This is a genomic window from Thaumasiovibrio subtropicus (assembly GCF_019703835.1).
GTDB lineage: Bacteria > Pseudomonadota > Gammaproteobacteria > Enterobacterales > Vibrionaceae > Thaumasiovibrio > Thaumasiovibrio subtropicus.
In genome coordinates this window covers 115,344-230,686 of sequence record NZ_AP023054.1, presented here as the reverse complement: position 1 = coordinate 230,686, position 115,343 = coordinate 115,344, and the positions used below count along the sequence as shown (strand labels likewise).

At 48.4% G+C, this 115,343-nt stretch carries 111 protein-coding genes and 2 pseudogenes (1 of these 113 only partly in view); 54 read left to right on the top strand and 59 right to left on the bottom strand.

What is annotated here, in order from left to right:
• Positions 1-853, top strand: a pseudogene (locus tag TSUB_RS01105) (IS1182 family transposase); it begins 582 nt to the left of the window's first position.
• A gap of 126 nt (positions 854-979) precedes the next feature.
• Here the strand turns inward: TSUB_RS01105 and trpS are convergent.
• Genes trpS through rpe form a run of 3 tightly spaced genes read right to left on the bottom strand, consistent with a single transcriptional unit; the run spans position 980 to position 3,396 of the window.
• The gene (trpS, locus tag TSUB_RS01100; RefSeq protein WP_087020814.1) at positions 980-1,987 is read right to left on the bottom strand and encodes a tryptophan--tRNA ligase; all 1,008 of its coding nucleotides are present in this window, start codon (positions 1,985-1,987) and stop codon (positions 980-982) included.
• Positions 1,988-2,016: 29 nt separating this feature from the next.
• Positions 2,017-2,718: a phosphoglycolate phosphatase gene (locus TSUB_RS01095; RefSeq protein WP_087020811.1), complete on the bottom strand. Its 702-nt coding sequence runs from the start codon at positions 2,716-2,718 to the stop codon at positions 2,017-2,019.
• 3 nt (positions 2,719-2,721) lie between these two features.
• On the bottom strand, positions 2,722-3,396 hold the full coding sequence (gene rpe, locus TSUB_RS01090; RefSeq protein WP_087020808.1) for a ribulose-phosphate 3-epimerase: 675 nt from the start codon (positions 3,394-3,396) through the stop codon (positions 2,722-2,724).
• 118 nt (positions 3,397-3,514) lie between these two features.
• Between rpe and TSUB_RS01085 the strand changes: the two genes are divergently transcribed.
• Positions 3,515-3,676: a DUF2970 domain-containing protein gene (locus TSUB_RS01085; protein WP_087020821.1), complete on the top strand. Its 162-nt coding sequence runs from the start codon at positions 3,515-3,517 to the stop codon at positions 3,674-3,676.
• A gap of 10 nt (positions 3,677-3,686) precedes the next feature.
• On the opposite strand, the gene TSUB_RS01080 is transcribed toward TSUB_RS01085, so the two are convergent.
• From TSUB_RS01080 to pilM, 9 genes are all read right to left on the bottom strand, one after another.
• On the bottom strand, positions 3,687-4,523 hold the full coding sequence (locus TSUB_RS01080; RefSeq protein ID WP_087020805.1) for a Dam family site-specific DNA-(adenine-N6)-methyltransferase: 837 nt from the start codon (positions 4,521-4,523) through the stop codon (positions 3,687-3,689).
• Between the two features lie 71 nt (positions 4,524-4,594).
• The gene (locus tag TSUB_RS01075; RefSeq protein WP_087020802.1) at positions 4,595-6,244 is read right to left on the bottom strand and encodes an SPOR domain-containing protein; all 1,650 of its coding nucleotides are present in this window, start codon (positions 6,242-6,244) and stop codon (positions 4,595-4,597) included.
• 11 nt (positions 6,245-6,255) lie between these two features.
• Complete coding sequence (aroB, locus tag TSUB_RS01070; protein WP_087020799.1) at positions 6,256-7,332, bottom strand: 3-dehydroquinate synthase; 1,077 nt, start codon at positions 7,330-7,332, stop codon at positions 6,256-6,258.
• A gap of 22 nt (positions 7,333-7,354) precedes the next feature.
• The gene (gene aroK, locus TSUB_RS01065; RefSeq protein ID WP_087020796.1) at positions 7,355-7,873 is read right to left on the bottom strand and encodes a shikimate kinase AroK; all 519 of its coding nucleotides are present in this window, start codon (positions 7,871-7,873) and stop codon (positions 7,355-7,357) included.
• Between the two features lie 159 nt (positions 7,874-8,032).
• Positions 8,033-9,673, bottom strand: coding sequence for a type IV pilus secretin PilQ (locus tag TSUB_RS01060; RefSeq protein WP_087020818.1), 1,641 nt, complete (start codon positions 9,671-9,673; stop codon positions 8,033-8,035).
• A gap of 196 nt (positions 9,674-9,869) precedes the next feature.
• On the bottom strand, positions 9,870-10,406 hold the full coding sequence (locus TSUB_RS01055) for a pilus assembly protein PilP (RefSeq protein WP_087020793.1): 537 nt from the start codon (positions 10,404-10,406) through the stop codon (positions 9,870-9,872).
• Positions 10,396-10,977 carry a type IV pilus inner membrane component PilO gene (locus TSUB_RS01050; RefSeq protein ID WP_087020790.1) on the bottom strand — a complete coding sequence of 194 codons (582 nt, stop codon included), beginning with the start codon at positions 10,975-10,977 and terminating at the stop codon, positions 10,396-10,398. Before TSUB_RS01050 ends, TSUB_RS01055 begins: the two co-directional genes overlap by 11 nt.
• Positions 10,977-11,537 (bottom strand): PilN domain-containing protein, encoded by a 561-nt coding sequence (locus tag TSUB_RS01045; RefSeq protein WP_087020787.1) that lies wholly within the window; start codon positions 11,535-11,537, stop codon positions 10,977-10,979. Before TSUB_RS01045 ends, TSUB_RS01050 begins: the two co-directional genes overlap by 1 nt.
• A complete protein-coding gene (pilM, locus tag TSUB_RS01040) occupies positions 11,534-12,529 on the bottom strand; it encodes a type IV pilus assembly protein PilM (protein WP_087020784.1) in 996 nt (331 codons plus the stop codon). Before pilM ends, TSUB_RS01045 begins: the two co-directional genes overlap by 4 nt.
• A gap of 161 nt (positions 12,530-12,690) precedes the next feature.
• Here pilM and TSUB_RS01035 point away from each other — a divergent pair, with 161 nt between their 5' ends.
• A complete protein-coding gene (locus TSUB_RS01035) occupies positions 12,691-15,282 on the top strand; it encodes a penicillin-binding protein 1A (RefSeq protein WP_221274551.1) in 2,592 nt (863 codons plus the stop codon).
• A gap of 66 nt (positions 15,283-15,348) precedes the next feature.
• Here TSUB_RS01035 and oxyR read toward each other — a convergent pair whose 3' ends face one another.
• A complete protein-coding gene (gene oxyR, locus TSUB_RS01030; RefSeq protein ID WP_087020254.1) occupies positions 15,349-16,254 on the bottom strand; it encodes a DNA-binding transcriptional regulator OxyR in 906 nt (301 codons plus the stop codon).
• A 149-nt stretch (positions 16,255-16,403) separates the two neighbouring features.
• Between oxyR and TSUB_RS01025 the strand changes: the two genes are divergently transcribed.
• The 3 genes from TSUB_RS01025 (at position 16,404) to TSUB_RS01015 (ending at position 19,076) form a co-directional block, all read left to right on the top strand.
• Complete coding sequence (locus TSUB_RS01025) at positions 16,404-17,135, top strand: glutathione peroxidase (protein ID WP_087020251.1); 732 nt, start codon at positions 16,404-16,406, stop codon at positions 17,133-17,135.
• A gap of 130 nt (positions 17,136-17,265) precedes the next feature.
• Positions 17,266-18,717, top strand: coding sequence for a dihydrolipoyl dehydrogenase (locus tag TSUB_RS01020; RefSeq protein WP_087020249.1), 1,452 nt, complete (start codon positions 17,266-17,268; stop codon positions 18,715-18,717).
• A gap of 119 nt (positions 18,718-18,836) precedes the next feature.
• Positions 18,837-19,076 carry a DUF3624 domain-containing protein gene (locus TSUB_RS01015; protein ID WP_087020246.1) on the top strand — a complete coding sequence of 80 codons (240 nt, stop codon included), beginning with the start codon at positions 18,837-18,839 and terminating at the stop codon, positions 19,074-19,076.
• 65 nt (positions 19,077-19,141) lie between these two features.
• On the opposite strand, the gene argH is transcribed toward TSUB_RS01015, so the two are convergent.
• From argH to argB, 3 genes are all read right to left on the bottom strand, one after another.
• A complete protein-coding gene (argH, locus tag TSUB_RS01010; RefSeq protein ID WP_087020243.1) occupies positions 19,142-21,016 on the bottom strand; it encodes an argininosuccinate lyase in 1,875 nt (624 codons plus the stop codon).
• Positions 21,017-21,104: 88 nt separating this feature from the next.
• Complete coding sequence (locus TSUB_RS01005) at positions 21,105-22,310, bottom strand: argininosuccinate synthase (RefSeq protein ID WP_087020240.1); 1,206 nt, start codon at positions 22,308-22,310, stop codon at positions 21,105-21,107.
• Between the two features lie 70 nt (positions 22,311-22,380).
• Positions 22,381-23,160 (bottom strand): acetylglutamate kinase, encoded by a 780-nt coding sequence (argB, locus tag TSUB_RS01000; RefSeq protein WP_087020237.1) that lies wholly within the window; start codon positions 23,158-23,160, stop codon positions 22,381-22,383.
• A gap of 651 nt (positions 23,161-23,811) precedes the next feature.
• Between argB and ppc the strand changes: the two genes are divergently transcribed.
• Together ppc and TSUB_RS00990 are read left to right on the top strand one after the other, a co-directional pair.
• Entirely contained in the window at positions 23,812-26,442 is a 2,631-nt protein-coding gene (ppc, locus tag TSUB_RS00995; protein WP_087020232.1) for a phosphoenolpyruvate carboxylase, read from the top strand.
• 438 nt (positions 26,443-26,880) lie between these two features.
• Positions 26,881-27,444, top strand: coding sequence for a PadR family transcriptional regulator (locus tag TSUB_RS00990; RefSeq protein WP_087020230.1), 564 nt, complete (start codon positions 26,881-26,883; stop codon positions 27,442-27,444).
• 295 nt (positions 27,445-27,739) lie between these two features.
• Here the strand turns inward: TSUB_RS00990 and metF are convergent, their stop codons facing one another.
• From metF to TSUB_RS00975, 3 genes are all read right to left on the bottom strand, one after another.
• Complete coding sequence (metF, locus tag TSUB_RS00985) at positions 27,740-28,630, bottom strand: methylenetetrahydrofolate reductase (protein WP_087020227.1); 891 nt, start codon at positions 28,628-28,630, stop codon at positions 27,740-27,742.
• A 364-nt stretch (positions 28,631-28,994) separates the two neighbouring features.
• Complete coding sequence (locus TSUB_RS00980) at positions 28,995-31,400, bottom strand: bifunctional aspartate kinase/homoserine dehydrogenase II (protein WP_087020222.1); 2,406 nt, start codon at positions 31,398-31,400, stop codon at positions 28,995-28,997.
• A gap of 1 nt (position 31,401) precedes the next feature.
• The gene (locus tag TSUB_RS00975) at positions 31,402-32,565 is read right to left on the bottom strand and encodes an O-succinylhomoserine (thiol)-lyase (RefSeq protein WP_087020219.1); all 1,164 of its coding nucleotides are present in this window, start codon (positions 32,563-32,565) and stop codon (positions 31,402-31,404) included.
• 188 nt (positions 32,566-32,753) lie between these two features.
• Here TSUB_RS00975 and metJ point away from each other — a divergent pair, with 188 nt between their 5' ends.
• Positions 32,754-33,077: a met regulon transcriptional regulator MetJ gene (metJ, locus tag TSUB_RS00970; protein WP_087020216.1), complete on the top strand. Its 324-nt coding sequence runs from the start codon at positions 32,754-32,756 to the stop codon at positions 33,075-33,077.
• A 118-nt stretch (positions 33,078-33,195) separates the two neighbouring features.
• Here metJ and TSUB_RS00965 read toward each other — a convergent pair.
• The 4 genes and pseudogenes from TSUB_RS00965 to TSUB_RS25165 all read right to left on the bottom strand — a co-directional run bounded on the left by TSUB_RS00965 (position 33,196) and on the right by TSUB_RS25165 (position 36,607).
• A pseudogene (locus tag TSUB_RS00965) lies at positions 33,196-34,529 on the bottom strand (IS4 family transposase).
• A gap of 123 nt (positions 34,530-34,652) precedes the next feature.
• Complete coding sequence (locus TSUB_RS00960) at positions 34,653-35,900, bottom strand: malic enzyme-like NAD(P)-binding protein (RefSeq protein ID WP_087023481.1); 1,248 nt, start codon at positions 35,898-35,900, stop codon at positions 34,653-34,655.
• 277 nt (positions 35,901-36,177) lie between these two features.
• On the bottom strand, positions 36,178-36,393 hold the full coding sequence (gene rpmE, locus TSUB_RS00955) for a 50S ribosomal protein L31 (RefSeq protein WP_087023479.1): 216 nt from the start codon (positions 36,391-36,393) through the stop codon (positions 36,178-36,180).
• Between the two features lie 82 nt (positions 36,394-36,475).
• Entirely contained in the window at positions 36,476-36,607 is a 132-nt protein-coding gene (locus TSUB_RS25165) for a hypothetical protein (RefSeq protein ID WP_281422918.1), read from the bottom strand.
• Between the two features lie 63 nt (positions 36,608-36,670).
• Between TSUB_RS25165 and priA the strand changes: the two genes are divergently transcribed.
• From priA to rraA, 7 genes are all read left to right on the top strand, one after another.
• Positions 36,671-38,869 carry a primosomal protein N' gene (priA, locus tag TSUB_RS00950; RefSeq protein ID WP_087023477.1) on the top strand — a complete coding sequence of 733 codons (2,199 nt, stop codon included), beginning with the start codon at positions 36,671-36,673 and terminating at the stop codon, positions 38,867-38,869.
• Positions 38,870-39,270: 401 nt separating this feature from the next.
• Positions 39,271-40,275, top strand: coding sequence for a DNA-binding transcriptional regulator CytR (gene cytR, locus TSUB_RS00945; RefSeq protein ID WP_087023475.1), 1,005 nt, complete (start codon positions 39,271-39,273; stop codon positions 40,273-40,275).
• 85 nt (positions 40,276-40,360) lie between these two features.
• Positions 40,361-40,972: an SPOR domain-containing protein gene (locus TSUB_RS00940; protein ID WP_087023473.1), complete on the top strand. Its 612-nt coding sequence runs from the start codon at positions 40,361-40,363 to the stop codon at positions 40,970-40,972.
• 176 nt (positions 40,973-41,148) lie between these two features.
• Positions 41,149-41,676 (top strand): ATP-dependent protease subunit HslV, encoded by a 528-nt coding sequence (gene hslV / locus TSUB_RS00935; protein ID WP_087023471.1) that lies wholly within the window; start codon positions 41,149-41,151, stop codon positions 41,674-41,676.
• 11 nt (positions 41,677-41,687) lie between these two features.
• Positions 41,688-43,022, top strand: a complete 1,335-nt coding sequence (hslU, locus tag TSUB_RS00930) for an HslU--HslV peptidase ATPase subunit (RefSeq protein ID WP_087023469.1) — start codon at positions 41,688-41,690, stop codon at positions 43,020-43,022.
• Positions 43,023-43,192: 170 nt separating this feature from the next.
• Positions 43,193-44,098, top strand: coding sequence for a 1,4-dihydroxy-2-naphthoate polyprenyltransferase (locus tag TSUB_RS00925; RefSeq protein WP_087023467.1), 906 nt, complete (start codon positions 43,193-43,195; stop codon positions 44,096-44,098).
• A 96-nt stretch (positions 44,099-44,194) separates the two neighbouring features.
• Positions 44,195-44,701 (top strand): ribonuclease E activity regulator RraA, encoded by a 507-nt coding sequence (gene rraA, locus TSUB_RS00920; protein ID WP_087023465.1) that lies wholly within the window; start codon positions 44,195-44,197, stop codon positions 44,699-44,701.
• 40 nt (positions 44,702-44,741) lie between these two features.
• Here rraA and zapB read toward each other — a convergent pair whose 3' ends face one another.
• Positions 44,742-44,984: a cell division protein ZapB gene (gene zapB / locus TSUB_RS00915; protein WP_087023463.1), complete on the bottom strand. Its 243-nt coding sequence runs from the start codon at positions 44,982-44,984 to the stop codon at positions 44,742-44,744.
• A gap of 345 nt (positions 44,985-45,329) precedes the next feature.
• On the opposite strand from zapB, the gene glpX reads away from it, so the two are divergent.
• From glpX to TSUB_RS00895, 4 genes are all read left to right on the top strand, one after another.
• The gene (gene glpX, locus TSUB_RS00910; protein ID WP_087023461.1) at positions 45,330-46,337 is read left to right on the top strand and encodes a class II fructose-bisphosphatase; all 1,008 of its coding nucleotides are present in this window, start codon (positions 45,330-45,332) and stop codon (positions 46,335-46,337) included.
• 183 nt (positions 46,338-46,520) lie between these two features.
• A complete protein-coding gene (locus tag TSUB_RS00905) occupies positions 46,521-47,144 on the top strand; it encodes a helix-turn-helix transcriptional regulator (protein WP_087023459.1) in 624 nt (207 codons plus the stop codon).
• Between the two features lie 9 nt (positions 47,145-47,153).
• Positions 47,154-47,897, top strand: coding sequence for an FAD-binding oxidoreductase (locus tag TSUB_RS00900; protein WP_087023457.1), 744 nt, complete (start codon positions 47,154-47,156; stop codon positions 47,895-47,897).
• A 180-nt stretch (positions 47,898-48,077) separates the two neighbouring features.
• On the top strand, positions 48,078-48,389 hold the full coding sequence (locus TSUB_RS00895) for a DUF3135 domain-containing protein (RefSeq protein ID WP_087023455.1): 312 nt from the start codon (positions 48,078-48,080) through the stop codon (positions 48,387-48,389).
• 72 nt (positions 48,390-48,461) lie between these two features.
• Here TSUB_RS00895 and TSUB_RS00890 read toward each other — a convergent pair whose 3' ends face one another.
• Positions 48,462-48,809: a 5-carboxymethyl-2-hydroxymuconate Delta-isomerase gene (locus tag TSUB_RS00890; RefSeq protein WP_087023453.1), complete on the bottom strand. Its 348-nt coding sequence runs from the start codon at positions 48,807-48,809 to the stop codon at positions 48,462-48,464.
• 286 nt (positions 48,810-49,095) lie between these two features.
• On the opposite strand from TSUB_RS00890, the gene tpiA reads away from it, so the two are divergent.
• Positions 49,096-49,863, top strand: coding sequence for a triose-phosphate isomerase (gene tpiA / locus TSUB_RS00885; protein WP_087023451.1), 768 nt, complete (start codon positions 49,096-49,098; stop codon positions 49,861-49,863).
• 134 nt (positions 49,864-49,997) lie between these two features.
• Here tpiA and pfkA read toward each other — a convergent pair whose 3' ends face one another.
• The 3 genes from pfkA to TSUB_RS00870 form a co-directional block, all read right to left on the bottom strand.
• Positions 49,998-50,960, bottom strand: coding sequence for a 6-phosphofructokinase (gene pfkA / locus TSUB_RS00880; protein ID WP_087023449.1), 963 nt, complete (start codon positions 50,958-50,960; stop codon positions 49,998-50,000).
• Between the two features lie 234 nt (positions 50,961-51,194).
• Positions 51,195-52,100, bottom strand: coding sequence for a CDF family cation-efflux transporter FieF (gene fieF, locus TSUB_RS00875; RefSeq protein WP_087023447.1), 906 nt, complete (start codon positions 52,098-52,100; stop codon positions 51,195-51,197).
• A gap of 118 nt (positions 52,101-52,218) precedes the next feature.
• Positions 52,219-52,707, bottom strand: coding sequence for a CpxP family protein (locus TSUB_RS00870; protein ID WP_246616385.1), 489 nt, complete (start codon positions 52,705-52,707; stop codon positions 52,219-52,221).
• A gap of 183 nt (positions 52,708-52,890) precedes the next feature.
• On the opposite strand from TSUB_RS00870, the gene TSUB_RS00865 reads away from it, so the two are divergent.
• The 3 genes from TSUB_RS00865 (at position 52,891) to TSUB_RS00855 (ending at position 55,472) form a co-directional block, all read left to right on the top strand.
• On the top strand, positions 52,891-53,574 hold the full coding sequence (locus TSUB_RS00865) for a response regulator (protein ID WP_087023445.1): 684 nt from the start codon (positions 52,891-52,893) through the stop codon (positions 53,572-53,574).
• Positions 53,574-54,926: an envelope stress sensor histidine kinase CpxA gene (gene cpxA, locus TSUB_RS00860; RefSeq protein WP_087023441.1), complete on the top strand. Its 1,353-nt coding sequence runs from the start codon at positions 53,574-53,576 to the stop codon at positions 54,924-54,926. Before TSUB_RS00865 ends, cpxA begins: the two co-directional genes overlap by 1 nt.
• Positions 54,927-55,007: 81 nt before the next feature.
• Complete coding sequence (locus TSUB_RS00855) at positions 55,008-55,472, top strand: tRNA (cytidine(34)-2'-O)-methyltransferase (RefSeq protein ID WP_087023439.1); 465 nt, start codon at positions 55,008-55,010, stop codon at positions 55,470-55,472.
• Here TSUB_RS00855 and cysE read toward each other — a convergent pair.
• From cysE to TSUB_RS00835, 4 genes are all read right to left on the bottom strand, one after another.
• Entirely contained in the window at positions 55,469-56,287 is an 819-nt protein-coding gene (cysE, locus tag TSUB_RS00850) for a serine O-acetyltransferase (protein ID WP_087023437.1), read from the bottom strand. The genes TSUB_RS00855 and cysE overlap by 4 nt on opposite strands.
• Positions 56,288-56,448: 161 nt before the next feature.
• Positions 56,449-57,459, bottom strand: coding sequence for an NAD(P)H-dependent glycerol-3-phosphate dehydrogenase (gpsA, locus tag TSUB_RS00845; protein ID WP_414718368.1), 1,011 nt, complete (start codon positions 57,457-57,459; stop codon positions 56,449-56,451).
• 15 nt (positions 57,460-57,474) lie between these two features.
• Entirely contained in the window at positions 57,475-57,951 is a 477-nt protein-coding gene (gene secB, locus TSUB_RS00840; protein ID WP_087023433.1) for a protein-export chaperone SecB, read from the bottom strand.
• Between the two features lie 67 nt (positions 57,952-58,018).
• Entirely contained in the window at positions 58,019-58,465 is a 447-nt protein-coding gene (locus TSUB_RS00835; RefSeq protein ID WP_087023431.1) for a rhodanese-like domain-containing protein, read from the bottom strand.
• A 407-nt stretch (positions 58,466-58,872) separates the two neighbouring features.
• Between TSUB_RS00835 and gpmM the strand changes: the two genes are divergently transcribed.
• From gpmM to TSUB_RS00820, 3 genes are read left to right on the top strand one after another with little or no spacing between them, the layout of a single operon-like run.
• Complete coding sequence (gene gpmM / locus TSUB_RS00830; RefSeq protein WP_087023429.1) at positions 58,873-60,414, top strand: 2,3-bisphosphoglycerate-independent phosphoglycerate mutase; 1,542 nt, start codon at positions 58,873-58,875, stop codon at positions 60,412-60,414.
• Between the two features lie 8 nt (positions 60,415-60,422).
• Positions 60,423-61,607, top strand: a complete 1,185-nt coding sequence (locus TSUB_RS00825; protein ID WP_087023426.1) for a peptidoglycan DD-metalloendopeptidase family protein — start codon at positions 60,423-60,425, stop codon at positions 61,605-61,607.
• Between the two features lie 12 nt (positions 61,608-61,619).
• Positions 61,620-62,423, top strand: coding sequence for a divergent polysaccharide deacetylase family protein (locus TSUB_RS00820; protein WP_087023424.1), 804 nt, complete (start codon positions 61,620-61,622; stop codon positions 62,421-62,423).
• A gap of 95 nt (positions 62,424-62,518) precedes the next feature.
• Here TSUB_RS00820 and tdh read toward each other — a convergent pair whose 3' ends face one another.
• From tdh to TSUB_RS00805, 3 genes are all read right to left on the bottom strand, one after another.
• Positions 62,519-63,547, bottom strand: a complete 1,029-nt coding sequence (gene tdh, locus TSUB_RS00815; RefSeq protein WP_087023422.1) for an L-threonine 3-dehydrogenase — start codon at positions 63,545-63,547, stop codon at positions 62,519-62,521.
• A complete protein-coding gene (locus TSUB_RS00810; protein WP_087023420.1) occupies positions 63,547-64,740 on the bottom strand; it encodes a glycine C-acetyltransferase in 1,194 nt (397 codons plus the stop codon). Before TSUB_RS00810 ends, tdh begins: the two co-directional genes overlap by 1 nt.
• Before the next feature lie 120 nt (positions 64,741-64,860).
• Positions 64,861-65,502, bottom strand: coding sequence for a TetR/AcrR family transcriptional regulator (locus tag TSUB_RS00805; protein WP_087023418.1), 642 nt, complete (start codon positions 65,500-65,502; stop codon positions 64,861-64,863).
• Between the two features lie 125 nt (positions 65,503-65,627).
• Between TSUB_RS00805 and rfaD the strand changes: the two genes are divergently transcribed.
• The gene (gene rfaD, locus TSUB_RS00800) at positions 65,628-66,572 is read left to right on the top strand and encodes an ADP-glyceromanno-heptose 6-epimerase (protein ID WP_087023416.1); all 945 of its coding nucleotides are present in this window, start codon (positions 65,628-65,630) and stop codon (positions 66,570-66,572) included.
• A gap of 46 nt (positions 66,573-66,618) precedes the next feature.
• A complete protein-coding gene (gene lpxM, locus TSUB_RS00795) occupies positions 66,619-67,578 on the top strand; it encodes a lauroyl-Kdo(2)-lipid IV(A) myristoyltransferase (protein WP_087023414.1) in 960 nt (319 codons plus the stop codon).
• 61 nt (positions 67,579-67,639) lie between these two features.
• On the opposite strand, the gene TSUB_RS00790 is transcribed toward lpxM, so the two are convergent.
• From TSUB_RS00790 to TSUB_RS00775, 4 genes are all read right to left on the bottom strand, one after another.
• Positions 67,640-68,608 carry a glycosyltransferase gene (locus tag TSUB_RS00790; RefSeq protein ID WP_087023412.1) on the bottom strand — a complete coding sequence of 323 codons (969 nt, stop codon included), beginning with the start codon at positions 68,606-68,608 and terminating at the stop codon, positions 67,640-67,642.
• A complete protein-coding gene (coaD, locus tag TSUB_RS00785; RefSeq protein ID WP_087023410.1) occupies positions 68,605-69,084 on the bottom strand; it encodes a pantetheine-phosphate adenylyltransferase in 480 nt (159 codons plus the stop codon). Before coaD ends, TSUB_RS00790 begins: the two co-directional genes overlap by 4 nt.
• A gap of 93 nt (positions 69,085-69,177) precedes the next feature.
• A complete protein-coding gene (locus tag TSUB_RS00780; protein ID WP_087023408.1) occupies positions 69,178-70,287 on the bottom strand; it encodes a glycosyltransferase family 9 protein in 1,110 nt (369 codons plus the stop codon).
• A 93-nt stretch (positions 70,288-70,380) separates the two neighbouring features.
• Positions 70,381-71,433 (bottom strand): glycosyltransferase family 9 protein, encoded by a 1,053-nt coding sequence (locus TSUB_RS00775; RefSeq protein ID WP_246616384.1) that lies wholly within the window; start codon positions 71,431-71,433, stop codon positions 70,381-70,383.
• A gap of 89 nt (positions 71,434-71,522) precedes the next feature.
• Between TSUB_RS00775 and TSUB_RS00770 the strand changes: the two genes are divergently transcribed.
• Entirely contained in the window at positions 71,523-72,233 is a 711-nt protein-coding gene (locus tag TSUB_RS00770; RefSeq protein WP_192867860.1) for a 3-deoxy-D-manno-octulosonic acid kinase, read from the top strand.
• Between the two features lie 37 nt (positions 72,234-72,270).
• Here the strand turns inward: TSUB_RS00770 and TSUB_RS00765 are convergent, their stop codons facing one another.
• From TSUB_RS00765 to TSUB_RS00750, 4 genes are read right to left on the bottom strand one after another with little or no spacing between them, the layout of a single operon-like run.
• Positions 72,271-73,509 (bottom strand): O-antigen ligase family protein, encoded by a 1,239-nt coding sequence (locus TSUB_RS00765; RefSeq protein ID WP_159064967.1) that lies wholly within the window; start codon positions 73,507-73,509, stop codon positions 72,271-72,273.
• A 4-nt stretch (positions 73,510-73,513) separates the two neighbouring features.
• Complete coding sequence (gene waaA, locus TSUB_RS00760) at positions 73,514-74,881, bottom strand: lipid IV(A) 3-deoxy-D-manno-octulosonic acid transferase (RefSeq protein WP_246616383.1); 1,368 nt, start codon at positions 74,879-74,881, stop codon at positions 73,514-73,516.
• The gene (gene waaF, locus TSUB_RS00755) at positions 74,842-75,897 is read right to left on the bottom strand and encodes a lipopolysaccharide heptosyltransferase II (RefSeq protein WP_087023403.1); all 1,056 of its coding nucleotides are present in this window, start codon (positions 75,895-75,897) and stop codon (positions 74,842-74,844) included. Before waaF ends, waaA begins: the two co-directional genes overlap by 40 nt.
• Positions 75,898-75,909: 12 nt before the next feature.
• Positions 75,910-76,836 (bottom strand): glycosyl transferase family 90, encoded by a 927-nt coding sequence (locus TSUB_RS00750; RefSeq protein ID WP_087023401.1) that lies wholly within the window; start codon positions 76,834-76,836, stop codon positions 75,910-75,912.
• Positions 76,837-77,145: 309 nt separating this feature from the next.
• Between TSUB_RS00750 and TSUB_RS00745 the strand changes: the two genes are divergently transcribed.
• Positions 77,146-77,913: a glycosyltransferase family 25 protein gene (locus TSUB_RS00745; RefSeq protein ID WP_087023399.1), complete on the top strand. Its 768-nt coding sequence runs from the start codon at positions 77,146-77,148 to the stop codon at positions 77,911-77,913.
• 25 nt (positions 77,914-77,938) lie between these two features.
• Here the strand turns inward: TSUB_RS00745 and mutM are convergent, their stop codons facing one another.
• The 5 genes from mutM to radC all read right to left on the bottom strand — a co-directional run bounded on the left by mutM (position 77,939) and on the right by radC (position 80,692).
• Complete coding sequence (mutM, locus tag TSUB_RS00740) at positions 77,939-78,748, bottom strand: bifunctional DNA-formamidopyrimidine glycosylase/DNA-(apurinic or apyrimidinic site) lyase (protein WP_087023397.1); 810 nt, start codon at positions 78,746-78,748, stop codon at positions 77,939-77,941.
• A 19-nt stretch (positions 78,749-78,767) separates the two neighbouring features.
• Positions 78,768-79,253, bottom strand: coding sequence for a hypothetical protein (locus tag TSUB_RS00735; RefSeq protein WP_087023395.1), 486 nt, complete (start codon positions 79,251-79,253; stop codon positions 78,768-78,770).
• A 172-nt stretch (positions 79,254-79,425) separates the two neighbouring features.
• The gene (gene rpmG, locus TSUB_RS00730) at positions 79,426-79,593 is read right to left on the bottom strand and encodes a 50S ribosomal protein L33 (protein WP_004405486.1); all 168 of its coding nucleotides are present in this window, start codon (positions 79,591-79,593) and stop codon (positions 79,426-79,428) included.
• Positions 79,594-79,607: 14 nt separating this feature from the next.
• On the bottom strand, positions 79,608-79,844 hold the full coding sequence (rpmB, locus tag TSUB_RS00725; RefSeq protein ID WP_087023393.1) for a 50S ribosomal protein L28: 237 nt from the start codon (positions 79,842-79,844) through the stop codon (positions 79,608-79,610).
• Between the two features lie 173 nt (positions 79,845-80,017).
• Positions 80,018-80,692, bottom strand: a complete 675-nt coding sequence (gene radC / locus TSUB_RS00720) for a RadC family protein (RefSeq protein WP_087023497.1) — start codon at positions 80,690-80,692, stop codon at positions 80,018-80,020.
• Between the two features lie 303 nt (positions 80,693-80,995).
• On the opposite strand from radC, the gene coaBC reads away from it, so the two are divergent.
• The 3 genes from coaBC to slmA all read left to right on the top strand — a co-directional run bounded on the left by coaBC (position 80,996) and on the right by slmA (position 83,390).
• Positions 80,996-82,219 (top strand): bifunctional phosphopantothenoylcysteine decarboxylase/phosphopantothenate--cysteine ligase CoaBC, encoded by a 1,224-nt coding sequence (gene coaBC / locus TSUB_RS00715; RefSeq protein WP_087023391.1) that lies wholly within the window; start codon positions 80,996-80,998, stop codon positions 82,217-82,219.
• 46 nt (positions 82,220-82,265) lie between these two features.
• Entirely contained in the window at positions 82,266-82,721 is a 456-nt protein-coding gene (gene dut / locus TSUB_RS00710; protein ID WP_087023389.1) for a dUTP diphosphatase, read from the top strand.
• Positions 82,722-82,799: 78 nt separating this feature from the next.
• On the top strand, positions 82,800-83,390 hold the full coding sequence (slmA, locus tag TSUB_RS00705) for a nucleoid occlusion factor SlmA (RefSeq protein ID WP_087023387.1): 591 nt from the start codon (positions 82,800-82,802) through the stop codon (positions 83,388-83,390).
• 60 nt (positions 83,391-83,450) lie between these two features.
• On the opposite strand, the gene pyrE is transcribed toward slmA, so the two are convergent.
• Both pyrE and rph read right to left on the bottom strand, forming a co-directional pair.
• Complete coding sequence (gene pyrE / locus TSUB_RS00700) at positions 83,451-84,092, bottom strand: orotate phosphoribosyltransferase (protein ID WP_087023385.1); 642 nt, start codon at positions 84,090-84,092, stop codon at positions 83,451-83,453.
• Positions 84,093-84,205: 113 nt separating this feature from the next.
• Entirely contained in the window at positions 84,206-84,937 is a 732-nt protein-coding gene (gene rph / locus TSUB_RS00695) for a ribonuclease PH (protein ID WP_087023383.1), read from the bottom strand.
• Between the two features lie 175 nt (positions 84,938-85,112).
• Between rph and TSUB_RS00690 the strand changes: the two genes are divergently transcribed.
• The 7 genes from TSUB_RS00690 to TSUB_RS00660 all read left to right on the top strand — a co-directional run bounded on the left by TSUB_RS00690 (position 85,113) and on the right by TSUB_RS00660 (position 89,933).
• Positions 85,113-85,976, top strand: coding sequence for a YicC/YloC family endoribonuclease (locus TSUB_RS00690; protein ID WP_087023381.1), 864 nt, complete (start codon positions 85,113-85,115; stop codon positions 85,974-85,976).
• A 193-nt stretch (positions 85,977-86,169) separates the two neighbouring features.
• A complete protein-coding gene (locus tag TSUB_RS00685; RefSeq protein ID WP_087023379.1) occupies positions 86,170-87,402 on the top strand; it encodes a tyrosine-type recombinase/integrase in 1,233 nt (410 codons plus the stop codon).
• A 7-nt stretch (positions 87,403-87,409) separates the two neighbouring features.
• Entirely contained in the window at positions 87,410-88,345 is a 936-nt protein-coding gene (locus tag TSUB_RS00680) for a DUF6387 family protein (protein WP_087023377.1), read from the top strand.
• A gap of 110 nt (positions 88,346-88,455) precedes the next feature.
• Positions 88,456-88,671: a helix-turn-helix transcriptional regulator gene (locus TSUB_RS00675; protein WP_087023375.1), complete on the top strand. Its 216-nt coding sequence runs from the start codon at positions 88,456-88,458 to the stop codon at positions 88,669-88,671.
• Complete coding sequence (locus tag TSUB_RS00670; RefSeq protein ID WP_246616382.1) at positions 88,664-88,891, top strand: helix-turn-helix transcriptional regulator; 228 nt, start codon at positions 88,664-88,666, stop codon at positions 88,889-88,891. The genes TSUB_RS00675 and TSUB_RS00670 overlap by 8 nt, the downstream gene beginning before the upstream one ends.
• A gap of 176 nt (positions 88,892-89,067) precedes the next feature.
• Positions 89,068-89,664 carry a YagK/YfjJ domain-containing protein gene (locus TSUB_RS00665; RefSeq protein WP_087023372.1) on the top strand — a complete coding sequence of 199 codons (597 nt, stop codon included), beginning with the start codon at positions 89,068-89,070 and terminating at the stop codon, positions 89,662-89,664.
• A 77-nt stretch (positions 89,665-89,741) separates the two neighbouring features.
• Complete coding sequence (locus TSUB_RS00660; RefSeq protein ID WP_087023370.1) at positions 89,742-89,933, top strand: hypothetical protein; 192 nt, start codon at positions 89,742-89,744, stop codon at positions 89,931-89,933.
• A gap of 101 nt (positions 89,934-90,034) precedes the next feature.
• On the opposite strand, the gene TSUB_RS00655 is transcribed toward TSUB_RS00660, so the two are convergent.
• The gene (locus TSUB_RS00655; protein WP_087023368.1) at positions 90,035-90,607 is read right to left on the bottom strand and encodes a recombinase family protein; all 573 of its coding nucleotides are present in this window, start codon (positions 90,605-90,607) and stop codon (positions 90,035-90,037) included.
• A gap of 652 nt (positions 90,608-91,259) precedes the next feature.
• On the opposite strand from TSUB_RS00655, the gene TSUB_RS00650 reads away from it, so the two are divergent.
• Complete coding sequence (locus tag TSUB_RS00650; protein WP_221274550.1) at positions 91,260-92,957, top strand: anti-phage dCTP deaminase; 1,698 nt, start codon at positions 91,260-91,262, stop codon at positions 92,955-92,957.
• Positions 92,958-93,105: 148 nt separating this feature from the next.
• Here the strand turns inward: TSUB_RS00650 and TSUB_RS00645 are convergent, their stop codons facing one another.
• Positions 93,106-93,810 (bottom strand): substrate-binding periplasmic protein, encoded by a 705-nt coding sequence (locus TSUB_RS00645; RefSeq protein ID WP_159064964.1) that lies wholly within the window; start codon positions 93,808-93,810, stop codon positions 93,106-93,108.
• Between the two features lie 259 nt (positions 93,811-94,069).
• On the opposite strand from TSUB_RS00645, the gene TSUB_RS00640 reads away from it, so the two are divergent.
• From TSUB_RS00640 to recG, 9 genes are all read left to right on the top strand, one after another.
• Positions 94,070-95,602 carry an ABC transporter substrate-binding protein gene (locus tag TSUB_RS00640; protein WP_087023362.1) on the top strand — a complete coding sequence of 511 codons (1,533 nt, stop codon included), beginning with the start codon at positions 94,070-94,072 and terminating at the stop codon, positions 95,600-95,602.
• A complete protein-coding gene (locus TSUB_RS00635) occupies positions 95,595-96,560 on the top strand; it encodes an ABC transporter permease (protein ID WP_087023360.1) in 966 nt (321 codons plus the stop codon). Before TSUB_RS00640 ends, TSUB_RS00635 begins: the two co-directional genes overlap by 8 nt.
• Positions 96,557-97,396 carry an ABC transporter permease gene (locus TSUB_RS00630; protein ID WP_087023358.1) on the top strand — a complete coding sequence of 280 codons (840 nt, stop codon included), beginning with the start codon at positions 96,557-96,559 and terminating at the stop codon, positions 97,394-97,396. Before TSUB_RS00635 ends, TSUB_RS00630 begins: the two co-directional genes overlap by 4 nt.
• Positions 97,380-98,861, top strand: coding sequence for an ABC transporter ATP-binding protein (locus TSUB_RS00625; RefSeq protein ID WP_087023356.1), 1,482 nt, complete (start codon positions 97,380-97,382; stop codon positions 98,859-98,861). Before TSUB_RS00630 ends, TSUB_RS00625 begins: the two co-directional genes overlap by 17 nt.
• A gap of 254 nt (positions 98,862-99,115) precedes the next feature.
• Positions 99,116-99,742 (top strand): guanylate kinase, encoded by a 627-nt coding sequence (gene gmk / locus TSUB_RS00620; RefSeq protein WP_087023354.1) that lies wholly within the window; start codon positions 99,116-99,118, stop codon positions 99,740-99,742.
• A 52-nt stretch (positions 99,743-99,794) separates the two neighbouring features.
• On the top strand, positions 99,795-100,067 hold the full coding sequence (gene rpoZ / locus TSUB_RS00615) for a DNA-directed RNA polymerase subunit omega (protein WP_087023352.1): 273 nt from the start codon (positions 99,795-99,797) through the stop codon (positions 100,065-100,067).
• Between the two features lie 17 nt (positions 100,068-100,084).
• Positions 100,085-102,190 carry a bifunctional GTP diphosphokinase/guanosine-3',5'-bis pyrophosphate 3'-pyrophosphohydrolase gene (gene spoT / locus TSUB_RS00610; RefSeq protein ID WP_087023350.1) on the top strand — a complete coding sequence of 702 codons (2,106 nt, stop codon included), beginning with the start codon at positions 100,085-100,087 and terminating at the stop codon, positions 102,188-102,190.
• An 85-nt stretch (positions 102,191-102,275) separates the two neighbouring features.
• Complete coding sequence (gene trmH, locus TSUB_RS00605; RefSeq protein ID WP_087023348.1) at positions 102,276-102,965, top strand: tRNA (guanosine(18)-2'-O)-methyltransferase TrmH; 690 nt, start codon at positions 102,276-102,278, stop codon at positions 102,963-102,965.
• A 168-nt stretch (positions 102,966-103,133) separates the two neighbouring features.
• The gene (gene recG, locus TSUB_RS00600) at positions 103,134-105,203 is read left to right on the top strand and encodes an ATP-dependent DNA helicase RecG (RefSeq protein ID WP_192867862.1); all 2,070 of its coding nucleotides are present in this window, start codon (positions 103,134-103,136) and stop codon (positions 105,201-105,203) included.
• Between the two features lie 52 nt (positions 105,204-105,255).
• Here the strand turns inward: recG and envZ are convergent, their stop codons facing one another.
• From envZ to TSUB_RS00580, 4 genes are all read right to left on the bottom strand, one after another.
• A complete protein-coding gene (gene envZ / locus TSUB_RS00595) occupies positions 105,256-106,602 on the bottom strand; it encodes a two-component system sensor histidine kinase EnvZ (protein ID WP_087023344.1) in 1,347 nt (448 codons plus the stop codon).
• Between the two features lie 111 nt (positions 106,603-106,713).
• Positions 106,714-107,433 carry an osmolarity response regulator transcription factor OmpR gene (gene ompR / locus TSUB_RS00590; protein WP_087023342.1) on the bottom strand — a complete coding sequence of 240 codons (720 nt, stop codon included), beginning with the start codon at positions 107,431-107,433 and terminating at the stop codon, positions 106,714-106,716.
• Between the two features lie 307 nt (positions 107,434-107,740).
• Complete coding sequence (greB, locus tag TSUB_RS00585) at positions 107,741-108,217, bottom strand: transcription elongation factor GreB (protein ID WP_087023340.1); 477 nt, start codon at positions 108,215-108,217, stop codon at positions 107,741-107,743.
• Positions 108,218-108,262: 45 nt separating this feature from the next.
• Positions 108,263-108,805: a TetR/AcrR family transcriptional regulator gene (locus tag TSUB_RS00580; RefSeq protein ID WP_087023337.1), complete on the bottom strand. Its 543-nt coding sequence runs from the start codon at positions 108,803-108,805 to the stop codon at positions 108,263-108,265.
• A 109-nt stretch (positions 108,806-108,914) separates the two neighbouring features.
• On the opposite strand from TSUB_RS00580, the gene TSUB_RS00575 reads away from it, so the two are divergent.
• Entirely contained in the window at positions 108,915-109,385 is a 471-nt protein-coding gene (locus TSUB_RS00575) for an HPP family protein (RefSeq protein ID WP_087023335.1), read from the top strand.
• A gap of 50 nt (positions 109,386-109,435) precedes the next feature.
• On the opposite strand, the gene TSUB_RS00570 is transcribed toward TSUB_RS00575, so the two are convergent.
• Positions 109,436-110,743, bottom strand: coding sequence for a glycoside hydrolase family 18 protein (locus TSUB_RS00570; RefSeq protein ID WP_087023333.1), 1,308 nt, complete (start codon positions 110,741-110,743; stop codon positions 109,436-109,438).
• Positions 110,744-111,008: 265 nt separating this feature from the next.
• On the opposite strand from TSUB_RS00570, the gene TSUB_RS00565 reads away from it, so the two are divergent.
• Positions 111,009-111,932, top strand: a complete 924-nt coding sequence (locus TSUB_RS00565) for a lipid A deacylase LpxR family protein (protein ID WP_087023331.1) — start codon at positions 111,009-111,011, stop codon at positions 111,930-111,932.
• Here the strand turns inward: TSUB_RS00565 and TSUB_RS00560 are convergent.
• Entirely contained in the window at positions 111,910-112,332 is a 423-nt protein-coding gene (locus tag TSUB_RS00560) for a hypothetical protein (protein WP_159064963.1), read from the bottom strand. The genes TSUB_RS00565 and TSUB_RS00560 overlap by 23 nt on opposite strands.
• Positions 112,333-112,504: 172 nt before the next feature.
• Between TSUB_RS00560 and TSUB_RS00555 the strand changes: the two genes are divergently transcribed.
• Positions 112,505-114,835 carry a Tex family protein gene (locus TSUB_RS00555; protein ID WP_087023328.1) on the top strand — a complete coding sequence of 777 codons (2,331 nt, stop codon included), beginning with the start codon at positions 112,505-112,507 and terminating at the stop codon, positions 114,833-114,835.
• Between the two features lie 2 nt (positions 114,836-114,837).
• Here TSUB_RS00555 and TSUB_RS00550 read toward each other — a convergent pair whose 3' ends face one another.
• Positions 114,838-115,296 (bottom strand): ATP-dependent Lon protease, encoded by a 459-nt coding sequence (locus tag TSUB_RS00550; protein ID WP_087023326.1) that lies wholly within the window; start codon positions 115,294-115,296, stop codon positions 114,838-114,840.
• Positions 115,297-115,343: the final 47 nt, after the last annotated feature.

The window sequence follows — 115,343 nt, the reverse complement described above, 5'->3', positions numbered from 1 at the left end:
AGTCAGAGCCAAAAACAAAGAATACTAAAACCAGCACCACTGACCCAGAGAGTGGCTTCATGACTCGTGATAATAAGCCTCAAGGCTTCTTTTATCTCGACCATCGAACCGTTGATGGTCAACACGGAATTATTCTCGATACCTACACCACCGCGGGTAACATCAATGACTCACAGCCTTACGTTCAACGCTTAGATTACACGCTTGCCACATTCCAATTGAACCCGATAGCTGTTGGACTGGATGCGGGCTACTTTACTGCTCCAGTGGCGGAGTCACTTGAACGTCGAGCTATTCTTGGCGTGTTCGGTTATCGACGTCCATCTAGAACGAAAAATACGTTCAAAAAGAAACACTTTACTTACGATGCGCAAAGAGACAGCTACCAATGTCCGAATGGTCAGGAGTTGCTTTATAAAACGACCTCACGCGATGCGTATCGAGAATACCACTCAGCCCCAAAGAATGTGCGTTCTGTCCAATGAGGGATGACTGTACTCAAAGCAGAAATATGAAGAAAGTGATTACACGGCATATCTATAGTGACGCAGTAGAGAGGGCAAACCAAATGCGGCTCTCTTCCTACGGCAAGAAGACTTATAGACGTCGAAGTGAAACAGTAGAACGTAGCTTTGCAGACGCTAAGCAACATCACGGTCATCGTTATGCTCGCTTCCGCGGTCTAGCCAATGTGCAAATGCAATGTTGGTTGGCAGCGGCAGCCCAAAACATCAAGAAGATAGCGCTGGTGATGAACTATCTCCGAAAAATAGGCTTAAACATGGCAGAAATGAGGCAAATACTTGCTTCTGTATGCCTATGTAATGAACGGAAACTTCTGCGCACGACATAGCAAAAAATATCGCGATCGCGACCTACGGTCGCTTCCAAAAAAGAACCCCGCTTAAAAAGCGGGGTTCGTCATCAATCTGAAGCCACGCACTGCGTGGCTTTCTGTTTTAACCGCAATCGATGGCCACTATGGGCGTCCCACAAAACCAACCGCTGCGTAGACTTTTTCGAGGATCTGACTAGCACGAGCAGACGCTTTTTCCGCCCCGGTACGCATCACTGCATCCATGTAAGCACGGTCAGCACGAATACGCTTGTATTCAGACTGTACAGGTTCCAACATGGCGACTAAAGCTTCGCCAAGATCTTTCTTGAACGGACCATACATCTCAACCCCGGCATACTTGGCTTCAATATCAGCAAAGCTTAGCCCAGTGGCGGCTGAATATAGTCCCATCAAGTTCGCAATACCCGCTTTGTTTTCAACATCGTAAGCGATACGAGGCGGAGTATCGGTATCGGTTTGTGCCTTGTTGATCTTCTTGATGATCGATTTCGGATCTTCGAGCAAAGTAATCACGTTCTTACGGTTATCATCAGACTTCGACATTTTCTTCGTCGCGTCTTGCAGGCTCATTACGCGTGCATTCGCGGTTGGAATATACGGTTCTGGCACCACAAAGGTATCGCCGTAGATGTTGTTAAAACGCGTCGCGATATCTCGGGCAAGTTCCAAGTGCTGTTTTTGGTCATTGCCTACCGGAACTTGGTGGGTGCCATAGAGAAGAATATCGGCCGCCATCAATACAGGGTAGTCAAATAGACCCGCGTTTACGTCATTAGCGTAACGTGCAGACTTATCTTTAAACTGCGTCATGCGGTTTAACTCACCGACTTGTGTATAGCAGTTCAACACCCAACCTAGCTGTGCGTGTTCAGGCGCATGAGACTGTACAAACAGTGTACTTTTCTCAGGCGATACGCCAACCGCTAAACAGGTTGCAAGTGCATCCAAGGTCGCTTCGTGCAACGCCTTGGGATCTTGGCGCACGGTAATGGCGTGTAGGTCAACAACACAGTAGTGACAATCATAGTCATCCTGCATTTGCTCCCACTGACGCAACGCACCTAAATAGTTACCAATACTTAATTCACCAGAAGGCTGTACGCCACTAAATACAATGGGTTTGGTCATGCAAGTTCCTATCTCGTCTCTTTCGGGCTTCAGCCCATGTTGTACTCGCGCTCTAGTTTAACGGTATCACGCAGTTGACTAAAGTGCTCTAGAACAATATTTGGCTCACTGAGCGCAATTGGTTCACCATGATTGTATCCATATGTCAGACCGACAACCGGACAACCCGCGTTTTTTGCGGCCAAAATGTCATTTTTAGAGTCACCCACCATCAACATTTCCTTCGCAGAGAGCTGATGCTTATCCAAGAGCCAGTTAAGGGCCGTTGGATCAGGTTTTTTCACAGGAAAGGTATCGCCACCAATAATATCACTGAAAAAGTGTTTGATACCTTGCTGCTCCAGAACATGCGGCACAAACTGAGACGGCTTGTTGGTGACGAGCGCCATCGTATACCCCGCGGCATGCAATTGGCTCAATGTCTCCTTCACACCCGCATACAGTTCACTGCCCGTATGTCCCGTCGCTTCATACTCTTGGTCAAACCGAGCTCGCACTTGTGCGTGTACCTTGGGGTCCAAGTCGTCACTTGGCGTCAATGATTGACTCATTCCACGCGCAACCAGCACATCGGCCCCATTACCGATCCAGGTTTTCACCTGTTCGATAGTCGCTCCTGGCATATCAAACGCGCGTAACGCGCGATCGAGCCCTACTGCAAGATCAGGCACGCTATCGAGTAGCGTACCATCAAGATCAAAGGCAATCAGGCGAATCCCTTCAAACTGCATCTATTAACCCTTTACTTTTGCCAGTTCAGCGCGCATCTCATCGATAACGGCTTTGTAGTCTGGCTGATTGAAAATTGCTGAGCCAGCAACAAACATGTCAGCACCGGCTTCGGCAATTTCACGAATGTTGTCGACTTTAACCCCGCCGTCGATTTCAAGACGAATATCGCGGCCTGACTCATCTATACGGCGGCGGACCTCACGAAGTTTATCTAAGGTGCCCGGAATAAATGATTGTCCGCCAAAACCTGGGTTAACAGACATCAGAAGGATAAGGTCGACTTTATCCATCACGTAATCTAGAACAGAAAGTGGGGTTGCTGGGTTAAAGACCAAACCCGCCTGACAACCGTGCTCTTTGATCAGCTGTAGCGTGCGATCAACATGCTCAGACGCTTCTACATGGAAAGTGATCATGCTAGCACCCGCTTTTGCAAAATCAGGAATAATGCGGTCAACGGGTTTCACCATCAAGTGAACGTCGATAGGTGCAGTAATACCGTAGTCGCGAAGTGCTTTACAAATTGGCGCACCGAAGGTTAGGTTAGGTACATAGTGATTATCCATCACGTCGAAATGCACCACATCTGCACCAGCAGCGAGGACTTTTTCAACGTCTTCACCTAAACGAGCGAAATCAGCAGATAGGATCGATGGAGCAATCAGGAAGTCTTTCATGTCGGTTCTCTTGTGGCATGTCGATTAAGTGGCGCAATTCTACCCGATATCACAACCAAAAGGATACCCTGTGACACGTCGTAACCTACACAAACCCAATTCGACTTGGGAAATTTTGATGAGTGTTTTATCGGCGCTATTCGGCGTGCAGTCTGAAGAGCACAGAGAACGAGATTTTAAACAACGTAGCCCGCTCCCCTACCTATTGATAGGGATAGCGATGATTGCATTCTTTGTGCTTGGCTTAGTGATGATTGTAAAGCAAGTCGTTGGTGGTTAATCGGATGCGATTACTGGCTCACGTTATCTTTGGCCGATTGAAAGAGTGCCAGCAACTCATCCACTTTGTTACGACCACTCCCATTGCGACTAATTGTTCGCTTCACTTTGACGACGGATAAGGATGCGCCATGATAGAGACGTCGCGTCAGTGCTGTATCATGATTCGAAATAAGGACAGGCACTTGCTTGTTTTGCGCAGCATGTTCAGCACAATCGGCCAAGGTTGCTTGGTCATCTAAACTAAACCCATTCCCAGCATAAGACGTGAAGTTTGCCGTGGTTGAAAGCGGTGCGTACGGTGGATCACAATAAATCACACTGCCCTTACGCGCTTTCTTGAAGGTCTCGACATAGCTTTCACAAACAAATGTGGCGCGCTTTGATTTTTCCGCAAAAAACTCCATTTCCGCTTCTGGGAAATAGGGCTTTTTGTACGAGCCAAACGGCACATTAAAGCCACCCTTTTTGTTGTAGCGACACAAACCATTAAAGCCATGACGGTTCATGTAAAGGAAATAGAGTGAGCGCACATAAGGATCTTGAGTCTGATTGAATTCATCACGAATCCCCAGATAAACGCTTTTGACATTGTGTGCTTGATCAAACATCCCTTTTGCATCTTCAATAAAGCGCTTCGGCTCTTTCTTTAAGATGTTGTAAAGGTTGATCAAATCAGGATTGATGTCCGCAAGAAGGTACTGGTCATAGTCCGTATTCAAAAATACCGACCCAGCCCCAACGAAAGGCTCTATTAATTTGCGTGATGGCGGCAAATGACGCTCAATATCCTCTACCAGCGAATATTTTCCGCCAGCCCACTTAAGGAATGCGCGATGCTTCTTCATTTAAGCTCTTCCACCACCAACAAAACACGAAAGGTGGCGGATTGTACCTTATTTTTCAACATCTCTCAGCGTTAATTTGCTCTATCAATTTCCAAGTGGATTTGACGATAAGATTTCACCCAAGGCTGTACTTCTTGGGCTTTTGCGGGCAGGGAAAACTCAGCCCGGCGTGCCGCTTCAATCGATGGATAACTGCCAGTCACAACAATATACCAATCACCTCCATTACGTACGGTTTGGTATATAGATGCTTGACCTGCCATTTCGACTTCTTGAATAAACTGCTGCGCTGCCGCTTGACTGCGGACAGCGGCCAGTTGCAGCGCATATCGATTAGCGGCAATCTGTTTTAGCTCAGTACCAGGGCGGCTAGATGCGCTACTTGGTGGCGGTGTAGTTACAGTCGCCGTATCTTCTGGTTCACGAATCGTGACTTCCGCTGACGGTGTCGCTGTTTCAGTTGTGACAACAGGCGTATCGTTCATCGGCGCTGCCTCGCTTACGCTGCTATCCAATATATTTTCAACTACTGCGGCGAGTTCAGGCTGCTCACTCATTGCTACGCTACCATCTCCACCCGCTTCTTGTTCGGTAATAATAGAGTCAACCACTTCACCCGGAACAACAACTCGCTCACGCTCATCCAGACGCCCAACCGTCAATCCATCGGTGATCACCTCTTGAGGTAGCATGCGATCGTCATCGGTAACTCGCGAGTCTGTCATCTCTGCACTTTGTGACTCTGCGCTTTGCGCACCGGATAGGTTAGCAACGTTTTCCGCTGCCGATACACTAGATTCAAACCCTGCTGGTACTTCAAATGGCCCCGTTTCTATGGACGGAAGATCTTCTTGCACACCCGGCGGTGATTGGATCGCAGTTTCAAAGTCGACATCCGTATCTTCATCCATGACGGAGATAACTTCCGGCTCACGACTTCCACTTGCGGGGAAGAAGTAGAATATCAATCCCGCACCAATCAAGGTCAAGACCACAAAAATAGCGGCCAAAATAGGAATGGTACGGTTGGCTTTCTTGGCCATATCGTCTGCCTCTTGATGTTGTAGTGCTGCCAATGCGCCAGGCCAGGGTGGAGTCACCTCTAGCTGGGTACGAATATCACGACGTTGATTCGCATCTAAGCGTAAGTGAGCAATAAGTATATCGACAAACTGTTGCACCTCAGCGTCTTGCAGTGGGTTAAGCTCAACTTCAATCGGAGTTGAGCCTTGTCCATGGGAAACTTTGCTCAGGTAGTTATCCAATCGACCTTCTAACGCAAATAGCAGTACATTTACCTGCAAGTGCTTCAGCCGACTTGCATCTTGCACAAGCGCCCAAAGATCACCAATCATCGCTGGACTAAGCAAATCGGCATCATCGATAACGATCAGGATATTACTCGCGCTATCGCCAAGCAGATGTTGAATGCTTTGGGAAAGTGTATCTTGCTCGTTAAACACCGCGCCTTTGAATAATTGATCGATTAAAATCGCACGGTGTTGCGCATCCTGCTGTTGAGTATGGCAGATCAGATAGGCTTGGTGAGAGTCTTGTGCCCAGTGACTCAGATAATGCTGAGCAAGAAAGGATTTACCGGCTCCTTGCGGTCCGGTAACCTGGATGAGATTCGAACTAAAACGAGTAAGAAACTGCAGTCGGTTTAAAACGTGGATCTGACTTTCCAGCTCAATGACTGGTAAGCTGACCGCTGTACTCATAGTTGTGCTACCTAGTTTGCATCAATGACCTGATGCAGAATATCTTCGCTAACACCTGCCACGACTTTCGCACTGCCAATACCCATTGGCAACACAAAGCGTAATTGACCTGCTAACACCTTTTTGTCACGCGCCATATGACGCATAAACGCTTCAAATGTCATGGTATCAGGTTTTGAAACAGGGAGTTGAGCCTTTAGTAGCAATTGTCGGACACGTTCCACAAGTTCAGCAGACACCATACCCAAAGCATGCGCCGTTTGAGCTGCTAGCACGGTACCCGCAGCAACCGCTTCACCATGCAACCAGTTCCCGTAGCCCATTTCCGCTTCAATGGCATGACCAAAAGTGTGGCCTAAGTTCAGCAGGGCCCGTACACCCGATTCACGCTCATCTTCAGCGACAACATCAGCTTTAATCTGGCAACAACGACGAATTGCATAGCTCAATGCTGCTTGTTCTTGCCGCACTAGCGCATCCATGTTGTCTTCTAACCAAACAAAGAAATCATGATCTGCAATAATGCCGTATTTAATCACTTCAGCAACACCAGCTGCGTATTCACGCGCCGGTAGCGTTTGTAAGCAGTCGGTGTCAATTACAACACTGAGCGGCTGATAAAACGCACCGATCATGTTCTTACCCAGCGGATGGTTGACCGCTGTCTTCCCTCCTACGGAGGAATCAACTTGGGAAAGCAAGGTTGTAGGCACTTGGATAAAGTCGACACCACGGTGAAAACTGGCCGCGGCGTAACCCACCACATCACCAATCACACCACCACCGAGCGCAACCAGCAACACATCTCGACCGAGATTGCGCTCGAGTAGAAAGGTCATAATATCGTTAAATGTGGCTAACGATTTATATTGCTCGCCATCAGGCAAAGAAAGCAAGTGAACCTGCTTTGCCAGTGGCGACAGTGTTGCTATCAGCTTGTCCGCATAGAGAGGGGCAACCGTTTCGTTACTGATTACCACCACTTGACGATCAGCAACCATTTCAAACAGTGAACTGTCTTGAAATAGTCCTTTATCAATCGAAATAGGATAGCTTCTCTCCGCTAAGCTGACAGTTAACCTTTCCATGGTATGCCCCTTCAATAGATAATTAGCGCTCTTCTAGCAACTTAATAATTTGGTTTGCAACGACTTTAGCACTTTGCTCGTCAGTACGAATTACGTAGTCAGCCACTTCTTCATAAAGAGGGTTACGTTCTTCTGCTAACGCTTCAAGTACTTCGCGAGGTTGGTCGGTTTGGAGAAGTGGGCGCTTCTTATCACGCTGAGTGCGTGCAAGTTGCTTTTCAATGGTTGTTTCCAAATAAACAACAATGCCACGAGCAGAAAGTCGGTTACGATTTTCTTTACTCTTAACAGAACCACCACCCGTCGCAAGTACAATCCCTTGCTCTTGGGTCAGGTCATCAATGACACTTTCTTCGCGAACACGGAAACCCGCTTCGCCTTCTACATCAAAAACCCAGCTGATGTCTGCGCCAGTTCGCTCTTCAATTACGGTATCAGAGTCTAAAAACTCCATGTGTAGCTGTTGAGCCAAATGTCTACCAATCGTGCTTTTGCCAGCACCCATTGGACCTACTAGGAAAATATTTCTTTTTTCAGCCATGTTAGCAATATACGTGCAGTTAAAATCAAACAAGTCTGCCCGCAGGCTATAAAAAAGCCCGAGACACCATTTCCTCACAGATAATTCGTGATCAGACCGCGAATTATCTCAGGTGTCTAGGGCACTTTGCAATAGCTAGATCAATCCTGAGGCCGAAAGTTATTGGCTAACAATCTGCGGCGTTACAAAGATCAGCATCTCACGCTTTTGAATATTCTCAGAATCTCGGCGGAATAGCATACCCAGTGCAGGTAAATCCCCTAGCACAGGCACCTTGTCCGTCGTTTTCGTGATGGCATGCTGGAAAATTCCGCCTAAGACCACGGTTTCACCATCTTCGACCATAACTTGGGTGTCAATTCGACGCGTGTTGATAGATACAGCTTTACCAAAACCAGTATCAACCGTGTCACCCTGACTATCTTGAGTCACCTCAAGGTCAAGAATCAAACGTCCATCCGGCGTGATTTGTGGTACGACGCGAAGACTCAACACCGCTTTTTGGAACGCAATGGTGGCTGCGCCGCTCGATGCAGATTCCAAATACGGGATTTCGACACCCTGCTCTATGTAAGCCGGTTTCTTGTCTGCCGTCATAAGACGTGGACTAGAGACAATCTCCGCCTTGTTTTCCGCTTGCAGCGCAGAAAGTTCGAGGTCCAACAGTAAGTTTTTACCCAATTTGGCAACACTGAATGCAATACTGGACGCTCGTGGGTCAGCAATACCGAGGTTCACATTGAGATAGTCATCCATTTCGACCGAATCTTTACCTTCTATCGAACGTCCTGGCATCGCCCAAATGTTACTCTCAATACTACCGCCTCCAGCCACACTGCCATTAGTATTTGAGAAGCCCCATTTCACACCCAACGCAGAGAGGTCACCCTCATCCACCGTCACAATGCGAGCCTCAATTTGCACTTGCTTAATCGCAATATCAAGGTCACTGATCAGCTTTGCAATCACTTCCTGTTGCGCAGGCACATCTCGAACAATCACTGCATTAGTGCGTTCATCGGTACTCACTGCACCACGGTCAGTCAGTAAGCTAATACCATCTTCTGTACCAGCCAACAACGCTGCAATGTCTCCTGCCTTAGCAAAGTTAATCGAATAGAGCTCGGTCTCTAGTGGCGCTAACTCCTCTTCCATCTTCTGTGCTTCCAAGGCTTCGAGCTCGTTCTTTTCAAGCTCGGCTTTTGGCGCAACCAAAACAACGTTACCTTCAACACGTTTATCTAGACCCCTTACGCGTAAGATAAGATCCAGCACTTGTTCCCAAGGCACGCCATCTAGACGGAGGGTGACATTACCAACAACACTATCAGAGACCACCAAGTTAAAATCATTGTAATCAGCGACTAACTGAAGCACATTTCGCACTGGTATATCTTGAAAGTTGATAGAAATGGGTTCGCCAGTGTACTTCACCGTTTCAACTTGGCTCTGTGCTGTCGCAACTTCTTGGCGAGGCGGCTGCTTCATGACGACGCGCAACTGCTTGCCATTAAGCTGGTAGTCATACTCATAGTCGCCTTTTGTGCTCAACACCAGACGCGCACCATCTTCTAATAAGAAGGTTTCGACATCACTTACCACGGTCGCAAAGTCGTTAACATCTAAAATATAAAGCAGCTCGTTGGGGAGAGCGGTATTAAGAACATCGACCTGTAGTGCTTGCTTTCGACGTTCTACATTGACGATCGCTTGTGGATTCGCAAACTCAGCAATCAGTACACCGTTACCATCTTTATCTCGTCGAAAGTCAATGTTCTCAACACTATTAGTGTTTGGCATCTCTATTCGACTTGTTGAAGCGACTTCGCCGGGCAAGGCTGGCGCATTTGCGCTCACTAAAGCAGGCGTGAACAGCAGGCTCAATGCTAACGCCACATGACTGGCACGGGTGAGAATGGCTGCACCCAAAGAGCGACGCGGTGGGATATCCATATCGTTTTGTTTACCTATATTCATTTGCATACTCACACTTCCATCATAGCGAAACGCTCACTGGCTGATTGACTGCCAGTTTAAGCGAACGCTGCTGCCAACAACCTAATCCGTCAGGAAGGCTTTCCTGCACTTCAATTCCAAATTCTGTTACGTGCTTAACTCGTCCACGATTTAGCCCCATGAACTGCCCTGCACGAATTTTTTCTAAACTCCCCTCTGGGGTTTGCACTAATGCCCAGCGAGTCGCACTATCACCAATGATGCCTTTCACTGCCAACGTGTCGATAGAAAACTGCTCTAGCTTTTGCGGACTGCGAGTCAAATCAGGTTGCCAGCAATCAACTTCCATTACCGTTGCTGTCGCGCGGACCGCTATCGGTCTCGTGAACGGCTCGCGTCCTGATGCCGCGTAAAAGGGTAACGGCGAATAAACAAACTCATCAGGTAACGGTTCAACCTTTGCGGTCGCACGAGCACGAATCTGCATCACTTTTTCGGGTATCGATTCATCATTGGCTTTACAACCACCAAGGAGTACAAGAATCGCTAAAGTGGTTACTTTCCATTTAGTTGCCACGTTCCACCTCCGACAAGAATCTGTAGGTCTTCGCTGAAACCTGCAGTCTTAAGCCATCGTTTCCTCGACCAAGACTAAAATCATGCAAGCTCACCAAACGCGGCATTGAGGCAATCGCCGCACTGAAGTCGCCAACTTGGTTATAATCCCCAGAAATCGATAAGCTTAATGGGATCTCTTCGTAGTCATCTCGTCTCACTCGGTTTGCCCAATCAATTCGATGGAAGGCCAAGCCAAATTCAACGCCGATTTCATTGATACCTGAAACCAAAGAGGCCAGCTCTTGCTCGGCAGGCAGTTGGGTCAGCACACGCTCATATCGAGCCTGAAGCATCTCAATCTGCTCTTCCAAATATGGAATAGCAGCAACCTGATTACTTTTAAGCGTCAACTCATTGTGTAGTTGGGCCTCTTTCTCTTTCAGACTATCTAGCTCTGAAAGCTCCGGTTTTACGAAATAGAAGTAACCACCCACACTCAATAGCAAAGCCAATAAAGCGACCACAATCATCTGCGCTGGCAGTGGCCACTGCATAATTTCATCGAGTTCAAGTTCTCGCAGATTATCCATTACTGCTCTCCTTGCACTGTGTTCACCCACTCAAACGAACTACGGAAGGCAATTCGTTGCGATGCAGCGGTTTGCTGTTCGGTAATTATCGAGTGCATGATGAGGTTACGCATGTTGGGGTGGGATTCACCATTTGCCAAGAAACGAGCAAGCTGCGCATTACCGTCGGCTTGACCACGTAGCTCAATGCGAGCCCCATTCACTGATAATTGCTCCAAGTAGACCCCTTCCGGGACTAACTCAGGAAAGAGATTCAATAGCGCTGTCACTTGATTACGTTGTAATTGAATGTTGTTAATCACCTCTACCCGACGTAACAGCTCACTACGTTGCTGGTTCAACGCCGGCACCTTGGCAAGACGATAATCCAACATGCGAATTTCCTGTTGGAATGCCGCATTACGCTGCTCTTGCACGTTTTTCTGCGTGCCGATGTAATTCACAACGCCATAGACGCCAGCGGCACAGACCATCGCTGCACCCAGCAATAAGGCTTTAAAACGCTGTTGATGATTGTGCTGTTGCCATTCGCGCCATGGCAGTAAGTTAATCTGGATCATGCCTGAGCCCCCCGCAACGCCAACCCTGTCGCAAGGCCGAATCGACTGTAGTTCTGCTCAGGTCGATAACCCGCTAACTTATCTGCCCGAGTCAATACTGCAAAAGGGTCAGACCACTGTACAGGCATCGACAGCATCTGGGCCAAGTCATCGCAATCGACCAAGGTAGACGCGCCACCAGCCAGCCAAATGCCGTTGAGTGGAGACTTAGGATGCGTTGAGTTATAGAGCTGAATTTGGCGACGCAACTGCTCCGCCAACTGCTGCATAAATTGCTGGCAGGCACCAAGATCTGGATGCTGCCAATCAAATCGTGGATTAGTTAAAGAAATCTGACCAACAGAAAGTGGGATCTCACGACGATAAAATTGATTCTGGCTCACACCAACACAGAAATCGCTCTGCTTCATGCCAATGTCAACCACTGCCCAGTTTTGTTGAGTCGGCAAAGCTGCTTGCTGAGCCTCGCCTAACCAGATCAGGCCGTGTGATTTCAACTCGAGCACTGACGGACGAAAACGCGCCTTGGTTAAGGCGTTAATTCGACCAGCAACCGTCTGCTTGCGGCATGCATAGACTTGGTGGGCAACGGACGATGCTGATGACCCTTCACCTATATTCACAGCAAAATAGTCAAGTTGCAGCTCTTCTACAGGAAAGGGCGAAGAAGTCGCTAAGGCTTGGTGGACGGCAAAATGCTTCTCTTGATCCGATAATTGCTGATCCAAGTGGACCACTTTACTGATCACCGCACTATCCGGTAACGCCATGCTCACTCGGCGTGCTCGCTTAGGTATAGAACGACGTATTTGACGCATCTCTGACAACAAAGCTTCACTGTCGACGCTATGCTGATCATTGAGTATCGGTGATGAAAGTACACGCTCTTCAAACGCCAATAAAACGGGTTGACGCTTGCGCAGTTCTATCACCACAAGCTTGATACTGAAGTTACCAATATCTAAGCCTATGCTGAGCGGATTTAAAAACATGTCGGGAACGACTCCTTTGTTCGCGATACAAAAAACGAACTCTTTTGGGTTCACTCCATCTAATGGTGTGAATTTATTTATTATTTTTTGTTCGAGTAATCTTTATACTATGGTCTTAAACGTTAATAACTAACGAACGAAGGCGTAACAGGAATTCTCAAGTGAAGTTCATAAAGCGATTGATATTGTTTGCAGTGTTTTGCATTTTTCTTGGAGTTAGTACAATTTTTGGCTTCTATCTTTATGTCAAACCGGAACTCCCGGATGTTGCGACACTACGCGATGTAGAACTGCAAACTCCAATGCTGGTTTACACAAAAGATGGGAAGTTGATGGCTGAGTTTGGCGAAAACAAACGCATACCAGTCACGTTGGATGAGATCCCTCAACCTCTGATTGAGGCGTTGATCGCCACCGAAGATACTCGCTTCTATACTCACTACGGTATTGACCCTATCGGTATCGTTCGTGCCGCCATCGTCGTCGCTGCCTCCGGTTCGGCAAAACAAGGCGCAAGTACAATTACTCAGCAATTAGCCAGAAATTTCTTTCTCACTAATGAGAAGAAAATAATGCGCAAAATTAAAGAGATATTTATTGCGATCCATATCGAACAATTATTAACGAAAGAAGAGATCCTAGAATTATATTTTAATAAGATTTTCTTAGGTCATCGTTCATATGGTATCGGCGCGGCCGCGCAAACCTATTATGGCAAAACACTCGACCAGCTCACTTTAGGTGAAATGGCAACACTTGCTGGTTTGCCTAAAGCGCCCTCTTCGATTAACCCGATAACTTCAGCAGAAAGGGCGACCTCTCGCCGCAACATCGTTTTGCGCCGTATGTTGGAAGAAGGGTATATATCCCAATTTGAGTTTGATCAGGCACGTCAAGAGCCAGTGATTTCACGTCGTCACGGTGCAGATATCGAGCTTTATGCGGGATATTTTTCAGAATATGCTCGCGCTTGGATGATTGAGCAATATGGTGATGAAGCATTAACCTCTGGCTATCGCGTATTCACCACGTCTGACAGCAAACTCCAACAAGCTGCACAAACAGCCGCGATCAACAATCTTCTTAGCTACGACCAAGGTCATGGCTATCGCGGTGCCGTCAAAACCTTATGGCAGGCGGACGCAACGCCATTACCGGCAGAAGAGATCATTAAAGCCCTTCGCCAAGAGCCAAATTATGGCGCCCTTACACCAGCAGCCGTTACCGTTGTCGGAGATAAGCAAGTTGAGTTGATTAATCGCGCAGGCGACAACATCACCATTGAGTGGGATGGGATGAAATGGGCACGCCGTTTCATTCATGATGCCCGCCAAGGCCCTGCGCCGAAAAAAGCGGCCGACATCTTTACTGAAGGGGAGATGGTTTATGTCACCTCAGCGCAAGACGATGAAGACAACACTATTTGGTCTTTAAGCCAAGTTCCTGCGGCAAATACCGCTTTCACTGCGATATCTCCGAATGACGGTGCCGTGCTCGCCATGGTCGGTGGATTTAACTATACCCACTCAAAGTTTAACCGTGCATTGCAATCCGTTCGCCAAGTCGGTTCAGGCATTAAGCCCTTTATCTACGCAGCGGCACTTGATGATGGCATGACACTCGCGACGTTGATCAATGATGCGCCGATTAGTCGCTGGGATCAGAGCATGGGCGTTGCGTGGCGACCGAAAAACTCGCCTGAGGTGTATGATGGTCCACAACGCGTTCGCGTCGGTCTTGCTAAGTCGAAAAACGTGATGGCGGTACGCATTCTGCAGCGTGTTGGTCTTGATGAGAGCATCAATTACCTCACCCGCTTTGGATTCAAGCGCAAAGATCTACCTCGTGCGGAAGCCTTAGCACTCGGTGCAGGTAGCTTAACACCCATTGAAATGGCACAAGGTTTTGCGGTATTCGCAAATGGCGGCTATTACGTTGAGCCCTACTTTATCGAACGTGTTGAAGACGCCAATGGTGAAGTCATTTTTCAAGCCGAGCCAAAAACCATTTGTCAGCAGAACTGTCCTGAGCCCAACATTCCACCAGTTCGACTTCCTGAGGTTGAGGTTTCAGCCGCTGAGGGAACGACACCGGAACAGCAACGTCTTTTTGAAGTGGCAGGGGTAGAGGAAGATCTTCTGGCGACAGAAGAAGAGGCAGCGGAAGAAGCGTTTTCCCCGTATGCGCCGCAAGTTATTTCGGAGCAAACGGCCTTCCTGATGCGTGAAATGCTCGAAAGTAATATCTGGGGCGGAGGTAACTGGCGTGCTGGAACCGGATGGAACGGTACGGGCTGGCGTGGACAAGTGCTGAAGCGTCGCGATATTGGCGGAAAAACCGGTACAACCAATGACTCCAGAGACACTTGGTATACCGGCTACGGCCCAAGTATTGTAGCCACTTCATGGGTAGGTTTCGATGATTTCAGCCGTAAACTCGGCCGCATTAGCCGAAACCCTAATCTAGGCGACGACCAGCGTGTCGGTGGTTCTGCGGGTGGTAACATCGCTCAACCACCTTGGGTTGATTTCATGAAAGTCGCGTTAGAAGAAACGCCAGTCAGTGAAAAACAGATCCCCGAAGACATTGTCCGTGTTCGCATCGATAAAGATACCGGACTTCTGACACGTCGTAGTGATGGTAGCACTATGTTCGAGTACTTCTTAAAAGGGACTGAGCCAGAAGATGTCGTGCAGCAGAGTGGCAGTATTTTTGAAGTCACGGAGGAAGCGCCAAGCGAAGAGCTCTTCTAACTTTTATCCTGTTACGCACAACTCAGAGGGAGATAACGGATGTTATCTCCCTCTTTTTCATTCCGACTAATCTTCAAGGCAACCGGAAGTACACACATGCTCACTCAGCAGGCTTGCCAGTTTCTCGTAGCGCGGCCGCAATGGCGACCCCGGACGATAAGCCAAAACAATCTGCCGGCATGGTTTCGGATCATGAACAGGCAAGTAACACACGCCCTCTTTCGCTCCCCTTACGGGTGTTGCTAAATGCGGCAGTAACGTAATCCCTGCCCCTGCCACAATCATATTTCGCAACGTTTCTAAACTCGTTGCTTTAAAGCGACCATCTTCTTTTGCGCCTGCGGAAAAACAGAAGCCCATCGCTTGATCCCGCAAGCAATGTCCATCGCCCAGCATCAAGAGTGTTTCACCATCGAGCTGCGGTAGCGCAAAGCTCTGCTGATTAGCCCAACGATGCTTTTCAGGTACAGCAAGGACCATGGGTTCATCATAGAGCGGTAACTCAATGAATCGCTCCGTCTCTTGCACTGATGCCAGAATAAGGCAGTCTAATTTCCCACTTTCCAATTGGTCCACCAGTTGATGCGTCTGCCCTTCATGGAGGAAAAGCTCCAGATCAGGGTATTGCTCACGTAACGCCGGAACGATATGAGGCAAGAGATAAGGCCCGACTGTCGGAATCAACCCTATATGAATGGGGCCGTTCATGCTCTCGCCTTGTTCACTTGCCATCTCTGCCAAAATTTTCACTTCTAACAACACTTTCTGAGCTTGCGTTACCAAGCGCAAACCCGCATCCGTAAAAAGCACCTTTCGACTGGTTCGCTCTAACAATGCAACGCCAAGCTCTGTCTCTAATTTACGTATCTGGCCACTCAACGTCGGTTGGCTCACGTGACACGCTTCCGCCGCACGGCGAAAATGCTGATGTTCAGCCAACGCGACAAGATATTCCAAATCCCGGATATTCATTTTCCACCCTTTGATAGGTAACACCGATTGAATCAATCATAACAAGTGATTAGAACTATCTCACTCAAAATCACATAATAATCACATCAACACAGCGCACTAACCGATAAGCTGTAAAAGTTACCAATAACGCATCAAGGATAATTATTATGTTTGCATCAAAAGAAGGCCAAGCCATTCCTCAAGTGACTTTTCCTACTCGCCAAGGTGATCAGTGGGTAAATGTGACAACTGACGAACTATTTGCTGACAAAACCGTCATCGTGTTCAGTCTACCAGGCGCATTCACTCCAACATGCTCATCGACTCACCTACCACGCTACAACGAGTTAGCTTCGGTATTTTCTGAGCACGGCGTCGACAGCATCCTTTGTGTCTCCGTCAACGACACTTTTGTCATGAACGCATGGAAAGACGATCAAGAAGCAGAGAACATCACTTTCATTCCTGATGGCAACGGTGAGTTCACCCAAGGTATGGGCATGTTAGTCAGCAAGAACGACCTCGGTTTTGGTGACCGCTCATGGCGCTACAGTATGCTAGTTAAAAACGGTGTGGTAGAGAAAATGTTCATCGAGCCTAACGAGCCAGGCGACCCGTTCAAAGTCTCTGACGCGGAAACCATGCTCAACTACATCGCACCTGAGCACAAGATCCAAGAGTCTATCACTGTCTTTACTAAGCCTGGCTGTCCATTCTGTGCCAAGGCGAAACAAAACCTTATCGACCACGGTCTGCAGTTTGAAGAAGTGGTATTAGGAAAAGATGCGACGACAGTCAGTTTGCGCGCAATCACTGGCCGCGGCACCGTACCACAAGTCTTCATTGGTGGTCAGCATATTGGCGGTAGCGAAGAACTTGAAAGCCATCTAAACCGCTAACCCTGCATGACGGCTTTGAGCGAATACTCCGGGCTCTTAGCCGTCAGCGTTAGCACAGACGACTTTACACAACTCATTTAGACACTTTACTGCCACCTTGCGTGGTTGTGACACTCAAAAGGAAAATCCTATGAACACCATTACGACTGATGTTGCCATCATTGGTGGCGGAACGGCAGGACTCGGCGCTTACCGAGCAGCCAAAGCGCACACCGACAGCGTGGTTATGATTGAAGGCGGTCCTTATGGTACAACCTGTGCCCGTGTCGGCTGTATGCCATCAAAGCTGCTGATCGCAGCAGCAGAAAGCGTACATCAGATCGAAAAGGCGCCGGGTTTTGGTGTTCATCCGCAAGGTGAAATCGTCATTAATGGCCGCGAAGTGATGGATCGCGTTAAACGTGAGCGTGACCGCTTTGTCGGCTTTGTCCTTGAAGGTGTCGATGAAATTCCTGCTGAAGATAAAATTAGTGGGTATGCGAACTTTATCGATAACACGACGCTACAGGTCGATGACCATACCACCATCCACGCAAAGCGCATTGTGATTGCCACAGGCTCTCGACCTGCTTATCCTGCGATCTGGAATGATCTTGGTGATCGCTTGATCATCAATGATGATGTGTTCGATTGGGATGATCTGCCGAACTCCGTTGCAGTATTTGGACCGGGCGTGATTGGGCTTGAACTTGGTCAAGCGCTTAAACGACTCGGTGTCGAGGTCATTATGTTTGGTTTAGGCGGTCAAGTCGGCCCATTGACTGATCCTGAAGTGATGGCATACGCCGATAAAACCTTTAATGAAGAGTTCTACTTGGATGCCGATGTCAAAGTAGAAAGCATGAAGCGTGTTGATAATGCGGTTGAGATTCAGTATCTCGATAAACAAGGTGCATTGAAAACCATTGTTGTCGACTACGTGCTCGCAGCAACAGGTCGTCGTCCCAATACCGACAAACTTAGCCTTGAAAATACCAGTGTCGTACTTGATGAGCGCGGTGTGCCTCACGCAGACCACTACACCTTACAGACATCCGTCGATAGCATTTTCATTGCGGGTGATGCTAGCAATCAATTACCTTTGCTGCATGAAGCAGCAGACCAAGGTCGCATTGCTGGCGATAACGCGGGACGATTCCCAGATATTCGTGCAGGCTTACGTCGCTCTAAAATTTCCGCCGTCTTCTCGGACCCACAAATTGCCATGGTTGGTGAGTCCTACAAAGAGATCACAACACGCTTGGGTGAATGCGGCTGTTTTGCAACAGGTACGGTCTCATTTGAGAACCAAGGTCGCTCTCGCGTCATGCTACGCAACAAAGGCATACTCAATGTCTATGGCGAGCAAGGGACAGGTCGTTTCCTAGGTGCAGAGATGATGGGCCCCAACGCAGAGCATTTAGCCCACTTACTCGCATGGGCTCACCAGAATCAAATGACCGTATCGCAAATGTTGGAGATGCCTTTTTACCACCCTGTGATTGAAGAAGGCGTGAGAACGGCACTGAGAGATCTCAATGCGAAACTGCATCTCGGCCCAGAAATGATTAAGCATTGCCTCGACTGTGGCCCGGGCTGCTAATCACTCACCATCCACTCTGTTTGCGCGCCTTCCTTCGGGAAGGCGTTTTTCGTTAAGATGCCAGACATTAAATCGCGGTATACTCGGTTCAATATTTCTCTTTTAACGTGTACCTGCTTATGTCTTGCCGTTTCTGTGACCACCTGCTCATCAAGGAAAAACTCGGCCGCTGTCATCGCTGTATGAAGCAACTCGTGGTACTTGCCATTCTCAGCTGGAGTTGGTGGGGATGGGGGTATAGCGCAACACCTTTTTCGGTCGAATCTATTGCACTGCTTTTCTTCGCTGGCGCTTTTAGCCTACTTCTTAGTGCGCATATGGTCATGGCACTCTATTACCGCCTCAAAAAGACAACTTAAAGCCTTAAAACGTAAAAAAGCCAACCCTAAGGCTGGCTCATTATCTATCTTTGTCACAAAAACGGTTAAGCCACATGCACTCGCTTGATCACTTGCTCATCAAGGTTGACCTCTAGCGCAACTTCATCACAAGCATGCTGACGTGGGCAACGCTCGCAATCCTTCATTACTTTTTCTGGTAATAAGGTCTTCGATGTCGGTACAAAGTTCTGCTTCATAAAGAACTCTGGCACACGGGTTAACACAAAGACTTTCTTGATCGCCATTTGCTTGGCTTTATCTAGCAAGTGTGCAACGACCGCACTGCCTTGTCCTTGCCCTTGCCAGCCGGCCTCGATGCCTAATGAACGCACTTCGGCCAGTCCTGAGTCATACACATAAAGCGATGCACATCCTGTCACCGTCCCCTGATGTTCCGTGACCGCAAATGAACCAATATCTCGTACCAACTCATTACGTTTGCGCGGTAAGTTTTCACCCAGATTCGACCAGTAAGCGACCATGCCTTCAATCGCGTCTAAGTCGGTCAATCGAGCACCACGCACTTTCACCGCAGGAGAGTATCGCTGCTCCAAACGTTGCTCAGCCGACTCAATCGCATACGCTACTTGATTCGGTGCCACACCACCCAACGCACAACGCTTCTCTAGGCACGATTCAATCGTCAAGATTGGGTAGACATCATCTTCAATGACAGGCGAGAAACTCTGCATTTCAGCCAAACTAAGCTCTTCCAGTGCACAGCCTTTATCGATAGCCGCAACCACCGCCACGCCAACAATGTGGTGCGCTTCACGGAAAGGAATCCCTTTCGCGACTAAGTAATCCGCCAACTCAGTAGCATTCGAATAACCCTGCATTGCCGCTTCTAAAGTACGATCTGCATTCACTTTGATCCCTTCAAAGCAGAGCGCAGCCATCTCCATGCAGTCAGCCCAAGAGTCAAGCGCATCAAAAAGCCCCTCTTTGTCTTCCTGCATATCTTTGTTATACGCCAGCGGCAGTGCTTTCACCGTCATCATCATGCCTGACATCGCACCATAAACTCGGCCGACTTTGCCACGGATCAACTCAAGTGCATCGGGGTTTTTCTTTTGCGGCATCAAAGATGAACCAGAGGTGACTGTGTCCGCCAACTCAATGAAGTTTGACTCACCTGAGTTGTAAAAGATGAGGTCTTCCGCCATCCGCGATAGGTGTAGCATTGAAATTGAGGCGACAGACATCAACTCCATCACATGGTCTCTGTCTGACACAGAATCAAGGCTATTACGCGTCGCACGATGAAAGCCAAGGTTGTGTGCGAGTGCTTCGCGATCAATCGGGTACGCGGTACCAGCAAGTGCGCCACTTCCTAACGGACAGGTATCAAAACGCTGCATCGCATCCGCGAGACGCGAATAGTCACGCTCGAACATTTCAACGTAGGCGAGGCACCAATGTGCAAACGTCACAGGTTGCGCACGCTGCAAGTGTGTGTAACCCGGCAGTACTGTTGACTGATGCGCCTTAGCCACTTCAACAAGGGTGTTTTGCAATTTGTCGAGCATGAGCAGTAACTGCTGACCTTGCTGACGGCACCAGAGCTTTAAGTCCGTTGCGACCTGATCGTTACGAGAACGACCAGTATGTAGCTTCTTACCGAGATCACCCACCTTCGCAATCAGTTGTTGCTCAACCCAACTGTGAATATCTTCGGCATCCGAATGAAGAATCTGCTCTGGGTCTTCCATCACAGCTAACTTCAACTCGTTGAGCGCAAGCTCAAGCGCCTGCTGCTCTTCTTCAGTCAAGACATCAACACTACGCAGCGCCTTAGACCAAGCAATAGAGCCCACAATATCTTGCTCAGCCAATCGATAGTCAAAGCGCAACGAGTCATTAAATTGTTTGAACCGCGTATCTGCTGCTTGACTAAAACGTCCACCCCATAATGCCATTGTCTTTCTCCTAGATGCTCGACTTGCTGATTGCTCTACTGCTTATCATTGCTTTTTTATTAGGGGCTGGCCTTAGCCAGCCTTATCATTACTTTTTCTCATTGTAGGCGCGGATACGACTAGCGAGTGAGTAAAGACGGATAAAGCCTTCAGCATGGCTTTGGTCATACACTTCATCTTCACCAAAGGTTGCAAACTCTTCAGAGTACAAGCTATTCGCTGATTGCTTCTGGACAGCGGTCACCTGGCCTTTATACAGCTTCAAAACAACGTCGCCATTAATGTCGTCAGCAATCGCGTCTGCCGCAGCCAATAGAGACTTACATAGTGGCGTAAACCAACGGCCATCGTAAACGAGATGTGAGAACTTCTGACCCACAGTTTGACGGAAGTCGAAAGTCTCTTTGTCGAGAACCAGTTGCTCAACCGCACGCAGTGCTTCCATCATGATGGTGCCGCCCGGTGTTTCATAGCAACCACGCGATTTCATACCCACCAAACGGTTTTCAACGATATCGATACGGCCGACACCATGCTCAACCCCTTTCTCGTTCAAATAATTCAACGCATTCAAAGGAGACATGGCTTCACCATCCACTTCCGTGATCTGGCCTTTTACAATTTTCACACTCACGAGTTCAGGCTGATCAGGTGCTTGCTCTGGATCTTTCGTCCATGCCCAACAGTGCTCATTGGGCTGATTCCAAGTCTCTTCTAGCACTCCACCTTCTGTCGAAATGTGCCAAGCATTCGCATCACGAGAATAGATTTTCTCGAGTGATGCACTACATGGAATCTTACGCTCAGCGAGGTAGTTAAGCAGATCTTCGCGGCTACGCATTTCCCACTCGCGCCATGGTGCAATCACTTTCAGCTGCGGCGCAAGGGCGGCGAAACAGCTTTCGAAACGCACCTGGTCGTTGCCTTTACCTGTACATCCATGACATAACGCGTCGGCCCCCACTTCCAATGCACACTCAACTTGCGCTTTGGCAATGATAGGACGTGCCATCGATGTACCGAGTAGGTATTTACCTTCGTAAATCGCTCCCGTCTTCAGCGTTGGATAGATATAGTCAGCAACCAGTTCTTCTTTCAGATCCGCGATATAACAAGCTGATGCGCCCGAGGCAATCGCTTTCTCTTCAATACCCTCTAGCTCAGCATCGCCTTGACCCACATCCGCGACAAACGCCACAACTTCACAATCGTAATTCTCTTTTAGCCAAGGAATGATGGCCGACGTGTCCAGACCGCCAGAATAGGCTAATACCACTTTACTAATCTTGCTCATTTCTCACTCTCCATGCTTTGCCGTGCGGCGGTCATCCCGAGACGGCAGGTAATTCAGTTATTCAATCAGGTTAAACGGCAAAACGAGTGCCAATACTTTCGCCCTCAAAAAGAGCGGCGAGTTTTTCTGGATAACGCCATGTCGCCACTTCAATGGCGCGCCCTAGCGATTTTGCAGCGGAAAATGCCGCGTGTACTTTCACGACCATGCCATCACTGATGACACCCGTTTCAATTAAGTGGGCCGCTTCTTCTTCAGTAAGGCTGCTCATTAACCGTCCTTTCCCATCAAGGACACCGCTCACATCCGAAAGCAAAACAAGGTCAGCATCTAACGCACTCGCCACGGCTACCGCAGCTTGATCCGCATTCACATTCATTAGCTCACCCTGTGCATTCAAACCAATTGAGCTAATAATCGGCACCACACCTTGCCCAGTAATCACGTTCACTAGCTCGGCATCACCAGGGGAGGCTTCCCCCACCGCGCCTAATTCCTCATCAAGTTGGGTCACATTGCAAAGACCACCGTCTGCAAGGCTCAGACCGACGGCTTTCACACCAGAACGCACCGCTTGACCTTGCAGAAGTTTGTTCGCCGTACCAGCCAATGCGCCTGCGATATAGGGAATTTGCTCAAGCGGTGTGACTCTTAGGCCTTCTTTTTTCACCGTTGGCAATTGAAGCTTATTCATGAGTTCATCGACAAGATAGCCACCGCCATGGACAATCACCAAGGGCCTAACTGACGTTTTTTGATAGTTAGCGATGGCATCAAAAAGCTGTTGCAGAGTCTCAGTGCACGACAACACGGCACCGCCTAATTTAATAACAAGTGGTTGTTGGCTCATGCATTGCTCCTCGTTCCCTATCCGTTTCGATGAATACTTGCTCGTTATAACTGTGATTGATGGCATTTTCTTGATTGATAACCACCATGAAAACATACCGTCCCATGCACTGGCCTTTTGCATAACTATTTGTAGCTTTGATGACATTCAGAAACGTAGGCAGCTTTAAATAGCGATATTGCTGGGGCTCAGCAGAGGTGCGCAGGCACCAGACATTCATCATCGACGTCGTCGAATAAAGCGCGCTCCTGTCTGGATCAATGTCTGGCTCATGGGGAATACCTTCAATAAATTTAAATGCAATATTTATTCACTATTCTTGAATGGTTATTTTTAACTGGATAGTGAGTAGGTGTCAAGGTGTGATTTAGATTAAATTTCAGAAACACAAACCGCGAAAAGCAACCAAAATAGAAACAAGGCGTCTAACACATGAATTTCCCACTTTTTTTAGTCTTTCTATATAGGGATATATCGTCTAAACGACGAAAAATCGGCCAAAGTGCAGAACAATAGAATGATAAAGGTCAATGTAGTGTCGTTTTTTTACGAACATACCTAACACCATTTGACCTGATAGTGGGATCATGGCTAGATTATAGGCAGGAATTTACAATTCAGTTTGTAACAAAATTACGAGATGGATCCGTTATGAATGAAAAATATAGCGCGTTGAGAAGCAATGTCAGTATGCTCGGTCACCTACTGGGCAACACGATCAAAGATGCGCACGGCGAAGAGCTGTTAGATAAAGTTGAAACTATCCGTAAGCTTTCAAAGTCAGCCCGTGGTGGCGACGACAGTGATCGCCAACAGTTAATTAAAGAGCTGCAAAATCTCCCCGATGAGCAACTCCTTCCTGTAGCCCGTGCTTTTAGTCAGTTCTTGAACCTGACCAATATCGCAGAGCAGTTCCACACGATTTCCCGTCATTGCGAAGAGCATGTCTGCAGTCCAGACTCTATTGATACTCTATTCGGTAAACTCAATAGCCAAGATGTCAGCAAGTTTGACACCATTGAAGCGGTGCGTGATCTCAAGATCGAGCTTGTGCTCACCGCTCACCCAACCGAAATCGCTCGACGTACCATGATTCACAAGCTGGTTCAGATTAATAACTGTCTGTCTAAGCTTGAACTATCAGAGCTTTCTGCAAGCGAACGTGCAAAAACGGAAACTCGCCTCGAGCAGTTGATTGCGCAAATGTGGCACTCTGATGTGATTCGTCAGCAGCGCCCAACACCGCTTGATGAAGCAAAATGGGGTTTTGCTGTCATTGAAAACTCAGCATGGGAAGCCGTACCTGAGTTCCTGCGCCAGTTCGATGAGAAACTTCATCGCCACCTTGGTGAAGGCCTGCCTATCGATGCTGCGCCAGTCCTCTTCTCTTCATGGATGGGGGGGGACCGCGATGGCAACCCATTTGTAACCTCAGAAATCACTCGTGAAGTATTGCTCCTTTCGCGTTGGAAAGCCGCAGACCTGTTCTTGGGCGACATTCAAGACCTAGTGAGCGAACTGTCGATGGTGAAATGCAACGACAAAGTCCGCGAGCTTGCTGGTGGTGAGCACGAAGCTTACCGTGCGATTTTGAAAGATTTACGCACTAAGTTAACCAGCACCCGTGACATCATGGACGCAAAAATCAAAGGCGAGCCCGTTCCAGAAGGACACGTCCTTGAGAGTGAAGATGAACTTTGGGAACCCCTGCTGGCATGTTACGAGTCACTGCACGAGTGTGGTATGGGCATCATCGCTGACGGCCATCTGCTTGATGTACTTCGTCGTATCAAGTGTTTCGGTGTACACCTTGTACGTCTCGATATTCGTCAAGAGAGCACCCGTCACTCTGATGCGATTTCAGAGCTAACGCGTTACCTTGGTCTGGGTGATTACGACCAGTGGAGTGAGCAAGACAAAGTTGCGTTCCTTGTCAAAGAGCTCTCTTCTAAACGTCCACTCCTGCCACTCGAATGGGAGCCAAGCGCAGAAGTCCAAGAAGTTATCGATACTTGCCGTATCGTCGCCCAGCAGCCTCGACAAGCGCTTGGTGCCTATGTCATTTCAATGGCACGCACCGCGTCTGACGTGCTTGCCGTTCACCTTCTTCTTCAAGAAGCAGGTTGCCCATTCCGTCTCGATGTTTGTCCGCTGTTTGAAACACTGGATGACTTGAACAACGCAGAAGCTGTTATTAGCCAACTACTGAATATTGATTGGTATCGTGGTTTTATTCAGAATCACCAGATGGTCATGATCGGTTACTCGGATTCTGCAAAAGATGCGGGGGTCATGTCTGCAGGTTGGGCTCAGTACACTGCGATGGAATCTCTGGTCAACGTTTGTGAAGAAGCAGGCGTTGAACTCACACTCTTCCACGGTCGAGGCGGTACGATTGGTCGTGGTGGTGCACCTGCGCACGCTGCGTTACTTTCTCAGCCACCGAAGAGCCTAAAAGGCGGCTTACGTGTAACTGAGCAAGGTGAGATGATTCGCTTCAAGTTAGGCTTGCCTGATGTCGCGGTTAACAGCTTTAGCCTCTATGCCAGCGCAATTCTAGAAGCGAACCTCCTACCGCCACCAGCGCCAGAGCAAGCATGGCGAGACCAGATGGACACCTTGTCTGAAATCTCTTGTGAAGCCTATCGACACGTTGTGCGCGGTGAAGAGGACTTTGTCCCTTACTTCCGCTCAACAACGCCAGAGCTTGAGCTAGGTAAGCTACCGCTTGGGTCTCGTCCAGCTAAACGTAATCCAAACGGTGGCGTAGAGAGTCTTCGTGCCATCCCATGGATTTTTGCATGGAGCCAAAACCGCTTAGTGCTGCCAGCCTGGTTAGGTGCAGGTCAAGCCATCCAAGCGTCAATCGACAATGGCGACCAAGCACTGATGGAAACGATGTGTCGTGAATGGCCATTCTTCTCAACGCGTCTTGGGATGCTCGAGATGGTATTCACTAAGACCAATACCGAAATCAGTGAATACTATGACCAGCGTCTAGTAGATAAATCACTTTGGCCACTCGGTACACGTCTACGTGAACAGTTAGAGAGTGATATCAAGGCCGTATTGACCGTTGATAACAATGAGCACTTGATGGAAGAGAACCCGTGGGGTAAAGAAGCTATCCGCTTGCGTAACATCTACGTTGAGCCATTAAATATGCTTCAAGCCGAGCTACTTTTCCGTACACGTCAACACGAAGCGCTCGCGCCAGAGATGGAAGAAGCCTTAATGGTTACCATTGCTGGTATCGCTGCTGGTATGCGAAATACAGGTTAACTGCTTATCGCAAGTGATAAATCACTAAGTTGATCGCAAATTTATTAATGAGGCCGCAGCAATGCGGCCTTTTTTATAATGTATCAATTATATGACACCTATCTCACTATAAAATGCGCTTTACTAATATCAGCAGTCTGGAGAGGCATAGCAAGTATGTTCAGCACTCCGTCTGTTTTTACATACATTGAAGTTGATTTTGTAACATATCGCCGGAAACATGAATGACCTTCAAGACCTGTAGGTAAGGATAATTAGTCACAACAAGTGCTAATTATTGCGATTTGCGTCGTCATTGTATCGTTATTGATGAATTTGATGCTATGCTACGGCTCTTCATTCAGGCAGTGCAACTTAGATACTGAAAAGCGCCGTTAGAGCGATGGGTAATGTCCGCCCTGAGTGAGTGTTTGTAGTTCTTGAAACGGATAGAATAAGATGTCATTACCACACGTGATCTTAACCGTGCTGAGCAATCGCGATGCCACGGGTTATGATATAACAAAAGAGTTTTCTCACAGTATCGGCTACTTTTGGAAGGCCAGCCACCAGCAGGTCTACCGCGAGCTGAACAAGATGGCCTCAAACAACTTGGTCACTTGTGTTCTTCAGCCACAAGAAGGCAAGCCGGATCGTAAAGTTTACTCAATTACAGACCTAGGCCGTGAGTCACTGTTTGAGTGGTTCCAAGAGCCTGTTCGCAATCCAACTGTACGTGATGAGCTATCAGCGAAACTTCTCGTTTGTAGCGTGCATAATTCTGCACCGATGCAGAGCCACATCCAAGGTCTTATCGACGAAACGCAAACGCTGATCAACCACTATCGTGAGTTGGAGCGTCAACACTTCGCCGATCCTGACACGTTAGACCGTCAGGCGCGCTTGGACAGACTGACCTTACGTCGCTGTATTATCAACAGTGAAGCATGGGTTACCTGGGCTGAAGAAGTCGTTGCTGAGCTTAATGCAATGGACAGTGAGCAAAGTGCTATCGCACTTTGAGGGTAAATATCAGCGCACTAATATTAAGATTTTGCTAGGCTAAGACGCTGAATTTACAGATATAATAAAAAAGGGGTATCACGCAAGTGATACCCCTTTTCTATTGCCTTTTTCCGAGATGAAAGCGCTAATTGTCTAACAACAAGAAGGGCTAGTTCTGCAGGGTTTGCTAGGCCTTCCAGCAAGGCGTACCTTAACGGGTAGTCGATTAAATCAAAGGGCAGCAACAAAGACGGCGAGTCGAGAACTCGCCGAATGGGAAGCGTCTAGCTTTCTGAGCAATCGCAGAGGGCGATTATTGATTCTCTCGAACACCTAACGTGTGGCAAAGCGCATAGGTCATTTCGGCGCGATTCAAGGTATAGAAGTGGAAATCTTTCACCCCTTCACGGCTCAGTACGCGAATCATATCAATGGCATTACTCGCCCCAACCATCTGACGCGAAAGCAGATCATCATCCAAACCTTCGTACTGCTTTAACATCCAAGCTGGAATCTTCACGTTGTTGGCATCCGCAAATCGCTTCGCTTGCTTCATGTTTGATACAGGTAAAATACCCGGCACGATTTCGGCTTCAATGCCGGCTGCCACACAACGATCACGGAAGCGCAGATAGCTCTCAATATCGAAAAAGAACTGCGTAATCGCGCGACTCGCACCCGCATCAATCTTGCGCTTTAGGTTTAATAGATCCGCCTGCGCACTCGAAGCTTCTGGGTGCACTTCTGGGTAAGCCGCAACCGAGATATCAAAGTCGTGCTCTTCTTTCAGCAACGCCACAAGGTCCGACGCATACATGTCAGGCTTCACACCGGCTTCAGGTAAATCGCCACGAAGCGCAACAATATGACGAATGCCATTGGCCCAATAGTCACGAGCAATGGCACGCAGTTCATCACGTGATGCATCAATACACGTCAGGTGAGGCGCCGCTTCAAGACCCGTTTGCTCCTTGATCTCTTTAATGATTGAATGGGTGCGGTCACGCTCACCAGAGTTGGCGCCGTAGGTTACCGACACAAATTTTGGCTTCAACGTCTTTAGACGATGAATAGAGTTCCACAACGTCTCTTCCATCTTTTCGCTGCTTGGTGGAAAAAATTCAAAAGAAACGTTAATACGCCCGTCAAGGTCGGCAATATTTTGGTTTAGTGCATCTAGCTGGCTGGCGTGTGTGTAACCCATGATGAAATCCTTTGCTCTATCGCGGCAACCCTTCATGGTCTGCTCGCATTCAATCTTGAATATACGTTTAGACGTCTATATGTCCACAGAATGTCGTGAAACGAATGTGATGTCAACGCAATGATTATGAATTTTTTTCATGATTAAGATGAGTTGATATCAAGCAGTTAAAGACACTTATATCGATTTATCTAGACTTTCCTTTGTAGGCAGCAGGAAATAGAATGAATAGACAACATACCAGACCAAGATCACATAAAGAGGGGGTTTAACAGTAAATGTCGCTAACGTTAGCCACGACAGAATTGACCGCAATAAAAAAGGCAGACTCCACTAGCCTGCCCTTTCATATCATTGATAACGACTACAACATCGAAGCCAATCGATTTAAATCGGATTGCAACGCACCCGCAGTGACATCGCGACCCGCACCTGGTCCACGAATCACCAGTGGGTTGTCCTTGTACCAATCACTCTCAATCGCGAAGATGTTGTCGCAAGGCAGCAAGTTGGCCAACGCGTCATACTCACTCAACGACTCCACGCCGACACGTGCCTTGCCATCTTTACCTAGACGCGCAACGTAACGCAGTACATTGCCATCTCGCTTCGCACGCGCCAAGCGCTCTGCGAGCTCTTGATTGAGCACATCTGCGGATTCAAAGAAGCTATCGATATGCACATCTTGCAGGGCATCAGGCACCAAAGACTCCACTTTAACTTGCTCTGGCTCTAAGTTCAGACCGGCTTCGCGTGCCAAGATCACTAACTTACGCATCACATCACTACCATCAAGGTCAGCGCGTGGATCAGGCTCTGTCAGCCCTTGTTGCCATGCTTGCTCGACTAAATCAGTGAAAGGTAGCGACCCATCAAACTGCTCAAACAGCCACGATAACGTACCTGAGAAAATACCTGATAGCGCAACAATGCGGTCACCACTGTCCATCAAGTCACGAACCGTATGATTAATTGGGAGCCCTGCGCCCACTGTTGCGTTGTATAACCAATGACGGCCCGTTTTCGCGAACGCATCTTGGACATCCTGATAGAAGGCTTGAGGCGCAGAACCCGCGACTTTGTTTGCCGAAATCAAATGCATGCCTTGCTCGGCAATCTCAGGATAGCGTGCCGCTAACGCACTACTTGCTGTCACGTCCAAGACAATGAGCTCATCGTAATCCAGCTCAGCAAGATCGCTAAACAAAGTGCGCGATTGGTACACTTGCGCTTCTTCATCAAAATGCGCTACTGCGCGCTCCGGCTCAATGCCTTCGCCATCGATCCAAGCTAGCTTACTATCGACAACCGCAACCAGAGTGAAGCGCTTACCATGACGGCGCGATAAGATCTCTTGTTGACGAGCAAACAGTTCTAGCCAGCGAGAGCCGATGTTGCCGTTACCGCACAGCACGACACCGACACGTTTTTGGGCTTGGAATAAGGTGGCGTGTAAATTGGAGAGCAGATCGTCTGGCAGCTCACCGCGAACAACAGCCGCAAGACTCAGCGCCAGTTCTGATTCCGCGACAAACTCAACAGGCAACGCCTTAAGCTGCTGCATGAAGCCATGACAATGCACAGGGTTGTTAATCACACCCGCGCCGACGGCTGCCACCAAGCTGAAACCTTCACGCAAACGAATTTCAGCACTCAATGACGCCTCTTGCAAAGCACTCATGACACTGTTGACGACTTCATCAGTATAAGCCAACTGAATGAGACACTTATCCTCGCTCGCAAAACTCGCTAACGGCTGAAGCTGATGACGCTGCAAATAGCTTTCAATCTCGTGAGACGCTATTGCAAAGTCGTGCGAGCGTCCAATAGTGAGCTCAAGGAGTGAAACTTCACATAATGAGGTAACGATCTTTGCGCCGCGTCCAGAGGCTAATACACGCTCGACACGTGTTGAGCCAGACTCTGGCTGTAAACTGCAACGTAGAGTCAGGTCTAAAGCACTTTGCGAGACAGGTTGAAGTGTACGGCTATGCAAGACAGGTGCTGCTAAACGCGCCAACTCATTCGCTTCGTCCAAACGAAGCAGAGGGAGCAAGCAAGCATCATTCACTTTTCGTGGATCAGCGCTGTAAACACCCGCTACATCACTCCAAATGGTGACACGATCAACTTCAGCCAAAGCACCAAGAATGGTCGCAGAGTAATCTGAGCCATTACGACCAAGCAATACCGTTTCGCCTTGCTCATTTTGCGCCATGAAGCCCGTGATTACGACACGGTGATGGGCATGTTGTGCCAACTCTTGCTTGACCAAAGGCCAAGATTTCGCGCTATCAACCTCTGGCTGAGCCGCATGCTCTGCTCGTAGTAGTTGACGAGAATCCACCCCTACCGCAGGCAAGGCTTCTTGATTGAGGAGCGCAGTTAAAAGTCGAACAGACCATACCTCACCAAAACCTTGAACTTTACCTCGCGTCGGCAAATCTAGTGATGGCGCTTCACCCCATTGTGCAATCTGACGACAATCATCATGCAGTGCATTGACTAAAGCTTCCGGCTCAGTAATTAACGATTCAATCAATCCTTGCTGAAACTGGCGTAGTCCCATGAGAGTTTCATGGGCGAGACGGCCATCTTTTTCTGACTGCTTTAAAAAGTCGATCAGTTGATTTGTGGTAGAGCCTGCGGCAGACACAACCACCAGGTCATCGCTGTGAGAGTACTTGGCGAGAATATCAATCACACGGCGAAAACAAGTTTCATCCGCAAGGCTACTGCCACCAAACTTATGCAGTTGACGTTCACTCATGTTATTTCTCTCCCACTACCGCAAACGCATTTGCCAAATCTGCGACTAAATCACGGCTATCTTCTAGCCCAACAGACAAGCGTAAAAGCCCCGGTGCGATACCGGCTTCCAATTGCGCTTCATCGGACATCGCCCGGTGCGTCATGGATCCCGGATGACAAATTAATGACTCTACGCCACCCAAAGACTCAGCTAATGAGAAATGTTGTAAAGCGTTAAGGAACACTTTCAACGCCTCTACGTCACCATCGAACTCAAAACTGATCATGGTGCCAAAGCCAGATTGCTGCTTGGCAGCTATCTCGTGGCCCGGGTGCTCTGGAATGCTCGGGTGATAAAGGGCTTTGATTCGCGATTGCGTCTTCAAAAACTCAAGGACTGCGTAACAGTTTTCTTCATGCATACGCATGCGCGGGACAAGTGTACGTAAACCACGTAACGCCAGGTACGCATCGAACGGTGAACCCGTTGCACCAATGCAGTTTCCCCACCACAACAGCTCGTCGGTGTGTTCCTGAGTTTTTGCCACTAGCACACCAGCAACAACATCAGAGTGTCCGTTAAGGTACTTTGTTGTCGAGTGCACGACAAAGTCAGCGCCTAATGCGATTGGACGTTGCCAAACAGGACTAAGGAAGGTGTTATCGACCGCAACCAATGCGCCAATTTTTTGCGCCTTTTCGCACACTTCTGCAATATCGAGGACACGCAGTAAGGGATTTGATGGCGTTTCAATCCAGATAAGCTTCGGCTTTTTCGCTAATGCGGCATCCAGTGACGCGCTGTCATATTGATTAACAAACTCAACCTTAAAATCACCTTTGTTAGCACGTGTGTTGAACAAACGGTAAGTACCGCCGTAGCAATCATGCGGTGCGACGATCAAGTCTTCTGGACCCAATAATGCACTAACCAACAAGTTAATCGCCGACGTACCACAGCTGGTCACGACCGCGCCTGCTCCACCTTCGAGATCAGAGATGGCATCCGCCACTAACGAGCGAGTCGGGTTGCCGCCTCGAGAGTAGTCATACTCCGGCACATCACCGAACGACGGAAAGCTATAATTCGTGGTGAGATAAATCGGTGGGACCACCGCATTGTGTTGAGAATCTGATTCAATGCCTGTGCGTACTGCAATGGTGGCCAGTTGTTTGTCACTCATAACCCGTTCCTTGTTTTAGGCCGTAGCCCGTTTATTCCCGCGCGAATACCCATTACCTTACTGCTTACCCACCGAGACGTCAACACTTCTAGACGTCTATATGTCTTTGCTTATGGCGGTAAAAGCCGCTAAAATTCGCATTACACATCACTCAACAATTTTAATATTACTGGCAAAGTAGGTGCACAATGACAAAGTGGAATGGTGAATACATCAGCCCATACGCAGAACATGGTAAGAAAAACGAACAAGTAAAAAAGATCACTGTATCTATCCCTTTGAAAGTTCTAAAAATTCTCACTGATGAACGCACACGTCGTCAGGTCAACAACTTGCGCCATGCGACCAATAGCGAGCTACTTTGTGAAGCTTTTTTACACGCATACACTGGCCAGCCATTGCCAACGGATGAAGACATCCGTAAAGACCGCCCAGATGAAATCCCTGCAGAAGCGAAGAAAATGATGGAAGAGATGGGGATCAGCATCGAAGATTTTGTTGAGCAGGACTAAATTTCCGCGTTTCAGGCGTTTTTTCTCCGCCGCGCTCAAGATTGCATACGGATATGCCAGTTCATGCCTCTTGTGTGAAAGCCACATATAAAAAAACCAGCCTGTCGGCTAACTCCTATCAATTAAGATGTTTGGAGCGAACCATATAGCGAGTTTTATTGATACGAACGGTCCTCGATTTGGGCCGTTTTTTTCGTTCTGGTAAAATATAGCGTTTAACTCTCTCTCGCATTGCCCTCAGCTTCTTGGGTATTGAGCCAGGCGATGCGATTGCACACCACATTAGTTCATCCTGAATGTCCCTTAGCGCCATCATAAAACTGATCCGTAAAGGCGATACGTTAGCTTCTTTTGCTATCCGACTTATTTCCAACCGAACTAGATTGTAGGCAATTAAGATACCCCAGATCTCCTGCTCAACACCTTCGACAGACTGACTTCGAAGCAGAAGTTCGTCCTCAAGCATATCGTGTTTTATCTCTCCGTAACTATTTTCAATTTCCCATCGTTCGAAGTAAACATTAAGTAAATCTTGCAGAGCATATTTTTTGTCTGTTAGGGACGACAAGACCCCTTTTTATATGGTTGGGTTGTTCTTTTTCTGGATAAAGCGCAAGCCTTGCTTGCCATTTTTCAGGTAGGTGAGGAGCTTTTTTTGCGAGCTTGTTGCGAAACATTCATTTCAACGATCAAGTCACGGCCGTCTTCATCTAACTGCTCGATGACTGTGTACTTTGTATTGGATTTAATAGGGGTCATCCAGTGGCTAGAACCATGTTGGTTTTGCCAGTTAATCATTAGCTCCGCACCTAAATAACATCGGTCGAAAATAGTCAGAGAGTTGGCTGTTGCAGAGGAAATGAGTTGCTTAGCGTAGCTTTCTTCACCGTTGTAGCTAGGGCCAAAAGCGACGTTATGGATTAGGCGACTTCGAAGGGAGCAAAGCGCACATAACCTTACAACTGGGTATTCAGTATGGCGCGTTTTACCGTGTTTAACATATTGAAAATGCTCTGCAAGAGCTGGGGTATCATGGGTTCTAAATTGTGTTCCATCAACAGAGAAAAGCCTTAATCCAAACCATGTATCATCACTGTCCTCTGTTTGCGTCCAATGCTGTGCTGTTAATGAAAATAGGGCTTCGAGAGGTTTAGCTGTTAACCGTTTTCTTGCTTGGGGGATCGCACTTGGAGCAATGGATTCACCTAGAGAGTTAGAAAGCTTGAGGTCTAATTTATCAAGTACATCGGTAATCGGTCTATCACGGTATAAACCAATACCTACAACCAGCCAGACCACAAGCTCAGCAGGTAACTTCCGTCGCCGTAAGCTTGCTTTGTTGGTGTCATCGAGTGCCTGTTGAATCCACTCAAGCGGCAGCTCTTTCTGAAATAAAGAGAGTGAGTCAGGTGAAGCGAAATCATCAACATCAATAAGCCAATGTGCCAACATAAAAATACCCCCAAACTTAATGTCTGAGGGTATTTTCACTCAACCGTAGGATCATTCAACTGATCAGTGGCTTAACTGATCGGTGTTAAGCCTGTCGGCTGGTTTTTTCGTACCCAAGTAAGATTAGCTTTCCATATAGCCTTCGGGTAGCCCAATACGAGCCACACCCGATTCCACAGCGGCAACAGCGACAGCACGTGCCACGCGAGGTAGCAATCGCGCATCCATCGGTTTAGGAATAATGTAATCGGGGCCAAAGCTCAACGCCTCCACACCCGCAGCCTGCAGTACTTCAGCCGGCACAGATTCTTTGGCAAGCTCACGAATCGCATCGACAGCGGCCAACTTCATTTCATCATTAATAACACTCGCCCGCACATCCAGTGCGCCACGGAAAATGAACGGGAAGCAGAGCACATTGTTGACTTGGTTCGGGTAATCAGAACGACCTGTACCCATGATCAAGTCACTGCGTACTTCGTGTGCCAATTCAGGCTTGATTTCAGGATCAGGATTAGAACAAGCAAAAACGATCGGTTTGTCTGCCATCAATTTAAGCGCTTCAGGTGGCAGCAAATCGGGGCCAGAGACACCAACAAAAATATCCGCACCTTCAATCACATCTTCAAGCGTGCGCTTATCGGTGTTGTTCGCAAACAGTTGCTTATACTCATTCAGATCATCACGGCGCGTATGAATCACACCTTTACGATCCAGCATATAGATACGCTCACGCTGCGCACCACATTTGATCAGCAGCTCCATACATGCCACCGCAGCCGCGCCTGCGCCAAGGCAAACAATGTGCGCTTCATTGATTTTTTTACCTTGCAGTTCCAATGCATTCAACATGCCTGCGGCGGTAACAATCGCCGTGCCATGTTGATCATCATGAAACACCGGCACCTGACAACGCTCAATAAGGCGACGCTCAATTTCAAAGCAATCCGGTGCTTTGATGTCTTCAAGATTAATACCACCGAAGGTATCCGCGATGTTCGCCACTGTATCGACAAACTCATCAATCGTACGGTGCTTTACTTGAATATCGATGGAATCCAGACCTGCAAAACGCTTGAACAATAGCGCTTTACCTTCCATGACAGGCTTAGAGGCTAACGGCCCTAAATTACCGAGGCCTAAAATGGCTGTACCGTTAGAGATGACCGCGACCATGTTGCCTTTCGCAGTGTACTTATAAACGTTATCGCTATCTTGGGCTATTTCTCGCACAGGCTCTGCCACACCAGGGCTATAGGCAAGTGCAAGGTCAGCAGCACTGTCAGCCGGTTTGGTCAGTTCAACGGCAATCTTTCCAGGAGTAGGGTAAGCGTGGTAATCAAGCGCCTGTTGGCGAAAGTCTTCAGACATAGTTGTTGTTTTCCTGAATTAGGGATAGGACGGTCAGAACACATACCCGGGCACTTCTCGGATGCACCTTAGGTATATTGTGATCATATGTCATCACAGCGGAAAAACCTAGATCTCGTGCTACAAGCTCATCATTTAAATACCATTTCACGCCATTGCAGTGAAAAACGATGATTATTCTTCAGTGAGAACGAAGGTGAAGAAGGGAATGGAGGGAATAACTTGCGGGCATAAAAAAAGGTTGCCGAAGCAACCTTTTCTCGAATCTGTGCAGCAATTACTTGCTTGATAGTGCACCGAAACGCTTCTTGAACTTATCAACACGACCACCAGTGTCAACAACACGTTGCTTACCAGTGTAGAACGGGTGACACTTGTCACATACGTCTAGGTTGATGTCGCCTTTGCTCAAAGTAGAGTTAAAAACGAAAGTGTTGCCACAAGAACATTTCGCGTTTACACCTTTGTATTCTGGGTGAATACCTTGTTTCATGGGATAACCTCAAATAGAAGTCCGTGTCGCTCTCCCGATCCTAAGCCGGGCACCACACGTCGTTAATCGTGCCATCGCTGCATCATAGGTATACAACGATGAATTTAGGCGGCGTATAATAATCAATCATGTCGTTGAAAGCAACCAACATCATCGATTCCCTCTCTTTACCTTGCACCAAGCAGAGCAGTACACTGTGGAGTTGTTGTGCCACTATCCCTGCTCTTAACAGTAAAGCACAACACTGTCTTTTTGCTGAGTCCATTGGAGTGACACTATGACCTCACCTCGCATTGCGCGCGTCGCATTGCCCGTACCGCTCGATCGCCTCTTCGATTACAAACTCGAGGATGATCAGCACCCCGAGGTTGGCACGCGTGTCATCGTTCCATTTCAGCGTCGAGAGCTGGTTGGTTTTGTCACTGAACTCACCGAACACTCTGAGTTTAAGCAGCTAAAAGGCATCAAACAGGTTCTTGATGAGGCGCCTTTGTTACCTAAGACGCTTTTCTCACTTCTGCAGTGGGCCAGTCAATTCTACCAATACCCATTTGGCGATACCTTGAGCGTTGCTTTGCCGAGCTTGCTACGCAAAGGGGAGCCTGCCAGCCGTAAACCCACGAAACAGTGGCATCTCACGGCGCTTGGGCATGAGCAGAACCCCACCGTCATCGCCAAGCGAGCCCCGAAACAGGCTCAAGTGTTAGGTTTGCTAATGCAGGGCAGCCGCGCGCACAGCGAACTGCTCGCGGAAGAGGTGACCTCTGCCACCTTAAAAACCTTAGCTGAAAAGGGTTGGGTAAAAGACGAGATTAAGCTTCCGGTCAACAGCACGTGGCAAACCGAGCCATCGGAAGAAAAGCCTGTTCTCAACACAGAGCAATCTGTTGCGATTGCCTCGATCAATGCCGCTGAGGGTTATCACTGCTATCTGCTTGAAGGCGTCACCGGCTCAGGTAAAACCGAGGTCTATCTCAACATCATTGAGCCTGTACTCGCGAAAGGGCAACAGATACTGATACTGGTCCCTGAAATTGGCTTAACCCCCCAAACTATCAACCGTTTCCAAAGGCGGTTTAAAGGGGTACCGCTGTCAGTCATTCACTCTGGGCTCAATGATACCGAACGTTTAACCGCGTGGCTGGATGGGCGAGACAAGCAAGCAGGTATCATCATAGGTACGCGCTCTGCCCTGTTCACGCCGTTTCAATCGTTGGGCATGATCATCATTGATGAAGAACATGATGCAAGCTATAAACAGCAAGATACGCTGCGCTACCATGCTCGTGATTTAGCCGTCATGCGTGCCGCAAAAGAGCAAATACCGATCATTTTAGGCTCAGCAACGCCTTCTCTGGAGTCGTTGCACAATGCACAGCAAGGTAAATATCACCACCTGACTCTGACGCAACGCGCTGGCACCGCGGTCGCAGCACGCCATGGCATCCTCGATATTAAAGGGCAGTACCTAGAAGGAGGATTGTCTGCCGCATTAATCGCGGAAATGCGTAAACACATTCAGGCTGGCAATCAAGTCCTCTTGTTTCTCAATCGACGTGGCTTTGCGCCCGTGATGATGTGCCATGAGTGTGGTTGGATTGCTGATTGTGAGCGCTGCGATGTCCATTACACCTATCATGCACACAGTCATGAACTGCGCTGCCATCACTGTTCAACGCAACGCCCTGTCTATCATCAGTGTCAGTCTTGTGGTTCAACCCAACTGATCACCGCGGGCGTAGGCACCGAGCAGTTAGAACAACAACTCGAGACCCTCTTTCCGGAACAAAAGACCATCCGGATCGATCGCGATAGCACACGACGAAAAGGCAGCCTAGAGCAATATTTGGATGATATTCATGCCAATCAATACCAAATACTCATCGGCACCCAAATGCTCGCCAAGGGACACCACTTCCCGAATGTCACTTTAGTCGCCTTGCTGGATGTGGATAGTGCGTTATTTAGTAGTGACTTTCGCGCACCTGAGCGTCTTGCGCAGTTGCTCATCCAAGTCGCTGGTCGCGCCGGTCGTGCCAGTAAACCCGGTGAAGTACTATTGCAAACGCACCACCCAGATCATCCTCTACTCAAGACGCTGCTACACAAAGGCTACGGTGAGTTTGCCCAATCCGCGTTAGAAGAGCGCAAACAGACCGCCCTACCTCCCTATCGTTTTCTCGCCATGTTGCGCGCCGAGGCTAACAGTAGTGATGCTGCGGCCGCCTTTTTATTTCAAGTCAGGCAAATTCTTCAAGCGAGTCCGGTAATAACGCCAGAGATCGAACTACTCGGCCCCAATCCAGCGCCCCTAGCCCGCCGCGCTGGCAAATATCGCTGGCAGCTGCTTATTCAAAGTCCGCAGCGTCGTTCACTTCAGCAACTCCTGGCGATTGCCCGACCCGCTATACAGATGCTACCCGACGCCAAGCGCGTGCGTTGGACATTGGATGTCGAGCCTCAAGAGCTGAGCTAAATGCCAGCCGATAGAGGCGAATGTGATACAAAACAGCACAAAATCTGGTTTCAGCAACCCGTTACACTTTTATTACTCTGTTGATTGAGAACTGTAAGCATATCTGTATTTTTCTAAGGGCAGGGATTTCCTTTTTTTGAGGCAGTTTCAGGGCCTATTGACAAAAATATCGCCACTAAAATCAGGGTCAAAGGTTGAATAGATGAAAGATATGTGAGGCAAATCTCTTTTTTGCTGAAAAAAGTGATGAATAGCCTGTGTTTAATAGTCATGCAAGCGCATAGAATAGATAACGTATTTTAACAAGCAGTAATACGCACGTTTGTCAGCGCAGGCTGATTGCCCGCTTTAGGCGATCCGGCTGGCACCCCTGAGAGAAGAAATAGCGAGGATATACCCCTATGGCGACAATGAAGGATGTTGCCCAGCTTGCCGGCGTTTCAACCGCAACTGTGTCACGCGCGTTAATGAACCCGGAAAAAGTATCGGCGTCAACAAGGAAGAAAGTTGAGCAGGCGGTCATGGAGGCCGGATACTCTCCTAACTCATTGGCACGTAACCTACGTCGCAATGAGTCCAAAACAATCGTTGCAATCATTCCAGATATTTGTGACCCCTTCTTTACTGAAATCATCCGCGGTATCGAAGAAGCGGCCATGGAATACGGCTATCTCGTTCTGCTGGGTGACAGCGGTCAACAACAAGTTCGCGAAAGTTCGTTTGTTAATCTCGTCTTCACCAAACAAGCGGATGGCATGTTACTGCTTGGCACTCAGTTACCATTTGATGTCAGCAAGCCAGAACAAAAGAACCTCCCTCCTCTCGTCATGGCGTGCGAATACGCCCCCGAGTTGGAATTACCTACGGTTCACATCGACAACTTAACGGCGGCATTTGAAGCGGTTAACTACCTCACTCAAATGGGCCACAAGCATATTGCTCAGATTGCCGGCCCCGATGAAGCGGCACTGTGTGAGTTCCGCTCACAAGGTTACCAGCAAGCATTGCGACGCTCAGGTGTGCCCCTTAATCCAGCCTACACCGTGCAGAGTGAGTTCTCTTTTGCCGCCGGTGCCCGCGCCGTGACGACATTACTCTCACTGCCTGAGCCACCTACAGCCATCTTCTGTCACAACGACGTGATTGCGATTGGCGCGATGCAACAAGCGAAACGTCTTGGCGTCCGAGTTCCTCAGGAACTGTCGATTGTCGGCTTCGATGATATTCAGTTTGCCGAGTACTGTGATCCACCGTTGACCACCGTCTCTCAGCCTCGTTATGAAATTGGACGACAAGCAATGATGATGCTTCTTGATCTATTACGAGGCTCAGATGTGCAAGCAGGCTCACGCTTACTCGATGCTAAACTGGTTATCCGTGAAAGCGCCGCACCACCAGCACAATAAATGCGATACCAATCAGGCTCCTGCACTAGTCAGTGCGGGAGCAAGTTTGTACTATTAAGCCACCCCATCTTACGAATAATATAACGTGGCAACTCGAGATTACGTAAAGCGCGGCCGTGGCGGCGCAAAGAAAAAAAATACCCGACAATCCCGTCGACAGCCTTCAGCAAATAACCCGTTTCCGGTGAAATGGGGCATTATCGCCCTCGTCTTAGTCGGCGCACTGGGTTATGGCCTCTATTTTTTATCAACATCCCCAACGCCCGAGACACCGGTCAACCAACCCGTTTCTCCCACACCGCCAAGCCAACCGGCTAAGCCCGTGACTAAGCCTGCAACTAAGCCAACGCCAAAACCAACGGCGGATATCCCTCCCCTGCCAGAAGAAGAATGGCGCTATAAAGATATCCTCGAGAATAAAACCATCGAAGTCGATGAAAAAACGCAACCATCTCGCCCGAGCCGCCCTTATCAAATGCAGTGTGGTGCTTACCGTAATGCAGGGCCTGCCGAAGAGCGCAAAGCGATGATCGCGTTCCAAGGTCTTGTCAGTGAAATTCGTGTGAGCCAAGGCGAAAAAGGCGAATGGCACCGCGTCATTCTCGGCCCTTATGATAGAAAGCGTGATGCCGAACGCGATCGCAATGTCCTTCGCCGCGCGGGTATCGAGCCTTGCGCGATTTGGCATTGGGAATAGTCGTAGACTCAAGCCCCCGCAGGGTGCTTGAGTATTTCACTTAACACCAGTCATACAGAGGCTAACCGCTTTATCGCATCGGGTTAGCTTTCGCTGCTTGAAAAGTATTTCCCTAGTCCCCAGATATAGACCATGGCTTATCTGGCATACCTGCCAGCACAATATTGAGGTTAACCGTGACAACTATCGTATCCGTACGCCGCGGCAACAAAGTCGTTATCGCAGGAGATGGTCAGGTCTCTCTGGGAAACACCGTAATGAAAGGCAATGCCCGCAAAGTTCGCCGACTCTACAACAACAAAGTACTGGCAGGATTTGCTGGCGGTACGGCTGATGCATTTACGCTTTTCGAGCGCTTCGAGCGCAAACTCGAAATGCATCAAGGTCATCTCACCAAAGCGGCCGTTGAGCTAGCAAAAGACTGGCGCACTGATCGCTCACTGCGTCGCCTTGAAGCCCTTCTCGCGGTTGCCGATGAAACAGCATCGCTGATCATTACCGGTAATGGTGACGTCGTGCAGCCTGAGCACGATCTGATCGCCATAGGTTCCGGTGGCAACTTCGCGCAAGCAGCAGCGACCGCATTGCTCGAAAACACCGAGCTAGATGCGCGCACGATTGCCGAAAAATCGCTAAAAATCGCTGGGGATATCTGTGTCTTCACTAACCACAGCCATACCATCGAAGAACTTGAAACCGAATAATAGGAATGCCCATGTCTGAAATGACTCCCCGCGAAATCGTCCATGAGCTTGACCGTCACATTATCGGACAAGATAAAGCCAAACGTGCCGTGGCTATTGCGCTGCGTAACCGTTGGCGTCGCATGCAACTGAACGATGACCTACGTCCAGAAGTCACGCCAAAAAACATTCTGATGATTGGTCCTACTGGTGTCGGTAAAACAGAGATCGCTCGCCGCTTAGCGAAGCTCGCCAACGCGCCCTTCATCAAAGTGGAAGCGACCAAATTTACCGAAGTGGGTTACGTCGGTAAGGAAGTGGAAACCATCATTCGCGACCTGACTGATGTCGCAATCAAGATGACGCATCAGCAAGCAACGGAAAAAGTACGTTTCCGTGCTGAAGAACAAGCCGAAGAACGTATTCTCGATGCGCTACTGCCACCGCCGCGTGATGCATGGGGTCAAGCAGAAGAAGCCGAAAGCAACTCTAGCACCCGTCAATCTTTCCGTAAGAAACTACGCGAAGGCAAACTCGATGACAAAGAGATCGACATCGATGTCGCCGCGCCACAGGTTGGCGTCGAGATCATGGCCCCTCCTGGCATGGAAGAGATGACCAATCAGCTGCAGAGCATGTTCCAAAACTTGTCTGGTAACACAGAGAAGAAGAGCCGCAAGATGAAAATCAAAGAGGCGCTCAAGTTGGCAACGGAAGAAGAAGCAGCGAAACTCGTTAACCCTGAAGAGCTAAAAGAGCAAGCGATTCATGCGGTCGAAAACAACGGGATTGTTTTCATCGATGAAATCGACAAAATCTGTAAGCGTGGCGAAATGTCGGGCCCAGATGTCTCGCGTGAAGGTGTTCAACGCGATCTGCTGCCACTCATCGAAGGTAGCACGGTATCGACCAAGCATGGCATGGTGAAAACAGACCACATCCTCTTTGTAGCATCAGGCGCATTCCAAGTCGCTAAACCTTCCGATCTTATCCCGGAATTACAAGGCCGTTTACCGATTCGTGTTGAACTGGAAGCACTGAGCAGCGATGATTTCAAACGTATTCTCACCGAGCCTAAAGCATCCCTGACAGAGCAGTACACCGCCCTGCTTAAAACAGAAGAGGTTAACGTCAGCTTCAGTGAAGAGGGGATTACCCAGATTGCCGAAGCAGCTTGGCAAGTCAACGAAACCACAGAAAACATCGGTGCGCGTCGTCTGCACACTGTCATGGAGCGTCTAATGGAAGAGATTTCATTCGATGCAACAGAGAAGTCCGGTGAGACGCTTAACGTTGATGCCGAGTACGTAAAATCTCACCTTGGTGAGCTGGTCGCCGATGAAGACCTAAGCCGCTTCATTCTTTAGCGCACCCACAAAACCTGTTCAAAGCCCCGAATACTCGGGGCTTTTTCACATCAATCCCTTGTGATCACACTGCCATCGCAGCATGCTGAGATAGAAATTGGCGTAGAAACTGCAACTTAATAAGTTTTGGGTATATCATTACCCCATGTTTACAGCAGTTAGTGATAGAAATGTCGTCATCTTCTTTATCGATTTGGGCAAGTGCTGCTCGACCTAAAACCCTCCCTCTCGCCATTGCGTCAATCACCTGCGGCAGTGCTGTCGCTGCCATTGAACATCCGTTCTCTTGGAGTATTGCGGCTCTGGCACTATTAACGGCCTTACTGCTGCAGATACTATCCAACTTGGCAAACGATTATGGTGATGCGGTAAAAGGCACAGATAATGACGACAGGTTGGGCCCACAGCGGGCGATTCAGTCCGGCGCTGTTTCTTTAGCTAGCATGAAACGCGCGATCGCGTTTAATCTGCTCCTCACCGTTGCAAGTGGTTTGTCATTAATTTTACTCGCAACAAACAGTACCCAAGACTTGTTCAGCTTTATGCTGCTAGGCGCGATGGCCATCATCGCTTCGATTGCCTACACGGTCGGCAACAAGCCCTATGGGTATATGGGCCTAGGCGACCTTTCCGTGCTTATCTTTTTTGGTTGGTTAGGTGTTGCTGGTACTTACTACTTGCAAACGGGCACCATCGAGTCATTGGTTTTTCTGCCTGCGACCGCCTGTGGTCTACTCGCCGTTGGGGTATTGAATATCAATAACCTGCGCGATATCGATAACGATAAAGCCTGCGGAAAACTGACGCTGGCTGTGCGCATGGGACCTACTTGGGGGCGTGCATACCATCTCTTTTTGCTTGGCGGCGCCGTGCTCTGCTTAACCGTATTCGCTGCATTCGAAATTCAGTCGCCTTTCGGATGGTTGTTTCTGCTCGCCTCGCCACTCTTACTCAAACACGGTTTGGCCGTTCATCGCTCCGCAGATGGCGCAGCACTTCGACCTATGATGGCTACCATGGTGAAATGCGCGCTATTAACCAATTTGCTCTTTGCTGCCGGTGTCATGTTAGCTTAACCACGCATTGTTACCTTGCGAACTGATTGCAAAGGCGCAGCAGGCAGTTATACTGGATTTACAGTACTTTCCTCAACCACGGCAAGACGTTAGCTTATGGAATACAATACTTCAGAACTGTGTGACATCTTCCCCGATCAAGTGGACGTGGTCGAACCTATGTTCAGCGCGTTTGGCGGTCGCAATACATTCAGCGGTCAGATCACGACTATCAAGTGCTTTGAGGATAATCGCCTCATCAGCGAAACCTTGAGCCAAGACGGTGAAGGCAGAGTACTGCTTGTCGACGGCGGTGGCTCATTGCGGCGCGCACTGGTCGATCTCGATACCGCACAGCAAGCGTTGGATAATGGCTGGGAAGGACTCATTATCTATGGCTGTGTTCGCCATGTGGAAGAGCTGGAAGAGTTAGACATCGGTATTCACGCTCTCGCATCTATCCCTGTGGGTGCAGACGATAAGGGATTAGGCGAAATCGACACACCAGTCAACTTTGGTGGCGTGACCTTCTTACCGGAAGATTATGTGTATGCAGATCTGACTGGGGTGATTTTATCACCTGAGCCACTAGAGATAGCAGACGATACTGACGAAGAAGCGTAAATAGGCTTGGCGCGGCGTGCCGCGCCAACGGACGGGATTATTACTCCACGTCATCCATTTTGCCAAGCAATGCGCGAATACGTGCTTGCCATTGCTGATGATCTTCACGTAGGCGCTGGTTCTCTTCTTCTAAAGAACCACGGCCACTGCGCAATTCACTCGATTCTTGCTCCAGCGTTGCATTCTTTTCTTTCAGTTCTTCAATTTCCATTTGTAGCAGGGAAATGGTATCCACAGCCATCTGTACTTTGGCTTCTAGCTTCTCAAGAATCTCGATTGACATAGTTTTCACCTTCCATTGCCGGGCGATCCCGAGCGTCGATAAACAAGTTGCCCTCAGGCAGAGAGCCCTATTGTAACCAGCTTGCGAACAAGGGCTACCCAATTTGATAAATTTCAGGCATGACCGCCTGAAAAAAGACCACTTTTGACGGATGGCTGACACAAGTACAAGCGTTTTTATTCAATTACTCAAACCGCCTTTGTTTGGAATAAAAAATCAATCCATTACGCTGTCATCAGTAAAAAATTTCATAAAGCCACCGACAAATGACGCAAACGTTTCCCTAGCTGTGCTAGAATCCCCGCCGAGTTTATAGCCCCCATTTATCTATCTTTCGGAGTTATCATGAAACGCGACTTAGCGATGGCTTTTTCCCGTGTCACAGAAGGTGCTGCACTAGCTGGCTACAAATGGCTTGGCCGTGGCGACAAAAACGCCGCTGATCAAGCTGCGGTAGAAGTAATGCGCATTCTGCTGAACAAAACCGATATTGATGGCGAGATTGTCATTGGTGAAGGTGAAATCGATGAAGCACCTATGCTTTATATCGGTGAGAAAGTAGGTAAAGGCGGTGATGCGGTCGATATCGCAGTAGACCCGATTGAAGGTACACGTATGACAGCGATGGGACAGAACAATGCCCTTGCTGTTCTTGCGGCTGGTGAAAAAGATTCTTTCCTCAAAGCACCAGACATGTACATGGAAAAGTTGGTTGTTGGCCCAGCGGCTGCCGGTAAAATCGATTTAAGCTTGCCGCTTGCCGATAACCTAAACAACATTGCTGCTGCATTGAACAAATCTCTGCAAGAGCTTGTTGTCATTACCCTTGCTAAACCTCGCCACGACGCCGTTATCGCAGAAATGCAAGCGATGGGTGTGCGCGTTTACGCAGTGCCAGATGGCGATGTAGCCGCCTCTATCCTTACTTGTATGCCTGATAGTGAAGTCGACATCATGTACTGTATCGGCGGCGCACCAGAAGGTGTGGTTTCGGCTGCTGCCATTCGTGCACTGGGCGGTGATATGCAAGGCCGCTTGCTTCCACGCCATGAGGTCAAAGGTGACAACGACGAAAATCGTCGCCTTGGTGAAGAAGAAATCGCGCGTTGTAAAGAGATGGGCATTGAAACCAACAAAGTACTGGCGTTAGGCGATATGGCGCGCAGTGACAATGTGGTTTTCTCTGGTACGGGCATCACCAAAGGTGACCTACTCGATGGCATCACACGCCAAGGCAACATGGCGACCACAGAAACGCTACTTATTCGCGGTAAATGCCGTACTATCCGCCGCATCAAATCGACTCACTACCTCGATCGTAAAGATGACGGAGTCAAAGAGCAGGTACTGTAAGTCTGCCGACTGATATCGCTACGGCGGTATCAGTCCCTATTTTCCTCCTCACCGCTTTCCGCTATATCTCCCTCCCTTACGCATTTTTTTCTATAACACTTGCCGCGACAGCAAACAGTTAGCTAGGATTAATAAATAAAGTGTTTGCTTTACCAGACGCTCTTTAGATGGAAGTCGTAAGTAATGAAGACGGTAGACAAAATACTCCAACGCCTGAAAAAGTTTGGCAGCGCCACAGCCAAAGAACTCGCAGATGAATTTTCCATGACCACCATGGGCGCGCGCCAGCACCTGCAAGGCTTAGAGCAAGAAGGGTTGATCACTTTTTTTGACGAAAGGGTCAAGGTGGGTCGGCCTACACGTCACTGGAAACTCTCTGCACTGGGACACCAGCACTTCGCTGATCGTCACGCGGATCTCTCCATTCAGCTGATTGAAGCGATGGAGAATACCTTAGATCAAGCGGCCATGTCGGCCGTCATCCGAGCGCGCGAAGAGAATAGCTTTAAGCACTATCAAACTAGCCTCAATTCAGTCACAACAATCAAAGAAAAGCTGGAAAAACTGACTACACTTAGAGAGCAAGAAGGGTATATGGCTGAGTTACTAGATGCCGATGATGGAGACTTTTTGCTTGTCGAGAATCATTGCCCCATTTGTCGTGCCGCTACCAAATCCCAAACATTATGTCAGTCTGAGCTTCAGATTTTTCGCCGCCTGTTAGGCACCCAATGCACGGTCGACCGAACGGAACATATCATCGCAGGTCAACGCCGATGCGCTTACCGTATCACTGTCAACGACTAAGGAGTACGTATGGCTGATTGGATCCCTGCAACTGTTATTGATAATCGACACTGGAACAACAACTTGTTCAGTTTGGTGTTAGAAGCCAATATTGAACCCTTTAAAGCGGGCCAGTTTACAAAACTTGCACTCGATATTGATGGCAAAAGGGTTCAACGCGCCTACTCCTTCGTCAATCCACCCGAAGAAAACCGTGTCGAGATCTATGCCACTCGTGTTGCTGATGGCTTACTCTCACCTCGACTACACGCTTTAGATAGCGGCGATGAAGTGCTCATTACTGCCCGCGCTAATGGCTTTTTCACCCTCGACGAAGTCCCGGATGCGCAGGTACTGTGGATGATTGCATCAGGCACCGCCATTGGCCCTTACCTCTCGATATTACGAGAAAAGCAGGTATGGCGTCGCTTTCGTAAAGTCGTCTTAATCCATGCGGTCCGCTACGCCGCTGACCTCAGCTACCAAGGCGAGATCAATGAGTTAAAGGCTCACTATCCAGATCAACTGATTGTGCAACCCTTTGTGAGTCGCGAACCCGTCCCCGGCGCGCTTAATGGGCGAATAACCTATGCGTTAACCGATGGGCTGCTCGAGCGCATGGTTGGGGTGCCTCTTGATGCTGAAAACAGCCATGTCATGATCTGTGGTAACCCTGAAATGGTCAAAGAGACAAAAAGCCTCCTCGAAGCCCGCGGATTAAAAAAACACTTACGCCGCGAACCGGGACAGATCACCATGGAACACTACTGGTAGACGAAAAATTGCGCGGTAATAAAAGTGTCGCAATGACAATTGGTTAAGTTGTGACACTGGTGCATATGTCCATCATTTCTCAGTAATGAGTCGACAACGGAGTTGCTGGTCGTCGGAATGCCTCCTAGTCTCAGAAGTATCAATAGAGTTTATTGGGCGAAGAGGCAGAAGGAGTAGAGTATGCAGAAGTTGCCTTCTTTCGATGAGATGATGCACATGGCTGAGCATCACCCGGATCAACTTGAAGCGCTACGCACTCGAATGAGTGAAGAGGTAATAGACCGCGCAAACGACGCGATGAAACCGCGACTCCGAGCACAAATGAGCCATATACGGCGAGTGATCAGCTACAGCAAAAATCCCAATCACGCGAACGTGTTGTTGATGGGTGAGCTACAAACTCAGTTGCACCGCTTCAGCCTGGCGCTCAACGATCCCGCTCAACTACGTGAACACCAAGCCGAGGTGTTTGAGATTCAATTCCACTCCTGACAACACCATCAGGACTCAAGACAGGATCAAAAAGCGCGACTCAGTGTCGCGCTTTCTTTTTCATTCCAACGGTTACTGCAAAACCTTGGTGAAGGTTTCTCGCTCCATATCTCGCATTTCAATCGTCAAGCTGTGCACACTGGAGGCGCGGTCACGCAACACACTCATTAGCTGTGCACCCAACTCTTTCTTCGTTGCCTCATCGCGGCCACTTAACAACGTAAACGTAATATGAATAAAATCTTGGCTATCTTCAGTGTGACCAATTTGCCAATGCTGACACGCATAAGCGCGAGACTTCACATCATCACCCGCAAAAACACCGCTATTTAAACTCACCTGATGTAAATCATCTAACAAAGCAGGGATATTCACCTGCTCTGCGACAGGCTCAGAGTATTCCATTATCAGATTTGGCATCGCCCATTTCCTTTTCCTAACAAGCGCTCAACATTCAGGGTATCCAAATCGCTAATTAGAGGCAAAAGCCAAGCACCAGAAGTGTCGCTACACCTACACTTCTTTGGCTAAATTCGCCTAAAATCCTCCCTCAAGAACCTTTTTTCGCGCCAAATGTTTACTTTTTAACCCAGCACAGGTACAACCAGACCCAATAATGATTTTAAGCAGTAAAACTTTCAGGAACCGCTGGTATAGTGTTACGAATCAGCGATTTTTTACGTTAATTTAAATTTGGAGAATAGCTATGCGCCAACCTGTAGTTATGGGTAACTGGAAACTCAACGGCAGCAAGGAAATGGTCAAGGATCTGATCGAAGGTCTGAAAAACGAACTGAACGGTGTTGAAGGTGTTGACGTTGCCATCGCACCACCAGTGATGTACTTAGCACAAGCTGAAGCACTACTTGCTGACAGCAACATCATTCTGGGTGCTCAGAACGTAGACGTAAACGCACAAGGCGCATTCACAGGTGACATCTCTCCAGCAATGCTGAAAGAGTTCGGTGCAAGCCACATCATCATCGGTCACTCAGAGCGCCGTGAATACCACAACGAATCAGACGAGTTCGTTGCTAAGAAGTTTGGCTTCCTAAAAGAGAGCGGCCTAACACCCGTTTTCTGTATCGGTGAGTCAGAAGCGCAAAACGAAGCAGGCGAAACAGAAGCAGTATGTGCACGTCAAGTTGACGCAGTGATCAACGCACTCGGTGTTGAAGCACTTGAAGGCGCAATCATCGCTTACGAACCAATCTGGGCAATCGGTACTGGTAAAGCGGCAACGGCTGAAGATGCACAGCGTATCCACGCAACTATCCGTGCTCACATTGCTGAGAAGAACGCAGACGTAGCAGCAAAAGTTGTTATCCAATACGGCGGTTCTGTTAAGCCTGAGAACGCAGCATCTTACTTCGCACAGCCAGATATCGATGGCGCGCTAGTCGGTGGTGCTTCACTAGACGCAGCAAGCTTTGCGGCTATCGCTAAAGCAGCGGCAGAAGCGAAAAAAGCGTAATTTTCTCGCTACGCTACTTTTAGAAACGCGCCCACTGTGGCGCGTTTTTTCTATGTTGAACATCCTTTCTTCAAAGGATCGCAGACATAAAAAAACGCAGCACTTGGCTGCGTTTTTATTTTCAATCAAAACAATTAGAACAACTTGTTCGCCAGTTCGTACATGTCTTTCTTGAATGGACGACGCATGTTTTCAATCGCATCGATAATGTCGTGGTGAACCATCTTCTCTTCTTGGATGCCCACACAACGACCACCCTCGCCTTGAATCAGAAGTTCAACCGCGTAAGCACCCATACGTGAGGCTAAAACACGGTCGAATGCCGTTGGCTGACCACCACGTTGAATGTGACCGAGAATCGTCGCTCGTGTTTCGCGGCCTGTTTCGGCTTCGATGTACTGCGCCAACTCGTTGACATCCGTCATCAACTCGGTAATGGCAACAATAGCGTGCTTCTTACCTTTATAGATGCCTTCTTTGATCTTCGAAATCAGCTCATCTTTGTTCAAGCCAACTTCTGGCGTGATGATGTACTCACAGCCGCCAGCAATCGAAGCCATCAGCGTCAAATCACCACAGTGACGTCCCATTACCTCAACGATAGAGATACGCTGGTGTGATGACGACGTATCTCGTAGACGGTCAATCGCATCGATCACCGTGTTCAAGGCTGTCAGGTAACCGATAGTATAATCCGTACCTGCAACGTCGTTATCGATAGTGCCTGGCAGACCGATACATGGGAAGCCCATCTCGGTTAGCTTCTTAGCACCCATGTAAGAGCCATCACCGCCAATAACAACAAGCGCGTCGATACCGTGCATCTTCAGGTTTTCGATAGCTTGAGCACGCACCTTCTCATCTTTGAACTCTGGAAAACGCGCAGAGCCAAGGAAAGTACCGCCTTTGTTGATAATATCTGAGACGCTGTTACGGTTTAATTTTTCAATACGGTTCTGATGAAGGCCTAGGTAGCCGTCATAAATTCCATAAACTTCTAAACCTTCAGACAATGCTGAACGTACCACGCCGCGAACTGCAGCATTCATACCCGGTGCGTCACCACCACTGGTCAATACACCAATCTTCTTAATCATGGTTACCCTCTGACATTGGGAATTGAAAAAATTCCTGAAACGAGCGATTGGGGTTCCCCCTCCCAATCTGCAGAGACCCTCTCTGCCCCGCCTGATAAACTGTAACTTTCTTACTAATGTAGGAGTATTACAATTTTGATAAAAAACTTTGTTGATTCACATCACGTTCGACCCTGACTTTCAGCGCCGACCTGTAATTATTCCATTGTTTGACTTTCATTTGCTACCAAAATGTTAGCAAATATCCCCTTTATGCTCGCGTTTTGTATCGACAACCGAGACAGGATCTTGGTGAATCATGATATCTGCGCCCGGAAACGCCACTTCAAGCAAGTCTTCCACTTGATCGGCAACCCGATGGGCATCCACTAGCTTCAAGTCATCATCAAGCTCCAAATGTAATTGAATAAACTTCACAGGACCTGACTGACGGGTACGCACTTGGTGCACCCCTTTTACCAACCTGACACCACAGGCAAGCTTTTCGATTTTATCGACTTCTTCAGCAGGCAATTGCCGATCGAGCAAAGTCTGCACAGCATCATAGCCCATCATAAGGGCACCTTTAATAATATAAACCCCGATACCGATCGCAAAGAGCGCATCTGCCTGACCCCACCCCCACCAACTTAATCCTAAAGCGACCATAATCGCCACATTCATATAAAGATCAGATTGATAATGTAATGAGTCTGCGGCAATCGCTTGGCTACCTGTCTTTTTGACCACGTATTGCTGGAAAGTCACCAGCAATAGCGTCACGACAATGGCAAAAGCACTGACTGCCACACCATAGCCAGGTTCAACCAAGTCTTGCGGCCTAAACAGGCGTTCAAAGCCATTCAGAAGAAGGAAAAAGGCTGAGCCAGTAATAAACATCGCTTGAGCGAGCGCGGCAAGTGATTCCGCTTTACCATGGCCGAAGGTATGCTCTTCGTCTGCGGGTTGTAGCGCATAACGCACCACAATGAGATTCGTGACTGAGGCAGCCATATCAAGTAAGGAGTCGACCAGTGAAGCGAGCATTGTCACTGAGCCGGTATGCCACCAAGCACCAAGCTTAACAAGCATCAAAAGTGTCGCAACGAGGGTTGCTGCCCACGCAGCGGTCTGTACGAGACGGGCATACTGGGAAGTCATCATTTACCTTGTACGGATTATCGTCTGGTTCAATGATGAACAAGTATACACGCTAAGAAGACAAGAGTAAGACAAAAACGTCGGCCAATGCCGACGTTTCAATCTAGATTACATTGACTTACGCTTGACGGTTGCCACCACGTGATTCCATTTTCTGCTGGCAGCGCTCAAAACGCTTCTCTTGCAGCTCCGTTAACTGCGTTTTCTGCTCATCAGTTAAAATGCTCAGCATCTGATGGCGTTTTGACATCATCTCTACTTGGCGTTGCTGATGACGCTCACTCATTTCAGCAGCTAACGCTTCGGCGGCAACTTCATCAAAGTCTGCAGATAGCATCAAGGCTTGCATCGCCTCGCGGTGAGCTTGTCGCGTATCGCGGTTATTTTGGCGATCTTCTTTCATCTCAGCGCGGTGTGTTTCACGCAGTGCTTTCAATTCCGTTTTTTGCTCTGCCGTCAGATCCAACTGACGTAACATTTTGTGCGGATTGGCCTGACATTGACCTTTTCCTCCCTGATGACCGCCTCCAAATGCAACCGCTGTTGCAGATGTCATCACCAATGGTAAGGCAATCGCCGTTGCTAAAATAGTACGCTTCTTCATCATGTTTCACTCCGGGTCGTTGGGGGTAATGCGCTGTTTGCTTGCTACAGGTTTAGAATACGCCGCCAGATGTAAACATGAGTCGCGCCAACGTAAAGATGGGTAAAGCTACGTCTATCAATCTTGGCAATCAAAACCCCTTTCAGAGATACTGATAGAAATAACCACCCTGCCAGAGGAAAAACAATGAACACCATTTTGCTCGTTGATGATGATAAAGAACTCCGTGATTTACTCAGCGACATTTTGACCATGGAAGGGTTTACCGTGCTGCAAGCCAGCAACGGCGAAGAAGGCTTAGAGAAACTCTCTAGCAGTGTCGACCTCGTACTGCTGGATGTAATGATGCCTCAAATGAATGGCATGGATATGCTGCGTCGCTTACGTGAAGGCTTCGACACCCCGGTGTTAATGCTCACCGCAAAAGGGGATGAGATTGATCGCGTTCTTGGTCTTGAACTTGGCGCAGATGACTATCTCCCCAAACCCTTCAGTGATCGTGAACTCCTAGCGAGGATGCGCGCTATCTTGCGCCGTACACAAGGGACACCGAAGAACCAACCCGATCAACTCTCTTTCCAAGACATCGTTATTTACCCGGGTCGGCAAGAGGTCTATTGCCAAGATCAAGCGATAGAAATGACAGGGACAGAACTGGCGCTGTTGAGCTACTTTTTACAAGCGCCGGGACAAGTTATCTCAAAAGCCGATCTCAGCCTTGAAGTCCTGGGCAAACGGCTCTCACCCTTTGACCGCGCGATTGATATGCATGTCTCCAATTTACGCAAAAAATTACCTGAACGCGTTGATGGTAAACCGCGCCTAAAAACGCTGCGTGGTAAAGGCTATCTTCTCGTAGAGGAAGGCTGATGAATCTGCCGCGTATTTCGAGCCTCTATGGTCGTATATTTGCCACTTTTTGGTTCACACTGCTGATCGTTGTGATTGGCCTTTTGGCCGTACCGCAGTTCGACCCACGATCGGAGCACAACATTCCGCGCGAGCACTTTAATGATGTGCAAAAGGCGATGAAAAGAATGTCGAGTCTGCCACTCTCGTTAGAAGATAAGATAGCGTTAATTCGTCAGCGTCAGCGTGAGTTTTCTTTTAAGGCCTACTTCACGGACGATGAGGGCGAGTCAATAGGTAAAGGCATTCCGCAAAGCCGCATCCTTAGCAACTTTGCCTCTCTCTCTTATGACCCCAGTGAGCCGCAGCAGAAACTCTACGGGCATTGGATGGTCTCCGGTCCTTTTCTTGTCCAAGCCGATGATGGCTCGGCCTATATGTACTTATCTCGACGTTGGCAACGGCCACCACCGTGGTTCTTACGTATTTTAGACAAACCTTTTCAACTTCTGCTGGTCACCATGCTCATCAGCACGCCGCTTCTACTGTGGTTAGCGTGGGCGGTCACTCAACCTGCTCGCCGCTTGCAACAAGCCGCTGAGAAAGTAAGCCGCGGCGAGCTAGAAACCGATCCAAAGCTTGAGAAAGGGCCCAGTGAGTTCGTCAATACAGGCCGCAGCTTTAACCATATGGTCAGCTCCCTCAATCAGATGATATCGGGCCAACAGCGCCTGCTTTCCGATATCTCGCACGAACTGCGCTCACCATTAACACGTCTGCGGATGGCGACCGCCTTAGCCGTGCGTAAACAGGGGGAGAGCAATGAGCTAAGCCGCATCGAGACGGAAGCGGAGCGCTTAGAGCAGATGATTGCAGAGCTACTGGAACTGTCACGTATGCAGGTGAATAGCCACTCAGAGTACGAGTTGACGGATGCCGAAAGTGTTTGGCTAGAAATGCTTAAAGACGCAGAGTTTGAAGCGGAGCAAAATGGCAAGCGATTACAGTGGCATGGGTTGAAGCCGTGGTCGCTGCATGCCCATCCGGCGTTGCTTTGCTCCGCGCTTGAAAACGTCGCTCGTAATGCCATCAAATACGCCAACCAATCCGTTACCGTCAATTTTGATGCACAGCCGCAACAGTTAGTCATTCATGTTTGCGACGACGGCCCCGGCGTTCCCGCAAGCGAGCGAGATGATATTTTTCGCCCCTTCTATCGTGTATCCACGGCACGCGACAGGGATAGTGGTGGCACCGGTCTTGGACTCTCGATTACCGAGAGTGCCGTCAGGCAACACAACGGCGTCATCACAGCCAGTGAAAGTGAATCCGGCGGCCTCTGTGTCACCATGACGTTACCCTTAAACGGTTAACTTTTTCATCACAAACCGCCCTACTTGGGGCGGTTTTTTGTAGAATAGCCTATCACTCACACGAACAAGAGTTGCGCTACGATGTTTGATATCGCGCTATATGAACCGGAAATCGCCCCGAATACGGGCAACATTATTCGCTTGACTGCGAATACAGGTGGTCAACTGCATTTGATTGAACCGCTAGGATTTGACCTTGAAGAGAAGAAGTTACGTCGCGCGGGGTTAGACTATCGCGATTTAACCCATGTCCATCGCTATCCTAACTTTGATGCTTTTTTAGCAGCAATGGAAGGGCGTCGCCTGTTTGCTTGTACCACCAAAACAACCAACTTCCATACCAATGCCAAGTTCGAAAAAGGCGATGTACTGCTATTCGGACCGGAAACGCGTGGTCTACCCGCCGCGTTTATTGAGAGCCTACCGTTAGAACAAAGACTGCGCATTCCAATGCAACCAGACAGTCGCAGCCTCAACTTATCTAACTCTGTCGCCGTGATAGCTTATGAAGCATGGCGACAATTTGGCTTTGAAGGTGGGGTTTAAATCCCGTCGCCGCCAATAAAGGTCCGGCTATGGCCGTTAAACTGCTGGTCCATATCCATTGATGGTTTGTCGGATGCGGGACGTCCGACAATTTTCGCCGGTACCCCCGCCACCGTGGTGTGCGGCGGAACAGGGTTAAGTACAACCGAGCAAGAGCCAATCTTCGCCCCTTCGCCAACTTCAATGTTACCCAAGATTTTCGCTCCAGCACCAATCATCACACCTTCACGGATCTTAGGATGACGATCGCCCCCTTCTTTACCCGTACCACCCAAGGTAACGTCTTGAAGAATTGATACGTCATTTTCAATCACGGCGGTTTCACCCACCACAATGCCCGTCGCATGGTCAAGCATGATGCCACGGCCAATTTTTGCGGCCGGGTGAATATCGACCTGACAAGCGACAGAAATTTGGTTTTGCAAATACACCGCCAGTGCTTGCCGGCCTTCTTTCCATAGCCAGTTCGCCACACGGTAGCCTTGCAGCGCATGGTAACCTTTGAGGTATAACAACGGAATGGAGCACATCTCGACAGCAGGGTCACGCTCAACAATCGCTTTGATATCGTAAGCGGCGGCCTCACACAGCTGAGGATCATTGCGATAGGCTTGTTCAACCACTTCTCGTACCGCCATTGGCTGCATAGAAGGGGTTGCTAGCTTGTTTGCCAGAATAAAGCTCAACGCACCCTGAAGGTTATCGTGATTAAGAATCGTTGCATGGTAAAAACTGCCCAGCATCGGCTCTTGTTCCGACTGTTGCTTGGCTTCTGCGCGCACTAACTCCCACACTTGATGCTTATGGCATTCCATTGTTACTTCACTACCTGTTCAATACCTGACTTCACTGCATTTTTACGCAGCATGGCTTCCTACTCTGATAACTGTAACCTTCTGGTCAAAAAATACAACGCAGCAACAAAAAAACGCACCCTATGGTGCGCTTTTTATTGAGAGATGACATTTTACGAGACTCAAGACTCGCCTTTTTTGTCCCTTGCCAGTAAGTCTTTCGCCGCTTGGCGTGCGTCTTTGTTTTGATAAAGAACCTGATAAATCTGATCAACGATGGGCATCTCAACACCGTGGCGTTGCGCTAGCGCCCACACCTCTTTGGTATTGCGATAGCCTTCAACGACTTGACCTATCTCTTCTTGTACCGCGTCAACACTGCCTCCTTTACCGAGACCGAGACCAAAGCGACGGTTACGTGATTGGTTATCCGTACAAGTCAGTACCAAATCACCTAGACCCGCCATGCCCATGAAGGTCTCTTGCTGCGCGCCCAAAGCCGCACCTAAACGACACATTTCAGCCAGACCACGCGTAATCAAAGCAGTACGCGCGTTAGCACCAAAACCAATACCGTCAGACATGCCAGCACCGATAGCGATGACATTTTTCACTGCTCCACCGAGTTGCATACCGATAAAATCAGAGTTGCTATACACACGGAATGTTTTACTGCAATGAATTGTCTCTTGAAGATCAGCAACAAACTCAGCATTGGTTGAGGCCACTGAGATGGCTGTTGGCATCCCTGATGCAAGCTCTTTGGCAAACGTCGGGCCGGACAATACAGCCAAAGGAATCGACTCGCCTAGCTGCTCATACGCGACATCTTGTAATAAGCGCCCCGTCTCTGGCTCTAACCCTTTGGTTGCCCAACAAAGACGCGAGTCATCACGAAGGAAGGACTTCACCTGCCCGAGCACCAAACCAAACACATGGCTCGGCACAACGACCAATAGGTCGCGGCTCGATTGCACCGCCTGTTCAAGATCACTGGTCACAATGAGTGACTCAGGAAAATCGACACTAGGCAGAAACTCTTCGTTGCGACGATCAATTTCCAGCTGTGCAATATGTTCAGGCTCATGCCCCCACAAAATCACATTGGCACCATCTCGTGCCAATGAGATTGCGAGCGCAGTACCGTAAGACCCAGCGCCTAACACAGACATCGTGATAGGGCTGTTTGTCATCTCAGTCATAGGCGATTACGCTTCTGCGTTTTCTTGGCTCTGCTCACCCGCTTGCTTTTGCAGGTAGTTCATGAACAGTGCGTCGAAGTTTACTGGCGCTAGGTTTAGTTGAGGGAAGGTACCCTTAACAACGAGGCTTGAAATCGTTTCACGCGCATATGGGAATAGGATGTTCGGGCAGAACGCGCCTAGGCAGTGTGCCAGTTGCGGTGCTTCCATACCTTCAACACTGAAGATACCGCCTTGCTGAACTTCACATAGGAACGCAGTGTCATCAGCATTTTTCACAGTAACAGTAAGGCGTAGAACAACTTCGTACACGTTTTCAGCTAGCTGACGGCTCTGCGTATCGAGATCAAGCTTAACGTCTGGCTGCCACTCTTTTTGGAACATGTCCGGCGAGTTTGGCGCTTCGAAAGACACATCTTTTAGGAAGATGCGTTGAATTTGAAAGTTTTGTTGCTCTTGATTTGGTTGCGCTGCTTCAGCCATGGGAAATTCCTTTAGGTAATATCAATTCAAAATAGTTGCGCGAATACCTTCGCGCAAAAAATAGGGATTATTTTTTCTTCGCTCTTTTACCGCTAACAAGAGGCATTTTGGCTTCATTCCAACCAATCAAGCCATCTTTTAGCACGTAAACACGCTCAAAACCGCCCTTCGCTAACAGGTTAGCACTCTCCTGCGCTGTTTGACCTGTCTTGCATACCACGATGATTGGGGCAGATTTATGGTTTTCAAGCGACGCCGTATTGCCATCACGGATTTGACTCGGCAAAACGTGAAATGCATCAACAATATGGCCCTTGTTGTACTCGTCTTTGCTGCGAATATCGACAACCACGGCTTCTTCACGGTTGATCAACATGGTCGCGCCTTGCGCATCAACAGTGGCATAAGCCGCTGTCTTCTGCTTAACGATTGAGGCAATCAGTGCGACGAACAAACCTACCCATACCAGAGACAGCATGGTGTTGTTCGAAATAAAATCCATAAACTCTTGCATCTTTTATCTAGCTCTGTGTTGCAATAAAGGTAAGGCGAATGAGTATACCTGTGCTGCTTGTGTTGTACAGCGCTCACCCGTAAAACCGCGCCAACGCTCACCACAAATGCTGCATTCTCCGCATAAACATCATCACTATAAGGTTAAATTACGACAGAAATTCAACACTGCACCCTTACACTTTTTAATCAAAATGAATATATTTTACATAACCGTTATCGTTGAGTACGGGGATAGTTTGATCTTATCCTACAGTTCAGCGGTTATTTTGTAGTAAAATTACGCGACTAGCGCATTTACGATGCCTAATTAGCTGTTTCGAAACAGTGAAAACGCTGAATCGTCACTTTAAGGCTGCAAGGTATCGGAGAGAAGTTTTAATTTACTTAGATTAGAGAGGACAGGTTATGTCTGCGAAGAAGCCAATGGCTTTGGTAATTCTAGATGGTTGGGGTTACCGTGAAGACACGCAAAGCAACGCAATCGCGAATGCGAATACCCCAGTTATGGACAAACTCATGGCAGACCGTGCCAGCACCCTGATTTCAGCATCAGGCATGGATGTCGGTCTACCAGACGGTCAAATGGGTAACTCAGAAGTCGGACACACCAACATTGGTGCAGGCCGCGTGGTTTACCAAGACCTAACCCGAATCACTAAATCTATTGCTGACGGCGACTTCTTTGAGAACGAAGCGCTTGTCACTGCTATCGATAAAGCCGTAAAAGCAGGTAAAGCCGTTCACCTTATGGGGCTAATGTCTCCAGGTGGTGTACACAGCCACGAAGACCACATTGCTGCTGCCGTAGAAATGGCAGCGAAGCGCGGTGCAGAGCAAATTTTCCTTCACTGCTTCCTTGATGGCCGTGATACGCCACCTCGCAGTGCGCAAAACTCGCTAGAGCGTTTCGATGCGCTGTTTGCGAAGCTAGGTAAAGGCCGTGTTGCTTCTCTCGTGGGTCGCTACTACGCAATGGACCGTGACAACAACTGGGATCGCGTTGAAGTTGCTTACGACCTGCTGACGCAAGCAGAAGCTGAGTTCAATGCTGCGAGCGCCGTTGAAGGTCTTGAAGCGGCTTATGCACGTGACGAGAACGACGAGTTCGTTAAAGCAACCGTTATCCAAGCGGAAGGCCAACCATCAGCAGCAATCCAAGATGGCGACGCGGTTATCTTCATGAACTACCGTGCTGACCGTGCGCGTCAAATCACTCGCACTTTCGTGACTGACTTTGCGGGCTTCGAGCGTAAAGTGTTCCCTCAACTCGCTGACTTCGTGATGCTGACTGAATACGCAGCCGACATCCCACTGAGCATTGGTTACCCGCCTGCAACGCTTGAGAACACGCTTGGTGAGTGGCTATCAAAGCACGGCAAAAAGCAGCTACGTATCTCTGAAACAGAGAAATACGCACACGTTACTTTCTTCTTCAACGGTGGTGTTGAGCAAGAGTTTGACGGTGAAGTTCGCTCACTGGTTAATTCGCCAAAAGTGGCAACCTATGACCTGCAGCCTGAGATGAGCTCTGCTGAGCTAACCGAAAAACTGACCGCAGCGATTAAAGGTGGTGAATATGACTACATCATCTGTAACTACCCGAATGGCGACATGGTTGGCCACACCGGTGTTTACGATGCGGCCGTAGAAGCGTGTGAAGCGCTGGATAAGTGTATCGGTGAAGTGGTTGAAGCGATTGAGTCTGTCAACGGCCAACTGCTGATTACCGCTGACCACGGTAACGCAGAAATGATGATCAACCCAGAAACGGGTGGTATCCACACTGCGCACACCAATCTGCCAGTGCCGCTCGTCTACGTGGGCGACAAAGATGTCAACATTGTAGAAGGTGGTTGCCTATCCGATCTCGCGCCAACTATGCTATCACTCACAGAGATGGAAATCCCTGCTGAGATGACTGGTAAGGTGCTGTTTGACGTGAAATAATCTTTCCCATGCGGAATGTGATTTCAACGATCAAACGATCCATTCACGCCAGAGCAATATGCTCTGGCGTTTTATTATGCCTCGCGTTTGGTAGCGCCGCCTCTCAAGACCAACTACAAGGTGTACAACAAGAGATCGCTCGCCAAAACTCACAGATTACCCAACAACAAAAGCAGCTCGCGGAACTACAAGCGTCACTGAAGCAGCAAGACAAGCGCATTTCCGGCTTCAGCCAGCAAGTTCACACGGCACAGCAGGAAGCGAAACAGATTGAAATCGAGATTGCCGATCTCAATCGTACATTGTCGACGCTCGAACAAGAGCAGAAGGGGCAACAAGCCCTTATTGAAGAGCTCTTGTTACATCAATATCGACAAAGTCAGCAGCAGCCCTTAGCGGATCTGCTTAGTCCTGGCGAAAACCAAAATCAAGATCGCATGCAGATGTATGCGAACTATCTCAGCAAGGCGCGTACTCAAGCACTAAGCCAACTCGCGGCCACCGAAACTGAGCTTCGTCTCACTCGTCATCAACTTGCAAAGCAGGCCGAAGCCAAAGCTGCCCTCGCCGCTGAGCTCGAGCAAAAACAAGCCGCGCTGCTCGCAGAGCAGAAAGGACAGCGCAACACAGTTGCTCAAATTCGTGGCCAGTTGAAAGAGAGTGAAGGCTACCTCAATGAGCTAGAGACCAACCAAAACCGCTTATTGGATGAGATGGCACGAGCAGAAGAACAAGCGCGTGCCGAAGAGGCGGCCCGAGCCGAAGAAGCCGCTCGCCTTGCAGCGCAAACCGTTGAGCTAATTGGCTTACAAGTCAATAAAGGCCAATTACTTTGGCCGGTAGAAGGGAAAATCCTTAAGAAATTTAATAGTCCACAAACGGGCCAGCTTCGCTGGAAAGGGATGGTTATCGCCAGCCCTCTTGGTAGCGAGGTCAAAGCCGTACAAGACGGCCAAGTCGTGTTTGCTGATTGGCTACGTGGCTATGGGCTCATGTTAATGGTCGATCACGGTAAAGACACGATGACCCTGTACGGCTACAACCAGAGCCTATTGAAAGGGGTCGGCGATACCGTTCGTACGGGGGAAACCATTGCCCTTGTTGGCGACAGTGGCGGACAAACAGAAAGTGGGCTCTATTTTCAAATTCGGGAAAAAGGGCAACCCATTAACCCGCAACCTTGGCTGAAATAAAGGATATCGGCAATGTTGAAATGGATTTCACATTGGCACCAACTTCGCTTTCACACGCTTCTCTTTATTCTATGCTGGATGAGTTCGCCGCTACTTGCTGCGGCAAATCATCAGGGCGAACCGGGAAGACTCGCCATTGTCATTGATGACCTCGGTTACCGCAGTTTTCCCGCAGGCTTGGATCAGCTCCCCGCAGAAATCAGCCTATCTATCTTACCCACTACGCCTTACGATCAAGTCATCGCAGAAGAAGCCACTCAGCAGGGGCGTGATATCATCATCCATATGCCGATGGAGCCCTCAGGCCAAGCCCCTTTAGAGCCCAACACCTTACTCGCCAGTATGGACAAAGCGACTTACCTTGCTCACATCGACACGGCTATCGCCCGCCTGCCTCAAGCGATCGGAATGAACAACCATATGGGTTCATCGCTCACCGCGAACAACGAACGCATGGACTGGCTAATGCAACGTCTTTCCCTGAATGGCCTTAGCTACCTTGATAGTGTCACTACCGTTGATAGTGTGGCGGGTAGCACGGCGATCGCACATCAGCTCCCCACACTGCGACGCCATATTTTCCTCGACCACTTCCAAGATGAGCATTTTATTCGAAAACAACTCGCCTTGGCTGAAACGACCGCGAACCAGCATGGTTTCGCCGTTGCGATTGCGCACCCTCATCCATTAACACTGCAAGTCTTGGCCACGGTACTGCCGACACTCAACATAGAGTTAGTCAAAGTGTCCGAGCTCTGGCAACAATCGCTCAGTCAACCCGATAAACGAATGCCATCGCCGCGCCCTAAACCGTAAGATCAAAAAAGCCGCAGCACCGAAGTGCTGCGGCTAAGCTCAAATGGCACCACGCCCGAGTGGACAGGCCTAAAAGAGCCCCGGATAAAAACCGATTATGCTTCCCAGTCGAGAATAACTTTTCCTGACATGCCGGAACGCATGACATCAAAGCCCGCTTGGAAATCATCAATACCGTAGTGATGGGTAATGATGGGGGTCAGATCTAAACCAGATTGGATCAGGCTCGCCATCTTGTACCAGGTTTCGAACATCTCGCGACCATAGATACCTTTAATGACAAGGCCTTTGAAAATCACTTGGTTCCAATCAATACCCATGTGTGACGGTGGAATCCCCAACAGGGCCACTTTACCACCGTGATTCATGTTCTCTAGCATGGCATTAAAGGCCGCTGGGACACCTGACATCTCAAGGCCCACATCAAAGCCTTCTGTCATTCCTAGCTCTTCCATCACATCATCAAGATTGGTGGTAGCCACATTCACTGCGCGTGTCACGCCCATTTTACGGGCAAGATCGAGGCGGTATTCATTGATATCGGTAATCACAACGTGACGAGCACCAACATGCTTGGCAACCGCCGCCGCCATGATACCGATCGGGCCTGCGCCAGTGATCAAGACATCTTCACCAACAAGGTCAAATGACAATGCGGTATGCACTGCATTACCAAATGGGTCAAAAATCGCCGCCAAATCGTCAGAGATATTTTCTGGGATCTTGAACGCGTTAAAGGCAGGAATCACAAGGTATTCAGCGAAAGAACCTTCACGATTCACACCCACACCGATGGTGTTGCGACAAAGGTGAGTGCGACCACCGCGACAGTTTCGGCAATGACCACAGGTAATATGCCCTTCGCCTGAGACACGATCGCCAATCTCAAACCCACGCACTTCTTGGCCAATGCCAACAACTTCACCGACGTACTCATGGCCAACCACCATAGGCACAGGAATGGTATTTTGTGACCATTCGTCCCAGTTGTAGATATGCACATCAGTCCCGCAGATCGCGGTCTTTTTAATACGGATAAGCAGATCATTGTGGCCAAGTTCTGGCTTTTCCACTTCTGTCATCCAAATGCCCGGTTCCGCTTTGAGTTTCGCTAACGCTTTCATTAGATTAGCTCCATCTCTTTACCGATTTCGATAAAGGCGTCAATCGCCTGATCCAGTTGCTCGCGGCTGTGCGCTGCTGACATTTGGGTACGAATACGTGCTTGACCACGCGGCACAACAGGGAAAGAGAAGCCAACAACATAGATGCCACGTGCTAGCGCACGCTCTGCAAACTCTGCCGCGACTTTGGCATCACCTAGCATAATAGGAATGATAGCGTGATCTGCGCCCGCCATAGTAAAACCTGCCTCCGTCATGCGACGACGGAAGTGTTCTGCGTTGTCCCAAAGCTGATCGCGTAAGCTACCACTCTCTTTCAACAAATCGATCACACGAATAGATGCAGAGACAATCGCTGGAGCAACAGAATTAGAGAACAGGTATGGGCGTGAACGTTGACGTAACCAGTCAATCACTTCTTTCTTACCGGATGTGTAGCCGCCTGAGGCACCACCCATCGCTTTACCCAGGGTACCAGTGATGATATCAATACGATCAATCACATCATGATACTCATGAGTACCACGACCATTGTCGCCCATGAAGCCTACGGCATGAGAGTCATCAACCATCACCAATGCACCATACTCTTCTGCAAGATCACAGATAGCCGGTAGATTGGCGACAACACCGTCCATTGAGAACACACCGTCTGTCACGATAAGCGTGTGACGCGCGCCTTTCTCTTTCGCAGCTTTAAGCTGTGCTTCTAGCTCAGCCATATCATTGTTGGCATAACGGAAACGCATCGCTTTACAAAGACGCACACCATCAATGATCGAAGCGTGGTTCAAGGTGTCAGAGATAATCGCATCTTCTGGGCCAAGTATCGTTTCAAATAGACCGGTGTTGGCATCAAAACACGAGGTGTACAGAATGGTATCTTCCATCCCCAAGAAATCTGATAGTTTTTGCTCGAGCTCTTTATGAATATCTTGCGTACCACAGATGAAACGCACAGACGCCATACCAAAGCCATGCTGATCCATACCGACTTGCGCCGCTTTGATCAGTTCCGGGTGGTTAGCCAATCCCAAATAGTTATTCGCACAGAAATTTAAGACTTGGTCGCCCGTTGATACGTCGACTTTTGCCTGCTGTGAGCTCGTAATAATACGCTCACTTTTGTAAAGACCATCAGCCTTAACGCCGTCCAATTGCTGCTGAATGTGTTGATAGAATGAAGCTGACATGAGCACTCCCGATAGATAGTCGGCGAAATACCGACTTACATAGACAGTCATCCCGCATTTGCGGATTTATCCAGTCATTGTCACTGGGCATTGGCGGCAAGTATTGTATAAAACTGACACCTACACCAGATCTTGCTGCACTTGATCACTATAATGTGACTCAAGTTCAATCACACGCTGCTTACCTAGCCCCGTTGTTAACGGTTTCATAATCGACAATACCTGCAAAACACCTTGATAGACGACGGATTTCGTAATCCGTGCTTTCGGCGCTTGCACCGTTTGATAGGCCACCCAACAAGAGATAACCAGCTTTAGCGTGTTCGCCAGCCCTTGCATTTCTTTATCCCCAAGAGAGAGCAATCCTGTATGGCGAAAGCTCTCAAGCAAGGTCACAATATTCTGATGAGAGACTTCTTGTGCTTGCAGGTATTTCTCTTGTAAGTGCTCATCACGGCTCAAAATATCAGGCAAATTGGCGTAAAAGAATCGATAACGCCACATCAACATGAATATCGCGTCTAGATAAGTCAGCAACTCTTCTGAACTGTAGTTGGCTTTGGGGCTAAAGCTATATTTGAGGTCGTTGGCATAAGCATCAAAAATACTATCGATGATCTGCTCTTTGTTCCTAAAGTGATAATAAAGATTACCGGGACTGATCTCTAAATGCGCGGCGATATGGTTTGTGGTGATGTTCGGCTCGCCGTGCTCGTTAAACAGCTCCAGCGCTCCTTGGGTAATTCGGTCGCGGGTTTTCATCGCTATATCGGACTCTATGCAGCAATATCAGATAGTTTGATGTTATCATAGTTAGCCCTTTGCAACGCCACGTTGCTCAGGTATAACGCAGTAATGTATTTGGATGAATAGCTCAGGATAACCCCATGATTATAGTCACCGGCGGTGCTGGCATGATCGGCAGCAACATCGTAAAAGCCCTTAACGAGCAAGGTTACAATGACATTCTTGTTGTCGATAACCTGAAAAACGGTAAGAAATTCAAAAACCTCGTTGATCTCGATATTGCAGACTACATGGATAAAGAGGACTTCATCGCTCAAATCATGGCGGGTGATGACTTCGGTCCTATCGATGCTGTCTTTCACGAGGGCGCTTGTTCAGCCACCACGGAGTGGGATGGCAAGTACATGATGCTCAACAACTACGAGTATTCAAAAGAACTCCTTCACTACTGCTTAGAGCGAGAGATTCCGTTTCTTTATGCCTCTTCCGCCGCAACCTATGGCGGTCGAGATAGCGACTTTATTGAAGAGCAAGCCTATGAAGGTGCGCTGAATGTCTATGGCTACTCTAAGCAACAGTTTGACAACTATGTCCGCCGTGTTTGGGCTGATGCTGAAGCCCATGGTGAAACCTTATCGCAAATTACTGGCTTCCGTTACTTCAACGTCTATGGTCCACGCGAAGAACACAAAGGCAGCATGGCTTCCGTTGCGCACCACCTGAATAACCAAATGAATGCCGGTGAAAACCCTAAGCTGTTTGCAGGCAGTGGCGAGTTCAAACGTGATTTCATCTATGTGGGTGACGTGTGTAAAGTGAACCTATGGTTCCTTGAGAGCGGCGTATCAGGCATCTTTAACTGTGGTACGGGCCGCGCTGAAACGTTTGAAGAAGTGGCAAATGCCGTGATCAAGCACCACGGCAAAGGGGAGATTGAAACCATTCCTTTCCCTGAGCACCTTAAAGGCGCGTATCAAGAGTTCACGCAGGCTGACCTCACCAAACTCCGCGCAGCGGGTTACAGTGAAGCGTTCCTTACCGTCGCGGAAGGCACAGCACTTTACCTGTCAATCAGCAACGCTTAACTTCGACTAGATAAACGGCGGACAAAGTGCCGCCGACTATTTCTTTATGACCGATACTCGAAACGACTACGATCCTACAGCGTATAACCCTGAGTTTGGCCGCCACTATCTTGCGCCGAAACACTGGGGCACTTGGTTGGCAATCTTGCTCGGCATTCCTCTCGCGTTGAGCCCTAACCGCTTTCGAGTTTGGATTGCCAAAAAAGCAGCGACCTACTTGGTCAAAAAACGCCGTGGCTCTATCTATAAAGCATGGTACAACCTGAGTATCTGCTTTCCTGAGAAAAGTGACGCCGAGCGCAACGCTATTTTGCATCGTTGTTTGACCATTGCAGGTGCCTATTTACTGGGCTTCGCCTCATTAAGCTTGCGTAGTCGCCGCTGGTTTCAGCGTAATTCGGTCATCCATGGCATAGAGAACCTCACCCAATACACCGACAACGATGAAAAGGTGATTCTACTGGTGCCCCACACGTGGGCGATCGATATTGGCGCGATACTGCTCGCTTCACACGGTCTACCTGTTGTTGGCTTCACCAATGCCCAACGCAACCCGCTACTAGACTACTTAATGCATCGCCAGCGTGTTCAGTACGGTGGCCGTATTTATGATCGTAGCGCGGGTATTAAAGCTTTCATCAAGGCTATCCGCCAAGGCTACCTCGGCTACTATCTCCCTGATCAGGACCACGGCCCGGATAACAGTGTGTTTGTCGATTTCTTCGCGACAACTAAGGCGACGCTGCCCGGGCTCGGTAAACTCAAAAAACTATGCCGCGCCCATGTCGTGCCCATCACCTCAACCTACAATATTGAGACGGGGCAATATGAAGTGAGGATCTTGCCCGCGGTCACTGACATCCCTTCTGGTGATGAAACTCAAGATGCGCGCCGCATGAATCAGTATATTGAAGAGATGCTCGCTGACGATCCTGCACAATACATGTGGATTCTTAAGCTATTCAAAACACAACCGGATGGCAAAGACCCGTATATTGGTCATTAATCAAGAAAAAGGCATGCTAACAAGCATGCCTTTTTCATCCACGGGTGTTGTCTCGATATCATTAACGCTGATAGGGTAAACGCTTAAAGTCAGTAATGATGGCGCCAAGATCTTGGTGTAACGGTTTGCCATTCGCCACTTGTTCATAATAGCCTGCATACGCTTTGGCCATGGTCATCGCATCAAAAACATCTCGAGCATAATCATGGCATCGCTGAGTATCAAACTGCGCCGCATCGCTCACCGCAGTCACAAGCTCCGCTTCATTCGCAGACAGAACACCAACATCGCGAGTAACCAGTTCAGGCAGTGAACCATAAGGCGTGGCGAACACCGGGCAGCCAAAATACAAGCTCTCTGTAATCGCCAAGCCAAAGGGTTCATGCCAAGTGACGGGAAAAACGAGTCCTGCAGACTGCGACATCACCCGCGCTTTCACTTTATCATCCACCATGCCCCAGAAACGCACGTGTCGATCAAGCGTAAAACGAAAGCCCATCTTAAAGTTAAGGCGATGACCGCCCATCACATCTAAGCCCACTTTCGCCTTGCGGGTGATATCAATTGCCCCTTGAACATTCTTCACTCGCCAAGCTGCTTTCCCAAGAAAATGCATTCGTTCACGACGTGCCGAAAGATCAGGCCTTACATAATTGTCCCAGTTCAGACCATTGTGCACAAAGGCACTCGCACCATGGTTTTGTGCATGCTGAGACGAGACAAAGATGGTATTGGGGTCGATGGGTCCATCAGAGTTGCCATGTTGAGTCAGGACATACGGTTTTCGTGTTGGCTCAAACGCGGAGTGAAAATGGACAACGTCGATATCATCCGGCACTTGCTGATCAAAGGGTAAAGCCGGATCATATTCAATCACTCGGGCGAAATCACTCTTCGTACCGACACCGGCCAGCAAAGTCACTTGATGGTTTAAGTTGTGCAAGGCTTGCGCTAAATCCCATACCACGCGCTCAGTACCACCATAGTTGGTCACAGGCAGTGTCGCTCGGATGTAGAGCAGGATATTCATCGCTTCACCTTCTGCTGAATCGCGGCATGTACGCATTCTGGAACAAAGTTCTCTACCTCACCGCCGTGAATCGCCACTTCACGCACCAAGGTGGAAGATAAAAACGCGTACTCTTCTGAAGGGGTCAAGAACAGGCTTTCCAGTTCCGGCTTTAAGCGTCGATACATGGTCGTCAAACCAAACTCATACTCAAAATCCATCGTCGTGCGCAACCCTCGGACCAAGATATTGGCGTGTTGCTCAGAGGCGAAGTCCACCAACAATCCGGTGAACCCAGCGACAGAGACATTCGGTAAGTCTTTGCAGGTCTCCTGCAACAGCGCCACACGCTCTTGCAAACTAAACAGGGTGTTCTTGCTTGGACTTTCAGCAACCCCGATCACCACAGCATCAAAAATGGATGCTGCACGTTTAATCAAATCAAAATGACCATTCGTGACCGGATCAAACGTCCCCGGATATATCGCTTTTTGCATGGCGTTCACGCCTTCCACTGATAAAAAGAAGATGGTGTTTGTTATAACACATTGAATAGCGGCGATCCTATCACCGCTAGCAAGTTTAGCGGCTTATTTCGTTGAAGGAACGGGAAGTGGGATTTTCTCTACGACAACATCAAAAACACGCTCTGGCGTGATATCCATTAAGCAAGGTGAGTACTCCTCACCACTGATTTGACAGTGATTCTGATAACACGGCACACACGGTCGCTCCGATTGTAAAATAGAGATGTTATTGACGGTCTGCAGCAAGGTTCCGTTTGTGTACGGACTGCTCTGTTCAGGCAGCGCCTTGGCATCAAATGGCCAAGGTGACCACATGGATGCAGGCGCGACACTGATAATCGAAACAATGGGCAACGGGTACGCCGATGCCATATGCCCAGGGCCACTATCCGGGCCAACAAACCCTTGGCTGTGCTTAATCAGGGTCGAGGTTTGACCTAATGAGAGCACACCGACAAGACTTTGCCAATTATCTCGCTCTTTTAGCGCGGCCGTGATTTCACCGACGATAGCTATGTCGCGATCCGACTTTGCACCACTAAAGACGAGATAATAGCCAGCTTCTAACATCTGATGACACAAGGATACCCAGTATTGAACAGGCCATTGCTTCAACGTGTTAGAAGAGGGGGCATGCACGACGACATAGTGATTAGGTAGGCGAGATTGCACTTCATCACTCAATGGCGCTTCTGGCGAGACAATATGCGCTGGATTATCCACCCCCACTTCGCGAAGCATGCGCATATGGCGGCTAATTTTATGTTCATACCCTACATCATGCGCAATATTGTGCTGATAAATCCGCTTTTTCAGCCACGTGTATCCGGCGTTCATATCAATGCTGCCCAAGCGCTCACGACCAAAAGCCAAGCTGTAGAGGGCGGTGCGATCGGTCATCATTTCATTCACCGTCAAGTCATACGCCTTCCAGTACTGCTTGAGCATGGCTAGGTAGTCTTTCACTTTCGGCTTGAGCGGAATACAAATCACCTCATCAACATCTTGATTGCCTGCAAAAACCATTCGACCTCGGTCAGTGACTAATACATCAATCTTAGCCTCTGGGTAAGAACGACGTAATGAGTGAGTGATCGATGAGATCAGCAAGCTATCGCCAATACAGTGGGTGGCGATAACAAGGATACGTTTATACTGTTGGACTTTACCCATGCTACTTCACTGGAGTCTTGCTGTTGTGTTTATCAGCTAAATTATGCCATAAACCAATGCAGATAAGGTGCTTGTTTACGCAATGACGGCCAATCACGCCTCTAAAATACGATCGACTTGCTCACAGACTTGCGAGACGGTCAATTCAGCCATCCAATGGTCGCCTTTCACCCGTGTCGCCCACTTCAACTCATCAACAGCTTTACCATGCAGTTCCTTCACCGCATCCTCATAGCAGCTCACTACATGATCAAGCGAAAGATAGGGGCCAGTGCGGCGTGGATTACTATGCGCATAGAGACCAATGACGGGTATCCGTTGTGTTGTCGCCAAATGCGCAGGACCTGAATCTGGCGCAATGACCAACTTGCCTCGCGCTAGCAATGCGGTCAATTGCTTTAAGCTCGTCTGGCCAATGAGATTGATGAGCGGTGCATGCGCGGTTTGACGAATCTGTTCGCCAAGCCGCTTCTCTTGCTCACTGGGACCACCACATAGCACTACCTGATACCCTTTTTTATGGCAATAGTCAGCGACTTCTGCATAACGTTCCGGCAACCAATTACGCTCTGCTTTGCTGGCAGAGGGACTAATAATGACGGTCGGCATTTGAGTCTGTCGCTCTGCCCACGCTTTGTCTTCGTCGCTGACGGGAATGTGCCATGTCGGTGTATCAAAGGGTACGCCGAGATACTTGGCAAAATCTGCGAAATTATCCAGCACATGAAAGCTGTCTGTTGTTGGAAGCTTTTCATTGGAAAACAGCCATTGTCCTTCTTTAGCGCGTTGCCAGCTAAACCCAATCCGCCGTTTGGCTTTAATACCGAGCGATAACGCACTGGCTCGCAACGCGACCTGCATCATCAATAGCGCGTCAAAGCGCTGCGATGTCAATTGCTGCCAAATCGCTTTCATACCCTTAATGCCTTCCCGTTTGTTATAGGCAAACACCCGAATACCCGGCAAGTCATGCAGCAGTTGGTACTCGACCTTCCCCACAATCCATGTAATCTGACATTCAGGCCATGCCTTTTGCATTGCTTGTACCACAGACAGTGCATGGCATACGTCGCCAATCGCAGACAGTCGCAACACACAAATAGAACGTGGGGGCTGAGCAAAGGGAACGGGGGTCATGGTTGGCATAGGATTCAATCTCGCGCGCGACAGCAAATGATGAGTTCATAAAATTTGATGCTAATATATCACATCCCACTCCCCACTCGACGAAAGCCATGTTGAAGACCCTGACACAACAAGCACAAACCATTCTCTATGATGAAAGCCAACTTCAAGATGATCCTCAACACGTGTTCAACATTGATTACTGGCGTGAGAAAAGCGCTATCATCGGCAGTGCGACAGGCCGAGGCACAACATGGTTCTTACAGGCGAGCAATCAGCAACTGGCATTGCGGCACTACTATCGAGGTGGGTTATTCGGCAAACTCATTAAACAGTACTATCTGTTCACGGGATTAGAAAACACGCGCCCCTTTAAAGAGTTTCGATTGCTTAAACACTTAACAGAAGCCGGCGTTAACGTCCCCACCCCCGTAGCCGCAAAAGTGACTCGTTTTCTAGGGTGCTATCAAGGGGATCTATTGACAGCTCGCGTCCCCAATGCGGCAGACATGATCGATATCCTCAACACCGATCGCGTCACCCAAACACATTGGGAAATGATCGGCAGGGAAATACAAAAAATGCATCGCGCGCAAGTGTGTCATACCGATCTCAACATCAAAAATATCCTGCTCGATGATAAAGAGAACGTTTGGATTATCGACTTTGATAAATGCCAGACGAGGAAAGGGGAAGCGTGGAAAGCAGCCAACTTAGCGCGCCTAAAGCGCTCGTTAGATAAACAGCAACGCAAAGGTGCGATTAGCTATCAAGCGAGTGATTGGCAAGCGTTGCTAGCAGGTTATGACCAAAGTCAGTAAGCGGCTAAAAAACAAAAGCGCCATACGGCGCTTTCGTTTAACTATCACTTTTCGTCTCTCGCTTTAAACTCAAAGCGAGCAATATCATTAGAACCGCATAATAAGCAGAAGTACTGATCCCCATTAACGGCGCTTCTGTGAAACCGATAACCACCATCCCTATAACAGTCAAAACACCTGCGTATGACAGATATCGATTATCCGATTCCTCTTCACGATAATGCCAAAAGAGCTTTAAAGGAACGAGGTATAGAAGGCTGACAATAATCAGTCCTACTACTCCTTTCTTCGCCAAAGAATTGATGACTTCGTTATGCAGTGACTCTTTGCCATTCCTCACTTTATACATTGTAAGTACACCATCATCGACAAGCTGATTGTGAATCTCTTTACGACTTTTAAATCCTGCACCAAATACCGGATTTGACTTGAATGCATGATAGCCACTCAACCACATTTCTAGCCTCAGCTCAGTAGAAGTATGATGCACAGAATCACCAGTCACGTCGGTTTGTACACGTTGCATTAAAGACTCTTCATTACCACTACCGACAAACATGCCTCCAAGCCCAACAACCGTTGGCAGCAACAGTAAAAGCAGCACCGATTTAGGCTCTGTATTTCTAGCTAAGAACATCAACACTAGTGCAATCGGATAACTAATTAAAATAACTTTCGAACCGGAATAAACCGCGACTAGAGACAACAAACATGAAGACACCAATGCCAAAACAGACAGTAAAAAACAGCTGTGCTTTTTAAAGTATAGAAAAGCCACGAGAGCAATATGTAGACTAATAATAGAGAAGTAAGTAATTGCTAAAATATTAACATCTTCTCCAAGAAATGAGGTTTTATACCGCACAGCTCCTAGTATGAAGTAAAGGTAAACTGGATAAATCAAAAAACTAACAAATCCCGCTAAAATCGCGCCCAAAAACAGTATTTTTAGCGATACTTGCTGTTTTCGCAGCCCCCATAGCACCAACGCACCAATCAAGTATCGTGAAGGAGCATCTAGCGCGGTCATACTACCGCCATCCAGTACCACGTTTGGAATGGACAAGATGATGACGGAGACAAAAGTCCAAATAAGTAACCGATAAGGCCCTGCACCACCCTGCCGATCTTTAATATGGCAAAGAGCTGCTACAAGCAACACCAACAACGAGACAATAATACCGTCATGGCCAAGCATTACCGCTGAAGGGAAAAGTAGTGCGACTCCGTTAAGTACTTTCTCAGTACGAGTCATCGAAGCTTCAAATATTGCCACGGATTTATCTCTCTTGTTGTGTCTTTAGCAATGAATAGATAACGCTATTAAGCCTTTCTATCGCGCCTTGATTTTGTTTTACCGTCTCACGAGCCAATGCACCTCGAGAAACAAGATCTTCTTTATCCGCTAGCTGCAGTACAATGGATTCCGCTATCTTATCAGCAGTACCTGCTACCCTGAGCCCATCGACTGTAAATAACTGTTGTGACAAGTCTGCAAAGTTATAAAAACTCGGGCCGGTAACCGAAACCTTACCCAAAAGTGCTGGCTCAATAAAATTATGCCCACCCACTTTTTTTCCGAGCAAACTTCCGCCCATAAAAACAATGTCTGCTGACGCTAACATCAATAACATTTCGCCCATGGTATCGCCGAGATAAATATCAACCGCACTATCAAGCTGATTCTCCAGTTCAGCACTCTCGCGAATGTGAGCGTGTTTCACATGCTCTGTGCGGCGCTGAACAGTAAAGCCTGCATCGGATGAGAGTTCGGCAACAACATTAAAGCGTTCCGGGTGCCTCGGTACCCACACCATTAGCGCATCCGGTAGAGCCTGCTTTATTTGTTGAAAAGACGCCAAAACTGTTTCTTCTTCACCCTCATGGGTACTGGCAACAATCCACACGGGTCGTGTTTTGCCGAAAAAACGCCGTAGTGCTTGGCCTTGCTCTTCAACATTAAGGCTCAGTTGCAGGTCGTACTTAATCGAACCAGACACCTCAACACAACGTTCATCGCAGCCCAAAGCGACAAAACGCATTGCATCATCCTGATGAATCGCCACAATCTTGTCGAAGCACTGCAGTGCTGGACGCATAAGCCATGAAAGTTTGCGGTAATTTCGCAATGACTTCTCAGATAATCGCGCATTAATCAATAAAGCTGGCACACCCGCTTTTTGTACTGCGCATAAGGTGTTTGGCCAAATTTCTGTTTCGAAACTGAGGAACAGTGATGGCTTCACTGCGCGCAGAAACCCCTTAATTGCCCAAGGAAAATCAAATGGCATATAGCGATGTACAACATACGCAAGATCTAGTGCCTCTACTTGCGCTGCACCTGTCGTCGTTGTTGTCGTAATAACGATCTTCTTGTCTGGATAGCGTGCATGCAAAGCCGGCAGCAAGAGCTTAGTTGCCATCACTTCGCCCACCGAGACGGAGTGAATCCAAATCGGAGCTTCAACGCCATCAAGCGGTGGTGTCAAGCCAAAGTGTTCTCGCCAGCGCGAACCTATTGATGGTTTTCCGGGTCGACGCCGATATAAACCAAAAATCAAAATCGGGCTAAGAATGAGCAACACAATGGTGTACAAGAAACGAACGATCACACTATCCTCGCTCGCATCGCTTTGAGTTCTTGGCATGCCTCTAATACTGACTGTGGCGACAGTTCCGTTAAACATTTCAAATGCGACTTCGGACATTCACGCTGAAAGCAAGGACGACATTCAATATCCGTATTAAGAATCTTAACGTCTTTTGTTAAAGGAGGCGTGTACTTAGGGGAACTTGAACCATACACCGCGACAACATTACATCCGACAGCAGCAGCAACATGCATCAGGCCCGAATCATTACTGATAACAGTATCACAAGCTGCAATCAAATCGACCGCTTGATTAAGATCTGTCTCCCCTGCTAAGTTCAAACACTGCAGCTTTGCGTCATCACTCAGTTGCGCCAAGATCGCGTCACCGACAGGCCGATCTTTAGCAGACCCAAAGATCAATACTTGATGCCCTTTTTCAATCAACGCAGCCGCAACAGTCGCATAGTGGTTTTCTGGCCAGCGCTTTGCTGGTCCAAACTCCGCCCCCGGGCATAGGCCTATCAGTGTTTTGTCATCGCTCACCGCAAACTGTTTGCGCGCGTCAGCCTGTTGCTGCGAATCAATGGCCAAGGCAGGATAAGGCAATGTCTCTAACTCACCAAGACAGCCGGTGCCTGTCATCGCTGCCTTTTCATGCGCCAATGCCACATAGCGTTCTAACATAAACTGAAACGACTTTTTATTGGCTCTCACATCATTGAGTAGCCCGTAGCGCATTTCTCCGCGCCAACCGACACGCACAGGGATACGCGCAAAAAAAGGAATCAGGGCTGATTTGGCAGAGTTCGGTAATACATAGGCTTGATCATAGTGCTCGTCACGCATTGAGACACCGAGTTGGTAGCGCGTCTTTAAGTCAAATTGACCATGACCCAACGGCATTTCAATTGCGCGGTGCACCTCCGGCATACGTTCTAAGATAGGTTTACACCATCCTGGTGCCATCACATCGATTTTCGCCTCAGGATGCAGGCGCTTTATTTCAATATACAACCCTTGCGACATCACCATATCGCCGACCCAAGAGGGGCCAATAATCAGAATCTTCATGCTCTGTTCACTCTATTTTTCTAGTTGCCCAGATAACGAAAAATAACGCTCTAGCACTTTGATACACACTAAGTCTTCGAGATCTGGATTTTGATACGGCGCCAAATAGGCGTGCGCATTATCAATGATTTGCTGCGCTTTCTCAGGGTGTGCCAAGTAATAGTTGATCTTCTCCTCAACATCAGAGAAATCATCCTTTACTTCGACGTAGTGCACCCCAGCCTGTAGCGTCCCTTCCATAAACCATGTCTCAAACACCATTTTGGGTGTAAACACCAAGGAATTTGAAGACATTGCCCATTTCAGATTAGACGCCACATCATTTCCTTCAAGTGCAAACAAGAACTTATATTGAAGTTGGTCTTCAACTGACATGAACGGCTGCTGCCATTCTGGATGCGTCTCACTAGGATTGGATTGCCCCGCATCAACCAAAGGATGGCCAAACAAGGTTTCCATAAAACGAATCCGATGGGGCTGAGTCACCGCGCCTCGAAAGACAGCCATTGGTTTTTTTTCCGCAAATGACAACGTGTCCTCAACAAAGCGAAAATGACGACGTTTATCTAATTTGAATATCACCGAACGCTCATTGTCACCCGCAATCGGTCGAGCTTTAAACAGAGTATGACGAGGCTCAATATGGGTTTCATCGCCAAAGTAATAAGCAAAGCGACACTGCTTGGGAAAGTAGTGGAGGTACTCTTTCAAATCGTAAAAATAGGAAGTGAAACCGCGACGGGTATAGTCAGCAATCGCTGTCGTCTCTTCAGGGGCGAGTGTAAATGGCTGTGCTGTTTTTAAATAGTAATCAACGCGGCGCTGAATATAGTCTTGCTGATCAGCAAACTTTTGCTCCAACTTCCGCTGGCGTCGAGTAAACCAACTGTGTGGCAGCAGCGCCAACCCTATGTGCTTAAGATAGTAAAACACCTTCACGAGCAAACTCCTAACGTACGGATTTGGACAAAGTGGAATAAGACAATCGCATCGTCACTGTCATATCCAACGGACTCGCAATGTTGGCGAAAGCGGCAATTTTATCAGTTATCCCTTTGTAACCTCAAGGCAGAGGCAACAATCACCAATCGAAACAGCACAACCCACTCTAATCAATGGGATTCAGGCCCTTAGGGGGAGAGGGACAATGACGGATTCCACAAAGTTCGTGGCGCACAAATTTCTGTCACTGAAATCCCGTCAAATACCATGTATCCTTACCGCAAATTATTTTGATGGACCCCGACTATGAGATCCTTTGTTATCTCTCTTAAAGATAGCCAAGAGCGCCAAGCGCTCATCGAAGAGCGCCTTGCTTGCCTGCCTGACGGCTTTGAATTCCTTTTTGGTGTAGATGCACGTAAAGATCAGCATCCGCTGCTCGAGCGTATTCGTGAAAAGTCCTTTGAATACAAAATGGGACGCCCCGTTGCCATTGGTGAAGTAGGTTGTTATGCCAGCCACTACCTCGCGTGGGAAAAGTGCGTTGAGCTCGACGAGCCAATTTTAATCTTTGAAGATGACTTAAATGTCGATGAACCCGTCTTTCACAACAGCCTAGCGATCATCAAAGAACATATTGATAAATGCGGCTATATTCGCTTAGAGAATGCCGACAATCATGACATGTTCTATCAAGTTCGCACTTACGATGATCAACGTCTAGTCAAATACTTAAAAGTGCCACAGTGCATGACAGGCTATGCTATCTCCCCCGCTTGCGCAAAAGCCTTTATCAAACACAGCCAGCACTTTGATTACCCTGTCGATGTGTTCTTACGCAACACTTGGATCCATAAGCAACCTATATTTGGCATTTGCCAAGCAGGATTATGGGGTGGCAACTTACCGTCGATTATCGGCAACCGTAAACGCAAAGGACGCAAAAATTACGGCGTCGCGACGATGAAAATCGTCAATAAAGTCAAAAACATGACTCTTAACCTAGCCACCAATTTCTATCACCTTTACAAGCTAGGTAAAGATTACAAACCTACCAAACACTGGATAGGTTAATACTCGTCATCTTAGGGTAGCAGTATCATTGCTGACATTGCGGGCAATAGGTTGTTGCCCGTTGCCCCAATTTGACTTCCTCTAACGTCTCACCACAGGCAGGACAAGGCTGTCCTTTCTTGCCATAGACACGCAGCTCCTGAGCGAAATAGCCCGGTTTACCATCCGCTTGCTGAAAATCTTTTAACGTAGTACCGCCCTGTTCAATCGCTTGCGCCAACACTTCCTTAATGCGAGCCACCAGCGCCTTCATCTCCTCACATGAAAGATGTCCTGCCGCCCGCCGCGGATCGATACCCGCCATAAAAAGCGCTTCATTCGCGTAAATATTACCGACACCAACAACATGTTGGTTGGTCATAATAAACACCTTAATCGACACTCGTTTACCTTTTGCGCGTTCAAACAAATAGTCTGCATGAAACGCATCATCGAGAGGCTCTGGTCCAAGGTGGCTCAAAGATTCATGAACTTCACCTTTTTCTTGCCACAGCCACGCCCCAAAACGGCGGGGATCGTTATAGCGCAACAATTTGCCGTTATTTAACACCAAATCGACATGATCATGTTTTTCTTCAGGGGTATTGGCCGGTAAGACACGTAAGCTCCCCGACATGCCTAAATGAACGATGGCATCCCCTTTTGATGTCCGCAGGAGTAAATACTTTGCACGTCGCTCGATGGCTTCTATTCGCTCGCCTTCAATCGCATAAATCTCGTCAGGTATTCGCCAACGCAATTGCGGCTGACGTACAACGAGTTTCTTTACCGTTTGCTGAGCTAGGTGGGGGGTAATTCCGAGGCGGCTCACCTCGACTTCAGGTAATTCAGGCATAAGTAATAGCGTCTAACAACTAAGGGAAGAGGTAATTTTTTTCAACGGAAATGGCAATCCACTCCGCTTGCCAGTTTTGCATCAACCAAAACTGCGGCATTTCATAGACGGTAACGCGGACTGGCTCTTCAATACCATCAAACCAAACTTCAACGGTCTGTGGATGTGTCAGTTGTGGCTTGAGGAGATCGCGCGTCTGCTCATCAATCTGCGTACCTAACAACTGCTGCCATCGACTAACAAGTTCTGAGGCTGCGACAGGAATGGGGTTTTCAACCTGCCACTCACCGCTTTCATTTAAAGCGATCTCTTGTTGAGGAAAAACCATACGATCGATCGTCAGGTTATCTGGGAGCAGGCGTTCGAGCCCAGCAGGCACTTCAATGGCGTCGTTTTGTGCGGACTGCAAACGATCACGCCAAAGCTCTGGCAATTGCACAGCAGCAATAAACAGCAACGCACCAATGATAATCACATTGTTCCAGCCACGGCGAGACAGTCTCATAGTTCCATACCGAAAGTCGAAAAAAGAGATAGGTTATCAAAACGATAACACTAGGTAAGAAATCAGTATAGCGCCGCTAGAAAAGAAAGGAAATTGTATGGCGAGCAGGAAATGTAGATATAAAAAAACCCGGCAGAACCGGGTTTTTTTCAACAAATCAACGGGCAATCAATTACTTGATTTTCGCTTCTTTGTACATAACGTGCTTGCGTACAACTGGATCAAATTTCTTGATCTCAAATTTGCCTGGCATGTTACGCTTGTTTTTGTCGGTGGTGTAGAAGTGACCGGTACCAGCAGATGATACTAGGCGGATCTTCTCACGAATGCCTTTAGCCATTGTTCAAAATCCTCTTAAACGTTCTCACCACGAGCACGCATTTCAGCAAGAACGGCATCGATGCCTTTCTTGTCGATGATACGCATACCCTTAGCGGTTAGACGAAGTTTAACGAAGCGTTTTTCGCTTTCTACCCAGAAACGATGAGTTTGCAGGTTCGGCAGAAAACGACGCTTGGTGGCATTACGTGCGTGTGAACGGTTGTTACCCGTTACAGGACGCTTGCCAGTTACTTGGCATACTCGGGACATTGCTGTCTTCTCCAAATCGTTTCAGCTCGATATCAACCCCTGCTATCTCTGAACTAACACTTGATTAGAACCTAGCTGGGGCTATCAAAGGTCGCGCATTATACTAAGTCAAAAGCAGTTGCTCAAGTCCCGAGCAGATCCTTTCTGCAATTTTTGATCGATTTCTGCTGAAATCACACCCAACCACGCTCAGAAAAGGAAATGATATCGCCGTCTCCGACGACGAAATGGTCTAGTACCCGAATGTCAACCAATGAAAGCGCTTCTACGAGTCGACGGGTAATTCTGCGATCTGCCTGACTTGGCTCTGCGACACCTGACGGGTGATTATGCGCTAAAATGAGCGCGGCTGCATTAAGTTCTAGCGATCTTTTTACCACTTCTCTGGGATAAACACTCGCGGCATCGATAGTCCCTTCAAACATCACCTCCGATGCAACCACACGATGTTGGTTATCAAGAAACAGCACCATAAAGTTTTCACGCGGTTTATCACGCAACATACTGGCAAGATAACGGCGCGTATGTTCAGGGCTGGTCAACGCATCTTCTTTTTCAATCACTTCGCTCAAATAACGTTGCTGCATTTCCAGCATGGCTTGTAAAAGTGCAAATTTTGCAGGGCCCAATCCTTTATGTTCACAAAAGGCTGTTTTATCCGCTTTTAGTAGCGCGCGTAACGAACCAAACTGCTGCAATAGATAGTCCGCGAGTTCAATAGCGTTCATGCCGCTGATCCCGGTGCGCAAAAAAATCGCCAATAATTCGGCATCACTCAAAGCCGTCGCCCCTCTCTCAAGTAGCTTTTCTCTGGGGCGCGACGCGGTTGGCATTAACTTAATACTCATGACGACATCCTTGTTTTTTGCCTCAATATAGCCACCGAACACCGTCAAACTATCTCGATTTGATGACATCAATGCAATTCGCGAGGCGCTAGCTGCATAGTACGCAATTGACAATCTGCATTTTCATCCTTTCTTGAAACCACCCTTAGCCCACGGCCAGGTTTGCCTTATGCTTTAAATCGCCATAGCAGGCTTCATTTAGAAGTTCGTCAAATTCATGTTATCTTGTCGCCAGTTTTGACTTTTCAATGCCTATCAGTCGACGAAGCATCGATAGGTATTCACGCTATTGTGAGGACAACCATGCAGACGCTGGCAGGAAAACGCATTCTTCTCGGGATCAGTGGCGGTATTGCCGCCTATAAGTGTGCAGAGCTAACGCGACGCTTAAGTGAAAGAGGGGCTGAAGTCCGCGTTGTGATGACTAAGGCCGCTCAAACCTTTATTACACCACTGACAATGCAAGCCGTTTCCGGTCACCCTGTCTCTGACGACCTGTTTGACCCTGCAGCAGAAGCCTCCATGGGCCACATTGAACTGGCAAAATGGGCTGATCTCGTCTTACTCGCTCCGGCGACGGCCGATCTTATTGCCCGCTCAGCCGCAGGCATGGGAAATGATTTGCTCACGACGCTGCTCCTTGCGACTGACGCGCCAATCGCTGTCGCGCCAGCTATGAATCAGCAGATGTACCGTCATCCAGCGACACAACGCAACCTCGAGACCTTACGTGGCTTTGGCTATCACATTTGGGGCCCAGCGAGCGGTGAGCAGGCCTGCGGTGATGTCGGTCCTGGCCGAATGCTTGAACCTATGGCCTTAGTCGAAAAGTGCGAAGTCTTCTTCACCGCACCGCAACGCTCGCTGCAAGGCTTCAACATCCTGATTACCGCTGGCCCCACCCAAGAAGCCCTCGACCCTGTGCGCTATATCAGTAATCACAGCTCAGGAAAAATGGGCTTTGCCATGGCCGCTGCCGCAGCAAAAAGCGGCGCCAACGTCACATTAGTCACTGGCCCAGTAAACCTCGCTACGCCAGAGAATGTCACTCGCATTGATGTGTTAAGCGCGCAAGACATGCATGATGCCGTGATGGCAAAAGCCCAACAACAGACCCTTTTTATTGCGTGCGCTGCCGTCGCTGACTATCGCGCGGCAGAAATTCAGCCTCAAAAAATCAAGAAAACAGGCGATAACGATGAAATGGTTTTGAAGCTCGTTAAGAATCCAGACATCGTCGCCGCGGTGGCAAATTTAACCGAGCGTCGTCCCTTCACGGTCGGGTTTGCTGCCGAGACGCAAGACGTTGCCGAATACGCGCAAAGTAAGTTAAAACGTAAGAACCTCGACTTGATTTGTGCAAACGATGTTTCTGTTGCAGGACAAGGCTTTAACAGTGAGCACAATGCCGTGCATCTCTATTGGAAAGGGGGCTATAAAGCCTTACCATTGGCCGAGAAAACGCAACTCGGACAACAGCTGATTGACGATATTGTTGCTTGCTATCAAGCGAATCACGTCTCTTAAGATACCAGCCGCAACACTGTCCCTATCGCAATGCCAGAGAGCAGTAATGAAAAAAATTGATTTAAAAATCCTCGATCCTCGTATCGGTGAGCAATTCCCACTCCCAGCCTACGCAACAGAAGGCTCCGCAGGCCTTGATTTGCGTGCCTGTTTAGACACCGACCTCACCGTTGCGCCGGGTGAAACCCACTTAGTACCAACAGGGCTCGCGATTCATATCGCCGATCCAACCTTAGCCGCAACCATCTTGCCGCGTTCAGGTTTAGGGCATAAGCACGGTATTGTGCTAGGTAATCTGGTTGGCCTTATCGACTCGGATTATCAAGGTCAGCTAATGGTCTCCGTTTGGAACCGTGGCCAAGAGACCTTTACCATTACCCCCGGTGACCGTATCGCGCAATTGGTTTTTGTTCCTGTGGTACAAGCCGAATTTAACCTCGTCAACGATTTTGACGCCTCTGATCGTGGAGAAGGCGGTTTCGGCCATTCAGGTCGACAATAACATATAAGCGCAGGTCGGTATGGCCTGCACCCAGCCCCTCAACGTCATCATCAGTAGTAAAGAAAGGACACGTTACCCATGGCAGGCACCAAGAAAAACAATCGCCGTGAACAAATCCTGCAATGCCTTGCCGGTATGCTGGAATCCAATCAAGGCAGCCAGCGTATTACAACGGCAAAACTGGCCGCAGAAGTCGGCGTGTCAGAAGCGGCGCTCTATCGTCACTTTCCGAGTAAGGCCAAGATGTTTGAAGGTCTGATCGAGTTCATTGAAGAGTCTCTTTTTGAGCGCATCAACCGTATTACTGACGATGAAAAAGATACTTTACGTCGCATCTACCTCATTCTACGTCTGCTTTTAGCCTTTGCAGAGCGTAACCCAGGGCTCACCCGCATCATGACAGGTCATGCCCTTATGTTTGAACAAGATCGCCTACAAGCGCGAATTAATCAGATGTTTGAGCGTATAGAGTTGATGCTCCGCCAAGTGTTACGTGAGCGTCAAATGCGTGAAGGCAAGGGTTTTCCTGTCGATGAGCGCATTCTGGCGGCGCAATTACTAGGACAAGTTGAAGGCAGCTTTAACCGTTTTGTGCGTTCCAGCTTTAAGTATCAGCCAACCGAAGACTTTGAAGCATACTGGGAACTACTCACTGCCCAGATAAAATAACCCTCTTACAAAACGAAAAAAGGCGCCGCAGCGCCTTTTTTTACACCCAACAAACGGGGATTAAATACCGTACTCAGCGCGATAGGCCTTCACCGCATCAAGATGCTCAGCCGCATCGCCTTTCTCTTCAAGATACGTAATCAAATCGCCCAAAGAGACGATAGAGATCACCGCGCAGCCAAAGTCTCGCTCAACTTCTTGAATCGCAGATAGCTCACCCTTACCTTTTTCTTGGCGGTCAATAGCAACCAATACCCCCGCGAGATCCGCACCGTTTGCCTTAATGATTTCCATCGACTCACGAATGGCCGTGCCTGCCGTGATCACATCATCAACCAGCATGATACGGCCTTCAAGTGGACTACCCACAAGATTACCGCCCTCGCCGTGGTCTTTCGCTTCTTTACGGTTAAAACAGTAAGGGGTATCGACATCGTGGTGATCCGCGAGTGCCACCGCCGTCGTGGTCGCAATTGGAATCCCTTTGTATGCTGGACCAAACAATACATCGTAATCAATGCCTGCATCCACTAAAGCTTCCGCATAAAAACGGCCTAAGCGCGCCAAATCGCGGCCCGTGTTAAATAGGCCAGCGTTAAAGAAGTACGGGCTCTTACGGCCTGATTTCAGAGTAAATTCACCAAACTTCAAAACTTCTTTCTCAAGTGCAAATTCAATGAACTGACGCTGATACGCTTTCATGGGTTCTCCTTAAAGGGACAATTAACAACAGGTATTTCTACCAAAACAAACAACACACTCGCCCGCAGGCTCAAAAAAAGCGGCCCTTGAGCCGCTCTTTAAAAATAGTTGAATTATGACGCCTCAGCGCCAATTTCCAAGACTGCTTTTTGCTTCTCGACGATATCTTGGATACCCAGCTTAGCCAGCTCCAGCATCGATAGCAGCTCTTCATGAGAGAAAGGTTCGCCCTCAGCAGTGCCTTGAACTTCGATCATACGACCGTCTTCCATCATCACCACATTCATATCCGTTTCAGCAGCAGAGTCTTCGACATACTCTAGGTCACAAATCGCTTCACCATTGTGGATACCCACAGACACCGCAGCCACCATGCCTTTCATTGGGTTTCGTTTCAATAGCCCTTTGTTTAGCATATAGGTGATAGCATCATGCAGAGCGACACAAGCACCGGTGATAGAAGCGGTACGTGTGCCGCCATCAGCCTGGATCACGTCACAATCGACGGTAATCATCTGCTCGCCCAGCACATCTAAATCAACGGCTGCACGCAAACTGCGCGCAATAAGACGTTGGATTTCCATAGTACGGCCGCCTTGCTTACCGCTCGCGGCTTCGCGACGGTTGCGCGTATGTGTGGCTCGTGGCAGCATGCCATACTCCGCCGTGACCCAGCCCTGACCTTTACCTTTAAGCCAACGCGGTACATTCTCTTCCACACTGGCAGTACAGATAACCTTGGTATCACCAAACTCAACCAAAACAGAGCCTTCTGCATGGGCAGTGAAGTTACGAGTGATAGTAATAGGACGGACTTGCTGTGGCGTTCTTCCGTTTGGACGCATGCTGCTCTACCTTTGAACGTGAGATGTTAACCGGCGATTATACCCACTCTCCCCCGCCAGCGCTAACCGAATTCGCTACCGACCCGCGAAAAACGTCATCTCAGCTTTCTTTCTCATCGTCACGCTGGGTATAATTCAGCCTATTCAATTCTGCCCACACACAAGGCACCTATTCATGATCTACAGTATGACCGCCTATGCCCGTCGCGAAATTAAAGGCGATTGGGGTACCGCAATCTGGGAAATCCGTTCCGTTAACCAGCGTTATTTAGAAACCTATTTCCGACTACCAGAGCAATTTCGCGCTATCGAACCAGTGCTGCGTGAACGCTTTCGTAAGCGTTTGGCGCGCGGTAAGGTCGAGTGTCATCTTCGTTTTGAAGCTAACCCCGCAGCCAACACCGAACTGAAGATCAACGAAACCCTCGCCAAGCAAGTCATTGAAGCAGCGAAATGGGTAAAAGAGACCTCAGGTGAAGGCAACATTGGTCCTTTCCAAGTGTTGCAATGGCCTGGTGTCATGGAAACCCCAGAGCAAGATCTCGACACGATAAATAAAGCACTGCTTGAAGGCTTTGATGAAACCCTCACCGACTTCATTGCCGCGCGTGCGAGTGAAGGTGACAATATGAAGGCACTGATCGAGCAGCGTCTGGCTGGCATTGTAGTCGAAGCAACCAAAGTGCGTGAACAGATGCCAGACGTCATCAAATGGCAACGCGAACGTGTTCAAACACGTTTTGAAGAGGCCAGTGTTGAACTCGACCCAGGCCGCTTTGAACAAGAGATGATCATACTTGCGCAGAAAGTGGATGTGGCAGAAGAGCTTGATCGCCTTGACTCACACGTTAGTGAAACCAAGAAAATCCTTAAGAAAGGTGGCGCTTGTGGCCGCCGTCTCGATTTTATGATGCAAGAGTTTAACCGCGAGTCGAACACGCTAGCCTCTAAGTCAATCAATGCCGATATCACCGCCTCTGCCGTTGAGCTAAAAGTGCTGATTGAACAAATGCGCGAGCAGATCCAAAACATAGAATGATGTTTTCATAGATTTCACCTCGTTCACAATTGCACATAAAAGCCCGTATTTACGGGCTTTTTTATTTTCTGCTGTAGTAGTTTGTTTCCAATAGTTCATGATAAAGTGGTGACACAGATGGTGACACAAGACGATAGATATTCAAAAATCGCCATCAAGAATGGCCCTGTGTCACCACCTACGGAATAACATCATGAATAATAAACAATTAGATGCGTTGATTAAGGCAAAGAAAGACATACGAGTTACAGTCGATACAGGCTTAACCTTCCGTATTGCAAGAGGAAGGCCTTCATGGGTGGTGAGATACACTCTGTTTGGCAAGCGAGCGCAAATAGCTCTGCCTCATCCCTACCCTAAGTGCTCCATTGCTGATGCTAAACGTCTCACTCTCGACATTTTGGCAAAGGTGAAAGATGGGATAGACCCAAAAGCCGAAAGAGTAAAAAATCAGCATCAAATTGCCATCAATAACGTCAATGAGCTGTTTGAAGATTGGTTTGAACATGACATTCTAAAGCGACTGAAGCATCCGGAAATACCCAAACGTATCTACACACGAGAGATAAAGCCCATCCTTGGTCTATTTGCGGTAACTGATGTTACCCCAACAGATATACGTAGCCTTATCGCTAGGGTTAGCGAGTCTGGACGCCCATCTACGACCAACCAGACACTGATGTATGCAAAGCAGATGTTTCACCATGCTGTGAAGCTAAACCTTATTGTCTTTAATCCTGCTCAACCTTTCACACAAAGTGATGCTGGTGGCGTTCAGGACTCACGCGACCGCTTCCTTACTGAAAACGATATCCACAAAACCTTTGCCACATTCAGGCAGCACAAAGACATTTTCACTCGGGAAAACTACCTAGCTTGTTGCCTGCTACTTTGCCTTGGTCCACGCAAAACTGAGCTAACCTCTGCTGAATGGAAAGACTTTGACCTTGAAAAAGGTCTTTGGCATATGCCAGCAGAAAACAAAACCAGTACTGCTATCACTATTCCGTTACCAGAGCTCGCACTCACATGGCTTGAAGAGCTAAGGATTCGAGCATGCGGTTCGGATTACGTTTTTCCTGCCAGAAGGGCCAGCAAGCGTAGAGGATATATCTCTGATGACACATTGAACCATGCTCTAGCTAAGTTATTTGGTAAAAAGGTAGATGGTAACAAACAGCCCTATCCTAACTATCTCGGCATGGCTGGTGTAGAACACTTCACTGTTCACGATTTACGGCGTACATTCCGTACCCATCTATCGATCCTTGGAATTCCGGGGGATATTGCAGAACGTTGCCTAAACCACAAGCTAAAGAAAAATCATAGTAGTACTGAGGGTATCTATGACCGCCACGACTTCCTTGCTGAGCGACGTGATGCATTGAATAAGCTAGCAGAAAAACTTGCCACCTATTTAGTCTAAAACCCATATGAACGAAAATTATTTCAATAAGCACGCTGTACTGACAGAGAAGCTGATTAGCACTCCGTGCCTTAAAGCCTTTGAGCAAATTAAGAACTGGTTCTCAGAGCGTGACTATAGCTTCATTTCTCAGATAGACACCACAAGCTTCATTCACGAGCTCGAGATTAGACTGCACATCTTACAAACACTTACTTTCGGCCAGCTTTACGTTAGTCCACCAGATGGCAGAGAAATGCTGACTTGGAAACACTCATGCAGAACTGGCAACGCAAAGCTAACAAGTCTTTCCAGCGATGAAACTAAGCCGCAAGGTTCTTATGTCTCCGTAGAAAAAGCTGCTAACCTCACGATGCGATATAAATTGGCGGAGTGTTTTAGAAATCAGCTAATCGATACCCCTGACACGGCGTCGCTCAATGAAATAAAAGCCTGCACCGCGGAAAACCAAATCATCCTCAATAGGCATGAGAACCTTTGTCCAGTCGAACTTAATGGTAAGCAGCTACTCCTGTCCGTAGACCTCTCTACTTCAAACAATACGATCCTAGATGAGATAGCTATTCTACTGCCAAAAATCAGGAAAATAACAGGTATTCCAGAGCCAGACGGAGCAAAAAAAGCTCGTAATAACAAGTCACTATCAACGTTCACTGATAAGTATGCACTCCAATACTTAGACTTACTCATTTACCGCATTCAACCTGAAATGACCGCCACTGAAATCCAAGCTTATAAAGAAGGCTGTTCCCCATTTTTACAGCCAGACTCTAGGCACCTTTGGGAGTTAACAGATCCACAAATTGCAGAAGTCATTGCACCATTAGACTTGGATGGGGAGACAATCAAAAAGTGGCGCAAAAAAACCTACGAGAAGAAGTTATTGAACAGCGAATACATGGAGGCCCTACTTCGTAACGCTCGAAAAGAGTTGCTCGTATAGCATATACCCTCACTTGTCAGGGGCGAATTTATTTTATTTTTTGCCCCCGACAAACTCATCACCGTAGCGCATCATGACCTCAAGTAAACAGAAACAAAGAGAGTCATGTGATGACAAACACAAACCTCATACAACAAGATCGATTTATCAAAGAGCATGAGCGGGCTCAAATAACCTCAGTATCCCGTACTCAAGCGTGGAAGTTAGAAAAAAGAGGATTATTTCCAAAACGTACTAGATTGAGAGGCAGCAGAAGCGTGGTCTGGAAATTATCAGAGATTATGAAGTGGGTCGACGCCCAAAGTGAGGCCCAAGATTATGTATAAGCCCCCCTATGACTACAGCCGAGAGATGACCAAAGGTGGCGAAAACCACATCATTTCAAAAAAAGCGCTAGCGACACTACTAGGTCGCAGCTTATCGACAATATCGCGAATGATTGAGGATGGTCGCCTCCCCCAACCCATGCGCACCCCAAAAGGTAATGTTGGCGGGTGGCTAATGCCGACAATAGTGAATTGGTTAAATCAACAGTCTAACAACTAATCTCAATACCGAAGGGAGCTAGCAGTTCCCTATTTTTTGAAATTAAATGACGCCTTTTGGCGTAGTTTGCAGGTAAGGAGCATCTTTGTGATAGTCGGAATTCTTGGCACCAAGCTCTTTCCTCCATTGGCTGAAAAGCAAAATAGCCAATTAAAATTGCAGGTGATATATAGTGTATGTGCCAGATTATACTGCACCCCTCAAAAAAATATTTGGCGTACTTCCAATACGATAGTAGTCACCAACTTATCTTCTATAGATCTAGTGGGGTTATTAAAGAGATCTTGGCTCGATCATATGAGCAGCTTGATATCATGCGCAGCTACTATAGCAAGGTCACTGTCATCTTACTCCAGTTACACCAAGCCACATACACGCCAAGTAGTAGGCAGTTGACAAATATGTTATCTAAGTTGAAAGCCAAGCTTCAAAGCCACTATGGCACCAAAGTTGGTTATTTTTGGGTTCGTGAACAAGATAAAGCCGACTCTCAGCATTACCACGTAGCGATAATGCTTAATGGGCACAAGTGTCAACGCAGCAAGCTGGTAGATATTATCACTCAAACTTATTGGGAAAACCTCCATCCTGACAACTTTAGCTTTCGAGTTAGAAACCGTATCTATCATGTGCGCAATGACGATGATGGTAGAGAACTAAGAGCTATTCGTATGCGCTTGAGCTATATGGCAAAGCGTGAGGGTAAAGAACGCTTTCCTTCTTACACTAAAGCATACGGATGCAGCCGGTTAAGAGCAAAACACTCACATTAGTGAGTCTCAACGTGCAGCAATAAAACACTCTCTCACTCCTTAATTTCAATCATTACATGAATATAAGGAGCTGTTTTATGAGCAACAAACAAACTAAGAATGACCTGCCCCAAAAACTAAAGGGATACCTTGATATCGTTGGGGTTGTGGATAAACGGTACAATGAGGGGCGAGAGCCGACGAAGAATGACTTTTTTGCAGCCAAAGGAATGATTTCAGTCGGGATAGGGGATGGGAATGAGCGTCTCCAGTTTGCCCTCAAATCTTAAGTAACTTAATAACCACTGGGACAAGCATTGTTAAGAATACTGGAACTACCATATTCGTAAAGTGTTTGTCCCTCTATCAGCTTTTGTATCCAACCCCAGCACTACTTGTTCCAATGTCGTTTGACTGTAGCAATTCCAATGTCCAATTGCTTCGCTGTTGCTTTTTGTGAAAGACCACTAGCTTTACAGGCTTGCACACTGACGGTTGTCCCTTTAGCTGCTGGTCGCCCTAACTTCTTCCCCTCTGCCTTCGCACGGTTTAACCCATCTTGCGTGCGCTCGCGAATTCGGTTGCGCTCGAATTCTGCAAATGCTGAAAACATTTGAAGCATTAACTTGCCTTCTGAACTTGCTAGATCAGGAACAGGAAGGTCTAGCGACACTACATTAACGCCTTTATCGGAAAGAGCACTAACCGTCTGTTGAACATCAATGTTATCACGACCAAGGCGGTCTAGTTTTAGTACTACCAATACATCATTCTCCTCAAGTTTGTGTTCCACCAGCGTTTTGAATGCTGGTCGCTTCATTGCCGGCACACCACCAGAAATCGTCTCAGAAATAACCCGATTGTCAGCAACTTCATAACCTGCATTGCGAATAGCTAAAATTTGATTTTCTGTGGTTTGCTCGATAGTTGAAACACGGCAATAGGCAAATATACGGCCTGTCATTATCTATGTATCTCAAGTTGGTATCAAAAAGGTGGTATCATTTTATGGTCGGTATCATTTACTTGCAAGGCTATTTTTATGATACCCATTTTCGAGCAAATAGAGTGGCATCATTAAAGGGATGTTTTTTGATACCTCCAAACTCTAACTTTTGAGAAGATTTATACACTGATGCACAAATTTAAGCTTTCTTCTGGACAGGAGTAAAACAATATGCAACAACATCACTTGTATCAAAAAAAAGAAAGTTAGTCCTAGCCAATGTATGGATCGTGGTTAATACTGGACTTGTAACTGATCTACAAACCTTCGAATACTAAATGGACTTGTATGCTTAAGCATAACTCACATTGAAAGTGATCAAAAAATGAGTAGAATGTGCGCGGCATAGGAGAGGGTATAGTGATGATTTATAAATTTGACTCAAAAAGAAGCACAAGTGTAAAGGCATGCGAAAGCGCCCCAAAATATAATGCTTCTACTAAAACTAACAATGTATCTTGCTTACAAGGCTACGTAGCCAAGCGAAACGATGATGAGGCTATGAAGGCCATATTAGCTCGTGCTAACAAGCAAACTTGGTAGCAAATCACACTCAAATACTCAACCTGATGTATAATATGCTCTTGCTGATTAGTTCAAGGAAGAGCATATGTCCCCATCCACACAAAGAAAACACCCCGCTCAGACACCTTCATCTAAACGAAATTCAAGTTCCTCAGATGATCCAATCGGTCTGATTTCAAAACGTCAATCGAAAGATATTGTCATTGGTTTATGTGGAGCAATTGGTTCAGGAGTTAAATCTCTGAGATGTACACTTGAGAAATCTCTTACTGAACATGGTTACACAACTCACCACATCCTAGTTAGTGATCTTATTCAAGAAATCACAAATGAAAAAGCACCTAAAGACTCATTTAAAAGATATGATTTTTTCCAAGATCTTGGAGATGCACTTCGCTCCAGTTCTGGATATCGAGCAAGCATACTTGCGGAAGCAGCCATCAAAGAAATTGCTAAAATTCGTCACAATGAGAAGCCTAAAACTCAACCAATAGATGATTTAGACAACCCTCGTGCAGCATTCATTATCGATCAACTCAAAAACCCTCAGGAAATCAAGCTATTAAGATTGGTATATCAAAATAACTTCTATCTTGTTGGCTCACTAAGAGAGCTATCTGAAAGAAAACGAAACCTACGTGATGAAGGTATAAAACCAGAGCAAATTGACAGGCTTATCCACAAAGATAAGGCCTCCAATGAAAAAACAGGCCAGCAAACAGCTAAAACAATCCTTGATGCTGATTACTTCATAAAAAATAACCATAGCCATCTTGCCGAACTAAAGAACAAGCTAAACAGGTTTATAGGCTTAATTCATGGCCAAATAGGGATAAGTCCTAGTATTGATGAGAAGGGGATGTATGCGGCATTCAGTGCTTCGTTGCAGTCGAGTTGTCTATCTAGGCAAGTTGGGGCTGCAATTCTAAGTGACAAGGGCAGCATACTTGCTACGGGAAGAAATGATGTTCCCAAAGCTGGAGGTGGATTATATCTTTTTGAAGATAAAGACAAAGACTACCGCTGTGTGCACAAAGGTGGTAAATGCTACAACGATTACCACAAACAAAAAATATCGAATAAAATCACTTCTATTCTAGAAGACAGAATCAGTAAGAGAATTGAATCATTAACAAACTCTGACTCTTATATATCTCAATTAACCAGCTCTTCAAACATAGAAGAAAGCTCAATAAAAACAATACTTAACTCACTAAAATCAGAAGCTTTCATGTCTGAGCAATGGCTTAGCGACACTGTATCTGAATTCAGTAAAAGTAGCTCATTGGGGTCACTTATCGAATTCTCTAGGGCAATCCATGCGGAAATGGATGCTATTACGTCTTTAGCTAGACTAACAAGCGAATCAACTGTGGGTAGAACGATGTACACAACTACCTACCCTTGCCATAATTGCGCTAGACATATCGTTGCTGCCGGCCTAAATAAAGTCATTTATATTGAACCTTACGATAAGAGCCTTGCCCTCGACTTACATGATGATGCAATAGCTGAAAGTGTCAATGGAAGCGAGCCAAATAAAGTTATTTTTCAGATGTTTGAAGGAGTATCACCGCGCAGATATCAAAAGTTTTTCTTTAGTAAAAATGATAGAAAAGATGAGCAAGGAGGAGCCTATCAATATGAGCCTCAAAACAGTCTACAAATCGATCTTCAACTTCTAGAAAGTTATAGAGATTATGAAGATAGGGTTGTAAGGGAGTACCAAGCTACTATTGATAATAATACTTACACCAACCTTAATTTGTCAGTCAGCAAGTGATGACAAAAATAAATTGTTCACAGTGCCATCATTCATGAAAGCCCGTGGTTATTGGATCCTTGGTCTGTACTCGACAAACAGATCCAGAATATTGAATAACCGGATTATCTTGTCGGTGAGCTAAGGGGAGGCGAAATGCCTTCCCTTTTTAGTTTGCGCACTTCTCCACTCGTGCGTTAAAGCGACTGAGCAAATTCGGGTGGGCGTACTGAATCTCATGGGTGAAATAGACCCCCAAAGGACGGACTGACGCGACTTGCGTTGCGACCTTATCTGCGACTTGCCACTCATCCAGTATCTGCTCAACCACCAAGTTGTTCGCGAGAATCACCTCCACCCTGCCACGCAGTAGCTGCTTGATAAGATGTTCGGTGTCGACCGGGTTACTCTGTATTTGGTAACCTTCAGATTCTAACCATGCCTGCATGTTGGAACCTTGAAACACCCCAATTGCTTGTGCCTTGAATGCAACACTGTCCGGCTGCTGTGGATTATTTTCCAACCAGTACCACTGCCATTTTTGCTCCGCAATAGGTGATGAGAATGTCGCAAACTCATCCCTTTCCTCATTGCGTGAGCTGACAAAGAAACCGTCCACCGCACCGAGTTTGGCGGCATGCTGGGCACGGGTCCATGGCATCACCTGAATCTCTAATTTCTGTGGTAACCCAGCAAAGATGCAACGAATTCTATCTACCGCGATGCCACGGAAGTATTCATCGGCAACTAAACCCTCTTTCCCCTCATCGTAAGCGGCATAGGGTGGAAAGTGGTGAGAGGCCAATACAATCATTTCCGCTTGCAGTTGCCACGACATCGCAGCCAAACCACACACCCACCCAAGTCGCCTCATCGCATCTCTCCATAAAAAACACATTGCATAGTGCATATTGTTTCAGTCTATACGCAATTTAAACCGAGAGGCTGGCTCACGGAAAAATTCGTCAAAAGACCGAGCACAGCGCCTGTAGTGATGAGAAAAATTAACATTCAGGCACTGAATCAATCATGCGAAATCCATTTCATGAGAGTTGTTATCATTTAGTAGTTGATGTAGCGTAATAATATAACATCACAATGATAACTCTATCGATAATCAGGATAACTGACCCATGTTTAAAAAAGGATTATTCGCCATTGCAGTCGTGCTGGCGGCGTGGCTCTATTGGGGAAATACCTCAAAGACCGTAGACAACAGCCTGAACCTGTCCGGCCCCTTCGAATTCACCAGCCAAGACTTAGCTAAAAATGGCTACCTCTTTACGCGACTTCAAGTTGTCGAATCCCTCATCCGAATTGAAGATGATGCCGCCTTGTCTCCACAACTTGCGACCGCTTGGACACAGAGTGATGATGGTCTGACTTGGACCTTCACCCTCAGAGACAACGTAAAATTCCACAATGGCGATACACTCAATGCAGCCGCGGTGATTGATGCCATTGAACGCGCCCGCACCAAACCCGGTGTCATTAAGCACGTCCCCTTCGACACGATCACAGAGCAAAATGGTCAGGTTGTTATTCAACTCACCAAACCGTATCGCCCATTACTTTCTGTCTTAGCGCACTACACCATGGCAATAGCCGCGCCCGCCTCCTACCATGCAGATGGTACGATTGGCACCCTCTATGGGACTGGGCCTTACCAAGTCACCGCACTGACGCCACCGCACAAAGCACACGTCTCTCGGTTTGATGAATATTGGGGAGACAACGCCACCATTGAACATGTCCATTATCTAGCGGGACACCGCTCTGAAAGCCGAGCGCTACTAGCTGAAAGTGGACAGGCCGATCTTGTCTACACCCTTGACCCTGCCAGTATCGACAACCTGCAAGAAAACCCCAATGTTACGGTACACATGCGCTCTATCCCTCGTACTGTGCTGCTCAAAGTCAACAACGAACACCCCTTGTTGAACAGCCCTGAGATCCGTCAAGCCATCAGCTACGCGATCGATCGCAGTGGCATCGCCGAGCACATTGTTCGTGTACCCGGTGCAGAAGCCTATCAGCTCTTCCCACCCGCTCTCGGCAATTGGCATCTTGATAGCTATGCCAGCCGTAGCCGAGATCTCGGCAAAGCACAGCAACTGCTGATTGGTCAAGGTTGGGAGAAAAATGAAGATGGCATCATGAGTCGCAATGGTGAAACCTTTACGCTCAATCTCACCACCTATTCTGATCGCCCTGAGCTCCCGGTTATCGCCACAGCTTTGCAAGCGCAACTGCGTGAAGCGGGTATCGATTTACAAATCTCCATTGATAACTCCAGTGCCATTCCTGCCAAACACCATGATGGCACCTTGGAACTTGCATTAGTTGCACGCAACTTTGGCACCATAGCCAACCCTCTCGGCATTTTGCTCAATGATTTCGCCCGCCACGAAGGCAGTGATTGGGGACCGATGAACTGGTCATCAACCGATATGCAAGCGCTACTCAAATCCATCACAACGGAGCAAGACGAAACGGCATATCAACAGCAAGCGCAGCAAATCGCGACAATTTTGGCCGACGAAATGCCACTGATTCCAATCACTTTCTACACCCAATTGGTGGCTGTTAACCAGCGCGTCAATAACTTCACGTTCGATCCTTTTGAGATCAACTATCGCCTTTCAGAGATGACACTCAATGATTAACATCCTGTTTCGGCGCCTGTGCCAAGCGGCTTTTGTCGCTTGGTCAGTCGGCACCATCACCTTTATCGCCATGCGTTTACTGCCTGGCGATATTGCTTATCGGATAGCCGCGGGACGCTATGGCTACGATTACGTTGACCAAGCCGCCAAACTTGCCGTAGAAGCTGAGCTCGGTTTAGACCGTCCAGCATTTCAACTCTACTGGCAATGGCTACTTGATCTTGTACAAGGTGACCTCGGTCGCTCACTAGTGAGTGATGCGCCCGTCATCGGCGAGATATACCACCAGCTTGGCCACACCGTTATGCTTGCCATCGCCGCCACGTTAGTGTCCTTGCTTATCGCCTTACCTATCGGGGTTTACTGTGGCAAACGCGCCGGGAGCAAACGCGATCAATTTGGCCTCTTCTTCTCAGTTTTGCTTCGTGCTCAACCTGTGTTTGTGATTGGCTTATTGATGATAATTCTCTTCGCAATTCATCTACGCGTCCTACCTGTCGCCGGATTTGGCAGTAGTGAATACATTGTTTTGCCCGCCGTGACCTTAGCGTTCGGATTAGCCGCGATGTCAAACCGTGTGATCCGCAATGCGACACAGCGTGCCCTCACCAGTGGTTACTATCTGTTTGCACGCTTAAAAGGGCTATCAGAAACACAAGCGTTTGAGCATCATGCGCAACGCAATATCGCCATCCCTGTGGTGGCTTTCGTCGGCATTCAGGCGGTGGGCCTTGTGGAAGGTATTGTGATGATAGAGTCGCTATTTTCTTGGCCGGGCATTGGCCACGCCCTCGCTCATGCCATCTTTCAACGCGATATTCCGATGATTCAAGGCACTGCCCTCATCATGGGTCTGCTTTTTGTCGCCATCAATACCTTAGTCGACCTCGCCGGCTACGCACTTGACCCTCGGCAGCGTCGAGGCCATTCCACCAAGACGGAGGAGATTTCATCATGACATCCTTATCCTTCGTCGTAGCGCCAACATCACTGTGGCGAACCCTGACACACGCCCAGCGCATTGGGCTAGCGATTTTATGTAGTTTTGGACTTTTTCTGCTGATTGAAGCGCTGTGCTTTAACTATGATCCAGCCCTACAAAACCTAAGTAATGCGTTTGCAACACCGACTTGGCAAGAGCCACTAGGTACCGATCAGTTTGGTCGCAGCAATGTCAGCCGATTAGCCGACGCCATCATCACGTCACTCAGCATGGCGGTCTTGAGCGTTATCACCTCTGCCCTACTGGGTATTAGCGCTGGGGTACTGGCAGGTTGGAAACAGGGTTGGTGGGATCGCAGCTTTTCCTTTGCCGTCAATGTCATTCTCGCCATGCCCGGGCTGGTATTGGTGCTGCTGTTTGGCGCGATTGTTCCCGGCTCATTCCTTATTCTCTATATGGCAATCTCCTTAATACTTTCGATTGAGTACTTTCGCGTTGTTCGCAGCCATGCGCGCACTGCGGTGAACTCGCCGGCCGTCGAAGCCTCGCAGCTGTACGGTTTCAGCGATTGGTACATCTTCAAGCGTCACTTGTGGCCTGCTTGCCGTCGTGATGTCTTGGTCCTTGCCTGTTTTGGTGCGGGTAATGCGATTTTGGCACTCGCCTCAATCGGCTTTCTTCATGTCGGTCTACGTCCACCCCATGCCGAACTCGGCCTCATGATGGTGGAGTTATTCCGCTACTACCAAGATGCCCCTTGGGTGTTACTCCAGCCGATCATCGTCATCATGTTACTGGTCTTCAGTTTCTATCTGCTCACTCAGGGAGAAGACAATGACATTGCAAACTAATGCACCTGCGTCGGAAACAGCGCAACACGCTTCGTTAACCGTCACTGACTTGACCATCCACGCAGGTAAAAAATGTCTGTTAGCGCCGCTATCACTGACCTTATTGCCGCATCAACCCATCACCATTTTAGGTGAAACCGGTTCAGGCAAGAGCCTGTTAGCGCAAGCCATCGTCGGTATTTTGCCAACGAGCTTGCAGCAACAGGGCGATATTCAGCTCTTCGGTCAATCGCAAGCGGAGATGTCTCGTAATGAGTTAGAGCAGCTCTGGGGACGCAAAATTGCCATGCTGCCACAGGAGCCTTGGCTAGCATTAAACCCAGTCAAAGCAGCACGCCAACAAATCGCCGAGGTTGATCAATTACTTTTTAAAGCGCCAGCTTCGGCAGCACGTGATGATGCGAATACCAAGTTAAGCCAATTTGGACTCGAGCATGATGGCGATAAGTACCCGTCTGAACTTTCTGGCGGGATGGCGCAGCGCGTCGCCTATCTCTGTGCCACACAGGCTGGTGCGGAGGTATTGATTGCAGACGAACCAACCAAAGGACTCGATGCCAGTCGCCGCGATCAAGTGATCAGCCTACTGCAACGCCATCGCAAGAAAGGTGCCTTGCTAACCATTACCCATGACATTGAGGTGGCGAAAGCGCTAGGTGGCGAAGTCATTGTTATGAAGCGCGGTCAAATCATGGAACGCCAACCCGCAGCGCAGCTTTTTGCCTCTCCGCAATCAAGGTATGCAAAAGCCTTAATCACTGCGACCCCGGCGTACCTTCAGCGCCCAAATCCGGAAAATACGCTTAAAAGCGCGCGACCACTGCTGATTGCTGAAAACATCGGTATGGCTCGTGGAGGAAAGACTCTGTTCAGGCAGCTGAGTTTCTCACTGCATCAAGGTGGGATCTTAGGGCTGAGTGGCGACAGTGGGAGTGGGAAATCGACACTCGCCGACATTCTTCTCAAACAGCTCCCCCCTCAAGAAGGGGTATTGGGGCAAGATTTAAAACGCGGTGAAGCACTGAAGCTCTATCAAGACCCACCCAGTGCCTTTGCTCATCAAGTCACACTACAACAGCTCTTGGATGATATTCAGCAGCTCAAACCTTTTGAGCACTGCCGTCAGAGTGCCTTGATGACGAGATTGAACCTCAGCAAGGAGTTACTGGCTAGAACACCGGTCAATGTCTCCGGAGGCGAACTGCAGCGCTTTGCCATATTGCGCGCGCTACTCATGGGGCCTAAGTTGTTAGTCGCTGACGAGCCTACCTCGCGCCTCGACCCCATTACTGCGATGGAAACCCTGCAGCTACTGGTCGACGTCGCCACTGAACAGGCGTGTGGGCTTATTCTAATCAGTCACGATAAAGCGGCACTCAACGCACTTTGTGACCAAGTCATCGATCTCACCCCACAAAGCGATCAGGCCTTGGCCTCTGAGGCATTATCACTCTCAACCAACTAGTTTACTGATTACGGCCTTTTAAAATACACCCAAAAGCCTTATCGCACGGCTGTTCACAACACGCCACTACCAAGGAAGGTAGCGGTTTTTTTACTCTTCATCACCAAACTGACACAGTTCTGAGCCAAAGCATCGATTACACTGGTAAAAAGGCCAAGATCGTAGTGAGATGAAAATTTGATCAAACATCGGATTCATTTTTTACGCAGATCATGATACCCTGCGCGACCCTCTATTACTTGGTGAACAACACAATGAGTAAAGGCACTCTTTATATCGTCTCTGCCCCAAGTGGCGCTGGCAAATCGAGCATCATTTCCGCTTTAATGGAAAAGAACCCGACTTATGCCATGAAAGTGTCCGTATCGCACACGACACGCGACCCACGCCCTGGTGAAGAAGACGGTGTGCATTACAACTTTGTCACCAAAGAGCAATTTAAAGCCTTGATCGCTGAAAACGCGTTTTTGGAATATGCAGAAGTATTCGGTAACTACTATGGTACTTCTCGCCCATGGATTGAAGACAACCTTGAGAAAGGCATCGATGTCTTTTTAGATATTGATTGGCAAGGTGCTCGTCAAATCCGTGAGCAAATGCCAGAAGCACGCAGCATTTTCATTCTGCCCCCCTCTCGCGTTGAGCTGGAGCGCCGATTGAATGCCCGTGGTCAAGACAGCGCTGAAGTGATTGCAAAACGTATGTCAGAAGCGCGCTCTGAGATTTCACATTACAATGAATATGACTATGTCATTGTAAATGATGATTTTGATGTCGCGGTGATGGATATGAAAGCCGTCCTTCGTGCCGAGCGCTTAGGTCAGCACAAGCAAGCTGAAAAGCATGCAGATATGCTAAAAGGCCTACTGGCAGAAGATTAAACAATTTTGTACAATTTTCCTCTTATTCGTTAATTAACCACTGGAGTCCTCGATGGCACGCGTAACTGTTCAAGATGCTGTTGAAAAAATTGGTAACCGTTTCGACCTAGTATTGGTCGCTGCGCGTCGCGCTCGTCAAATGCAGACTGGTGGCAAGGATCCACTGGTTCCAGAAGAGAACGACAAGACAACCGTTATTAGCCTTCGCGAAATCGAAGAAGGTCTTATCAACAAGGAAGTCCTTGATGCACGTGAGCGTCAAGAGCAACAAGAGCAGGAAGCCGCTGAACTAGCAGCTGTGAGCTCTATTGCTGGCGATCGTTAATTCAGGAAGCAGGCAATTTGTCTTGGTTTGAAAGCCTGAAAGAAGTCGCAGTCGATTACCTGTCAGAGCCTCAAGTAGAGGCTCTTCGGCAGGCTTATCTCGTCGCGCGCGATGCCCACGAAGGCCAGTTCCGCTCTAGCGGTGAGCCTTACATTATCCATCCTGTTGCGGTTGCCCGTATTCTTGCGGAAATGCATCTCGATCACGAGACGTTACAAGCAGCACTTCTCCACGATGTTATCGAAGATACCGAAGTCACCAAAGAAGACTTAGATGCGCGTTTTGGCTCAACCGTTGCTGAACTCGTAGATGGTGTCTCTAAGCTCGATAAACTGAAATTCCGTGACCGAAAAGAAGCGCAAGCCGAAAACTTCCGTAAAATGATCATGGCGATGACGCAAGATATCCGCGTTATCCTCATCAAGCTGGCAGACCGAACGCACAATATGCGCACCTTGGGCGCCTTACGCCCAGACAAGAAGCGCCGAATTGCCCGTGAAACCCTTGAAATTTTCTCTCCTCTGGCTCATCGCCTTGGTATTCATAACATTAAAGTAGAGTTAGAAGAGCTCGGCTTTGAAGCCCTCTATCCTAACCGTTATCGAGTCCTTAAAGAGGTTGTTGCCGCCGCGCGTGGTAACCGCAAAGAGATGATCACTCGCATCCATTCAGAGATTGAAGGTCGTCTGAATGATGCAGGAATCCAAGGCCGTGTGTTTGGGCGTGAGAAGAACCTTTATTCCATCTACAACAAGATGAAGAGTAAAGAGCAGCGCTTCCACAGTATCATGGATATCTATGCTTTCCGCGCCATTGTGGACAGTGTCGATACTTGTTATCGCGTGCTGGGTCAGGTACATACGCTTTACAAACCTCGCCCGGGGCGTTTTAAAGATTACATCGCGGTACCCAAAGCAAACGGTTATCAATCGTTGCACACCTCTATGATTGGCCCGCATGGTGCACCTGTCGAGATTCAGATCCGTACTGAAGAGATGGATCAGATGGCAGATCGCGGTGTTGCCGCGCACTGGGTGTACAAGTCCGACGGCGATCGAAACAGCGGAACGACAGCACAAGTCAAAGCCCAACGCTGGATGCAAAGCCTGCTTGAGCTTCAACAAAGTGCGGGTAACTCTTTCGAGTTCATTGAGAACGTTAAATCTGATCTCTTCCCCGATGAGTTGTTCGTCTTTACGCCAAAAGGGCGCATTGTTGAGCTTCCTGTTGGCGCGACGGCGGTCGACTTCGCCTACGCAGTACATACCGATGTTGGTAATGCTTGTGTTGGTTGTCGTGTTGATCGTCAACCTTATCCGCTTAGCAAGCCGCTTAAGAACGGTCAAACCATTGATATCATTATCGCACCGGGTGCCCGTCCGAATGCCGCGTGGTTAAACTATGTTGTCACCTCGCGTGCGCGCACCAAGATACGTCAAGTACTGAAAACGATGCGCCGCGAAGAGTCTATCCATCTGGGACGTCGTCTGCTGAATCATGCCTTGGGTGAAACCAAAATTGATGAAGTCGATCCAGATAACCTCTCTATCGTGTTAGGTGATCTGAAACTCGACACCATGGATGACCTCTTGGCATCAATCGGTCTCGGTGAGTCCATGAGTATCGTTATCGCTCGTCGTCTGCTCGGCAATGCTGAAGAGTTAACCAGTCCAGAAGAGAACCGCTTACCTATCCGTGGTGCTGATGGCATTTTGTTGACCTATGCCAACTGTTGTCACCCGATTAAAGGCGATCCGATCATCGGCCATATTAGTCCGGGACGGGGCTTAGTTATCCACCGCGAAGAGTGTGCCAATATCCGTGGCTATCAGCGCGAATCGGATAAGTACATGGCGGTCGAGTGGAGTGAAGATACAGAGCAAGAGTTCATCACTGTCTTGCGGATTGAGGTGAACAACCACCAAGGTGCCCTTGCTGATCTGACCAATACCATTGCCAAAACCGGTTCGAATATTCACGGTCTCGCGACGGAAGAGAAAGACGGCCGACTTTATGTCGTCAACGTCCGTCTTACCGCACGTGATCGGATTCAGTTAGCCGATATCATGCGCCGCATCCGAGTGATGCCGAATATCGTTAAGGTATCGCGTCAGAAGAACTAGTTCGGTAACAATAAGTTAGTATTAAGCGCCCCTGATACCGCGTTCACAAACGCAGTAGCTGGGGCGTTTTGTTTGAGAAGTCACCATGAGTCCAGAAAGATTTGCCCGCATTCAAGCGGTTTTGAAAGCCCGCCAAACTGACCTCACCGTCTGCCTTGAAGAAGTCCACAAACCTAACAATGTGTCAGCCATCATTCGCAGCGCTGACGCGACTGGCTTGCACCGTGTCCACGCCGTGTGGCCAACGGAAGAGATGAGAACGCTTAGCCACACCTCAGCAGGCGCACGTAATTGGGTCGAAGTACAAACACACCCAACGATGGCGGACGCAGTCGGCGAACTCAAGCAACAAGGCATGCAGATTTTGGCGACCCACCTCTCTGATACCGCGGTCGATTTTCGTGAGATTGATTACACCAAACCAACGGCGATTATCCTAGGTAATGAGAAAACGGGCATTTCACAACAAGCACTCGCTATGGCTGACCAGGATATCATTATTCCCATGGTAGGCATGGTGCAGTCGCTAAATGTCTCGGTTGCCAGTGCATTGATTTTGTATGAAGCACAACGTCAACGTGACCAAGCAGGCATGTATAACAATGACATCAGTGCCATTCCGGCAGAAGAGATAAATCGCACCCTGTTTGAACGTGGCCATCCTGTATTGGCGAAAGTCGCCAAACGCAAAGGGCTGCCTTACCCTCAAATTGATGAGCAAGGTCAAATCGTTGCGGATGATGCCTGGTGGGCAGCCATGCAAGCGGGGAAATAACCCGCTCAATTCTCTTTACCGTGTTCACTTAAATGCGTTGCCCTGCTACGTTTATCGCGTCTTGAGCCTTTGCATCCTGTATGGCCGTACAGTATATTGACTACAGATAACGGCAGGCGGCAAGGCGCAATCATGCAAAACCAATCAGCATCTCTTGGTCACAGTGAAATGTTAAACGCGGTCGAGCTCACTAGCTTGAGCGGTGTCGGCGCGAAAGTCGCCGAAAAACTGCACCGCATTGGCATTTTTACGGTACAAGATCTGCTCTTTCACTTGCCGCTACGCTATGAGGATCGCACCCGCGTTTATCCCATTGCCTCAGTGATGCCGGGCCAACATGTCACCGTCAGCGGTGAAGTGATGGACTGCCAAGTGAGCATGGGCCGTCGTCGTATGTTGACCGTGCGACTCAGTGATGGCAATGGCTCCTTGACCCTGCGTTTCTTTAACTTCAATGCCGCGATGAAAAACAGCTTTGCTGAGGGTCGCCGAGTCAAAGCCTATGGTGAAATTAAACGCGGTAAGTTTGGGGTTGAAATCAATCACCCGGAGTACCGCATTTTCTCCGAGCCTACCGAACTTCGCCTTGAAGAAACGTTAACGCCCGTTTACCCAACGACGGATGGTTTACGGCAACAGACACTGCGTAACCTCACCGATCAAGCATTAGGCTTACTGGATAAAGCGGCTGTCACTGAGCTCCTCCCTGAAGGTTTGTACAACCGCCAGATCAGCTTAAATCAAGCACTGCATACCTTGCATCGCCCGACACCCGATATCTCTCTCGACGATCTCGAAAGCGGCCGACACCCTGCACAACAACGTTTGATCCTTGAAGAGCTATTGGCGCAAAATCTCTCTATGCTCGCGGTACGCAGTAAGGGCCAGCAAGATAGCGCCATTGCACTCCCAGCTTCCCAAACGCTTAAGCCGCAACTGCTTGATGCGTTGCCTTTCACTCCCACTGGTGCGCAGTCTCGCGTCGTGGCCGATATCGAAAACGATCTCGCTAAACCACACCCAATGATGCGACTCGTACAAGGAGATGTCGGCTCAGGAAAAACCTTAGTCGCAGCGCTAGCAGCAGTCACTGCAATTGAGCAAGGCTACCAAGTGGCACTGATGGCACCCACGGAGTTGCTCGCGGAACAACATGCGATCAATTTTGCCCACTGGCTAAATCCTCTCGATGTCCAAGTAGGCTGGATGGCAGGAAAACTGAAGGGCAAAGCGCGCGAAAAAGAGCTCGCCCGCATTGCCTCTGGCGAGGTGAAAATGGTGGTGGGCACTCATGCCCTCTTTCAAGGCCAAGTCGAATTTCACAATCTCACACTCGTCATTATCGACGAACAGCACCGTTTTGGTGTCGGCCAACGCTTAGAGCTACGTGAAAAAGGGATGCAGGATGCGCAGTTTCCTCACCAACTGATTATGACAGCCACCCCCATCCCTCGCACCTTGGCCATGACGGCCTACGCTGATCTTGAAACTTCCGTGATTGATGAACTTCCTCCGGGACGAACACCGATTCAAACCGTTGCCATTCCTGATACTCGTCGTAAAGACATCATTGATCGGGTACGCGGTGCATGCCTTGATGAGGGGCGGCAAGCCTATTGGGTCTGCACCCTAATTGATGAATCTGAGGTGCTAGAAGCGCAAGCCGCGTCGGATACTGCCGATGAGCTGTCGGCGCAATTACCCGAGCTGAAAATAGGTCTTGTTCACGGCCGAATGAAGCCCGCAGAGAAACAAGCCATCATGGCACAGTTCAAAGCGGGAGAACTGCACCTCCTTGTCGCGACAACCGTGATTGAAGTCGGGGTGGATGTCCCTAACGCCAGTTTGATGATCATCGAAAACCCCGAGCGCCTTGGACTTGCACAGCTCCACCAGCTCCGTGGCCGTGTGGGTCGAGGCTCTGTCGCCAGCCATTGCGTGCTGCTTTACAAAGCGCCGCTTTCCAATACCGCTCAAAAACGTTTGGGTGTACTGCGAGAAAGTAATGACGGCTTTGTGATTGCCCAGCGCGATCTAGAAATTCGCGGTCCCGGAGAACTGCTCGGTACCAAGCAGACCGGACTTGCCGACTTCAAAGTCGCTGATCTCGTCCGTGACCAACACATGATTCCTCAGGTACAGAATATTGCTCGCCATATCTGGCAACAACATCGTGCCAACGGCGAGGCCATTATCAAACGTTGGCTAGGACATCGAGAAAACTACTCCAATGCGTAAGCAATGCACCAAACACACTCGAATGCGTGTTTGGTGACTAACGAGCGACGTTCTACAGCTTATCTGCGCGCTTTTTGAGAGGTAATTTTAGCTTCACCTTCAAACCACCTTCGTCGCGATTTGCGACCTCTATGCTGCCTTCATGCTGGTCAATAATCCGTTTGACTATCGCCAATCCAAGGCCAGTGCCTTCGCTCGACTTGCCGCGCGCATCATCACCACGTGTGAGTGGTTGGAACATCTTAGCCACTTGATCGCTTGGAATACCGGGCCCATTGTCTTCCACCGTCACCCACACTTGTCGACGATCCTGACTCAGGCCCGCACTCATTTTCACCCAACCATCACCATAACGCTTAGAGTTAACAATCAAGTTGGTAATGCAGCGCTTGATTGCTGTTGGGTCACCACGCACACCTTCAGGCAGTGTCTTGATATCAATCTCACAACGGTGATCGTAGCTGTTATGCATCTCGAGTTCGGTGACTTCATCAAGTACGGCGTTCATATCAACATCTTTGATCTGATGTTCAGTGGTTGAGCGCAAGTACGCCATAAACTGACCAATGATCTCATTACACTCTTCGGTATCTTTCGTAATGCTATCCGCTAGATATGCATCATCTTCCGACATCATTTCTGTCGCTAAGCGAATACGTGTCAATGGCGTGCGAATGTCATGACTCACGCCGGCCAGCAAGAGTGCGCGATCTTCTTCCAACTGTTTAATGCTCTGCGACATTTGATTGAATGCACGCGTCACAGAACGAATTTCCGTTGCGCCTCGCTCTGGTAGCGGTGGCGGGTGCTGTGCTTTTGCTACCTGCAAAGCGGCATGTTCAAGATCCATGAGAGGTCTGTTTTGCAAGCGAATGAACAACCACCCCCCCGCGATGACAAGCAGAGAGATGATCAGGCTGTAATAAAATAGTGGCGAAATATCATCTTCTTGAAGTTCTGAGAGCGGCACCCGAAGGTACTGATCGGGCATTGAACTCACATCTATCCATAGCACGTAACTGTCAGCACCCAAGACGAGCCTAACCTCTGTCGGTACGCCGAGTTCGTCACTCATTTCCTGACTTAAGAACTCCACTGGCGATGCATTACGGTATTCCGCATACAAAGGGTCATCATCGAGATGAATACTCACGCCGAGTTGTTCGAGTAGCTCTCGACGCAACGGCGTATCTAGATGGACAAGCTCACCACTCTCTAGCTCTACATCTTCATTGAGCATCAAGCGTACTTCGTAAGCGAGTATGCGATTGAACTGATGCAAACTCGGCAATAGAGCATAGTTCAACACGGTAAGGTAAGAGAAAACCTGACTCGCGATGAGCAAGCCCGCTAAGATAATTAATGTACGAGTGAACGTACTATGGGGTAGAAAACGCATCAACCCACCTCCCTGTCTCTGCGTGCTTCACTGGAAAGAACAGAATCACCCATTCTAAATAGAAAAACGCCCGGCTGAAACGACCGGGCATTTTGAAGTTTACGGCGGGTTTTAAACGTCTGAACCATCTGGAACAAAGACGTAACCCAGACCCCATACTGTCTGGATGTAACGAGGACGACTTGGGTCTTCCTCAATCATGCGGCGTAAACGCGAAATCTGCACATCGATAGAACGCTCCATCGCAGAATACTCACGGCCACGTGCCATGTTCATCAGCTTATCCCGAGACATAGGCTCACGGGCATTCGTCACTAGCGCTTTCAGAACCGCAAACTCACCAGAGGTCAAAGGCATCGGCTCTTCGTTGCGGAACATTTCACGCGTGCCAAGGTTAAGACGAAATTCACCAAACTCAACAATCTTCGAATCAACACTTGGTGCACCCGGGGCTTCGACGTTTTGACGACGCAGAACCGCACGGATACGAGCGAGTAGCTCACGAGGGTTAAACGGTTTTGGCAGGTAGTCATCCGCACCGACTTCTAAGCCAACAATGCGATCAACTTCATCGCCTTTCGCTGTCAGCATAACAATTGGAAGGTTGTTATTGGCATTACGCAGTCGGCGACAAATTGAAAGACCATCTTCACCTGGTAGCATTAAATCCAACACCATCAAGTGGAAAGTTTCACGGGACAGCAGGCGGTCCATTTGCTCTGCGTTAGAAACACTGCGCACCTGAAAACCTTGTTCAGAGAGATAACGCTCTAAGAGCGCGCGCAGTCGCATATCATCATCAACAACCAGTACTTTGAAATTTTCCTGCATTTTACTTACCTGCACTCGAGTTCTGCATCTGGCTTGATTTTACCCAAAAAAGCCATCACGCGAGAGAAATTAGTGTTACGGGCTGTGTCGAGTATACCGCAACTGGATGCAAGATAATGGCTAAGGGGGATTATTCCGTACTCTATAACATCCTGAATTTCGGGAAAGATCGGGAAATTGAGACTTGTTTCACGGTTTTGACGGGTAACAACCCCGTCTCTTTAGGCGCGAGCTCCTGCAACAGGCTCAAGTCTTGCGACAAAGCCCTGACTTTCTCACGCCGCACACAGAACTCGCTCAGCATGCACTAAGCATCGTCGTACTCAATACTGTTGATAAACCAAAGTTTCGAGCCTTCTGGCGTTCTCACCACCACCTCATCATCAACACTATTTTTGAGTAAGGCGCGCGCCATCGGCGCATCGATAGAAATCGCATCTTTGCGCTCATAAATCTCTTCAGGCCCAACAATTTGAAACCGCTTAGTTTCACCGTCTTCATTTTCAATCTCAACCCAAGCGCCAAAGAACACTTTGCCATCTTGTTGCGGTGAATAATCCACTATCTGAAGATCGGCCAAACACTTTCTTAAATGCCTGATACGACGATCAATTTGGCGCAACAAACGCTTGTTGTATTGATAGTCAGCGTTCTCTGAGCGATCGCCCAAACTCGCCGCCCACTGCACCACTTTGGTGATCTCAGGGCGATGTTCATTCCAGAGGTAGTCGTGCTCTTCCCGTAATTTATTGTAGCCCTTGCGGGTGATCAATTTTGTCTTCACAACTCATTTTCCATAGCGCAAATTTCTAACTTTCGGTTGCAGCCGTTACTCAATGATTGACGCACTCTTAAAGAGCATTTGCAGGTAGGCCGCTCGCGAAAAGGGCAAGGTATCAAACTCTGCACGCACGATAAGGCCTTCCAAAAAGATCATCACAAACTCAGTGTTGGCTTGATACTCGTCACCTAAAATATCACTCACTAGCGCAGATAACGCCATTTTATGCTGCTGGGCCTGATGGCTGTTACTAACACTCTGGGTTTTCATTTCCCCCAACACATGCATAAACATACAACCATAGAAGTCGTCACGCTTAAACCACGTAAGATGCCAATCGAGTAAGGCGGTGAGTTTGGCTTCAACAGTGTCGCCAGCAAGGGCAACTGCCTCATTCATACTTTCTAGCATCCGTGCATGTCTGCGCGCGAGGACGGCATCGATCAGTCCTTCCTTACCGCCAAAGTGACGATATAGCGACGTTTTCGACACTGAGGCTTCATCTCGAATCTTATCCACACCGACGGCGGTATAGCCATGCTGATTGAACAAAGATTCAGCAGTATCAAGAATGTGCATTCGTGTATCCATAAGCGCTCCTCGAATAAGTAGGTTGACAGTGAAACAGATCTGTTCCATCTTTGCAATGAAACAGATCTGTACACACTCAATTCATTCCCTTACTAATGGAGCATAGAAGATGAAGACCGCGTTAGAGATGTTGAAAGGGTTTTGCGGCGGAAGTTTAGGCATTGGCAGCCTCTATTGGATTGGGCACTGGCTAGAGACGCCATTGCTGATCGCCCCCTTTGGCGCCAGTTGCGTTCTGCTTTTCGCAGCCGCGACCTCCCCACTCGCTCAACCAAGAAATGTCATAGGCGGCCATGTTATCGCTGCCATCATCGGGCTCAGCATGCTGATGATCTTTGGCGACAACAGTATCGCGATGGTACTTTCAGTAGGCGTCGCTATTGCCGCAATGCAAGGCTTGAAGGTTATCCACCCACCCGCTGGCGCGACACCACTGGTCATTTTCATGTCTCATGCCGAGACGACAATTCTGATTCCTGCCCTCTTTGGCAGTTTGTTGCTTGTCATCATCGCCTTGGCTTTTCATCGTTTACTGTATCGCGCAGCATGGCCAGTGTTTTGGTTTAAGGCCCCTGAATAAAAAAAGAGGCGGATAACCGCCTCTTCTCGCTGACAAAAAGTGAAAAACGACTATTTGTCTTCACCCATCATGACATTGTGCATTGCTTCAGTGAGTTTGTTTTCTGGATCACCTGACAGCTCCCAACTAAAGACACCCGCCAAGTTCTGCGCTTTGGCCCATTTAGCTTTCGCTGTCACTGAGCGCACATCATCAAAGCTAATGTAAACCTGCTTCTCAGAATTCCATAAGAATGGCGCTTCTGATTCGGCATCATAACCATACTGGTAGCCTTCTTCAGCAGTGTAGTTCGCAATTAAGTCCCAGAACATAAAGTAGGCGGGTTCATTCGGATTTGTACCGAACGATGCGCCACCTGTCGAGGTAAGATCAGAGGTGGGTAACTTACCGTCAAAGTTTTCCGTCCCTTCCCAGCCACGGCCGTAGAACGCAGCCCCCAAGACTAATTTTTCACGAGGAATACCCGCATCGAGCATTTGCTGAATAAAGACATCACTGCCCATCCCCCACCAACTACGCTCAGTCGTATGAAGATTGGTTAAGTGGCCTGTTTGCGTGCCCCAGCCACCTAAGTAGTCATAGGTCATGGCAAACATATGCGTTAGGTATTGTGCCGCATTCGCCCAATCAATTTGCTGCGCTTTAGGTCCAACACCGACCGCTGTTGAAAGCTCATACTCACGACCAGTCTGCTTCTCTAAACCATTCAGCTCGGTGCGAATCGCTTTCACAAGATAAGTAAAGGCATCTCGCTCTGCGGCTTTCTGCTCATCACTCATTTTTGTATCAGGGTTCCAAGGTGATGTCGTTAAACCCCCACCTCCTGGATACTCCCAATCAAGATCGATACCGGTAAAGAAGTCATACTGCGCAATCAACTCAACAGAGGTTTTTGCAAAACGGTCCATCTCTTCAGTCGACTTTACCATCGCATGAAAAGGTTCAGACATTGTCCATCCGCCAAATGAAGGCAAAATATTGAGGTGAGGGTGCTCGTCTTTCAGTTGCGCTAGCTGGGCAAAGTGGCCCTTATACTCAACCTCTGCGGCCACATCGCCGAAGTCGTACTCGAGTGCTGCCAAGCGATCAACAATAATCGCGGTACCCGGCTCTTTGCCTTCACACGCCGTCGCAACTTGTTGCTGCACAGCTTCTGATGCCCCTGTATGCGGACCGCAGAGACTCAAAAATGCATAAATAACGTGGGTAAGTTTTTCCGCGGGAATGTCCTGAACCGTAAACGGACTTGCTTCGTTGGTGTATTGCCAGTCAGCAAAGTAACCACCCACCACTGGTGCGTCCGCCGCTTGCACAGAGGTCGCTACCATCACGGCAGCTGCTAGAATATGTGCGCGCATATTTTCTCCTTGTTATATCAACCTGAGTGACGTTACTGATTAAAACTTCATCAGCCTAACACCCTTGCTTTGATATAAATCAGAAGCACCTTCATATCTTGTAACGTGCTAGAAAAGTGAGGAAATTTTTACGAGCCACTTCATAGCTTTATACGTAACAAATACCGATCAATCACACAAAGCTGTAAGACGAATCAGGCCTTTACTGGCATTTTCACCCAGGCTTTCTCATGCTGAGAGAGTCATCGTTAACTGCGGAGGTGAAATGAAAGACTTGATACTGCTGCTATTAATGCTGCCTCTGTACTGCCATTCCGCCAATTGGCAACTGAAGTTTGATAATGACATTCTGTTAGGCACCGATGGGGATTACAGTAATGGCTTGTTAATTGAGAGAGGCAATGAGCGACGTGCCAGTGATTTCTCACTGCCTCTTTTCTTTCAATCTTTTTTAATGCCTGCCGGCAATAGTTACTACCATCAATGGGCACTTCAGCAAAAAATCTGGACGCCTGCTGAGATTCGCTTTGATTATCCTCAGCCCAATGATCGCCCCTATGCAGCCACACTGGCTGTTCGTTCTACTTTGTCGACCTTGCAAGGCGCGTTACTGACCAGCAACTGGTTAGAGGTGGGCATACTCGGTCCCTCTGCGATGGGAGAAAGTGCGCAAAGTAGCGTGCATCTATGGACTGACTCCACAACGCCGAAAGGGTGGGAACATCAGATTCAAAACACCCCGCTGATTAATCTTGGCTATGAACTCGAAGCGCCGGTCATCTATTCACCCTCTTTCAATGTTGCTTTACAGGGTGCGACTGAATTGGGGACAACAATACAACGCGTTGGAGCGGGGATCGTAATCATGGTTGGCAATGATGTCGAAACGGGCAATGTTTCTAGCGTACATGGGATACGCAACCTCATCCATCGTCCGGCTCTGCGTCAGTTTCTCTATGCTGGAATACATCAATGGTATGTGATGGAGGATAAAACCCTGACAGGCTCGCTCGACTATCACTCCAATGTAAGTTTAGCGTCGATGCAAACACGTTACAGCATGGGGTGGTACTTCCAATATCAACTGGTCGCACTCTCACTGGCTGTCAATTATGGTGATGTCGGCTTTACTCCTGCCATAAGCGCTCGTCACGGTTTTGCCTCACTCAGTTTTCTATGGCGCTATTAGTTGGCACATTGATCTGCACTTGCGCCTTATCCTCACCACGGACTTCAATGATCTGGTCTGGCTCTCGTGATTTCTCAGGCGCTTGAAGCCAATCGACATCGCGATAGTGGCGCTCACACACGCGGGCATTGGCGAGTTCGTAGTCACTGATGGCTGTCACTTTGCCATCGTAGAACCACACCATGTCAAAACGCGTCGTACCAATACCAGCGCCAACGGTACAATATTGGTAAACCTCATACCGCCCATTAAACTGTCTGTCACCTGGCTCGCCCAGCATCATGATTACCTGCTGTTGCTCATCACCGTATTCAATCAATGAAAGATCAATCGGGGTCGTCTGACATCCACTCAACGCCAAAGCCATTGTCAAGAACCCCAGACAGGGACGTGTATTCACACTTACCTCACCATTATTGATAACACTTATACCACCCTATCATCGACACCACGCAAGGTCACGAATAGGAAAAAAATCACCTAATTTTCACTGACGGAGCACCGTATCGAGCTTGCCAGCTGCTAACGCCTCCGTAGAATGAGTGGCCTGAAATCAAAATGAGATTCAATGGATGAGTAACACACTTTCTCAGGTGATTGCCTCTGAACTAAATGTCCGCCAGCAACAAGTGGACGCTGCGATCACCCTACTGGATGACGGTAACACCGTTCCTTTTGTTGCCCGTTACCGTAAAGAAGTGACCGGTGGCCTCGATGATACCCAATTACGTAACTTAGAAACCCGTTTGGGTTACCTACGTGAAATGGCAGATCGTCGCCAAACCATCCTCAAGTCGATCAGTGACCAAGGCAAGTTAACGCCAGAGCTGGAAGCCGCCATTCATCGTGCGGAGAGTAAAACGACGCTTGAAGACCTGTATCTTCCCTACAAACCCAAACGTCGTACCAAAGGGCAAATTGCGATCGAAGCGGGACTAGAACCCCTCGCCGATAGCCTATGGCAAGATCCTTCTCAGTCTCCAGAAGACGTCGCCGACGCTTATATCAACGCAGAAAAAGGCGTGGCAGACAGCAAAGCGGCACTGGATGGCGCGCGAGCCATTTTGATGGAGCGTTTTGCGGAAGATGCTGCGCTACTTGAAAAAATCCGTACTTACCTACAGCAAAATGCGTACCTGCGCGCGCGCGTCATCGCAGGCCAAGAAGAGAGTGGCGCCAAGTTCAAAGACTACTTTGAGCATGATGAGGCCCTGTCAAAAGTACCATCACACCGCGCGCTCGCCATGTTCCGAGGCCGCAATGAAGGCGTATTGCAACTTACTCTCGATGCTGACCCTAGCCAAGAAGAGGGAACAAAGGGCTCATACTGCGAAGTCATCATCATTGACCACTATAAGCTGAACTTAGGCAATGCCCCTGCTGACACATGGCGCAAGCAGGTCGTCAGTTGGACATGGCGAGTGAAAATTTCACTGCACATGGAAACCGAATTGATGAGCGCACTGCGTGACAAAGCCGAAGATGGCGCGATGCAAGTCTTCGCTGACAACCTGAAAGACCTGCTGATGGCTGCACCTGCCGGACCACGTTGCACCCTCGCATTGGACCCAGGCTTACGCACAGGTTGTAAAGTTGCCGTGGTTGATAGCACAGGGAAACTGCTCGATACGGCAACCATTTACCCTCATCAACCACAGCGCCAAGTAGCCCAATCAGCGGCAACTGTCAGCGCCTTACTCGCAAAACATAATGTCGACCTCATCGCCATTGGCAACGGCACCGCATCCCGTGAAACAGACAGCTTTGTCGCCAATTTGTTGAAAGACCAAGGCTTAAAGATTCAAAGTGTCATGGTCAGCGAAGCCGGCGCATCCGTTTATTCTGCCTCAGAGCTCGCCGCCAATGAGTTCCCGAACCTCGATGTGTCGCTTCGTGGCGCAGTCTCCATTGGCCGCCGTTTGCAAGACCCCTTGGCGGAACTGGTGAAGATCGACCCTAAGTCTATCGGTGTTGGTCAGTATCAACACGATGTCAGCCAAAGCTTGCTGGCTAAACGCCTTGATGCGGTTGTCGAAGACTGTGTAAACGCCGTCGGGGTTGACGTGAATACCGCGTCAGCGGCACTGCTAACCCGCGTGGCTGGTCTCAATACCACCATCGCACAAAACATTGTGACCTATCGCGATGAGCATGGCCGTTTCGACAGCCGCACGACCTTAAAGAAAGTCAGTCGCTTGGGGCCTAAAGCGTTTGAACAGTGTGCGGGCTTTCTGCGCATTATGCAGGGTAAGAATCCATTAGATGCGTCAGCGGTTCACCCAGAATCCTATTCACTGGTCAAAAGCATGGCGGAAAAAGCGCAGAAGCCTCTCGACGCGCTGATCGGCAATCGCGACTTTATCCGCGCCATCAACCCAAAAGAGTTCGTCTCTGACAGTGTTGGCCTACCGACCATCAACGATATTCTGGCTGAACTGGATAAGCCCGGCCGCGATCCTCGCCCTGAGTTTAAAACCGCAACCTTTGCTGACGGCGTGAATGAGGTCAAAGATCTGATTCCTGGCATGGTATTGGAAGGCGTAATCACCAACGTGACTAACTTTGGTGCCTTTGTAGATGTTGGTGTCCATCAAGACGGTCTCGTCCATATTTCTGCGCTGTCAGACAAGTTTGTCTCCGATCCGCGAGAAGTGGTGAAGGCTGGTGATATCGTTAAAGTGAAAGTGATGGAAGTTGACTTGGCACGTAAGCGGATTGGTATGTCAATGCGCCTCAACGATGAGCCGGGACAAGAGCGACCTAGCCGCAATGACAATCACGAGCGTCGTCAACAACCGAACAAACCACAGCGTTCAGCGCGCTCGCGTCACAACGACAGCGGCACTATGGGTAATGCGTTTGGTGGTGCCATGGCGGAAGCCTTCAAAAAAGCGAAGCGTTAAGCTCAAATAATGACAAGGTATTGAATGGGGGGATTGGGGACCGATGACGTTGCATAGTGATGGGTCACCACTCCCTTAATTCGATTACTGGCATTGAACTGTTCCAGTTTCTCAAACACATCGCGCGGTAACTTGACGCGCATGGTGTAACCGCTGGTGTCATCACTAAAATAGCTGCCTGCCGATAACACTTCAATCAAACGATCAAGTTCTGTGTCACCACGAAAATCATACTTGTGGATAGGGGTTTCATTGTAGGTAGGGTGCTCGCTGGGGTCCCAAGCGGGCTTCTTAAGTTGCTTCTCTTCACTGCTCGGGGCTTTCTCGCTTGCACTCTCAGCAGTTTGAGTCGTCGGTACGATTTTTTCACGGACACGATTATCTCTCGCTACCTGCTCGGTAGGGACATTCACGGTGGGCGCAATGATCGGCGCACCTGTCACAGTAGGAGAAACAATCATACCAATACTCGGCTATCAGTAAGTAACAAGAAACGGGCGTTAGTTTT

What these genes read in the sequence shown, in the direction of transcription:
- trpS (WP_087020814.1), bottom strand. Translation starts at nt 1,987, where the DNA reads ATGACCAAACCCATTGTATTTAGTGGCGTACAGCCTTCTGGTGAATTA.
- TSUB_RS00665 (WP_087023372.1), top strand. Translation starts at nt 89,068, where the DNA reads ATGTGCCAGATTATACTGCACCCCTCAAAAAAATATTTGGCGTACTTC.
- waaF (WP_087023403.1), bottom strand. Translation starts at nt 75,897, where the DNA reads ATGAAGATTCTGATTATTGGCCCCTCTTGGGTCGGCGATATGGTGATG.
- TSUB_RS00630 (WP_087023358.1), top strand. Translation starts at nt 96,557, where the DNA reads ATGACATCCTTATCCTTCGTCGTAGCGCCAACATCACTGTGGCGAACC.
- pfkA (WP_087023449.1), bottom strand. Translation starts at nt 50,960, where the DNA reads ATGATTAAGAAGATTGGTGTATTGACCAGTGGTGGTGACGCACCGGGT.
- aroB (WP_087020799.1), bottom strand. Translation starts at nt 7,332, where the DNA reads ATGGAAAGGTTAACTGTCAGCTTAGCGGAGAGAAGCTATCCTATTTCG.
- rpoZ (WP_087023352.1), top strand. Translation starts at nt 99,795, where the DNA reads ATGGCACGCGTAACTGTTCAAGATGCTGTTGAAAAAATTGGTAACCGT.
- hslU (WP_087023469.1), top strand. Translation starts at nt 41,688, where the DNA reads ATGTCTGAAATGACTCCCCGCGAAATCGTCCATGAGCTTGACCGTCAC.
- TSUB_RS00565 (WP_087023331.1), top strand. Translation starts at nt 111,009, where the DNA reads ATGAAAGACTTGATACTGCTGCTATTAATGCTGCCTCTGTACTGCCAT.
- TSUB_RS00810 (WP_087023420.1), bottom strand. Translation starts at nt 64,740, where the DNA reads ATGTCAGCTTCATTCTATCAACACATTCAGCAGCAATTGGACGGCGTT.
- priA (WP_087023477.1), top strand. Translation starts at nt 36,671, where the DNA reads ATGACCTCACCTCGCATTGCGCGCGTCGCATTGCCCGTACCGCTCGAT.
- TSUB_RS00775 (WP_246616384.1), bottom strand. Translation starts at nt 71,433, where the DNA reads ATGCCAACCATGACCCCCGTTCCCTTTGCTCAGCCCCCACGTTCTATT.
- rraA (WP_087023465.1), top strand. Translation starts at nt 44,195, where the DNA reads ATGGAATACAATACTTCAGAACTGTGTGACATCTTCCCCGATCAAGTG.
- TSUB_RS00990 (WP_087020230.1), top strand. Translation starts at nt 26,881, where the DNA reads ATGTCATTACCACACGTGATCTTAACCGTGCTGAGCAATCGCGATGCC.
- TSUB_RS00660 (WP_087023370.1), top strand. Translation starts at nt 89,742, where the DNA reads ATGAGCAACAAACAAACTAAGAATGACCTGCCCCAAAAACTAAAGGGA.
- TSUB_RS00570 (WP_087023333.1), bottom strand. Translation starts at nt 110,743, where the DNA reads ATGCGCGCACATATTCTAGCAGCTGCCGTGATGGTAGCGACCTCTGTG.
- aroK (WP_087020796.1), bottom strand. Translation starts at nt 7,873, where the DNA reads ATGGCTGAAAAAAGAAATATTTTCCTAGTAGGTCCAATGGGTGCTGGC.
- TSUB_RS00805 (WP_087023418.1), bottom strand. Translation starts at nt 65,502, where the DNA reads ATGAAAACCCGCGACCGAATTACCCAAGGAGCGCTGGAGCTGTTTAAC.
- rpmG (WP_004405486.1), bottom strand. Translation starts at nt 79,593, where the DNA reads ATGGCTAAAGGCATTCGTGAGAAGATCCGCCTAGTATCATCTGCTGGT.
- TSUB_RS00685 (WP_087023379.1), top strand. Translation starts at nt 86,170, where the DNA reads ATGAATAATAAACAATTAGATGCGTTGATTAAGGCAAAGAAAGACATA.
- rfaD (WP_087023416.1), top strand. Translation starts at nt 65,628, where the DNA reads ATGATTATAGTCACCGGCGGTGCTGGCATGATCGGCAGCAACATCGTA.
- TSUB_RS00655 (WP_087023368.1), bottom strand. Translation starts at nt 90,607, where the DNA reads ATGACAGGCCGTATATTTGCCTATTGCCGTGTTTCAACTATCGAGCAA.
- TSUB_RS00735 (WP_087023395.1), bottom strand. Translation starts at nt 79,253, where the DNA reads ATGAGACTGTCTCGCCGTGGCTGGAACAATGTGATTATCATTGGTGCG.
- rpmE (WP_087023479.1), bottom strand. Translation starts at nt 36,393, where the DNA reads ATGAAACAAGGTATTCACCCAGAATACAAAGGTGTAAACGCGAAATGT.
- TSUB_RS00960 (WP_087023481.1), bottom strand. Translation starts at nt 35,900, where the DNA reads ATGTCTGAAGACTTTCGCCAACAGGCGCTTGATTACCACGCTTACCCT.
- TSUB_RS00640 (WP_087023362.1), top strand. Translation starts at nt 94,070, where the DNA reads ATGTTTAAAAAAGGATTATTCGCCATTGCAGTCGTGCTGGCGGCGTGG.
- dut (WP_087023389.1), top strand. Translation starts at nt 82,266, where the DNA reads ATGAAAAAAATTGATTTAAAAATCCTCGATCCTCGTATCGGTGAGCAA.
- TSUB_RS00745 (WP_087023399.1), top strand. Translation starts at nt 77,146, where the DNA reads ATGAGATCCTTTGTTATCTCTCTTAAAGATAGCCAAGAGCGCCAAGCG.
- cysE (WP_087023437.1), bottom strand. Translation starts at nt 56,287, where the DNA reads ATGGAATGCCATAAGCATCAAGTGTGGGAGTTAGTGCGCGCAGAAGCC.
- TSUB_RS00790 (WP_087023412.1), bottom strand. Translation starts at nt 68,608, where the DNA reads ATGAATATCCTGCTCTACATCCGAGCGACACTGCCTGTGACCAACTAT.
- TSUB_RS00820 (WP_087023424.1), top strand. Translation starts at nt 61,620, where the DNA reads ATGTTGAAATGGATTTCACATTGGCACCAACTTCGCTTTCACACGCTT.
- TSUB_RS01075 (WP_087020802.1), bottom strand. Translation starts at nt 6,244, where the DNA reads ATGAGTACAGCGGTCAGCTTACCAGTCATTGAGCTGGAAAGTCAGATC.
- recG (WP_192867862.1), top strand. Translation starts at nt 103,134, where the DNA reads ATGTTAAACGCGGTCGAGCTCACTAGCTTGAGCGGTGTCGGCGCGAAA.
- mutM (WP_087023397.1), bottom strand. Translation starts at nt 78,748, where the DNA reads ATGCCTGAATTACCTGAAGTCGAGGTGAGCCGCCTCGGAATTACCCCC.
- TSUB_RS01005 (WP_087020240.1), bottom strand. Translation starts at nt 22,310, where the DNA reads ATGAGCAAGATTAGTAAAGTGGTATTAGCCTATTCTGGCGGTCTGGAC.
- radC (WP_087023497.1), bottom strand. Translation starts at nt 80,692, where the DNA reads ATGAGTATTAAGTTAATGCCAACCGCGTCGCGCCCCAGAGAAAAGCTA.
- fieF (WP_087023447.1), bottom strand. Translation starts at nt 52,100, where the DNA reads ATGACTTCCCAGTATGCCCGTCTCGTACAGACCGCTGCGTGGGCAGCA.
- TSUB_RS00890 (WP_087023453.1), bottom strand. Translation starts at nt 48,809, where the DNA reads ATGCCAAATCTGATAATGGAATACTCTGAGCCTGTCGCAGAGCAGGTG.
- trmH (WP_087023348.1), top strand. Translation starts at nt 102,276, where the DNA reads ATGAGTCCAGAAAGATTTGCCCGCATTCAAGCGGTTTTGAAAGCCCGC.
- pilM (WP_087020784.1), bottom strand. Translation starts at nt 12,529, where the DNA reads ATGTTTTTAAATCCGCTCAGCATAGGCTTAGATATTGGTAACTTCAGT.
- secB (WP_087023433.1), bottom strand. Translation starts at nt 57,951, where the DNA reads ATGGCTGAAGCAGCGCAACCAAATCAAGAGCAACAAAACTTTCAAATT.
- glpX (WP_087023461.1), top strand. Translation starts at nt 45,330, where the DNA reads ATGAAACGCGACTTAGCGATGGCTTTTTCCCGTGTCACAGAAGGTGCT.
- TSUB_RS00855 (WP_087023439.1), top strand. Translation starts at nt 55,008, where the DNA reads ATGTTTGATATCGCGCTATATGAACCGGAAATCGCCCCGAATACGGGC.
- TSUB_RS00625 (WP_087023356.1), top strand. Translation starts at nt 97,380, where the DNA reads ATGACATTGCAAACTAATGCACCTGCGTCGGAAACAGCGCAACACGCT.
- TSUB_RS01060 (WP_087020818.1), bottom strand. Translation starts at nt 9,673, where the DNA reads ATGCCAAACACTAATAGTGTTGAGAACATTGACTTTCGACGAGATAAA.
- coaD (WP_087023410.1), bottom strand. Translation starts at nt 69,084, where the DNA reads ATGCAAAAAGCGATATATCCGGGGACGTTTGATCCGGTCACGAATGGT.
- cytR (WP_087023475.1), top strand. Translation starts at nt 39,271, where the DNA reads ATGGCGACAATGAAGGATGTTGCCCAGCTTGCCGGCGTTTCAACCGCA.
- slmA (WP_087023387.1), top strand. Translation starts at nt 82,800, where the DNA reads ATGGCAGGCACCAAGAAAAACAATCGCCGTGAACAAATCCTGCAATGC.
- zapB (WP_087023463.1), bottom strand. Translation starts at nt 44,984, where the DNA reads ATGTCAATCGAGATTCTTGAGAAGCTAGAAGCCAAAGTACAGATGGCT.
- rpe (WP_087020808.1), bottom strand. Translation starts at nt 3,396, where the DNA reads ATGAAAGACTTCCTGATTGCTCCATCGATCCTATCTGCTGATTTCGCT.
- TSUB_RS00835 (WP_087023431.1), bottom strand. Translation starts at nt 58,465, where the DNA reads ATGCAAGAGTTTATGGATTTTATTTCGAACAACACCATGCTGTCTCTG.
- ppc (WP_087020232.1), top strand. Translation starts at nt 23,812, where the DNA reads ATGAATGAAAAATATAGCGCGTTGAGAAGCAATGTCAGTATGCTCGGT.
- TSUB_RS01085 (WP_087020821.1), top strand. Translation starts at nt 3,515, where the DNA reads ATGAGTGTTTTATCGGCGCTATTCGGCGTGCAGTCTGAAGAGCACAGA.
- metJ (WP_087020216.1), top strand. Translation starts at nt 32,754, where the DNA reads ATGACAAAGTGGAATGGTGAATACATCAGCCCATACGCAGAACATGGT.
- argH (WP_087020243.1), bottom strand. Translation starts at nt 21,016, where the DNA reads ATGGCATTATGGGGTGGACGTTTTAGTCAAGCAGCAGATACGCGGTTC.
- TSUB_RS01020 (WP_087020249.1), top strand. Translation starts at nt 17,266, where the DNA reads ATGAACACCATTACGACTGATGTTGCCATCATTGGTGGCGGAACGGCA.
- lpxM (WP_087023414.1), top strand. Translation starts at nt 66,619, where the DNA reads ATGACCGATACTCGAAACGACTACGATCCTACAGCGTATAACCCTGAG.
- TSUB_RS01080 (WP_087020805.1), bottom strand. Translation starts at nt 4,523, where the DNA reads ATGAAGAAGCATCGCGCATTCCTTAAGTGGGCTGGCGGAAAATATTCG.
- TSUB_RS00690 (WP_087023381.1), top strand. Translation starts at nt 85,113, where the DNA reads ATGATCTACAGTATGACCGCCTATGCCCGTCGCGAAATTAAAGGCGAT.
- gpmM (WP_087023429.1), top strand. Translation starts at nt 58,873, where the DNA reads ATGTCTGCGAAGAAGCCAATGGCTTTGGTAATTCTAGATGGTTGGGGT.
- TSUB_RS00575 (WP_087023335.1), top strand. Translation starts at nt 108,915, where the DNA reads ATGAAGACCGCGTTAGAGATGTTGAAAGGGTTTTGCGGCGGAAGTTTA.
- TSUB_RS00645 (WP_159064964.1), bottom strand. Translation starts at nt 93,810, where the DNA reads ATGAGGCGACTTGGGTGGGTGTGTGGTTTGGCTGCGATGTCGTGGCAA.
- waaA (WP_246616383.1), bottom strand. Translation starts at nt 74,881, where the DNA reads ATGCCAAGAACTCAAAGCGATGCGAGCGAGGATAGTGTGATCGTTCGT.
- TSUB_RS00870 (WP_246616385.1), bottom strand. Translation starts at nt 52,707, where the DNA reads ATGATGAAGAAGCGTACTATTTTAGCAACGGCGATTGCCTTACCATTG.
- TSUB_RS00895 (WP_087023455.1), top strand. Translation starts at nt 48,078, where the DNA reads ATGCAGAAGTTGCCTTCTTTCGATGAGATGATGCACATGGCTGAGCAT.
- TSUB_RS00555 (WP_087023328.1), top strand. Translation starts at nt 112,505, where the DNA reads ATGAGTAACACACTTTCTCAGGTGATTGCCTCTGAACTAAATGTCCGC.
- TSUB_RS00635 (WP_087023360.1), top strand. Translation starts at nt 95,595, where the DNA reads ATGATTAACATCCTGTTTCGGCGCCTGTGCCAAGCGGCTTTTGTCGCT.
- TSUB_RS00905 (WP_087023459.1), top strand. Translation starts at nt 46,521, where the DNA reads ATGAAGACGGTAGACAAAATACTCCAACGCCTGAAAAAGTTTGGCAGC.
- rpmB (WP_087023393.1), bottom strand. Translation starts at nt 79,844, where the DNA reads ATGTCCCGAGTATGCCAAGTAACTGGCAAGCGTCCTGTAACGGGTAAC.
- TSUB_RS00650 (WP_221274550.1), top strand. Translation starts at nt 91,260, where the DNA reads ATGTCCCCATCCACACAAAGAAAACACCCCGCTCAGACACCTTCATCT.
- pyrE (WP_087023385.1), bottom strand. Translation starts at nt 84,092, where the DNA reads ATGAAAGCGTATCAGCGTCAGTTCATTGAATTTGCACTTGAGAAAGAA.
- TSUB_RS00580 (WP_087023337.1), bottom strand. Translation starts at nt 108,805, where the DNA reads ATGGATACACGAATGCACATTCTTGATACTGCTGAATCTTTGTTCAAT.
- oxyR (WP_087020254.1), bottom strand. Translation starts at nt 16,254, where the DNA reads ATGAATATCCGGGATTTGGAATATCTTGTCGCGTTGGCTGAACATCAG.
- argB (WP_087020237.1), bottom strand. Translation starts at nt 23,160, where the DNA reads ATGAGCCAACAACCACTTGTTATTAAATTAGGCGGTGCCGTGTTGTCG.
- cpxA (WP_087023441.1), top strand. Translation starts at nt 53,574, where the DNA reads ATGAATCTGCCGCGTATTTCGAGCCTCTATGGTCGTATATTTGCCACT.
- TSUB_RS00865 (WP_087023445.1), top strand. Translation starts at nt 52,891, where the DNA reads ATGAACACCATTTTGCTCGTTGATGATGATAAAGAACTCCGTGATTTA.
- TSUB_RS01050 (WP_087020790.1), bottom strand. Translation starts at nt 10,977, where the DNA reads ATGGATAATCTGCGAGAACTTGAACTCGATGAAATTATGCAGTGGCCA.
- TSUB_RS00675 (WP_087023375.1), top strand. Translation starts at nt 88,456, where the DNA reads ATGACAAACACAAACCTCATACAACAAGATCGATTTATCAAAGAGCAT.
- metF (WP_087020227.1), bottom strand. Translation starts at nt 28,630, where the DNA reads ATGGGTTACACACACGCCAGCCAGCTAGATGCACTAAACCAAAATATT.
- tpiA (WP_087023451.1), top strand. Translation starts at nt 49,096, where the DNA reads ATGCGCCAACCTGTAGTTATGGGTAACTGGAAACTCAACGGCAGCAAG.
- ompR (WP_087023342.1), bottom strand. Translation starts at nt 107,433, where the DNA reads ATGCAGGAAAATTTCAAAGTACTGGTTGTTGATGATGATATGCGACTG.
- TSUB_RS00900 (WP_087023457.1), top strand. Translation starts at nt 47,154, where the DNA reads ATGGCTGATTGGATCCCTGCAACTGTTATTGATAATCGACACTGGAAC.
- gpsA (WP_414718368.1), bottom strand. Translation starts at nt 57,459, where the DNA reads ATGACAAACAGCCCTATCACGATGTCTGTGTTAGGCGCTGGGTCTTAC.
- TSUB_RS00550 (WP_087023326.1), bottom strand. Translation starts at nt 115,296, where the DNA reads ATGATTGTTTCTCCTACTGTGACAGGTGCGCCGATCATTGCGCCCACC.
- TSUB_RS00780 (WP_087023408.1), bottom strand. Translation starts at nt 70,287, where the DNA reads ATGGGTAAAGTCCAACAGTATAAACGTATCCTTGTTATCGCCACCCAC.
- TSUB_RS00680 (WP_087023377.1), top strand. Translation starts at nt 87,410, where the DNA reads ATGAACGAAAATTATTTCAATAAGCACGCTGTACTGACAGAGAAGCTG.
- tdh (WP_087023422.1), bottom strand. Translation starts at nt 63,547, where the DNA reads ATGAAAGCGTTAGCGAAACTCAAAGCGGAACCGGGCATTTGGATGACA.
- TSUB_RS01015 (WP_087020246.1), top strand. Translation starts at nt 18,837, where the DNA reads ATGTCTTGCCGTTTCTGTGACCACCTGCTCATCAAGGAAAAACTCGGC.
- TSUB_RS01045 (WP_087020787.1), bottom strand. Translation starts at nt 11,537, where the DNA reads ATGATCCAGATTAACTTACTGCCATGGCGCGAATGGCAACAGCACAAT.
- TSUB_RS00770 (WP_192867860.1), top strand. Translation starts at nt 71,523, where the DNA reads ATGTTGAAGACCCTGACACAACAAGCACAAACCATTCTCTATGATGAA.
- gmk (WP_087023354.1), top strand. Translation starts at nt 99,116, where the DNA reads ATGAGTAAAGGCACTCTTTATATCGTCTCTGCCCCAAGTGGCGCTGGC.
- TSUB_RS00980 (WP_087020222.1), bottom strand. Translation starts at nt 31,400, where the DNA reads ATGAGTGAACGTCAACTGCATAAGTTTGGTGGCAGTAGCCTTGCGGAT.
- rph (WP_087023383.1), bottom strand. Translation starts at nt 84,937, where the DNA reads ATGCGTCCAAACGGAAGAACGCCACAGCAAGTCCGTCCTATTACTATC.
- TSUB_RS00670 (WP_246616382.1), top strand. Translation starts at nt 88,664, where the DNA reads ATGTATAAGCCCCCCTATGACTACAGCCGAGAGATGACCAAAGGTGGC.
- envZ (WP_087023344.1), bottom strand. Translation starts at nt 106,602, where the DNA reads ATGCGTTTTCTACCCCATAGTACGTTCACTCGTACATTAATTATCTTA.
- TSUB_RS00825 (WP_087023426.1), top strand. Translation starts at nt 60,423, where the DNA reads ATGCGGAATGTGATTTCAACGATCAAACGATCCATTCACGCCAGAGCA.
- TSUB_RS01095 (WP_087020811.1), bottom strand. Translation starts at nt 2,718, where the DNA reads ATGCAGTTTGAAGGGATTCGCCTGATTGCCTTTGATCTTGATGGTACG.
- coaBC (WP_087023391.1), top strand. Translation starts at nt 80,996, where the DNA reads ATGCAGACGCTGGCAGGAAAACGCATTCTTCTCGGGATCAGTGGCGGT.
- TSUB_RS00975 (WP_087020219.1), bottom strand. Translation starts at nt 32,565, where the DNA reads ATGAGTGACAAACAACTGGCCACCATTGCAGTACGCACAGGCATTGAA.
- TSUB_RS00925 (WP_087023467.1), top strand. Translation starts at nt 43,193, where the DNA reads ATGTCGTCATCTTCTTTATCGATTTGGGCAAGTGCTGCTCGACCTAAA.
- TSUB_RS01025 (WP_087020251.1), top strand. Translation starts at nt 16,404, where the DNA reads ATGTTTGCATCAAAAGAAGGCCAAGCCATTCCTCAAGTGACTTTTCCT.